General features: G+C 55.0%; 101 protein-coding genes and 1 pseudogene (2 of these 102 running past the window's edge). 49 read left to right on the top strand and 53 right to left on the bottom strand.

Going from position 1 to position 115,343, the window contains the following annotated elements:
- The 5 genes and pseudogenes from Q0824_RS14935 to coaBC form a co-directional block, all read right to left on the bottom strand.
- Positions 1-542: the 5' portion of an acetylornithine deacetylase gene (locus Q0824_RS14935; RefSeq protein ID WP_298452395.1), read on the bottom strand. The gene continues 712 nt to the left of window position 1, outside the view; 542 of the gene's 1,254 nt are visible here — the first part of the coding sequence; the start codon lies at positions 540-542; its stop codon lies beyond the left edge, outside the window.
- A gap of 40 nt (positions 543-582) precedes the next feature.
- Complete coding sequence (argB, locus tag Q0824_RS14930) at positions 583-1,479, bottom strand: acetylglutamate kinase (RefSeq protein WP_200202247.1); 897 nt, start codon at positions 1,477-1,479, stop codon at positions 583-585.
- Between the two features lie 51 nt (positions 1,480-1,530).
- Positions 1,531-4,184, bottom strand: a pseudogene (locus Q0824_RS14925) (phosphomannomutase/phosphoglucomutase).
- Positions 4,185-4,268: 84 nt separating this feature from the next.
- A complete protein-coding gene (gene dut, locus Q0824_RS14915; protein ID WP_298452387.1) occupies positions 4,269-4,730 on the bottom strand; it encodes a dUTP diphosphatase in 462 nt (153 codons plus the stop codon).
- Between the two features lies 1 nt (position 4,731).
- A complete protein-coding gene (coaBC, locus tag Q0824_RS14910; protein ID WP_298452385.1) occupies positions 4,732-5,931 on the bottom strand; it encodes a bifunctional phosphopantothenoylcysteine decarboxylase/phosphopantothenate--cysteine ligase CoaBC in 1,200 nt (399 codons plus the stop codon).
- Between the two features lie 186 nt (positions 5,932-6,117).
- Between coaBC and radC the strand changes: the two genes are divergently transcribed.
- The 3 genes from radC (at position 6,118) to rpmG (ending at position 7,414) form a co-directional block, all read left to right on the top strand.
- Positions 6,118-6,792 carry a DNA repair protein RadC gene (gene radC / locus Q0824_RS14905; RefSeq protein ID WP_298452383.1) on the top strand — a complete coding sequence of 225 codons (675 nt, stop codon included), beginning with the start codon at positions 6,118-6,120 and terminating at the stop codon, positions 6,790-6,792.
- A 218-nt stretch (positions 6,793-7,010) separates the two neighbouring features.
- Entirely contained in the window at positions 7,011-7,247 is a 237-nt protein-coding gene (rpmB, locus tag Q0824_RS14900; RefSeq protein ID WP_200202252.1) for a 50S ribosomal protein L28, read from the top strand.
- Positions 7,248-7,258: 11 nt separating this feature from the next.
- A complete protein-coding gene (rpmG, locus tag Q0824_RS14895; RefSeq protein ID WP_071263342.1) occupies positions 7,259-7,414 on the top strand; it encodes a 50S ribosomal protein L33 in 156 nt (51 codons plus the stop codon).
- Between the two features lie 74 nt (positions 7,415-7,488).
- Here the strand turns inward: rpmG and Q0824_RS14890 are convergent, their stop codons facing one another.
- From Q0824_RS14890 to Q0824_RS14880, 3 genes are all read right to left on the bottom strand, one after another.
- Entirely contained in the window at positions 7,489-8,349 is an 861-nt protein-coding gene (locus tag Q0824_RS14890; protein WP_298452376.1) for an endonuclease/exonuclease/phosphatase family protein, read from the bottom strand.
- Positions 8,350-8,413: 64 nt separating this feature from the next.
- Positions 8,414-9,049 (bottom strand): thiol:disulfide interchange protein DsbA/DsbL, encoded by a 636-nt coding sequence (locus tag Q0824_RS14885; RefSeq protein ID WP_298452373.1) that lies wholly within the window; start codon positions 9,047-9,049, stop codon positions 8,414-8,416.
- A gap of 146 nt (positions 9,050-9,195) precedes the next feature.
- Positions 9,196-9,804, bottom strand: coding sequence for a c-type cytochrome (locus Q0824_RS14880; RefSeq protein WP_298452370.1), 609 nt, complete (start codon positions 9,802-9,804; stop codon positions 9,196-9,198).
- A 173-nt stretch (positions 9,805-9,977) separates the two neighbouring features.
- Here Q0824_RS14880 and yihA point away from each other — a divergent pair, with 173 nt between their 5' ends.
- Positions 9,978-10,616, top strand: coding sequence for a ribosome biogenesis GTP-binding protein YihA/YsxC (gene yihA, locus Q0824_RS14875; protein WP_298452367.1), 639 nt, complete (start codon positions 9,978-9,980; stop codon positions 10,614-10,616).
- A gap of 165 nt (positions 10,617-10,781) precedes the next feature.
- On the opposite strand, the gene Q0824_RS14870 is transcribed toward yihA, so the two are convergent.
- Entirely contained in the window at positions 10,782-11,462 is a 681-nt protein-coding gene (locus Q0824_RS14870) for a TetR/AcrR family transcriptional regulator (protein ID WP_298452656.1), read from the bottom strand.
- Between the two features lie 177 nt (positions 11,463-11,639).
- Here Q0824_RS14870 and Q0824_RS14865 point away from each other — a divergent pair, with 177 nt between their 5' ends.
- The 4 genes from Q0824_RS14865 to coaD all read left to right on the top strand — a co-directional run bounded on the left by Q0824_RS14865 (position 11,640) and on the right by coaD (position 16,018).
- The gene (locus Q0824_RS14865) at positions 11,640-13,085 is read left to right on the top strand and encodes a coniferyl aldehyde dehydrogenase (RefSeq protein WP_298452364.1); all 1,446 of its coding nucleotides are present in this window, start codon (positions 11,640-11,642) and stop codon (positions 13,083-13,085) included.
- 69 nt (positions 13,086-13,154) lie between these two features.
- Positions 13,155-13,790 (top strand): hypothetical protein, encoded by a 636-nt coding sequence (locus Q0824_RS14860; protein WP_298452361.1) that lies wholly within the window; start codon positions 13,155-13,157, stop codon positions 13,788-13,790.
- A 53-nt stretch (positions 13,791-13,843) separates the two neighbouring features.
- The gene (locus tag Q0824_RS14855; protein WP_298452358.1) at positions 13,844-15,436 is read left to right on the top strand and encodes a GMC family oxidoreductase; all 1,593 of its coding nucleotides are present in this window, start codon (positions 13,844-13,846) and stop codon (positions 15,434-15,436) included.
- Between the two features lie 99 nt (positions 15,437-15,535).
- Complete coding sequence (gene coaD, locus Q0824_RS14850; RefSeq protein ID WP_298452355.1) at positions 15,536-16,018, top strand: pantetheine-phosphate adenylyltransferase; 483 nt, start codon at positions 15,536-15,538, stop codon at positions 16,016-16,018.
- A gap of 59 nt (positions 16,019-16,077) precedes the next feature.
- Here coaD and Q0824_RS14845 read toward each other — a convergent pair whose 3' ends face one another.
- The 5 genes from Q0824_RS14845 to Q0824_RS14825 all read right to left on the bottom strand — a co-directional run bounded on the left by Q0824_RS14845 (position 16,078) and on the right by Q0824_RS14825 (position 22,216).
- Entirely contained in the window at positions 16,078-17,364 is a 1,287-nt protein-coding gene (locus Q0824_RS14845; RefSeq protein ID WP_298452352.1) for a DUF945 family protein, read from the bottom strand.
- A gap of 22 nt (positions 17,365-17,386) precedes the next feature.
- The gene (gene ppk1 / locus Q0824_RS14840) at positions 17,387-19,528 is read right to left on the bottom strand and encodes a polyphosphate kinase 1 (RefSeq protein WP_298452349.1); all 2,142 of its coding nucleotides are present in this window, start codon (positions 19,526-19,528) and stop codon (positions 17,387-17,389) included.
- Positions 19,529-19,594: 66 nt separating this feature from the next.
- On the bottom strand, positions 19,595-20,632 hold the full coding sequence (gene hemB / locus Q0824_RS14835; RefSeq protein ID WP_298452653.1) for a porphobilinogen synthase: 1,038 nt from the start codon (positions 20,630-20,632) through the stop codon (positions 19,595-19,597).
- Positions 20,633-20,796: 164 nt separating this feature from the next.
- Positions 20,797-21,828 (bottom strand): lipase secretion chaperone, encoded by a 1,032-nt coding sequence (locus Q0824_RS14830; protein WP_298452346.1) that lies wholly within the window; start codon positions 21,826-21,828, stop codon positions 20,797-20,799.
- Between the two features lie 157 nt (positions 21,829-21,985).
- Positions 21,986-22,216: a hypothetical protein gene (locus tag Q0824_RS14825; protein WP_298452343.1), complete on the bottom strand. Its 231-nt coding sequence runs from the start codon at positions 22,214-22,216 to the stop codon at positions 21,986-21,988.
- 269 nt (positions 22,217-22,485) lie between these two features.
- On the opposite strand from Q0824_RS14825, the gene Q0824_RS14820 reads away from it, so the two are divergent.
- The 4 genes from Q0824_RS14820 to panP all read left to right on the top strand — a co-directional run bounded on the left by Q0824_RS14820 (position 22,486) and on the right by panP (position 27,163).
- Positions 22,486-23,118, top strand: a complete 633-nt coding sequence (locus Q0824_RS14820; RefSeq protein WP_298452340.1) for a TetR/AcrR family transcriptional regulator — start codon at positions 22,486-22,488, stop codon at positions 23,116-23,118.
- Between the two features lie 2 nt (positions 23,119-23,120).
- Positions 23,121-24,821 (top strand): acyl-CoA dehydrogenase family protein, encoded by a 1,701-nt coding sequence (locus Q0824_RS14815; RefSeq protein ID WP_298452336.1) that lies wholly within the window; start codon positions 23,121-23,123, stop codon positions 24,819-24,821.
- A gap of 145 nt (positions 24,822-24,966) precedes the next feature.
- Positions 24,967-25,314: a DUF503 domain-containing protein gene (locus tag Q0824_RS14810; RefSeq protein ID WP_298452332.1), complete on the top strand. Its 348-nt coding sequence runs from the start codon at positions 24,967-24,969 to the stop codon at positions 25,312-25,314.
- 172 nt (positions 25,315-25,486) lie between these two features.
- Positions 25,487-27,163 (top strand): pyridoxal-dependent aspartate 1-decarboxylase PanP, encoded by a 1,677-nt coding sequence (panP, locus tag Q0824_RS14805; RefSeq protein ID WP_298452329.1) that lies wholly within the window; start codon positions 25,487-25,489, stop codon positions 27,161-27,163.
- Positions 27,164-27,320: 157 nt separating this feature from the next.
- On the opposite strand, the gene Q0824_RS14800 is transcribed toward panP, so the two are convergent.
- Positions 27,321-27,590, bottom strand: coding sequence for a hypothetical protein (locus tag Q0824_RS14800; protein ID WP_298452326.1), 270 nt, complete (start codon positions 27,588-27,590; stop codon positions 27,321-27,323).
- A 99-nt stretch (positions 27,591-27,689) separates the two neighbouring features.
- Positions 27,690-29,249: an inorganic phosphate transporter gene (locus Q0824_RS14795; protein ID WP_298452324.1), complete on the bottom strand. Its 1,560-nt coding sequence runs from the start codon at positions 29,247-29,249 to the stop codon at positions 27,690-27,692.
- Positions 29,250-29,463: 214 nt separating this feature from the next.
- On the opposite strand from Q0824_RS14795, the gene Q0824_RS14790 reads away from it, so the two are divergent.
- From Q0824_RS14790 to Q0824_RS14780, 3 genes are all read left to right on the top strand, one after another.
- On the top strand, positions 29,464-30,567 hold the full coding sequence (locus Q0824_RS14790) for a GGDEF domain-containing protein (protein ID WP_298452322.1): 1,104 nt from the start codon (positions 29,464-29,466) through the stop codon (positions 30,565-30,567).
- Between the two features lie 76 nt (positions 30,568-30,643).
- Positions 30,644-31,096, top strand: a complete 453-nt coding sequence (locus Q0824_RS14785) for a flavodoxin (RefSeq protein WP_298452319.1) — start codon at positions 30,644-30,646, stop codon at positions 31,094-31,096.
- A 69-nt stretch (positions 31,097-31,165) separates the two neighbouring features.
- On the top strand, positions 31,166-33,727 hold the full coding sequence (locus Q0824_RS14780) for an EAL domain-containing protein (RefSeq protein ID WP_298452316.1): 2,562 nt from the start codon (positions 31,166-31,168) through the stop codon (positions 33,725-33,727).
- Between the two features lie 13 nt (positions 33,728-33,740).
- Here the strand turns inward: Q0824_RS14780 and Q0824_RS14775 are convergent, their stop codons facing one another.
- The 3 genes from Q0824_RS14775 to rd all read right to left on the bottom strand — a co-directional run bounded on the left by Q0824_RS14775 (position 33,741) and on the right by rd (position 36,029).
- Positions 33,741-34,595 (bottom strand): acyl-CoA thioesterase II, encoded by an 855-nt coding sequence (locus Q0824_RS14775; RefSeq protein WP_298452313.1) that lies wholly within the window; start codon positions 34,593-34,595, stop codon positions 33,741-33,743.
- 92 nt (positions 34,596-34,687) lie between these two features.
- Positions 34,688-35,842 carry an FAD-dependent oxidoreductase gene (locus tag Q0824_RS14770; protein ID WP_298452311.1) on the bottom strand — a complete coding sequence of 385 codons (1,155 nt, stop codon included), beginning with the start codon at positions 35,840-35,842 and terminating at the stop codon, positions 34,688-34,690.
- Between the two features lie 19 nt (positions 35,843-35,861).
- Entirely contained in the window at positions 35,862-36,029 is a 168-nt protein-coding gene (gene rd, locus Q0824_RS14765) for a rubredoxin (RefSeq protein ID WP_072795848.1), read from the bottom strand.
- A 183-nt stretch (positions 36,030-36,212) separates the two neighbouring features.
- Between rd and Q0824_RS14760 the strand changes: the two genes are divergently transcribed.
- From Q0824_RS14760 to phoR, 5 genes are all read left to right on the top strand, one after another.
- Entirely contained in the window at positions 36,213-36,770 is a 558-nt protein-coding gene (locus Q0824_RS14760; RefSeq protein ID WP_298452302.1) for a hypoxanthine-guanine phosphoribosyltransferase, read from the top strand.
- A complete protein-coding gene (locus tag Q0824_RS14755) occupies positions 36,751-37,338 on the top strand; it encodes a chorismate lyase (RefSeq protein WP_298452298.1) in 588 nt (195 codons plus the stop codon). The genes Q0824_RS14760 and Q0824_RS14755 overlap by 20 nt, the downstream gene beginning before the upstream one ends.
- 107 nt (positions 37,339-37,445) lie before the next feature.
- Entirely contained in the window at positions 37,446-38,333 is an 888-nt protein-coding gene (ubiA, locus tag Q0824_RS14750; RefSeq protein WP_298452295.1) for a 4-hydroxybenzoate octaprenyltransferase, read from the top strand.
- A 118-nt stretch (positions 38,334-38,451) separates the two neighbouring features.
- Entirely contained in the window at positions 38,452-39,144 is a 693-nt protein-coding gene (gene phoB, locus Q0824_RS14745; protein ID WP_298452292.1) for a phosphate regulon transcriptional regulator PhoB, read from the top strand.
- Between the two features lie 44 nt (positions 39,145-39,188).
- Positions 39,189-40,496 (top strand): phosphate regulon sensor histidine kinase PhoR, encoded by a 1,308-nt coding sequence (phoR, locus tag Q0824_RS14740; RefSeq protein WP_298452290.1) that lies wholly within the window; start codon positions 39,189-39,191, stop codon positions 40,494-40,496.
- A gap of 1 nt (position 40,497) precedes the next feature.
- Here phoR and Q0824_RS14735 read toward each other — a convergent pair whose 3' ends face one another.
- Positions 40,498-41,379, bottom strand: coding sequence for a response regulator (locus Q0824_RS14735; RefSeq protein WP_298452288.1), 882 nt, complete (start codon positions 41,377-41,379; stop codon positions 40,498-40,500).
- A gap of 245 nt (positions 41,380-41,624) precedes the next feature.
- On the opposite strand from Q0824_RS14735, the gene Q0824_RS14730 reads away from it, so the two are divergent.
- The 4 genes from Q0824_RS14730 (at position 41,625) to rsuA (ending at position 45,701) form a co-directional block, all read left to right on the top strand.
- A complete protein-coding gene (locus tag Q0824_RS14730; RefSeq protein ID WP_298452286.1) occupies positions 41,625-42,881 on the top strand; it encodes a lytic murein transglycosylase in 1,257 nt (418 codons plus the stop codon).
- Between the two features lie 157 nt (positions 42,882-43,038).
- Complete coding sequence (locus tag Q0824_RS14725; RefSeq protein ID WP_298452282.1) at positions 43,039-43,785, top strand: THxN family PEP-CTERM protein; 747 nt, start codon at positions 43,039-43,041, stop codon at positions 43,783-43,785.
- 189 nt (positions 43,786-43,974) lie between these two features.
- Complete coding sequence (locus Q0824_RS14720; protein ID WP_298452280.1) at positions 43,975-45,003, top strand: metal-dependent hydrolase; 1,029 nt, start codon at positions 43,975-43,977, stop codon at positions 45,001-45,003.
- Between the two features lie 5 nt (positions 45,004-45,008).
- Positions 45,009-45,701, top strand: a complete 693-nt coding sequence (gene rsuA / locus Q0824_RS14715; RefSeq protein WP_298452277.1) for a 16S rRNA pseudouridine(516) synthase RsuA — start codon at positions 45,009-45,011, stop codon at positions 45,699-45,701.
- A 2-nt stretch (positions 45,702-45,703) separates the two neighbouring features.
- On the opposite strand, the gene Q0824_RS14710 is transcribed toward rsuA, so the two are convergent.
- Genes Q0824_RS14710 through ilvD form a run of 3 tightly spaced genes read right to left on the bottom strand, consistent with a single transcriptional unit; the run spans position 45,704 to position 48,875 of the window.
- On the bottom strand, positions 45,704-46,183 hold the full coding sequence (locus Q0824_RS14710) for an asparaginase domain-containing protein (RefSeq protein ID WP_298452274.1): 480 nt from the start codon (positions 46,181-46,183) through the stop codon (positions 45,704-45,706).
- A gap of 46 nt (positions 46,184-46,229) precedes the next feature.
- Positions 46,230-47,168, bottom strand: coding sequence for a D-alanyl-D-alanine endopeptidase (gene pbpG, locus Q0824_RS14705; protein WP_298452271.1), 939 nt, complete (start codon positions 47,166-47,168; stop codon positions 46,230-46,232).
- Positions 47,169-47,198: 30 nt separating this feature from the next.
- Positions 47,199-48,875: a dihydroxy-acid dehydratase gene (ilvD, locus tag Q0824_RS14700; RefSeq protein ID WP_298452268.1), complete on the bottom strand. Its 1,677-nt coding sequence runs from the start codon at positions 48,873-48,875 to the stop codon at positions 47,199-47,201.
- A gap of 131 nt (positions 48,876-49,006) precedes the next feature.
- Between ilvD and Q0824_RS14695 the strand changes: the two genes are divergently transcribed.
- Complete coding sequence (locus Q0824_RS14695; RefSeq protein ID WP_298452266.1) at positions 49,007-51,406, top strand: xylulose 5-phosphate 3-epimerase; 2,400 nt, start codon at positions 49,007-49,009, stop codon at positions 51,404-51,406.
- A gap of 3 nt (positions 51,407-51,409) precedes the next feature.
- Here the strand turns inward: Q0824_RS14695 and Q0824_RS14690 are convergent, their stop codons facing one another.
- The 7 genes from Q0824_RS14690 to cysZ form a co-directional block, all read right to left on the bottom strand.
- On the bottom strand, positions 51,410-53,158 hold the full coding sequence (locus tag Q0824_RS14690; RefSeq protein ID WP_298452264.1) for an alkaline phosphatase D family protein: 1,749 nt from the start codon (positions 53,156-53,158) through the stop codon (positions 51,410-51,412).
- A 260-nt stretch (positions 53,159-53,418) separates the two neighbouring features.
- Complete coding sequence (locus tag Q0824_RS14685) at positions 53,419-53,994, bottom strand: glutathione S-transferase N-terminal domain-containing protein (RefSeq protein ID WP_298452261.1); 576 nt, start codon at positions 53,992-53,994, stop codon at positions 53,419-53,421.
- Positions 53,995-54,109: 115 nt separating this feature from the next.
- On the bottom strand, positions 54,110-54,316 hold the full coding sequence (locus Q0824_RS14680) for a cold-shock protein (RefSeq protein WP_200202291.1): 207 nt from the start codon (positions 54,314-54,316) through the stop codon (positions 54,110-54,112).
- A 236-nt stretch (positions 54,317-54,552) separates the two neighbouring features.
- Positions 54,553-54,933, bottom strand: coding sequence for a fluoride efflux transporter CrcB (gene crcB, locus Q0824_RS14675; RefSeq protein ID WP_298452258.1), 381 nt, complete (start codon positions 54,931-54,933; stop codon positions 54,553-54,555).
- A gap of 17 nt (positions 54,934-54,950) precedes the next feature.
- Positions 54,951-57,401, bottom strand: coding sequence for an acyl-CoA dehydrogenase (locus Q0824_RS14670; protein ID WP_298452255.1), 2,451 nt, complete (start codon positions 57,399-57,401; stop codon positions 54,951-54,953).
- A gap of 67 nt (positions 57,402-57,468) precedes the next feature.
- On the bottom strand, positions 57,469-60,354 hold the full coding sequence (gene rapA / locus Q0824_RS14665) for an RNA polymerase-associated protein RapA (protein WP_298452251.1): 2,886 nt from the start codon (positions 60,352-60,354) through the stop codon (positions 57,469-57,471).
- Positions 60,355-60,370: 16 nt separating this feature from the next.
- A complete protein-coding gene (cysZ, locus tag Q0824_RS14660; RefSeq protein WP_298452249.1) occupies positions 60,371-61,120 on the bottom strand; it encodes a sulfate transporter CysZ in 750 nt (249 codons plus the stop codon).
- 97 nt (positions 61,121-61,217) lie between these two features.
- Here cysZ and Q0824_RS14655 point away from each other — a divergent pair, with 97 nt between their 5' ends.
- The 6 genes from Q0824_RS14655 (at position 61,218) to Q0824_RS14630 (ending at position 66,684) form a co-directional block, all read left to right on the top strand.
- Positions 61,218-61,622, top strand: coding sequence for a VanZ family protein (locus Q0824_RS14655; protein WP_298452247.1), 405 nt, complete (start codon positions 61,218-61,220; stop codon positions 61,620-61,622).
- 473 nt (positions 61,623-62,095) lie between these two features.
- Positions 62,096-63,199 (top strand): tRNA 2-selenouridine(34) synthase MnmH, encoded by a 1,104-nt coding sequence (gene mnmH, locus Q0824_RS14650; RefSeq protein WP_298452244.1) that lies wholly within the window; start codon positions 62,096-62,098, stop codon positions 63,197-63,199.
- 140 nt (positions 63,200-63,339) lie between these two features.
- Positions 63,340-64,173 (top strand): mechanosensitive ion channel domain-containing protein, encoded by an 834-nt coding sequence (locus tag Q0824_RS14645; protein ID WP_298452241.1) that lies wholly within the window; start codon positions 63,340-63,342, stop codon positions 64,171-64,173.
- Positions 64,174-64,340: 167 nt separating this feature from the next.
- Positions 64,341-64,895: an aminoacyl-tRNA deacylase gene (locus tag Q0824_RS14640; RefSeq protein ID WP_298452238.1), complete on the top strand. Its 555-nt coding sequence runs from the start codon at positions 64,341-64,343 to the stop codon at positions 64,893-64,895.
- Positions 64,896-64,980: 85 nt separating this feature from the next.
- The gene (locus tag Q0824_RS14635; RefSeq protein WP_298452235.1) at positions 64,981-66,276 is read left to right on the top strand and encodes an FAD-dependent monooxygenase; all 1,296 of its coding nucleotides are present in this window, start codon (positions 64,981-64,983) and stop codon (positions 66,274-66,276) included.
- Positions 66,277-66,318: 42 nt separating this feature from the next.
- Positions 66,319-66,684: a histidine triad nucleotide-binding protein gene (locus Q0824_RS14630; RefSeq protein ID WP_200202300.1), complete on the top strand. Its 366-nt coding sequence runs from the start codon at positions 66,319-66,321 to the stop codon at positions 66,682-66,684.
- A 27-nt stretch (positions 66,685-66,711) separates the two neighbouring features.
- On the opposite strand, the gene phoU is transcribed toward Q0824_RS14630, so the two are convergent.
- From phoU to Q0824_RS14605, 5 genes are read right to left on the bottom strand one after another with little or no spacing between them, the layout of a single operon-like run.
- Positions 66,712-67,434 (bottom strand): phosphate signaling complex protein PhoU, encoded by a 723-nt coding sequence (gene phoU / locus Q0824_RS14625; protein ID WP_298452230.1) that lies wholly within the window; start codon positions 67,432-67,434, stop codon positions 66,712-66,714.
- Positions 67,435-67,465: 31 nt separating this feature from the next.
- Entirely contained in the window at positions 67,466-68,293 is an 828-nt protein-coding gene (pstB, locus tag Q0824_RS14620) for a phosphate ABC transporter ATP-binding protein PstB (RefSeq protein WP_298452227.1), read from the bottom strand.
- Positions 68,294-68,306: 13 nt separating this feature from the next.
- Positions 68,307-69,605: a phosphate ABC transporter permease PstA gene (pstA, locus tag Q0824_RS14615; RefSeq protein ID WP_298452224.1), complete on the bottom strand. Its 1,299-nt coding sequence runs from the start codon at positions 69,603-69,605 to the stop codon at positions 68,307-68,309.
- Positions 69,598-70,986 carry a phosphate ABC transporter permease subunit PstC gene (pstC, locus tag Q0824_RS14610; protein ID WP_298452221.1) on the bottom strand — a complete coding sequence of 463 codons (1,389 nt, stop codon included), beginning with the start codon at positions 70,984-70,986 and terminating at the stop codon, positions 69,598-69,600. The genes pstA and pstC overlap by 8 nt, the downstream gene beginning before the upstream one ends.
- Positions 70,986-71,981: a substrate-binding domain-containing protein gene (locus Q0824_RS14605; protein ID WP_298452650.1), complete on the bottom strand. Its 996-nt coding sequence runs from the start codon at positions 71,979-71,981 to the stop codon at positions 70,986-70,988. Before Q0824_RS14605 ends, pstC begins: the two co-directional genes overlap by 1 nt.
- 247 nt (positions 71,982-72,228) lie before the next feature.
- Between Q0824_RS14605 and Q0824_RS14600 the strand changes: the two genes are divergently transcribed.
- Positions 72,229-72,633 (top strand): acyl-CoA thioesterase, encoded by a 405-nt coding sequence (locus Q0824_RS14600; protein ID WP_298452218.1) that lies wholly within the window; start codon positions 72,229-72,231, stop codon positions 72,631-72,633.
- An 80-nt stretch (positions 72,634-72,713) separates the two neighbouring features.
- Positions 72,714-73,295: a hypothetical protein gene (locus Q0824_RS14595; RefSeq protein WP_298452216.1), complete on the top strand. Its 582-nt coding sequence runs from the start codon at positions 72,714-72,716 to the stop codon at positions 73,293-73,295.
- An 11-nt stretch (positions 73,296-73,306) separates the two neighbouring features.
- On the opposite strand, the gene arsJ is transcribed toward Q0824_RS14595, so the two are convergent.
- Genes arsJ through Q0824_RS14580 form a run of 3 tightly spaced genes read right to left on the bottom strand, consistent with a single transcriptional unit; the run spans position 73,307 to position 75,941 of the window.
- Positions 73,307-74,500 (bottom strand): organoarsenical effux MFS transporter ArsJ, encoded by a 1,194-nt coding sequence (arsJ, locus tag Q0824_RS14590; RefSeq protein WP_298452212.1) that lies wholly within the window; start codon positions 74,498-74,500, stop codon positions 73,307-73,309.
- Between the two features lies 1 nt (position 74,501).
- The gene (locus Q0824_RS14585) at positions 74,502-75,506 is read right to left on the bottom strand and encodes an ArsJ-associated glyceraldehyde-3-phosphate dehydrogenase (RefSeq protein WP_298452209.1); all 1,005 of its coding nucleotides are present in this window, start codon (positions 75,504-75,506) and stop codon (positions 74,502-74,504) included.
- Between the two features lie 45 nt (positions 75,507-75,551).
- Complete coding sequence (locus Q0824_RS14580; protein WP_298452206.1) at positions 75,552-75,941, bottom strand: metalloregulator ArsR/SmtB family transcription factor; 390 nt, start codon at positions 75,939-75,941, stop codon at positions 75,552-75,554.
- A 120-nt stretch (positions 75,942-76,061) separates the two neighbouring features.
- On the opposite strand from Q0824_RS14580, the gene arsH reads away from it, so the two are divergent.
- From arsH to Q0824_RS14565, 3 genes are all read left to right on the top strand, one after another.
- The gene (gene arsH / locus Q0824_RS14575) at positions 76,062-76,778 is read left to right on the top strand and encodes an arsenical resistance protein ArsH (RefSeq protein WP_298452203.1); all 717 of its coding nucleotides are present in this window, start codon (positions 76,062-76,064) and stop codon (positions 76,776-76,778) included.
- A 9-nt stretch (positions 76,779-76,787) separates the two neighbouring features.
- Positions 76,788-77,852: an ACR3 family arsenite efflux transporter gene (gene arsB, locus Q0824_RS14570; RefSeq protein WP_298452197.1), complete on the top strand. Its 1,065-nt coding sequence runs from the start codon at positions 76,788-76,790 to the stop codon at positions 77,850-77,852.
- Positions 77,853-78,006: 154 nt separating this feature from the next.
- Positions 78,007-78,804 (top strand): undecaprenyl-diphosphate phosphatase, encoded by a 798-nt coding sequence (locus Q0824_RS14565; RefSeq protein WP_298452194.1) that lies wholly within the window; start codon positions 78,007-78,009, stop codon positions 78,802-78,804.
- A 153-nt stretch (positions 78,805-78,957) separates the two neighbouring features.
- Here the strand turns inward: Q0824_RS14565 and uvrD are convergent, their stop codons facing one another.
- Entirely contained in the window at positions 78,958-81,123 is a 2,166-nt protein-coding gene (gene uvrD, locus Q0824_RS14560) for a DNA helicase II (protein WP_298452191.1), read from the bottom strand.
- Positions 81,124-81,361: 238 nt separating this feature from the next.
- Between uvrD and Q0824_RS14555 the strand changes: the two genes are divergently transcribed.
- The 3 genes from Q0824_RS14555 to Q0824_RS14545 are packed head-to-tail and all read left to right on the top strand — an operon-like array spanning position 81,362 to position 84,564.
- Entirely contained in the window at positions 81,362-82,975 is a 1,614-nt protein-coding gene (locus Q0824_RS14555) for a methyl-accepting chemotaxis protein (RefSeq protein ID WP_298452188.1), read from the top strand.
- Between the two features lie 33 nt (positions 82,976-83,008).
- Positions 83,009-84,139 carry a hypothetical protein gene (locus Q0824_RS14550; RefSeq protein WP_298452185.1) on the top strand — a complete coding sequence of 377 codons (1,131 nt, stop codon included), beginning with the start codon at positions 83,009-83,011 and terminating at the stop codon, positions 84,137-84,139.
- Positions 84,140-84,150: 11 nt separating this feature from the next.
- On the top strand, positions 84,151-84,564 hold the full coding sequence (locus Q0824_RS14545) for a phosphate ABC transporter substrate-binding protein (RefSeq protein ID WP_298452183.1): 414 nt from the start codon (positions 84,151-84,153) through the stop codon (positions 84,562-84,564).
- A 68-nt stretch (positions 84,565-84,632) separates the two neighbouring features.
- On the opposite strand, the gene Q0824_RS14540 is transcribed toward Q0824_RS14545, so the two are convergent.
- Complete coding sequence (locus Q0824_RS14540) at positions 84,633-86,087, bottom strand: NAD-dependent succinate-semialdehyde dehydrogenase (protein WP_298452180.1); 1,455 nt, start codon at positions 86,085-86,087, stop codon at positions 84,633-84,635.
- Positions 86,088-86,311: 224 nt separating this feature from the next.
- On the opposite strand from Q0824_RS14540, the gene Q0824_RS14535 reads away from it, so the two are divergent.
- A complete protein-coding gene (locus tag Q0824_RS14535; protein WP_298452178.1) occupies positions 86,312-87,325 on the top strand; it encodes a histone deacetylase family protein in 1,014 nt (337 codons plus the stop codon).
- A gap of 4 nt (positions 87,326-87,329) precedes the next feature.
- Here Q0824_RS14535 and thiI read toward each other — a convergent pair whose 3' ends face one another.
- Complete coding sequence (gene thiI / locus Q0824_RS14530) at positions 87,330-88,784, bottom strand: tRNA uracil 4-sulfurtransferase ThiI (RefSeq protein WP_298452175.1); 1,455 nt, start codon at positions 88,782-88,784, stop codon at positions 87,330-87,332.
- A gap of 110 nt (positions 88,785-88,894) precedes the next feature.
- Between thiI and ppnN the strand changes: the two genes are divergently transcribed.
- The gene (ppnN, locus tag Q0824_RS14525) at positions 88,895-90,277 is read left to right on the top strand and encodes a nucleotide 5'-monophosphate nucleosidase PpnN (protein ID WP_298452173.1); all 1,383 of its coding nucleotides are present in this window, start codon (positions 88,895-88,897) and stop codon (positions 90,275-90,277) included.
- 24 nt (positions 90,278-90,301) lie between these two features.
- Here ppnN and Q0824_RS14520 read toward each other — a convergent pair whose 3' ends face one another.
- Positions 90,302-90,637, bottom strand: coding sequence for a c-type cytochrome (locus tag Q0824_RS14520; protein ID WP_298452171.1), 336 nt, complete (start codon positions 90,635-90,637; stop codon positions 90,302-90,304).
- A 220-nt stretch (positions 90,638-90,857) separates the two neighbouring features.
- On the opposite strand from Q0824_RS14520, the gene Q0824_RS14515 reads away from it, so the two are divergent.
- Positions 90,858-91,961 (top strand): enoyl-CoA hydratase/isomerase family protein, encoded by a 1,104-nt coding sequence (locus Q0824_RS14515; protein ID WP_298452169.1) that lies wholly within the window; start codon positions 90,858-90,860, stop codon positions 91,959-91,961.
- A gap of 21 nt (positions 91,962-91,982) precedes the next feature.
- Here the strand turns inward: Q0824_RS14515 and Q0824_RS14510 are convergent, their stop codons facing one another.
- The 3 genes from Q0824_RS14510 to Q0824_RS14500 all read right to left on the bottom strand — a co-directional run bounded on the left by Q0824_RS14510 (position 91,983) and on the right by Q0824_RS14500 (position 95,294).
- Complete coding sequence (locus Q0824_RS14510) at positions 91,983-92,690, bottom strand: ankyrin repeat domain-containing protein (protein WP_298452168.1); 708 nt, start codon at positions 92,688-92,690, stop codon at positions 91,983-91,985.
- Positions 92,691-92,760: 70 nt separating this feature from the next.
- Positions 92,761-94,917: a GNAT family N-acetyltransferase gene (locus Q0824_RS14505; RefSeq protein ID WP_298452167.1), complete on the bottom strand. Its 2,157-nt coding sequence runs from the start codon at positions 94,915-94,917 to the stop codon at positions 92,761-92,763.
- Positions 94,917-95,294, bottom strand: coding sequence for a DUF2237 domain-containing protein (locus Q0824_RS14500; RefSeq protein ID WP_298452165.1), 378 nt, complete (start codon positions 95,292-95,294; stop codon positions 94,917-94,919). Before Q0824_RS14500 ends, Q0824_RS14505 begins: the two co-directional genes overlap by 1 nt.
- Positions 95,295-95,537: 243 nt before the next feature.
- Here Q0824_RS14500 and Q0824_RS14495 point away from each other — a divergent pair, with 243 nt between their 5' ends.
- Positions 95,538-97,829: an ATP-dependent helicase gene (locus Q0824_RS14495; protein WP_298452164.1), complete on the top strand. Its 2,292-nt coding sequence runs from the start codon at positions 95,538-95,540 to the stop codon at positions 97,827-97,829.
- Positions 97,830-97,993: 164 nt separating this feature from the next.
- Positions 97,994-99,208, top strand: a complete 1,215-nt coding sequence (locus tag Q0824_RS14490) for an OmpA family protein (protein WP_298452162.1) — start codon at positions 97,994-97,996, stop codon at positions 99,206-99,208.
- Positions 99,209-99,254: 46 nt separating this feature from the next.
- Here Q0824_RS14490 and Q0824_RS14485 read toward each other — a convergent pair whose 3' ends face one another.
- On the bottom strand, positions 99,255-100,487 hold the full coding sequence (locus Q0824_RS14485; RefSeq protein ID WP_298452160.1) for a methyltransferase: 1,233 nt from the start codon (positions 100,485-100,487) through the stop codon (positions 99,255-99,257).
- The gene (locus Q0824_RS14480) at positions 100,484-101,776 is read right to left on the bottom strand and encodes a D-amino acid dehydrogenase (RefSeq protein ID WP_298452158.1); all 1,293 of its coding nucleotides are present in this window, start codon (positions 101,774-101,776) and stop codon (positions 100,484-100,486) included. Before Q0824_RS14480 ends, Q0824_RS14485 begins: the two co-directional genes overlap by 4 nt.
- A gap of 139 nt (positions 101,777-101,915) precedes the next feature.
- On the opposite strand from Q0824_RS14480, the gene Q0824_RS14475 reads away from it, so the two are divergent.
- Positions 101,916-102,725: a TatD family hydrolase gene (locus Q0824_RS14475; RefSeq protein WP_298452156.1), complete on the top strand. Its 810-nt coding sequence runs from the start codon at positions 101,916-101,918 to the stop codon at positions 102,723-102,725.
- Positions 102,722-103,174, top strand: coding sequence for a DUF3391 domain-containing protein (locus tag Q0824_RS14470; RefSeq protein ID WP_298452154.1), 453 nt, complete (start codon positions 102,722-102,724; stop codon positions 103,172-103,174). Before Q0824_RS14475 ends, Q0824_RS14470 begins: the two co-directional genes overlap by 4 nt.
- A gap of 64 nt (positions 103,175-103,238) precedes the next feature.
- Here the strand turns inward: Q0824_RS14470 and Q0824_RS14465 are convergent, their stop codons facing one another.
- The 5 genes from Q0824_RS14465 to Q0824_RS14445 are packed head-to-tail and all read right to left on the bottom strand — an operon-like array spanning position 103,239 to position 107,759.
- The gene (locus tag Q0824_RS14465) at positions 103,239-104,150 is read right to left on the bottom strand and encodes a LysO family transporter (RefSeq protein WP_298452152.1); all 912 of its coding nucleotides are present in this window, start codon (positions 104,148-104,150) and stop codon (positions 103,239-103,241) included.
- Positions 104,150-104,479: a DUF2288 domain-containing protein gene (locus Q0824_RS14460; RefSeq protein WP_298452151.1), complete on the bottom strand. Its 330-nt coding sequence runs from the start codon at positions 104,477-104,479 to the stop codon at positions 104,150-104,152. The genes Q0824_RS14465 and Q0824_RS14460 overlap by 1 nt, the downstream gene beginning before the upstream one ends.
- Positions 104,480-104,535: 56 nt before the next feature.
- Positions 104,536-104,934 carry a response regulator gene (locus Q0824_RS14455; protein WP_298452149.1) on the bottom strand — a complete coding sequence of 133 codons (399 nt, stop codon included), beginning with the start codon at positions 104,932-104,934 and terminating at the stop codon, positions 104,536-104,538.
- A complete protein-coding gene (locus tag Q0824_RS14450) occupies positions 104,924-106,072 on the bottom strand; it encodes a response regulator (protein WP_298452147.1) in 1,149 nt (382 codons plus the stop codon). The genes Q0824_RS14455 and Q0824_RS14450 overlap by 11 nt, the downstream gene beginning before the upstream one ends.
- 28 nt (positions 106,073-106,100) lie before the next feature.
- Positions 106,101-107,759, bottom strand: a complete 1,659-nt coding sequence (locus Q0824_RS14445; RefSeq protein ID WP_298452145.1) for a diguanylate cyclase — start codon at positions 107,757-107,759, stop codon at positions 106,101-106,103.
- Between the two features lie 102 nt (positions 107,760-107,861).
- On the opposite strand from Q0824_RS14445, the gene Q0824_RS14440 reads away from it, so the two are divergent.
- Positions 107,862-109,649, top strand: a complete 1,788-nt coding sequence (locus tag Q0824_RS14440) for an ATP-binding protein (protein WP_298452143.1) — start codon at positions 107,862-107,864, stop codon at positions 109,647-109,649.
- Entirely contained in the window at positions 109,646-111,643 is a 1,998-nt protein-coding gene (locus Q0824_RS14435) for an ATP-binding protein (protein WP_298452142.1), read from the top strand. Before Q0824_RS14440 ends, Q0824_RS14435 begins: the two co-directional genes overlap by 4 nt.
- A gap of 60 nt (positions 111,644-111,703) precedes the next feature.
- On the opposite strand, the gene acnA is transcribed toward Q0824_RS14435, so the two are convergent.
- Positions 111,704-114,481, bottom strand: coding sequence for an aconitate hydratase AcnA (gene acnA, locus Q0824_RS14430; protein ID WP_298452140.1), 2,778 nt, complete (start codon positions 114,479-114,481; stop codon positions 111,704-111,706).
- 166 nt (positions 114,482-114,647) lie between these two features.
- On the opposite strand from acnA, the gene Q0824_RS14425 reads away from it, so the two are divergent.
- Positions 114,648-115,343, top strand: the beginning of a protein-coding gene (locus Q0824_RS14425) for an MHYT domain-containing protein (protein WP_298452138.1). The gene runs 2,298 nt beyond the window's last position; the window shows 696 of its 2,994 coding nt (coding positions 1-696); its start codon is at positions 114,648-114,650; the stop codon falls past the right edge of the window.

Here is a 115,343-nt window from a genome sequence, read left to right as displayed (position 1 = left end):
GCCGAGTTCAGTTCAAGGTGAAGCCGCTCAGGTGTCTGCTCCAGCACCAATTCGCCGGATAAGCGGGTGATGCCCATGCGTAACAGGTCGCCACTGCCAAGATGCTGGCGCGGGTCCGGAGCACAGGGAAGAGCAAATAGTGCGGCCTGTTCACGGCCGCTGGCGCCGTCTGCTGTTACCCAGTTGCGGAACATGGTTGCCTCGAGCACCAGCGCCAGCCCTTCGGCCTGCAACGACCAGCTGGCCGGCAGCTGGGCTGGATCGACGAGAGCCTGAAGCAAAGCAACAGGCGACCCGGCCTCAAATTCAGCGCGGCCAATAACCAGAGGCTGGGTCAGTTCGAAGCCCTGCCATGATGCCTCAGTGAATACCAATCGCCCTTCTACGCCGGAACCAATTTTACCCCGCTCCAGAACGCCACTTTCACCAAGCGCCTGGCGCGCTTCTGCCATGCGCTGGTCCGCCAGCCACCAGACCCCGGCCTTGAATACGGCAAACCCAATCAAAGCTGCCAGTATCAGAGTTGTGAGTAGGCGTTTCATCCGTAAAGTCCTCAGGCAGCGCGTCAGTTACAGAAAATCATCAGTTACGTGATATCAGGGTGCCAACACCCTCATCGGTGAAGATTTCCAGCAGGCAGGCATGGGCCACGCGCCCATCAATGATATGAGAGGTGCGTACACCGTTCTCCACGGCGCTCAGTGCGCAGCGAATTTTCGGCAGCATGCCGCCGTGAATGGTGCCATCTTCAATCAGATCATTTACTTGTTGCGCCGTTAACCCGGTGAGCACTTTGTCTTCCTTGCTCTTCAGGCCAGACACATTGGTCAGAAGCATGAGCTTTTCAGCCTTCATAGCTTCTGCAACTTTACCGGCTACCAGATCCGCGTTGATGTTGTAGGAGGTGCCATCCGGCCCCACACCAATGGGTGCAATCACCGGAATCACATTGCTGCGGGTGAGCATATCAATCACGTCCACATTGATGCTCGCCACCTCGCCAACACGCCCGATATCGATAATCTCGGCGCGCTCCAACTCCGGTGAGCGATCAACTACTTCCAGCTTGCGTGCGCGAATGAGGTTAGCGTCTTTTCCTGTAAGACCGATGGCAGTACCGCCCTGAGCATTAATCAGTGACACAATTTCCTTGTTCACCTGACCGCCCAGCACCATTTCCACCACATCCATGGTGGCGGCATCGGTCACTCGCATGCCATTCACAAAGCGGGACTGAATATTGAGGCGCTGCAGCAGCTCGCCAATCTGGGGGCCACCGCCGTGAACCACAATAGGGTTGATGCCCACAAGTTTCATGAGCACCACATCACGAGCAAAACTGCTTTTCAGCTCCTCGTTTTCCATGGCATTGCCGCCATATTTAATAACCACTGTTTTCCCGGTAAACCGTTGAATATATGGCAAACCACGGCTTAGAACAGTAGCCACCTGCATTGCTGTTTCACGATCCAGCGTCATCTTTTTGCCTTAATAAATCAGAATAAAAACAGGATTCCTACTGGGCTGCCATCAGAAGTCAGCCACAAGATCCGGTGCTACTTTCTGGAGCTGGGCCCGGAAAACATCTTTTATCCGCTCCAACGCCTCTTCCGTTTCAGCTTCAAAGCGAAGTACCAGCATGGGTGTGGTATTAGAGGCGCGGCACAACCCCCAACCATCGGCGTAATCCACACGAATACCATCAATCTTGCTGATATTACCGTCGCCAAAATCACCCTCTGCACCAAGTTGCTCCATTATGGTGAACTTGCTGCTTTCGGTGACTTCAACGTTAAGCTCCGGCGTGCTTATATCCTCGGGGAAGTCTTCAAACACTTCGCTACTGTGCCGGTCTTCTATGCCCAGTATTTCCAGCAGCCTGGCCGCTGCATATAGGCCATCATCAAATCCGTACCAGCGCTCAGCAAAGAAAATATGGCCACTCATTTCACCTGCCAGCAAAGCGCCGGTCTCCTTCATCTTTGCCTTCATCAGCGAATGACCGGTTTTCCACATAATGGGGCGCCCACCCGCTTCCGAAATCACACCGGCAAGCCGTCGGCTGCACTTCACATCGTAAATCACATCGGCACCGGGATTTCGTGACACCACATCCCGGGCAAAGAGCATCAGCAGGCGATCTGGCCAGATAATCTTACCGGTATTCGTCACCAGACCCAGCCGGTCGCCATCGCCATCAAAGGCCACACCAAGATCTGCGCCTTCGGCCTTCACTCTTTCAATCAGATCCGCAAGGTTGGCTGGCTTGCCAGGGTCCGGATGATGATTCGGGAAGTCTCCGTCCACCTCGCAGTACAATGGAATAACCTCACAGCCAAGCTCTTCAATCAACATGGGGCCCAACTCGCCCGCAATGCCGTTGCCGGCATCTACAACAACCTTGAGCGGCGCTGCCACTGCGATATCGCCCACAATTCGATCAAGATAAGCCCGGCGAACATCTTCAGAAGACTGCTCACCACGGCCCGCAGCCAGATCACCGGTCTTTACTCTCCGGTAGAGCGCCTTGATGGCGTCACCAGAGAGGGTTTCACCGCCCAGCATGATCTTGAGGCCATTGTAGTTAGCCGGGTTGTGACTTCCCGTCACCATAACACCCGACCCATTTTCAAGGTGATGGGTCGCGAAATACAACACCGGCGTTGGCACAGCGCCCACATGAATCACATTACAACCGGATGCCATGACACCACGAGCCAGCGCGTCTGCCAGCCCGGGGCTCGAGTGGCGGCCATCGTAGCCTATGCACAACGATGACAACCCTCGGCTGATGGCCTCTGACCCTATGGCTGTGCCTATTTGCAGCACAACAGACGGAGATAAGGTCTCGCCAACAATGCCCCGAATGTCGTAGGCCCTGAAGATGTCCGGCGACATTTCAACAACTGGCTCATCGACCTCTTCAACATCTGGCATGTCTCCGCCAGCAAAGAACGAGCTGTCGCTCGAACCACTGCCAAAGCCCAGAACATCTTCATCGCCGTCCAACATATCAATATCAGGTATGTCGCTATCCTGAAACAACGGCTCAGCGTCTCCAATCTCGGCCGACCCACTTTTCTTGGCGGGCTTCGGCTTCGCTGTCTCTGCAGCTTTTGACAGGCGCTTTTCTACAACCTGGGAGAGCCTGTAAAGCACCTCGGCGGCGGAGGCAACCATATCCCACTGGAAGCTGGGCAACTTTTGTCGCTCACCACCAAATACCTTGTGAGCCCACTGAATCAAGTTGGTCACTTCCTGGCGCAAATTCTTCTGGGCGCTAATCAGCAATACCCACACCAGTATGGCGGCTATGACAGACGGCACACCCATCAACAGCGCAACCCAGATGATATTGATGGGAGGCTCTGGAACGGCGTTCGGTGTATAGCGCAGAACCCAGTCAGGGTTGGCGAGAGTCCGGGTTTCAGCTGTACTTGCATTTGCTCCAGCACTGCCGCCGTTACTCACGAACGTGCGGGATGCTCCGGAGACGGTCTGCACTAACGCTAACTCGCCTCCAAGCTGAGTGTTGTTAACGGAGAGAAGCGGCTGCAACTGAGTGGCATCAAATACCAGCAGAAGACTGCCCACGACCGCCTTACTGGAAGGGTTGCGAACCGGAACGGCCATCTGGACATACCAGCGATTTTCACGCGGGAACGCATCCGGGTGCAGGAGTTGAGTGTTCTCAGCGCGACGAGCCAAATCAAGACCCGCAAAACCAAGCAAGCCGTTTGCGTCGCCAGTTCTGGGAATCTGGCGATATGGAAACAGATAGGCTGCCTGCACGCCGGGTAAGGCGGTCGCCAATCTCTGCTGGACCGTGGCGGGATCTGCACGATCCATCAACGCATCTACAACATGAGGCTGGGTTGCCAGACCATTCACGCTCTGCTGCATCAAGGTAAGGTACTGACTTATGCGCTGAGCGCAGCATCGGCTTCAGCGGCTTTCCAGGCGCTGTAACGTTGCTCGGCCGCTGGCAGCAATACCAGAAAATAAACGAGAGCCACTGCTGCAACAGCAGCTACCAAAACAACCAGCGCCTGCTTGATCGCCGTCTGTCCCAGATGGATCATTTTAGAGCTTGCGGAAGCCCGGGATTTTGGTTTTTTTTCTGCTTTGGCTGTCGGTTGCTCATCAACGGACACCTCAGTCACTTTCTTCTTACCCAGTTTCATAGTTCATCCTGCAATTATCTTTTTTGTCCTGGACAAGCACTTGTCGGCAAAGTATAGACGCCACAGCGGGTTTCTGCGCTAAGGCTAGCGGGTTCCGGTAGAGCCGAAGCCACCCTCGCCCCGGGCGCTGGCATCAAACTCGGAAACCACTTCAAAATTCGCCTGAATTACCGGCACCAGCACCAGTTGAGCAATCCGCTCGCCCACTTCCACAGTGAAGGCGGTGTTGCCGCGGTTCCAGCAAGACACCATCAATTCGCCCTGGTAGTCGGAATCGATCAATCCAACCAGATTGCCCAGCACAATGCCGTGTTTGTGACCCAGCCCGCTTCGGGGCAGTATCATGGCCGCCAGAGACGGATCTGCAATATAAATGGACAGCCCGGTTCGGATGAGCTGGGTATCCCCGGGATGCAGGGTCAGGGGCTCATCAAGGCAAGCCCTCAGATCCAACCCAGCCGATCCTTCGGTGGCGTACTCGGGGAACGCAATCTGGTTGCCAATCCGGTCATCAAGAATGCGTACCTGTAAATTTTTTTTGCTCATGTTATTCCTGTTTCAGATGTTCGCCAATCAGCGCTACGAGACGCGATGCAATAGCTTTTTTGGTGTCTGGCCCTATCGCCTCTTGCCCATCCGGCCAGAATACCGTGACGGCGTTATTGTCGCTGTTGAAGCCAAGGCCGGGAACAGAGACATCATTGGCGACAATCATGCGCAACTTCTTGCGTTGCATTTTGTCCTTGGCGTAGCTGGCCACGTCGGTAGTTTCAGCGGCAAAGCCCACAGTAAACGGGGCATCGGGGCGCCCGGCAATGGTTGCCAGAGTATCAGGGTTACGCACCAGTGGCAGCGCCATGGACTCACTGGACTTTTTGATCTTGTCATCAGCACGACTCTCTGGCCGATAATCCGCCACGGCTGCCGTTGCGATAAACAGGTCGCAGCCTTCATCAACCGCGTCCATGGATGCCTTCAACATGTCTTCGGCTGTCACAACAGGGCGTATTTCAATTCCCACAGGAGCCGGCAAGTTGACCGGGCCGCTCACCAGCACAACGCTGGCACCCGCATCCCGCGCCGCAACCGCCAACGCATAGCCCATCTTGCCAGAACTGTGGTTAGTGATATAGCGCACAGGATCTATAGGCTCACGGGTAGGGCCGGCGGTAATTACGACACGCCTGCCTGCAAGCTCTCCAGCCCCGGAATGCTTGTTCATGATCAGGGCAGCGATTTCCGCAGCCTCAAGCATTCGCCCGGGCCCATTGTCACCGCAGGCCTGTTCACCCTGTGCCGGGCCCCAGAGCGAAATTTGCAGATCACATTCCAGCAAACGTATGTTGCGCTGGGTACGCTCATTGCCCCACATAGCCTGGTTCATGGCAGGAGCTACTGCGATGGGCGCCTCAGCTGCGCAACAGACAGTGGTCAGCAGGTCATCAGCCATGCCCTGAGCCAGCCGCGCGATAAAATCCGCAGAAGCTGGCGCAATAACTACCTGATCGGCCCACTTGGCCAGCTCTATATGTCCCATGCCAGCTTCGGCTTCAGGATCCAGCAGAGTCGTCCGCACTGGCTCACCACTAAGCGCCTGGAAGGTCAGAGGGGTTACGAAGGCTTCAGCGCCTTGCGTCATGATAACCCTTACCTCATAGCCAGCCTTTTTCAGCAAGCGCACAAGCTCGGCACTTTTATAGGCTGCAATGCCACCGGTTACACCCAGCAGAATTTTTCTGACGGCCATCATAAGGCTCCGTATCCGCTTAATATGAAAGGTTTATAAGATAGCATGCCCAGCGGATACCGACAGCCTGCAAGGTAGCTCCCTCGTTTACCATTTGTTGCTTTTTGAAGTAGTCTTCGTAACTGAACGGCGCAGGAAGCGCGAAAACCCCGGAAAATCCCGAAAACAATTCGCAAGGAAGCTGACATGACCGACCCCGTCTGGCCTATGGATGAGCGCCCCCGTGAGCGACTACTCGCCCACGGCCCCGAAAGCTTGTCTGACGCAGAACTGCTGGCCATTTTTCTACGCACCGGCACCACCGGCATGCCGGTTATGGAACTCTCGCGCTTTCTTCTGCAGGAGTTTTCTGGCCTGCGCGGATTGCTGACAGCCTCCCGTCGGCAATTCTGTGGCGTGAAAGGGCTGGGTACCGCGAAATATGCACAGGTTCAAGCCGCCATGGAAATGGCCCGCCGTGTAATGGACGAGCCTCTGCGCCAGGGCGACCCACTTCGCTCCCCGGAGGATACCCGGCGTTTTCTCACCAGCCGGCTGGGCACCTACCCTCACGAAGTTTTTGCGGGTCTTTTTCTGGACAACCGGCACCGGGTTATTCAATACCGGGAACTGTTCAGAGGTACTATTGACGGCGCAGCCGTGTATCCAAGAGAAGTGGTGCGTCAAGCGCTGGAAGATAATGCGGCGGCCGTTATTTTCGCCCATAATCACCCCTCCGGAGTCGCCGAACCCAGTCAGGCAGACATCTCGCTGACCAAGCGCTTGAAGGAAGCACTCGGATTGGTGGATATCAGGGTTCTTGACCATATGGTGATTGGCCACGGTGAGGTAATATCCCTCGCAGAACGTGGATTAATGTAAGCCGTCGCAGGCGAATGCGCGAAAACTGGACAAAATCCCAACAATTTTTTGCGTTGAGGTGCTGGTTCTGGTATAAAAGCGTCCCTTTCTGGCGGCGTCTGGCGAGCAGCGTTCAGTTCAGGGGCGCAAACAGGAGTTTAATCACTCCTCGGCAACCAGAGACGCAATTAAAATCGAATTCGTATTTATTAAGACCATTGCTCAGGTCGGAGGCAAGTATGTCCAGAGTTTGTCAGGTAACCGGTAAGCGTCCGGTTTCCGGTAACAATGTTTCTCACGCGATGAACCACACCCGTCGTCGTTTTCTGCCTAACCTGCAAAGCAAGCGCTTTTGGGTTGAGTCTGAAAAGCGTTTCGTACGGCTGCGCACGTCTACCAAAGGCATGCGTATCATCGATAAAAAAGGTATTGACGCTGTACTGGCCGATCTTCGTGCCCGCGGCGAGAAAGTATAAGGAGCTGCATCATGCGCGAAAAAATCAAGCTGGTTTCATCAGCAGGCACGGGTCACTTCTACACGACCATGAAGAACAAGCGTAACACTCCGGAAAAAATCGAGATCAAAAAGTACGATCCGGTTGTCCGTAAGCACGTTGCGTACAAGGAAGCCAAGATCAAGTAATTCCTGATCCGGCATCCACAAAAAAACCCGGCAATTTGTCGGGTTTTTTTGTGGTCTCTTTTCAGAAAAGCACTTCAGAACTTTTCCAGATACCCATCGGGTAAGGCTATGTCCATGGCGATCGGCAGGTGATCTGACATGGGATAGCTCACCACTTCTGAATTCCGTATCTGCAAACTCGGGCTCACCAGAATATGGTCGAGCGCCTTCTCGGGTCGCCAACTCGGAAAACTGTGGGCGCTGTCCGGTAGAGGTATCAAATCCGTGTCTTTCAGGGGCGTCTGGGTCAATAACTGCTCCGCATGGGCGTTCATATCCCCCATCAGCACCACATGCCGGTACTTTGAAATCAACTCACTGATAAAGCCCAACTGTCGCTGCTGCGCTGATTTGCTCAAGGCAAGATGCATCATTACCAACACCAGCGGGTCTTCTTCGGTGCCGTAGCGGGCCACAATGGCGCCTCGTCCGGGAAGCCGACCAGGCAACTTGTATTCTTTTACGTCCAGGGGGCGGAACCGACTCAGCAAACCATTGCTGTGCTGGGCAATCTGCCCCAGGTTACGGTTGAGCTGCTGGTGCCAGTACGGAATTCCCGCCGCTTCGGCAAGGTACTGAACCTGATTGATGTGCCCGCTGCGCAGGCTGCCTCCATCACACTCCTGCAGCGCCACAACATCGTAGTTTCTCAATAGTGATGCTATACGATCCAGATTCTGGATACGGTTACGATGGGGAAGAAAGTGCTGCCAGCTTCTGGTCAGGTAGTGGCGATAGGACGATGTGCTGATGCCCACCTGTATATTAAACGTGAGCAACCGAAGGTGGCGTTGGGGCTCGAATAAGGGCACATGCTCAAGCCCCGAGTTAGAGCCTTTCGGCTCGCCCCGGGCGCTGATAATGCCATCGAGCTGCTTTCTGAAGCGTTTATACATGATACTTCTGCTGCTTAGCTCCGTTTCCCAACCCTAAAAGCAAGAAAGCCAGGCGAGGCACCGCTTAAGGGTTCGCAGCCTGCTCTTTCTCCACCAGATAATCCACAACGGCCAGCATCGCTTCAAGGCTACCCGCCATCGATGCACTAACCGTGTACTTACCATTTACCAGCATAGACGGTGTGCCTGTAATCCGCGCGCCGCGGATTTTAGCCTGCGCCTGCTGCATATGCGCATTAACCCCAAAACTTTTGAAATTATTCAGGAATTCATCACGATCCACGCCATAACCTGCAACAAAGTCAGCCAAGGATTCAGCATCATTCAACGGCCGACGCTGGCCCGCCAACGCCTCGAAAAGAGCGTCGTGCACCTTATCCAGCGAATTCATGGCCTCTAGCGCATAAAATGCCTGTGCGTGGGGAACCCAGGAACGACCCAGCGCAGCAGGGATACGCACGTAATTTACATAATCCGGAGCATTGGCCTCCCAGGCTTCGGCAAGGGGCTTGAAGTTATAGCAGTGCGGACAGCCGTACCAGAACACTTCGGCTACCTCGATACCAGGGCCACTGTCTGTACGTACCGGAGTGTCCAGTTTTTTATAATGTACGCCTTCCTGCCAATCATCCGCATTGGCTTGGCCAAAAACTGCCAAAGCAGCCAACAGCAGTCCCACTGTTCTGAGTGCTCGAAACATGAAATATCTCCAGATGTTGTAAATATCGTTATAAGGGAATTATGACCCGCCAAACCTGAAAAGTTCCACCGTTAGTGGATTACAGCTTCGACAGACGAAAAACCCCGCACTAGGCGGGGCTTTTTATCAGGCTGCGAACAATTGGATCAGTTCAGTCCAGAAATATAGCTGGAAACAGCCTTGATTTCTGCATCGGTAAGCCTGGCAGAAACATCCATCATAATCGCCGCGTTTGACCCACTTGCACGGGTGCCATCGCGATAGGCTTCTAACTGCTTAGCCAGGTACTCGGCATTCTGCCCACCAATGTGCGGATACCCGGCTGGCTCATTACCTTTACCCTGCGGGTTGTGGCAAGCAGCACAAGCGGGAACACCAGAAGCCAAATTGCCACCACGGTATAGCGCGGCGCCCTTCTCTACCAACTCCGGGTCGGCCTGGCTGACTACCATCTCCTGCTGCGCAAAGTACGCTGCCAGATCTTGCAGGTCCTGCTTTGATTTGCCAGTGAGCTGACCTGTCATCTCAGGAATTGAGCGCGAATCTTCCTGAATGGCCACCAACTGGTCAAACAGATACCTTTCGCCCAGCCCGGACAGCTTCGGATAAGCCCCCATAATCGGCTTGGCTCCACCTTCACCATGACAGGCCTGGCACGCTGCCGCCGCCTGCTTTCCCGCTTCAGGATCACCTGCCCCATGCGCCATTGCTGTAAGGCCAACGCCGAAAACAAATCCTGCGATCAGTTTCTTCATGCTCGCTCCGCTTCTCTCATCTCGAATATATTCTTGGTTTACAGCCGGCAGGCGCTGTTCAGTCAGGCTCAAGACCAGGGCTGACAGCGGTTACGCCAAGCGTACCGCCCGGAATTGGTGTAGCATTATACATTAATCTCTAATAACTGAAATCCAAAGGAAAGCCAACCGCTGTGGACTCTGACCTGACTCAAAAAAGCATCTCTTTTAACAGCGCTCGCTTCCTGATTAGCGCGCCCCGGCTGGAAGACTGCCCAACAGATATAGGCGCAGAAGTAGCCTTTGCCGGACGTTCGAACGCAGGAAAATCCAGCGCCATGAACGCCATTACTGCAAACGGCAAGCTGGCCCGAACCAGTAAAACACCCGGTCGCACGCGCCTGATCAACTTTTTCTCCCTGAACCGCGAGAACGCCCGGCTGGTTGATTTACCTGGGTACGGTTACGCAAAAGTATCCCGGGACATGAAGGATGACTGGCAAAAGCACCTGGGGCAGTACCTGAACCAACGCCAATGCCTAAAGGGCCTGGTTCTGGTGATGGACATTCGCCACCCGCTCACCGAATTTGATCAGATGATGGTGGAATGGTGCGAACATAACAAGTTGCCACTGATGATTCTGGCAACCAAGGCCGACAAGCTGAAGTTCGGGCAAGCCAAAACTACCATGCTGGAGATCGCGAAAAAGCTAAAGGCATTCACCTGTGTGGAGCACCTGATTATGTTCTCGTCAACATCCAAGCGCGGGGTTGATGAGTGCCGGGCGGCACTGACAAACTGGTTGGAAGATTCGGCAGAAGGCAGCCAATAGCGCAGAAAAAACCGGCCTGTTTTCACAGGCCGGTAAAAACGTCAGGGTTTGCGACGTGTTAAAACCTGAGAACTCACTCAGGGAGGCGCCAGAAATGTCCGAATTGCCAGCGCCAATAACTAAGACACACCCTGTCCGGAAAAGTTCCGCGCAGGGAATCCGGGCTCAGCCTGCCGAAACCTCACGCTCATCTTCCTGCTCTGGCATGGTTGGCCGGTATCTCTCCCGAAGTTCCATAACCTGCTCACGATAAACCGGCGTCACATACGGTAGTTCCAGCGTCAACACTTGATATATACCCTGCTTCAACTCATGCAGCGTCAGGCATGCGGACGCTTTTTCACCGTGGGCGGTTTTCAGAAAGGCCATCCAGTTGGTGACAATCAACCAGACGTTCAGCGACATAGCGGCCCGGAGAGCATCGGGCTGGGGTTCCAGAATGCCACCCTCGGCCAGTTTTTCGAATATTTTGCTTATGGCCGCCAAGCAACGATCGGTGAACTCTCGATAGTCACTGCGCAAACGCTGATCTCTATCCAACAGGTTTTCAAGATCCCTGTGGAGAAACCGATAACTCCACAGCCCGTCAAAAACAGACTCCAGATAGAACGTCATGTCGTCCAGGTTCAGGGGCCGGTTTTCAGGGATATCGAGGTAGTAATCCACCAGCTTTTCATATTCCTGGAATATCTCGTAAATGATGTCGGACTTGTTGCGGAAATGGTAATAGAGATTGCCCGGCGAAATCGCCAGGTACGCAGCAATATGATTGGTTGTTACGTTACGCTCGCCCTGCTCGTTAAACAATTCAAGGCTCGACAGTAATATCTTGTCTCTGGTCTTCATAAGCTCATCGGCGTTTGTTGTTTTGCAGTTCACAGATGGCCTCATTGGCCATTGGAGTCGCTTGACTACCTAGAGTATATACTCTAATAATACCCTACAGTGCAAATTGAGCGTTTTTTCGCCACAACAAAACATCGGGCCGCCGCCGTTACGGGACGAAGCCAAAAGGAGGACACCATGGGTGCCAGCGTTGTTCAGCCCACAGAGAGCAAAAGTCACATTCAACAGACCCACCGGGTGTTTGAGCTTCAGAAAAAAGCGTTTCACGATCACCCGGCGCCTACGCTGGCAGAGCGTCAGGAAAACCTGGAACGCCTCAAGCAGGCCCTGTTGTCCTACCAGGATCGTATTCTGAATGCCATTGACCGGGACTTTTCCTGTCGTTCACGGGATGAATCGCTGATTGCAGAGGTCATGCCTTCCATTCAGGGAATCAATTACACTCAGAAAAATCTCGGGGGCTGGATGAAGCCTTCGCGTCGGCACGTATCCATACTGTTTCAACCTGCCAGCAACAAGGTTGTGTACCAGCCTAAAGGTGTTGTTGGCGTTATTGTTCCCTGGAACTACCCGCTGTACCTGGCGGTGGGGCCACTCGTTGCCTCACTTTCGGCTGGCAACCGCACCATGATCAAGATGTCTGAGTTCACCCCTCATACCTCGGCGTTGTTCAAAGAGCTTATTGAAGCCACGTTCCCGGAAGACCTGGTCGCCGTTATCAATGGCGAAGCCGACGTCGCAGCGGATTTTTCAGCGCGGCCTTTCGACCACATGCTGTTCACCGGTTCCACCTCCGTAGGCAAGCTGGTAATGCGCGCCGCGTCCGAGAACCTGACGCCGGTTACCCTGGAGTTGGGCGGCAAGTCACCGGCCATAGTTTCCCCGGATGTTCCACTTGAAGACGCTGCCCAGCGCATCGCCTTCGGCAAGGCGTTCAACGCTGGTCAAACCTGTGTAGCACCAGATTACGTGCTCTGCCCGGCTGACCGCACCCAGGCCTTTGTGGACGAGTTCAGGGCCCAGCTTTCTAAAATGTACCCTTCTATAAATGACAACGACGATTACACCGCGATCATCAATGAACGGCAGTACAACCGTCTAAAGGGTTACCTTGACGATGCCAAAGCCAAAGGCGCTGAGCTGATCGAGATCAACCCGGCAAAAGAGAATGTGAGCGTTAGCAGCCGCAAGATTCCGGTGACCCTGGTACTGAAAACCACGCCCGACATGAAGCTCATGCAAGATGAGATCTTTGGCCCAATCCTCCCGGTTGTGAGCTACGGCAATCTCGATGAAGCCATTCAATTCATCAATGACCGCCCGCGCCCACTGGCTTTATACTTTTTCGGTTACGACCGCGAACAGCAAAGCCAAGTGACCAGTAAAACGCTGTCTGGTGGGATGTGTATCAACGATTCGCTGATGCACGTTGCTCAGGACGACCTGCCATTTGGCGGAGTAGGGGATTCTGGAATGGGCCATTACCACGGCAAGGAGGGCTTTTTGACCTTCTCACACCAGCGCGCCATTTTCGCGAAACAGAAGTTTAACAGCGGCAAATTTGTATATCCCCCTTACGGGACATCTGCCCACAAAATGATTTACAAGCTGTTCATCCGCTAAACAACTCGCACAGCAACCGGGGCCCTACGCCCCGGCGATCGCCTAATCCAAAATAAGAGCGAGCCGACTATGACCGACCCTCTCACCCCATCCGAAGGGCTGGATGCTCTCTCCCTGGACCGACGCAGCTTTCTTCGCACCGGGCTGGGGGGCGCATTATTTCTGGGCACCGTTAGTGTCACTGCTGGCCTCAGTGGCTGTGCAACAGCGCCCGCCGGCCGCCTTGGCGCTGTCGCCCCTCGCATGGATGCGCGCTACCAATTCCAGTTTCTATCCGCTGATGACATAGAACTATTAGAAGCTCTGCTCCCGGCCATCCTCGGTTCCGCACTTCCGGAACAAGCTAACAACAGGCGCATCGCAATTGCGGGCACAGTCGAACGCATTGATATGGGCATTCACAAATTTGGCCCGGCGAACCAGAAAGAGCTCAGGCAATTGTTCGACCTACTCAACTTTAGCCTTACACGGGTCACCATTGCCCGGGTCTGGCCAGCATGGCGCGACGCCACGACAGAGCAAGCTGATGCGTTTCTACAGCGATGGCGCTCGAGCAGCATTGGCCTTTTCAACAGTGGCTACATGGCGCTGACCAAAATAAGCAACGTGGCATTCTATGGCTACCAGGAGAACTGGCAGCTTTCGGGCTATCCGGGACCACCCGACTGGGCCGTTAAAGCTCTGCCACAATTCCGCAAAGCCTGACACTCAGCCTGCTGTTTTAGCCAGATATTTTACCCAAAGGGGAACCACCAACCATGTCGTTCAGCGATCGCATTGCCCAAGGCCTGGAATCCGGCTGGAAAGTTATCGACGGCGCCACGCTTACCGAAAATCATACTGCTGAGGCGGATGTGGTTATTGTGGGCACTGGAGCGGGTGGCGGCACCACCGCCGAGATACTCGCCAAAAGTGGCTTCTCAGTTATCCTGGTTGAGGAAGGCCGCCTGTACTATCAAAAAGATTTCAAAATGGACGAACTCACGTCCTACGCAAACCTCTATCAGGAAGGCATGAGCCGCACCACAAAAGATGGTGCCATCGCTATTTTGCAGGGGCGTTGCGTGGGCGGTTCAACAACGGTCAACTGGACCAGCAGTTTCCGCACTCCCGACGAAACACTTAACTACTGGGGCAAGCGATTTGGTTTGGATGCCCTGAGCCCGGCGGCTATGGCGCCCTGGTTTGAGGGGCGTGAAACTCGCCATTCCATGTCGCCCTGGAATATGGATCCCAACCTCAATAACGACGTATTGCGGCAGGGATGCGAAAAGCTCGGCTTTAGCTGGCAGATTATCCCGCGCAATGTGAAAGGCTGCTGGAACCTCGGATACTGCGGCGTAGGCTGCCCGACCAACGCCAAGCAGGGCGCGCTAATGACCACCATTCCCGGCGCGCTGGACAACAACGCCAGCATGTATCACGGGCTGCGCGCTGAACGGCTGGTGATGAATCAGGATCGAATCGAATCCCTCGAAGCCACTGCTATGGCCAGCGATGGCATCACGCCTACCCGAGTTACGGTAACTCTCAAAGCCAAGCACTTTGTGGTTGCAGCAAGTGCCATAGGCTCGCCCGGCCTACTGCTGCGCTCCAAGCTGCCCGATCCCTACGAACGGGTTGGTAAGCGGTCATTTATTCATCCCGTTAACGCCAGCGTTGCGCAAATGCCCAAACTGGTTGACCCGTTTTACGGCGCACCGCAGTCAATTTATTCCGATGAGTTCAATTTCCGCAACGGCGTGGATGGCGAGGCAGGTTATAAGCTGGAAGTCCCCCCTCTGCACCCGGCCATGTCGGCAGGCGTTGTCCCCGGGCACGGCGATGAGCAGGCTAAGAACTTGGCCGGCCTGCCATGGATGCAATCGGTTATCGCTTTAGTTCGGGACGGTTTTCACGAGGACAGCCCCGGCGGTACCGTGTCCCTCCGGGCCGATGGCAGCCCAATGCTGGATTACCCTGTCAGCGACTATCTATGGAAGGGCCTTCGTAGCGCGTTCTACACCATGGCAGAAATCCAGTTTGCCGCCGGCGCGGACAAAGTGCGCTTGATGCACCTGGATTCTGATTGGTACTCCAACTGGGCGGACGCGAAGGCAGCCATTGACCGCTTTTCCATGGAGCCTCATCGGGTTCGCTTGTTCACCGCCCATCAGATGGGCGGCTGTGCTATGGGAAGCAATCCGGAAGAGTCTGTGGTTAACGGCTTTGGCGAGCATCATCACGTGAGCAATCTGAGCGTTCACGACGCCTCGATTTTCCCCACCAGTATTGGTGCAAACCCTCAGCTCTCGGTTTATGCCCTGGCCGCGAGAAACAGCTCGCGATTGGCACAACGGCTGAAAGCATAATCGCCATGGCTCTTCGCGTTAGTGAAGAGCTTGCCACCCGGTCTACAGAAACTCCTGGAATACTGATACTCTGGGCGCCTGTTAAAAAAGGAGCTGTGAATGCCTAAAGTTATCTATCCGGGCACCTTTGACCCTATTACCAACGGCCATACTGACTTGATCAGACGGGCCAGCAATCTGTTTGATGAGGTAGTAGTTGCCGTCGCCTACAATTCCAAGAAGCAGCCATTATTTGATCTGGAAGAACGCTGTGATCTGGTGCGGCAGGCAACCGTCGGCATTCCGAACGTGAGTGTGACCGGCTTCAGCTATCTGCTCGCCGATTTTGTCCGGGACCAAAATGCCACGGTGATTCTCCGTGGCCTGCGGGCGGTTTCAGATTTCGAGTATGAGTTTCAGCTTGCAGACATGAACCGCAGTTTGGCTCCGGAACTGGAAAGCGTGTTTCTAACGCCCTCCAACCACCTGTCTTATATTTCCTCAAGCCTGATCCGGGAAATAGCCTCTCTGGATGGGAATGTATCGGAGTTCGTGGATCCGATTGTGGCAAAAGCGCTGAAAAAGAAATTCAGCGAGCTCTAACACACAGTGTTTAGCAACAAAAAAGCCCCGTTATGGGGCTTTTTTGTTGCTTTGTCCCGTTAAAACACTGGGGGCAAAGGAATTTCCTGGCCATTGACCTCAACAACCATGTTGGCCAGTTTCGCTGACAACACCAACCGGTCACCATGGGGCACCAACAGGCCTTGTTTGACAAGCGGCGCAAGCTGCATACGCACAGCCGGATACTCATCTACCAGCACGGCAGGTACGCTCAAGTTCATATCTCCGGTGAGTTGCTGCATCACCATCAACATGTTCTCTTTCTGCTCGTCAGTCAGTTCCGGATGACTGAGCACCAGGCTACCGGTTACGGCGCCTTCTGGCGTGTCCAAAGACACTTCCGGAACACCTATCGAAAATCCTGCTGCCGCCAAGTTCCTCATGGCCGTATTCACCTGCCCCATGGCTTCCATCTGCCGCTCAAACGTTTCGCGGCCTCCGGCATCTGGCGCAAAGACCATACTTTGGAGTTCGGTCATGCTGGTGCTCAAACTGTTCCAGCTCTCTACATCGAGGTTTTCCAGTGCGAACGCCAGTTTATGTGGGCCGTAGGTTTGATCCTCAAACCGAACCTTTTTCGCCTCGATCAACAACCGGGAATCCAGGCGCCCTGCACTGTCTTTCGCCTCAGTGCTGCTGCGGGCAAGCAAACCCTCGATGGTTAAAGGGGCGGCGTCAGGAGGCGTCAATTCAACCGAGGCTATCGACGCTTCCATGGTACCGGTCCAGACGCCACCGATCAGATGAGCCATGCTCTGCTCAATCCGGAAGTTATTAACCCGGATGTTCATATCCGGTCCGGAGAGACTAATCTGTGGCCAAACGACCAGCGCTTCAGCCTGGGAGCCTGCGTCACTTACTTCAATACGAGCAACACCAGAACTGGCTCTCAATGACTCTCCGGTCTCCGGGTTACTAATGGCCATAGCTGGCGCTTCCAGCTCAAGCACAGCGGTACCCCAAAGGCGCGTTTCCAGAGTCAGCCTTGGCCACTCCTGAAACCAGTCAGTGCCCTTCGGCGCCCAGCCCTCAACAGGCACGAAATCCATAAAGCTCCCGGTAATGCCATGGGTCACGCCGGCACGGTAGGCTATCCGGTGTGTTTGACCACTTTCCGGATCAACCATCGTGACCGCACCACTCAAGTCCGAGCCGAAATAGCCCCTGCGATAGTCGTCTGTCTGCATCTGGATAAATGGCTGCGACTGATTCAGCTCATGGGTAACTTGCTGCCACTGCCGCTCCGTTGCATACCCCACGACCCAAGGCATTGCGCCGGCGACAACCAATACACCTACACCGGCAATGATCCACTTTGCTTTCAAGAACTCTCTCCGTTTGAAAATGTCAGGATTTGCCTGTCAGGCGATCCAGAAGAACCAGTTGCGAGGCCACTCGCTCTTCACCTTCGGCCAGCTGATTCTGAACGTAACTGCCATCGGGCTGCAACATCCAGGACTGGCAGTTATCCGCCAGATACGTATCCAGGTCTTCGCGCACCCGCGCTATCAGCTCCGGGTCTTCAATTGGAAACGCTATTTCAATCCGGCTTAGCAGATTGCGCTCCATACAGTCTGCACTTGAGCAGTACACGTCGGGCTTGCCGTCATTACCAAAATAGTAGGCTCGTGTGTGCTCGAGAAAACGCCCCACAATGGAGCGCACACGAATGTTATCTGACAGCCCCGGAACCCCGGGCCTGATGCTACAAATTCCACGCACAATCAGATCAACCTGCACTCCCGCCTGGGAGGCTCGGTACAGCGCCTTGATAAGCTGCACCTCTGTTAAAGCGTTGATCTTGATAATGATCTGCCCTTTTTCTCCCAACGCTGTTTCACGCTCAATCAGACTGATCAAGCGTTTATGGAGGGTAAACGGGGCATGGAACAATTTTTTGATTTTCAGCGCCTTCCCCATACCGGTTAGCTGCTGAAAGATCTTATTGACGTCGTCCCCAATGGACTCGTCACAGGTCATGAAACTGTAATCGGTATAAAGCCGCGCATTCACCGCATGGTAGTTTCCGGTGCCTAGATGCACATAGCGGAGCAGCCGCCCTTCCTCACGACGTACAATGAGAATCATCTTGGCATGGGTTTTATAGCCCACAACGCCATACACCACGATCACACCGGCTTCCTGCAGCCGGCTTGCCAATTCCAGGTTCTCCGCCTCGCTGAATCGGGCCCGCAATTCAACAACTACAGTGACTTCTTTACCTCGCCGGGCCGCATCTGCCAGCGCTTCAACAACCTCTGAATTGGCACCCGTGCGGTATAGCGTCTGGCGGATAGCCAAAACTTGCGGATCTTTCGCGGCCTGGCGCAGCAGGTCCACCACAGGACTGAAATTCTGAAATGGATGATGCAGCAATATTGGCCGTTTCCGGATTGCATCAAAGATGGTTTCTTTGCTGCGGATCTGCCGGGGGATGGCAGGCGAGAAGCTGGAATAGTGCAAATCAGGACGATCCACCAAGCCGGTAACCGCCATCAACCGTGTGAGGTTCACCGGCCCGTTAACCTGGTACAAATCTCTCTGCCCAAGGCCGAATTCAGTCAGCAAAAACTGCACGAGCTCCTGAGGACAGTTATCCGCAACCTCCAACCGAACCCCATCACCAAAGCGGCGACTGAGAAGCTCGCCGCGCAGCGCAGATGCCAAGTCTTCCAGATCGTCTTCCAGCTCCAGATCGGCGTTGCGGGTGAGGCGGAACTGATAACACCCTTTAACCTCCATCCCCGGGAACAACTCATCGGCGTGAGCGTGGATTACAGATGACAGGAAAACCAGATTCTCTCCACCGGTGCAGACTTCGTCCGGTAAGCGCACCAGCCTTGGCAAAGAGCGCGGCGCAGGCACTATGGCCATGCCCGTCTCGCGGCCAAAGGCATCTTTGCCGTCCAGCTCAACAATAAAGTTCAGGCTTTTATTAACCAACCGGGGGAACGGATGCGAGGGGTCCAACCCAATAGGACTGACTACCGGGAGAATTTCTTCATCGAAATAATTGCGCACCCACTCGGCCTGCTCCGGCGTCCATTCTCTGCGGCGCACAAAGTGGATGTTCTGCTTTTCCATCTCCGGAATAAGCACATGATTCAGAATATCATACTGCTCATCAATGTACTCGTGGGCAATACGGCTGATCTCACCCAGCGCCTGTTCCGGCATGATGCCGTCAGCACCCAGAGTTTCCCGGCCGTACTTGATCTGCTGGCGCAGGCCAGCCACCCGGATTTCAAAAAATTCATCCATGTTGCTGCTGAAAATGCAGCAAAAAATCAGCCGGTTAATCAGCGGATGAGTGGTATCCAGCGCCTGTTTCAACACTCGGTAATTGAACTGAAGCTGGCTCAGCTCACGGTTAAAGTAGTTTTCACTGGCATCCAGATCGACCAACTCTCCTTCGGATGGAAGATCTATGGGAGCAGGTACACTTTGCCCACCACCCGTTGTGAGATTTCTGACGATTTCCGCTCTCATGGCCTCTCAATTCCTATCTGATTATCCGCCTGCCGCTTCCCGGCCCGGGGTAGTCCGTTAACAGCTTCAGCCCTGCCTGGCCCGCATCAGCCGGGCTGCGCGCACGGCAAAATAGGTCAGGATACCGTCTGCTCCCGCACGGCGCATGGACATTAAGCTCTCCATCATTACGGTGTCACCATCAAGCCAGCCGTTCTGTTCTGCGGCCATATGCATAGCGTACTCGCCACTGACCTGGTACACGAATGTGGGCACCTGCAATTCGGTTTTTACCCGATGCACGATATCCAGGTATGGCATGCCGGGTTTGATCATCACCATGTCCGCACCTTCAGCAAGATCCATCATCACTTCCTGAATCGCTTCGTTGCTATTGGCTGGGTCCATTTGATAAGTGGTTTTATCACTTTTCCCCAAATTGGAGGCGGAACCAACGGCGTCCCGGAACGGGCCGTAATAACCGGAAGCGTACTTGGCAGAGTACGCCAGAATGCGTGTATTAATATGCCCCGCAGACTCCAGCGCCTCACGAATGGCAGCAACTCGGCCATCCATCATATCGGATGGCGCCACGATATCAGCACCGGCATCAGCGTGTGAAACCGCCTGATTCACCAAGGCCTCAACGGTAACGTCGTTCAGCACATAGCCTTCATTATTGATAATGCCATCTTGCCCATGGGTGGTGAATGGATCCAATGCGACATCCGTGATAACGCCCAGCTCGGGATGCGCCTTCTTCAGCGCTCGGACAGCTCTCTGTGCCAACCCGTCTGAATCCCAGGCCCCGGAGCCAGACAGATTCTTTTTATCCGCCGCGACTACCGGGAACAGCGCGATTGCAGGGATACCCAGCTCCACCAGTTCTGCCGCCTGCTCCACCAACAAATCAATACTCAGGCGGTCCACTCCGGGCATGGACGGTACCTGTTCGCGCTGGCCCTCGCCCTCTAATACAAAAACCGGGTAAATCAGGTTATCCGGCGTCAGTTGGCTCTCCCTTACCAGCCGACGGGTAAAGTCGCTGGCGCGATTGCGACGCAGACGGGTACTTGGGAAAACTCGTGGCGTTGATAAAGGCACGGAAAACCTCCTGAATGGCATAACAATGAGTAGGATTGAAAATCCTGACACCCTGATGGCGCCGTTTGCACCATCATACACCTCCGGGGCCTCTGGTTGCAGGCTACCAACGTATGCAGGCAATGCGTCCAAAGCGATAATCAATCCAAAGCAGGTCCTGAACCGCGCCGTTTGCACAAGCCCTGTTACTGAACGGAATCCAGCGCCTTGGCCCGGACACGTTCAGTTCCGCTGAAATATTTCTCGCGTAATTGGCTCAGGCTTTCGTCCTTTTCCGGCTCAGCCAGGCCTGAAGCCTTTAGGGCATCACGCTCTTCAACGTAAGACTGCCACCGACGATTCCAATCCTTTTGTTCTGCGTCCAGGGCCTCCAGCCTTTGGGCTGCCTCATCACCAAATTCTTGCCGACGCCAGGCCCGCAACGCCTCCGGATCGTTTTCCATCGCCTCGCGCGCCTGCTCGTAACGGGCGAATTTATGGGTATTCTCCCGCGCCTGCCGCAGAGGTTCTGGCAACGCCATTTCTGCCTCAGCGAAGGCTGCCTCGCGCTGTTCCTCCGTCAGGCTGCCGTCTCCTCCAATGCGTCGCTTTTTGAGTTGATACTGATCTATAGCCTCCTCATCCGCAAAGAAAGCCTCCGCAGTATCGGCATTCATCCAGGTTCTGCGCAGTGCCTGAATCTCCAGCATCCGGCGCTCCATCTCACCCGCACCAGACACCCCTGCCTCACCGTATGCCGCTTCGAGATCAGACAATGCGAGCTTGTAATCCAGATAGCGTCCAAGGGTATCAAGCGCCTGACTCCGCGCGGGCTCCTCCAGCACTGACAGGGCAAGCCGAACTCTTGCCACCAGCTGAGACAAATCTTCTTCGCCCAGTGCCGATAGATAGTACTCAAACAACTGCCGCAATTCCCCTGTAGGGGTGAGGTTGCCAAAACGGTCTGTTATCGCCCAACCGCCGGGCTCCGTCGTGCCTTCCAGTGAAGCCGGTAGATGATCGGGCACCGTATGTTCAGCGGAGTCATTAACCAGTCTGGAAGGATACTGCGGGCGGCCTGCAGAAAAACCTGCGTCATCCGTTTTCAGATTGTCTGGGCGTTCAACAGAGCGAACGGAGGTGGGCTGATTCTGGGCGCTATCAGCAAGCAGCCAGAGTGCAATTACAACTGCTATGATTACAGGGACGGCAAACGAAAGTTTGGAAACAGATTTCATGATGATGAGCAGCTCCGGCCATGGGTGGCTTGGCTACGACCCGGGTAACGAAGATCGAGGCGCCTATGCGGGCCATAATAGGCGGAAACTGGACGTTTGACCGAGACAGACCGCAAAAACAGGCCGGAGTATAAACCCCGGCCTGCAAAGACAATACTCAAAGTGCGCGGTTATTAAAGCCCGTCTCCACCTTACGAGGGGAGTCAACGCGAAAAGATGTCTCAACTTCCTGAATTCTGCCTCCCTGACTCAGGAAAGCGTCGATATCCTGCTGTAGTTGCGCCCGCACCCGTGCCCTGCCAGCGATCGAATGTGTATCGTCACTTTCGCTGTTTGAGTTAGCCCAGTTACCGGATTGCTCCAGATTGCTTTCGTCGAACTCGCTCATGGTTATCTCCATCAACGAAAACAGTGTTACAAGCGCGGCAACCCAAATAAAGCAGCCGCACTCCGTCTCGACCAGCCGCTACTGCGGCGCCGTCTTGGCGTCTTTATAATCTGCTTTTGATGGCAGAGCTATTACCACCAACAAGTTTTTTGTAATTTTTTGTAAATAACCGCATCCCCATGAATTTAATAGATAAAATAAAGGTGACAAATAAGTGTTTGCACCGAACAAAAGAATGAATCAATATTCACTAATAGCGGGAGCCCGGAATGGCTTATCGTGAAACAGAGAAGATGCGACTGCGTAAAGCCGCGGCGCGTCAGCGGATCGCTGAATGCACCTACGAATGCGTTGCAGAGGGCGGCTTTCGCAATGCACGAATTACTCGCATTGCCCAGCTCGCTGATGTTGCCACAGGAACGATTTACCGGCACTTCGAGTCAAAAGAGGACCTGTTTGCTGAAATATTCAGGCAAGCCACACAGCGCGAAATCGCCAAGGTAACAAAGGCCCTGGCAACGCCGGGAAGTGCTACAGAGCGACTGGAAAAAGCATTGCGGCAGTTTGCCGAGCGTGCACTGAAGGGACCTGTTATGGCCTGGTCCCTCATTGCAGAGCCGGTGGATCCCAAGGTTGAAGAAGAGCGGCTGGCTTATAGAAAGGCCTACGCCGGCCTGTTTGAACAAGCGATCCGGGAAGGCATCGAAGAAGGGTGTATCCCGGATCAAAACGCCCGCCAAAGCAGCACTTGCCTGGTTGGCGCTATTGCGGAAAGCCTGGTTGGCCCTTTGTCACCCACTCAAACCAACCTGGCAGCCGCGAAAGAAACTGAAAACAATGACCAGCTGGTCAACACAATCATCTGCTTTTGCTTACAGGGGTTGACCGGCATCAGGAGGTAGTTATGAATACCCCACAGCCAGTGCCCGGAACACCCGAAGAAGCACACAGTGATCGCTATTTGGCGATCACTCACGAGGTAGTCAACCAGCCGCCAGCGCTGGAAAACTACAACCTGTATGAGCAGGATATTGCCCTGCAGAGTGCGGTTCATCGCGAAGGTGCCGGGAAAGCGGAAAGCGATCTGAAGGCTTTTGGCACCCTTGCCGGCAGTGCTGCAACGATCGACCTCGGTTTCCGGGCTAATAATAACAAACCGGCACTCAATACCCACGACCGCTTTGGCCACCGCATCGACGAAGTGGATTTTCACCCCTCGTACCACCAACTGATGGGCATTGCCTTCGAAAGCGGCCTTCACAGCAGCCCCTGGACAAACCCTGGAAAAGGCGCACATGTAACCCGCGCAGCTAAGTACTACATGCACTCCCAAGTGGAGGCTGCACACTGTTGCCCGGTCACCATGACCTTCGCTGCAATACCCTCTATCCGCAAACAACCGGAACTGGCGGAGCTCTGGGAATCCCGCATACTGGCCAACAGCTACGATTCCCGCAACCTGCCCGACAGTCACAAAAACTCCGTATCCATCGGCATGGCGATGACCGAAAAACAGGGTGGCAGCGACGTACGCTCCAACAGCACCCTGGCTTACCCGGTAGGAGCCAAGGGCCCCGGACAGGCTTATGAGCTGGTAGGCCATAAGTGGTTTGTCTCGGCCCCTATGTGCGATGCTTTTCTGGTCTTGGCCCAAGCCCCCGGCGGTTTATCTTGCTTCCTGATGCCTCGCTGGCGCCCGGACGGAACCAAAAACCCCTGGCAGATCCAGCGCCTTAAAAACAAAATGGGCAACGTAGCCAATGCCTCCAGTGAAGTAGAGCTGCGCGGTGCCCTGGCCTGGATGATCGGCGAAGAAGGGCGAGGCGTACCCACCATCATAGAAATGGTTGCCATGACCCGCTTCGACTGCATGATTGGCAGCTCTGCCGGCATGCGCCAGGCCGTGGCTCAGGCCACACACCACTGCCGCCACCGCAGCGCCTTCGGTAGCCGACTGAACGACCAGCCGTTAATGCAGAATGTACTGGCCGACCTGGCTCTGGAAAATGAAGCCGCCCTTGCCTACACCATGCGAGTCGCCCGGGCCCTCGACAACCAGGATCAGGAACACGAACGCTTGTTTGCCCGCCTGGCAACACCCGTAGGCAAATACTGGATCTGCAAACGCGCACCCAATCACGCCTATGAATCTATGGAGTGCATCGGCGGCAGCGGCGTAATGGAAGACTGCATCATGCCTCGACTGTTCCGTGAATCTCCGGTGAACGCCATCTGGGAAGGTAGCGGCAACGTCCAGTGCCTGGACACTCTACGCGCCATCCAGAAAGAACCGGAAACCCTCGACGCCTTCTTCCGCGAAGCCGCCGAAGCAAAAGGCGCAGACCGCCGCTTTGACCAGTTCCTGGCACAGCTGCAAAACGACTTTGCCGACATCAGCGACTTCCAGTACCGCGCCCGCAACCTGGTAGACCGGATGGCACTGGTCATGCAAGCCTCTTTGCTGCTGCGCAACGGCGACAAAACCCTGGCCGATGCCTTCTGCGCCTCACGACTGCAGTCCAATGGCGGCATGAACTACGGCAACCTGCCCTCGGGCATTGATGCTGCGGCTATTATCAAGCGGGCAACGCCTGTAGTAGGCTAAGCAAAACCTATCAGCAGCTTAAGGGAGCGGGTGGGGCGCAGCTTCTGAAACTGTGCGGAGCCAGGGATGGCGGAGCCAAGCGTACACGGACGTATCCACAGCGTGTTTCAGAAGCTGCGCCCCACCTGCTCTTTCACGGAGTAACATGTCAGAAGCACTAAGAAAATTACTCAAAGAAGGCAATGCGCCCCAACACAACACCGCGATCACACCCCACGTAGGCGTACTCACCCTGCACTTCCAGCTTTACGGCTGCGAAGACCTCAAGGCCAAACGCAAAGTCTTCACCCCGCTGCGCGCCGTCTGGGGCAAAGAACCCGACCTGGCCGTAGCCGAAACCGCCGACCTGGAAGCCCTCGATTGCGCCACTTGGACAATCGCTGCGCTGGGCACCTCATCGCAGCAAATCACCCAGCGCCTCGACCAGGTAGAGAAAGCCATACAGGAAAAGGTCGATGCGGCTATACTCGACATTCACCGGGAAATTCTCTGATAAAGCTCAGTGGCACAACATTTAAGCAGCCCGTATACTACGCCCCCTCAGGGATGCCAGTGTGCCTGGAAGCGACAGGTGACAAGTAACCAATGCCGGAAACAGACCCCGGCTGTATCCGTTGGGCATCGGGAACAGGCCCTGCGGTGACCACTGATTGTGTGTGGTATCTATGACCGGCAAGAAAAAGACGGCTCAGGCCTCAGTTGAAGCCATGTATCGCGTGTTCACCGTGCCCGAGGCACCGGAGTCCACGCTCAGCCGTATTGACCAGAATATTTCCCGCAACCTTGCAGGCTTCCTGCAAGAGCATATCGTTGCGGTTGAACGGGATCTTGCAGACGTCGAGAAGAACTTCTCCGACTACACCATCCCGGAAAAGCCCGTGTTCGTTTCAGAGCAGGCCCAATTCCTGCTCGACAAACTGGTTGCCAATTCCGTTCACACTGCATCACCCGCCTTTATCGGCCACATGACCTCAGCACTGCCATACTTCATGCTGCCGCTGTCCAAGATCATGATTGCCTTGAACCAGAACCTGGTAAAAACTGAAACCTCCAAGGCCTTCACGCCTATGGAGCGGCAAGTGTTGGGCATGATACACCGGCTGGTGTATCAGGAAGACGGCGCCTTTTATCGCAAGTGGATGCACGACCCCCGCCATTCCCTGGGAGCCATGTGCTCCGGGGGCACAGTAGCCAACCTCACCGCACTCTGGGTTGCACGCAACCGTGCTTTCCCGGCAGAAGGCAGCTTCCGCGGCCTGCACCAGGAAGGTTTGTTCCGTGCATTGAAATACTATGGCTACGAAGGCGCTGCCATAGTGGTATCCCGCCGCGGGCATTACTCTCTGGGCAAAGCCGCCGACGTGCTAGGCCTTGGCCGTGAATCTCTGGTTGCAGTAGACACAGACGACGATAACCGAATCCAAACAGACGCCCTGCGTGACAAGTGCCTGGAATTGCAGAAACAGAAAATCAAGGTTATGGCCATCTGCGGCATTGCCGGCACCACCGAGACCGGCAACGTTGATCCTCTGGACGCCATGGCAGACATCGCCCGGGAATTCGGTGCCCATTTCCACGTAGATGCAGCCTGGGGCGGCCCAACACTGTTCTCCCGAACCTATCGTCATTTATTGCGCGGCATAGAAAAGGCAGACTCAGTCACCTTCGATGCCCACAAGCAGCTGTATGTGCCTATGGGTGTTGGTTTGGTGGTATTCAAAGACCCCAGCCTCGCCAGTGCTGTTGAGCACCACGCCCAATACATTATCCGTAAAGGCTCCCGCGACCTGGGCTCTACCACGTTGGAAGGTTCACGCCCCGGCATGTCGATGCTGATCCATTCCGGTTTGAAAATTCTGGCCCGGGAAGGCTACGAGATACTGATTGATCAGGGTATTGAAAAAGCGGCAAACTTCGCCGAAATGATTGACGCTCAACCTGATTTTGAGCTGGTGACCCGGCCTGAGCTGAACATTCTTACCTACCGCTACTGCCCGGAAAACGTGCAGCAAGCTTTGGCTTTGGCTGATCCACTTCAGGCGGAAAAGCTTAACGCGTGCCTGAATAGCGTCACCAAATTTATCCAGAAAACCCAACGGGAACGGGGCAAGGCATTTGTGTCGAGAACCCGGCTGGAACCAGCCTGTTACTACAAGTTCCCGTGCATTGTGTTCCGGGTTGTTCTGGCGAATCCTCTGACCACACCTGAAATACTGGCGGACATTCTGGAAGAGCAGCGAGAGCTTTCAGGAGAAGAAGGAATTCAGGACGAAATCAGAATACTGCACCAAATGGCGGATGCGGTGCTGAAGCAGCATGAGCAAGGGCAAAAGCAGGCCTGAGACAAGCAACTCTGAAGATTCGGTGAGCAGGACGGGGCGAGGCGATTTCAGAAACCGTGCGGAGCCATGGATGGCGGAGCCGAGCGTACAGGGACGTATTCACAGCGTGTTTCTGAAATCGCCTCGCCCCGTCCTGCTCGCTCCACCGGAGCCTAGCTCAGTACAAAGCCTCTTCGTCATCCAGCACTTCGTCAATAATTTCCAGGAACATTCTATCCGCGTCACTCCATTTTTCCGGAATACGGATGGTTGTGTTAGCGCTGATTTCCCGGGCGATCACTTCGTCGGAGCCAGGCTGAGACCGGTACTTTCGGGCAATGTCGATAGACTTTACCGCGATGGTCGGATCGCTTAACACCTTCTTGATAAACACTCGAAGCTCATCAATCACCTTGGCCTGACGACGGCTTTCAATCGGTGTACTCATACCTCACCCTCCGGGGCAAATAAATTCTGGGGGAGCATGCAGCTCCCGTAGCATATACACAGTATGGCCAAACCTAAGCGTTACAACCAGCCAGCACAATCAGACGAACAGCCCACGCAAAGTGAAAAACAGTATGGCTGCCATAATTGCTGATGCGGGCACTGTGATAATCCAGGCAGCCGCTATTCGAACAAGGTGTGAGCGTTTAACCATTTCTTCTTTGTAGATTTTCTTGAGCCGCTTGCGGTCCGACTTGGTAAGCGGCACGTGCTTCTTTTTCTTGGCCCGCTTGAGAAGCTTCTCCATCTCTTCAACAGAAGCGTTGCGGAAGTCATCCAGGAAAGGCTTGAGACGCTCAAGATCATCTTCATCACGCTCTTCCATGATCTTATGCAATTGCGTCGCGTAATTGGATTTCAGATACTCACGCAAAAAGCCAACACCGAAAACGCCGCCAATGGCAATGTGCGTAGAGCTCACCGGCAAGCCCAGTTGCGACGCCAGAATAACCGTAAGTGCCGCCGACAGTGCAATACAGAAGGCACGGGTCTTATCCAGCTCGGTAATTTCGCTGCCCACGGTTTTGATCAGACGCGGACCAAAGAGCATGAGGCCGACGGTTAAGCCCAGGGCACCAATCATCATGACCCACAGAGGAATGCTTGAAGCTGTCACGATCGCACCGTTGGATAGCGCATCGTTGATGGCCGCAAGTGGGCCGATAGCATTCGCTACGTCGTTTGCACCATGGGCGAAGCTTAGCAGAGCAGCCGCAAATATCAGTGGCCAGGTGAACAGGGTATTCACCCCCCCTGCGCTGTTTTCCATAGTGGCTGCGCGACGAGAAGCCAGAGATCGCACGATAAAAAAGGAGACTACCGCAGCACCCAAGCCGACCAGAGAGGCTTGAAGGAAGTCGACCTCAACAATTTTCTTTACGCCTTTGATCATCAAGTAGGTGCCGAAGGCCCATGCCATGATGGCGACGAGCCAGGGTACAAAGGTTCGCGCTGCAGGTATTACGTTCCTTCTATAAAGCACAGTTTTGTTGATAACAAATAGCAACAGGGCCGCCAAGGCCCCGCCAAGAACTGGCGAAATAACCCAGCTGGCGGCAATCTTGGCCATAACACCCCAATCTGCAATGCCCCAGCCGCCAGCAGCAATGCCGGCGCCGAGCACGCCGCCGACAATGGAGTGGGTGGTGGATACAGGCGCACCCATCCAGGTGGCCAGATTGAGCCAGAGCGCACCTGCAAGAAGAGCTGCTGTCATCAGCCAGACAAAGGCGCGGCCGTCTTCAAGACTTGTGGGATCAATAATGCCGCCCTTGATGGTAGAGACAACATCGCCACCCGCAATCAACGCACCAGCAGATTCAAAAATGCCTGCCAGAATAACGGCAGCACCCAGAGAGAGAGCACCAGAGCCAACCGCAGGACCAACGTTGTTTGCAACGTCGTTAGCACCTATATTGATCGCCATATAGCCGCCGATGACCGCTGCAGCCATAAGCAAGGTGCTATTGGGCAACCCTTCACTGAAGGAACCTACCGCCAGCCAGACGCCGAGCAAGAACAACAAGCTGAGCCCGACCCGGTATCGCTCTGTAGAGTTGCTGGTAAGAAGAGTGTCCAGAAATCCGCTTGAACGGGCCATAACAGAATAAGTCTCATTTGGTCTGAATGGGGAAGGATCCACCGTGTAGCGCGCAACTATAAATTTTTTACCCTGAAATTGAAACTAATGTGCGTCTGCGCGAACCGATCACACAATACACCTGAAACAGATGCATACCTACCGTTGCCTGATTCATAATGGGCAAAGAGCCAGAGTAATAAACAACAGCGTTGTACATAACAACAAGGCCGCTATGACAAAACACTCATCCTTGGGCTATCAAGCTGCACAGGAACGCGAAAGCGCGCAGATTTCACTGGTGCTGACGTGGCTGTCACTCGCGGCGATTTTGACCCTGTTCGGCATTGGCGCAAAAGCCTGGAGCTCAGCACATTACGGTCACGCTCTTGCCCTGTGGGGATTTATTCTGCCCGTGGTCGCGAACATGGTCTGGTTTGCCTTCTCCCGGAATCGCGAGATACAAAAAACCGGGCTTTTGGTTATTGTAAGCTTTCTTTTTACTTACCTCATAGCCTCCGGCGGTGAGAGCAATACCGGCCCTCTGTGGTTCTACGTGTTTCCGCCTCTGCTGTTTTTCCTGACCAATCTGAAAACCGGCACCATGATTCTTCTGCTGGTCTATCTGGTTGCCCTTATTGTGTTCCAGTTTCCCGGCCTGCCCTTTGTGCAGGCGGAGTACAGCGGCGACTTCAAGATCCGCTTTTTCGCAACACTGACCTTTGAATCGATCTTCTGTTTTGTCCTCGAAGCCAGCAGACTGAAGGCTCGTAACGAATTGCTGGATCTCGCCCTGACTCACGAACATGCGGCCAAAACCGATGAGCTTACCGGGCTGTCTAATAGGCGAGATATCCTGAATCGGTTATCGGAAGAGTTTTCACGGTACCAGCGTTCCGGGCACCACTTTTCCATTGTTCTGATCGACCTCGATCTTTTCAAGAATATCAACGACCACTATGGCCATAGCGCTGGCGATGCAGCTCTGAAGCAGTTTGCCACAACGGTGCAGTCCGTCATCCGTCAAACCGATGTGGCGGCCCGCTGGGGCGGCGAGGAGTTTCTCCTGCTGCTGCCGGATACATCCCTGCTTCCAGCTCTCACGCTGGCCGAACGCTTACGCAGCGAGGTAGCGCGGGAGAGCTTTAGCTTCCACGGCGAGGATTTACCCATAACCATGAGTGCGGGCGTCTGCTCTATTTCTCAGGCCGACTCCATTGACAACATGCTTCGCCAAGCAGACTTGCATCTCTACAGCGCCAAGGAATCCGGACGCAACCGGATTGCACCTCGGGTACGCAGCCAGGCTGCAAATGCCCAAGATGCACCAAGCGCTTGAGACTGCATAGCCTGGCCGCTACTATCCGGCGCTAAATAAAACCTGGAAAATCGATTTGCACTGAACGGGAAATTACATGAAAGACATTCGAATTCTGGTGGGTAGCGTCTATGGCGGGGCACTGATGACCGCCAAAGCCATCAAGCAGGCTCTGGATGCCGAAGGCTATTCCGTTAAGGTTCTGGAGAACCCGACACTGGAGGATATGACCTCTGATACGGCCCCTTTGCTGGTTTGCACATCGACCACTGGCGAAGGAGAAGTTCCCGGCAACCTTCTACCCTTTTATGTGGATTTGCGTGATCAGTTACCACAACAGCCAGGACGCCCCTTTGGCATCATTGTTCTGGGGGATAGCTCTTACGGTGATACGTATTGTGGCGCCGGCGAGCTGATGGAAGAAGCACTTTATGAAACCGCTGCCCGAAAGGTTGGCGACACTCTACGCATTGATGCGCTGGAAACCCAGGAACCGGAAGAAGAAGCCTTGCCCTGGGTACGTAAATGGGTATCTGCCGCACTAAACTAGGAGCACTTTGGGCCGCTATTAGCTACAGTCCACACTGGTTTTGAAAACAACCACAACTTTCGGTGAATCGTGACAAGATTCAAATGGTTTCGCACTCTGACAGCAGTTGCGCTGTTTTTATCCCTGGCGTTTAGCTGCCAGGGCGCTGAGGCGTTCCATTTTCCCAGTGTCGAGTTTCTCCGCCTGTCTCCCGACGCTGAACTGTCGCCCGCCGAAGCATCAGCCTCTGGTGACTGGCAACCTCTCGCAAACAGCAGCGCAAATTTTGGCTACACCCGGGATACCATTTGGTTCCGTTTTGATGTTCCTGTTAACCCCCAGATTAATTTGCTTGAGATCGGGTACGCCCATTTGGATCACGTTGTCTTTTATCTGATGGAAAACGGGCAGGTTATTGAAGCGACCGTTACTGGCGACCATCACCCCTTCAAAGAGCGCCCCATCCTCAACCGGCACTTCCTGTTCCCGTTCAGCGCGGACACAAGCACTGATCGGCAGGTTTTGCTCGAAGTGAGAACAACAGGTACTTTGCAAGCACCCTTGGCTCTATGGAATGCTCAAACGTTTTTTGAGCACGCATCCGTTGAGGAGCAGCTCCATGCCATCTATTACGGCGTATTGATCAGCGTTATTTTTTTCAACCTGTTTGTATTTTTTGCTCTGCGCGAGAATGTCTATCTTTTCTACGTGCTCTCGACGATAAGCTACCTTCTGCTAATCAGCAGCTTGAATGGCACGGCCTTCCAACTGCTGTGGCCAAGGAGCCCTGAGCTTCATAGCTGGGTCACCTTGCTTTCCATACCCTTTGCCGTCATGTTTACCCTGTTATTTTCGCGCTCATTTCTCCAACTTGAACATTCCGGGCCGGCTCTGAACCGGGTTGTCATCGGCTTTATTGCGGCAAACGCACTCCTGATCGCAGCCTCCGGCCTGCTTGATTTCAGCACTTCCATACGGTTATCGGTGGCTGTCGCGATCCCAAGCACGCTGCTTCTTACCATCATGGGGCCATTACAATGGATACGCGGCAACCCACAAGCTGGCTATTACACAATAGCCTGGTGCGCCTTGTCCGTTGGCAGCGCCATTACCGGTGCGAACAAAGCCGGGTTTATGCCCAACAACTTTATTACAGCTTACGGTATGGAGATCGGGTCTGCCCTTCAGGCAGTTTTGCTGGCACTGGCGCTGGCCGCGCGGCTTTACCAAGAACGCCAAGGGAAGGTAGCAGCCCGCGATGCGGAGCTGAAAGCCATGGCAGCCCGGCGTTCAGCCGAACTGAAACTAATAGAAAACGCACTACACAACTCGCTTACAGGCCTTCCCAACCGTACCAATTTCGAGATGCAAGTGAATGACCTGATTCGCCGGACTCCAGACACCCGGCACGGCATTGTCGTCATCCACCTGAATAACTTGCAGTCTGTGACCAAGACCCTTGGGCACCGAAACAGCGACCTCATTTCAGAGGTGACCGCGAAAAATGCGAATGCTATCGCCCGTCAGATTCCAGGCGTTATCTCTCTTGGTCAACATAACGGGCGCAGCTTTTACACAGCCTCTCTCGACCTGGAGACATTAGTCTGCATAGTGGATGCCGATATGACCGAGCAGGCACGCAGAGCGGTTGTCCGTGCACTGGAAGCTATCCGTGCCCCCGTCGATTTTCTTGGCATGAAGATTCCACTGAACGCCCAGATTGGCGTCGCCGTTTCACCGGTTGATGGCACTGACGCATCCTCTTTGATTCGCAGGGCTTCGATAGCGGAGGGCTCAGAGCGCGCCCGTGAGCGCGGAATTGCGTACTACAGGCCATCCCTGGACTCATACAGTGCCAGCCGGCTTACGATGGTCTCAGAATTACAGAAAGCACTTGTGAATAATGAACTGGCGCTCCATTTGCAGCCCAAGCTGAACCTAAGAACCGGCAGGATCTGTGGAATGGAGGCCCTCATTCGCTGGCCAGCAAGAGAACAGCCCGTGCCTGCGGATGAAATCATCACGCTGGCTGAGCAGACAGGGCTGATAAAACCACTCACCCGTTGGGTGCTGGAGCAATCACTTGAACTCCGGAGCCGCCTGCTCGATAACGGCCATCTTCTGGACCTCTCGGTCAATATCTCACCGAATAATCTCCGGGAACCGGATTTTCCGATGTTTGTAAAACGCTTGATGGGGGCACACGTGGAACACCGGGGCGCGATCATCTTTGAGGTTACAGAAACATCGATGATGCAGGACCCCGTCAACGCTCTTAAAGCCCTTAACTCACTGGCCAACGCGGGGATTCCGGTGTCCATTGATGACTTCGGGTCCGGCTACTCCTCGCTTTCCTATATCAAGCAATTACCCGCCAGCGAAATCAAAATTGATCGATCGCTTATTACGGATCTGGCTACCCGCGAAGAAGACAGAGTAATTGTTCAGACGACCATCAACATGTGTCACAGCCTCGGCTACCTGGTTGTGGCCGAGGGCGTGGAAGAGGAGGCCACTGCAGATCTGCTGAAAGGGATGGGCTGCGACATGATTCAGGGCTACTTCCTGAGCCGGCCGCTGCCACTTGAACGCATGCTGGGCTGGCTATCCCAAAGGCATGAAGCCGTCACCAGACAACACACCCCCGGATAACACTCAATCGACGTTAACGCTTGCGAATCAACGCTTCCTGAGTTGCCGATGCCACCAGGACACCGTCTTGATTAAAAAAGTTACCCCGATTAAAACCTCGCCCGGAAGACGCACTCGGGCTGTCCTTATCGTAAAGCAGCCAGTCTTCCATACGGAAGTCGCGATGGAACCACATGGCATGATCAAGACTTGCCGCCTGCAGCTCGTTGTTCATAAACGATACACCATGGGGATTGAGAGATGTTCCCAAAAACGAAAAATCCGATGCGTAGGTGAGCAGGCAGCGATGTAAAACCGGATCATCCGGTAAGGTACCCAATGCCCGGATCCAGTTTTGTTTGTGGGGCGGGCGCTTATCAGGCTGGAACGGATTCGTAGGGTTCACTGGCCGTATTTCTATGGGCCGGTCGCGGGTCATAATCTCCCGGAAGGCTTCCGGTGCATGCGGCGCCATTATCTTGCCCCAATCCTGCTCCGAACGCAGGGTTTCAGGGTCTGGCGCTTCGGGCATGTCGACCTGGTGATCAAACCCCTCCTCCGGGGCATGAAACGACATAGAACCTGTGAGGATTTCCTTGCCATCCTGGCGTGCGATAACTCGGCGAACAGAAAAACTGCCACCATCCCGAACCCGCTGAACCTCGTATTCTATCGGCATTTGCTTGTTGCCGGGCCGCAGGAAATAGGCATGCAAGGAATGGCAGAGGCGACCTTCAACCGTATGGCTGGCAGCCATCAGAGCCTGCCCGAGCACCTGCCCTCCAAATACGTGGGGAAACCCCAGGTCCTGGCTCTCGCCCCGATAGTGGTCATCGCCAGTGGGGGCGAGATACAGCAGTTCCACCAGTTTTTTTGTGACGTCAAGCATGCCTGCTCCTGTTGATTCGTTAGCTCACGAAGGGTTTTCTACCGCAAGCGGAGAACTTTCGCAACGAAAAGCGCCAACAGGAGGCAGCGCATTCAAGAATGAATGGGTGGTACCACTTTGGAGAGCGCCTGCTTTTCCAATGCAAACCGGCCGGTAACCGCAAAGCCCAGAACCTCTCCCTCTTTGCTTCTGAACAGGGATTTTACATGGGTCCCATCCTGCTCGGTTTCCCAGCTACCTTCGGCATCTGATGGCGGCGGGCACACCGCTGTCGGGCAACACGGGGTTTTGATCATCACAGGCATGGTGCCGTAGATTACCTCTGTCGGCGCTCCCGTCAGGGTCTTTGCCAGGGCACGGGCACATGCCATCAACGGCAGAACGTAGAGCAGCACATGGCCATCTACTTCAGCACAGTCACCCAAGGCATAAACATCCTTGGCCGAGGTTTCCAGCAGTCTGTTTACTTTAATCCCCCGGCCCACGTCGATCCCGGCTGCTCTTGCCAATTGTGTGCGGGGCCGCAAGCCTACCGCAGAAATTACAATATCCGCTGGCAGTGTTTCACCATTGGCGAGGAACAGCTTTACATCTGTCCCAACCGGCTCTAAACGCTCCACCACGGTTTCCAGATGAAACTGCACGCCCAAGGCTTCCAGTTCCTGCTGCACCGCGTTCGCGGCAACTGGAGGAAGCAAACTCGGCATGACAACATCGGAAGGCGCAATGATATCCACCTCGTAGCCGCCATTACGCAGGTCGTTGGCAAACTCGCAGCCAATTAACCCGGCACCCATAATGGCCACTCGACCACCTGGCATCAGTGCCTTGCGGAACACCCGGTAATCTTCCAGATCGTTGATCGGGAAGACTCGCTCCTGACCCTCACCGGGTATCGTCAGCCGAATCACATCTGCGCCCCAGGCCAACACCAGCTTGCTGTATGTCAGGCTACTATCACCCAGCAATAATCGGTGGCCGTTGGTGTCTATGCCGGTCACAGTGGTGAAGGTGCGCAGTTCGAGGTTCAACTGTTCTGCCATCGCCGCAGTGGCTGCCTGAGCCAAACCGTCTGCATCCTTACCTTTGGCAAACCCGGTAGAGAGCATGGGCTTGGAGTAGCTGACGCCATCATCGGCAGTCACCATCACAATCCGCACGTCTTTATCCTGCTTACGGATTTCACGGGCCAGGGAGTAACCTGCCAAACCGGTTCCGACAATTACGATGGGTGTCTGCTCTGTCATAGCCATGCTCCGTTCGGGTTCAACCGATCTCGATCATTTCAAAATCTTCCTTGCCCACACCGCAATCGGGGCAAACCCAATCTTCGGGCACATCATCCCAGGCAGTCCCAGGCTCAATACCGTCTTCCGGCCAACCTTCTGCTTCATCGTAAACCAGGCCACACACTACGCACTGCCACTTCTTCATAAACGATATCTCCACCACACATTTTTACAGGATGCGACGCAATGATACGCGGCGCGTAATGATTGACCAATGCCAGCGAAGACGCTCACACCGAGTTTTTCTGCCAATTGTCCGTATTATACCCCCTCCCTTCCGCCGTCCCTCTCCGGTATAATCGCCCGTTTTACGACAGGACCGACCGTTATGAGCGATACCGTCGCCGAAATGAATCAGGTTATGGCCGAAGCGGATTGCCTGGTTGATGAGCAGCAGGTGCAGACTGCCATTCGTACTCTGGCCGACGACATTACCGGCCGCCTCAAAGACAGCAATCCCTTGCTGTTTTGTGTGATGAACGGTGGTCTGATCTTTACCGGTCAGCTGTTGCCCCGCCTCAACTTCCCGGTGCAGGCGGAATACCTGCATGCAACACGCTACAGGCAGGAAACAACCGGTGGCATTCTGGAGTGGACACTTCAGCCCAAAGCCGACATGAAAGGCCGCACGGTGCTGGTTATTGACGACATCCTTGACGAAGGCACCACCCTCAGTGCGATAGCAGACTATTGTTTGAGCCAAGGGGCAAAAGAGGTTCTGACGGCCGTTCTGGTGGACAAACAGCACGACCGCAAAGCACGTCCGGATCTGAAGGCCGATTTCACAGGCGTGTATGTTGAAGACCGCTTCCTGTTTGGCTACGGCATGGATTACAAAGGGTACTGGCGCAACGCTCCCGGAATCTATGCCGTTAAGGGCCTTTGAAATCGAGCCCCCTATAGACAAGCCGGGCACGGCTATACCACCAACCAATTGGTATAGCTCTTTTGCCGCTGCCGGGTTGCGCAACCCGGAGGTGCATGGCCCGGCGAATTACTGGCTAAAAGTTGAAGGCTCCTTCACTCGGGCGCTGCAAAAGCAATGTGCGAGCTCGTTTCACGTAGAAGTGCAGCGCGAAGGCTTTGCCACACCCACCCTAGAAGAAGCCCGACGCCTGGGGATCCCTTTTCGCCAACTCGCCTGGATTCGCGAAGTACGCCTGTGCGGCGACGGCAAGCCCTGGGTTCTAGCTCGTACCGTTATTCCTCTTGCCTGCCTCAAAGGTGAAGGTCGCCGACTGCTTAATCTTGGCAGTAAACCTCTCGGCGCCTTCCTTTTCAGCAGCCGGGACTGGCAGCGAGGGCCTCTTGAAACCGGGCTGTGCACCCCATCAAACCACAGTTCCTCAGTAGCCGAACGGCCTGCACTTGCGCGTCGCTCTCTATTCAGCAACAAAGAGAACGCATTGCTGGTGGGCGAATATCTGCTTCCCGTGCTTTACCGCAGGCGCTGATGGGCTGCGGAGAAAACTCCGGCTTTCACCCCCGCCCGCCCACTGGCTATAATCCCTGCACGTTCACGTTCCAGACATTCTGTTCCATGCCCCAAACGGATAGACCCATGCTGCCAGACGCCGTGCCAGACCACATACGGAGCCGACTGACCGATTACGCAAAACTGCTGCGCATCGACCGCCCAATTGGCACCCTCCTCCTGCTGTGGCCCACATACTGGGCACTCTGGCTTGCCGGTGAGGGCAACCCCGGCATAGGCAATATCATCGTGTTCACACTGGGCGTTTTCTTTATGCGTGCCGCCGGCTGTGCCATTAATGATTTTGCCGACCGGGACTGGGACAAACACGTAGAGCGCACCAAAGACCGCCCGCTGACCACCGGCCGGGTAAAGGCCTGGGAAGCAGTCGCCCTGTTTGGCGGCCTCTGTATTATCTCTTTCCTGATGGTGGTGTTTTTTACCAACACCTTCACGCTCTACCTTTCCTTTGGCGGCGCCCTGCTGGCGTTTATTTACCCTTTCTCCAAGCGCTTCACCCATTTACCCCAGCTGTTCCTCGGTGCTGCATTTTCCTGGGCCATCCCCATGGCATGGGCGGCAGAAGCTGGCGAGCTCAGCCAGGTTACCTGGTTGCTGTTCACGGCCAACGTACTCTGGACAGTAGCTTACGACACCTTCTATGCCATGGTGGATCGCGACGACGATCTGAAAGTCGGCATTAAATCCACAGCCATCCTGTTCGGCGATGGCGACCGTGCAATCATCGGCGCACTTCAGGCCATGGTGGTGCTCATCCTGATAATTGTCGGCAACCGCTGTGAGCTGGGAAGCATCTATTATCTTGGATTGGTTGCCATGGCCTGTCTGTTTATCTACCAGCAGTATCTGGCCAAAGATCGTGAGCGCAACGGCTGCTTCAAAGCCTTCCTGAACAACAATTGGGCGGGGTTCGCGGTATTTACCGGGTTGGTTATCGATCTGATCGTGTCGTAGAAAAGAATCACCGCAGAAATCTGGTAACGGCGGAATGGGCCGGGCTGTCACACAGCTGTAACACTCTAGCGTTGTAATGGTTCAGCAACACATCATGGTCTGAAACAGGTTAGAGAATATGTCTGGAAAAACCGTCCTGATTGTCGATGACGAACCCGCTATCCGCGAAATGATCGTTGTGGCGCTGGAGATGGCTGATTACGAATGCCTCGAGGCCAGCGATGCCCCCGAGGCCCACGCCCTGATCGTCGACAGGCAACCCGACATTATATTGCTGGACTGGATGCTGCCCGGCACCAGCGGCATAGAACTGGCAAGACGGCTGAAAAAAGAAGAAACCACCTCAGATATACCCATCATCATGCTCACCGCCAAGGTTGAGGAAGACAATAAGATCCGCGGCCTGGAAATCGGGGCTGATGACTACATCACCAAACCCTTCAGCCCAAGGGAACTGGTCGCCCGCCTGAAAGCCGTGCTGCGCCGGGCAACGCCTCCTGGCATCGACGACCCCATTGAGGTAGACGGCCTGGCACTGGACCCAGCCAGCCACCGCGTCACTTCAAACGAGCGCCCCCTGAATATCGGGCCCACGGAGTACCGCCTGCTGCAGTTCTTCATGACTCACCAGGAGCGGGTTTACACACGCTCTCAGCTTCTGGACCAGGTATGGGGCGGCAATGTATACGTTGAAGAGCGAACGGTTGATGTGCACATTCGGCGGCTACGCAAAGCGTTGGGAGAGCATCACGACTATCTGATTCAAACTGTGAGAGGCGCAGGCTACCGGTTCTCTACCCAGCCTGCTTGATCTACGCTTGCCGCTCACCAAAAGCACCACAAGGCTGCCTTTAAATGCAGAAAATCTGGTCGCGACATCTGCGTCTCACATTTGCCGGGCTTGCAGGCGGCACGCTTGCTGGCCTGTATTTGGGTTACCCGGTTTACGGTTTGACCGCCGGCCTTGGGCTCTATCTGTTGTGGACGCTCTACCAAACCCGGAGCTTGGCGCATTGGCTGTCAGACCCGAATAGCGCCAGTGAAGCGCCTCAAAGCGTAGGCATCTGGGGCAGCTTTTTTGAAAAACTGCACAAGCTCACCCAGAGTTCTCTGCAAGCCCAGAACAGTCTGCGATCGCGCATAGATCGCATACAGGAATCCACAAACGCCATGCGGGACGGCGTCATCATGACCGACGCTCTTGGCGCCATGGAATGGTGGAACGGTTCTGCAGAGCACCTATTGGGATTTCAACGCTCTACGGATCAAGGGCAGTATATTTACAATCTCATCCGCACGCCGGCTTTCAAAGCCTACTTTGACGCAAAAAACTACCGAGAACCCCTGGAGCTGAGCTCGCCCGCGAAACCTCATATTCATCTGCAAATCCAGATCAGCCTGTTTGGAGAAGACGACCGCCTAATTGTGGCCAAGGATGTCTCGCGCCTGCATCAGTTAGAGCAGATGCGCCAGGATTTCGTAAGCAATGTTTCCCATGAAATGCGCACACCACTAACGGTAATCAGCGGCTATCTGGAAACCCTTGTGGACAACGCGGATGATCTGCCCGCCAAGTGGCGGAGAGCGGTCAACACAATGGCTACTCAGTCGTTCCGAATGGAGACACTGATTGCCGATCTTATTCTTTTATCCCGAATCGAAACCGGTAAGCAATCCGAGCACGATGCACCAACCAACGTTGACCGTTTAGTGCGGCAAATCTGCCAGGATGCAAGAACTCTCAGCGGTGAAAGCCAGCATGACATCCACTTTGAAGCGGCCAGCGAGCAACTGATAAGCGGCAACGAAAACCAACTGCGTAGCGCTTTCTCTAACCTTATCTTCAATGCGGTTAAATACACGCCTGCTCGGGGCCAAATCAAGGTGCTCTGGTTCACAGACAATGAAGGGGGGCATCTTTCAGTTAAAGACACAGGCTCCGGTATTGATGAGGTTCACATTCCCCGGCTCACGGAACGCTTTTATCGTGCAGACCCCAGCCGACACAAAGACACCGGCGGAACCGGGCTAGGCCTGGCCATCGTCAAACATGTACTGATTAACCACGACGGGAATCTGGAGATAAAAAGCCGGCTTGGTGAAGGCAGCGAGTTTGTGTGTCACTTTCCCCAAGAGCGGCTAGTGTCGACGATCACTGAATAAGCTATCGCTTACCTGCTCTGAAACGCGCGATGAATCGGGAAAGATCCTCCATTTTCTTTGGATCCTCGTCCACAAACCGAATGGACACACTCACAAAATCGGTATCTTGCCGCTTATCAACCGCTTGCAGCTGATGCACGTAGCCATTCAGCCGCGCCATCTGCCCTTCTCCGGTTTCTATATCGACCACCGCCTGATCCAGAATGCCCGGAAACTCTTGATCCCGCCGGGCAATGACTCGTACTTCCGTCAGGTTAATGTCTTTAACGACCGATTTCAGAGTGCTCTCTGCAAAACGGATTGACGCAAGGCTCATAGTGCTTCGGGTGGCCACGGGCTTAGAAGACTGCTGAGCCGGCGGCGCGAAGGCACCGGCTGCCGGGGTGGGCTGAGCTACTGGTGCGGGTACTGGCTCTCTTTTTTGTGTCAGCAGTGCCGCTGACTCCTTGAACGCATCTGCTGGCCCCTCCATGGATTTTCCAGTGCGGCCCATAGCCGTTGTCAGCGTGCTGCCCATGACCTTGATGATCTTCTTGCTCAGGCCCTCCGGGCTGAACGGCTTGCCAAGGTATTCAGACACACCTTCCTTTACAGCCTCAATGACATGGTCTTTGTCGCCACGGCTGGTAATCATGATAAAAGGCACTTTTTCGTACTGAGGCTGTTGGCGCATCCACTGCAGCAACTCAAGGCCAGACATCTCCGGCATTTCCCAATCACAAAGAATCAGATCAAACATGCCGCGAGACATCAGTGACTGCGCCCTGCGACCATTCTGGGCGTCGGTGGTTTCTATCACGGGAAAGCGCTGGCGTATTGTGCGCTTAACCAGATCCCTTACAAAACTGGCGTCATCAACCACCAGCGCTTTCAGCGTTGCCATGTTTTGAACTCTTATGAATGTATGCCTCCAACTATAGAACAAAGGCCCGCAGGGGAAACCTGCATGCAACAAAAAACCACAAACTTCCAACCTGAAAGCCACCAGCAGTGGTATTGGCAAACCCCTTGAAGCGGCATGTTAAAGAACTGTCACCCCCATGGGCCCTGTAAAGTGTTTCACCAACTGAAAAACACGCTACCATGACCTTTTACAGTCCACACCTTCTTCTATTACCGAGGTTTTCCGTGCTGACCAAGCTTGCAAGGATTCTGCCCAACCGGCGTATAGCATGCCATGTATCTGTATCCGCGTTTCTGGCTATCTCCGCTCTGCCTGCAATGGCGAAAGTGGCAGACAACGAGGCCGTACTGGCGGCGCCGGTTGGCTTTGAGGAGTGCAAACTGCAACTTCAGGAAAAAGCCATTGCAGCCGGGGTGAGCGCAAAAACCGCTCAAGACGTTATGACCGGCGTCAAGCATATAGACCGGGTAATCGAGCTGGACCGCAGGCAGCCCGAGTTCACCACCACCTTTGCCGACTACCTGAACCGTCGGGTTAACGACGACAGGGTGAGCAAAGGCCGGGTGCTGATCAAAGAACACAGCGAACTTCTGGCTCGGGTAACTGAAGAGACCGGCGTGCCCGCACCCTATCTCGTCGCCTTCTGGGGGCTGGAAACCAACTTCGGCAGCTATTTCGGCAAAATGTCCGTGCCGGACTCGCTGACAACTCTGGCCTGCGATGCTCGACGCAGCTCTTTTTTTACCACCCAGTTGATTGCCGCGCTCCGCATTATTGACGAAGGCGCCATACCCGTAGAACAGATGGAAGGATCCTGGGCCGGTGCAATGGGCCACGTACAATTCATGCCCACCGTATTTTTGGAGCATGCGGTAGACGCCGATGGCGACGGCCGCCGGGATCTGTGGAACAGTTTGCCAGACGCCATGATGTCCGCCGGCAAGTTTCTTCAGTCGATGAACTGGGACGGAGACTACCGTTGGGGTCGTGAAGTACTGCTGCCCCAAAATTTCGACTACTCCCTTGCTGATGGGCGCCGCCTTGCATTGAGCAAATGGGGTGAGCTGGGTATTACCGATGCGTTCGGAAAGTCTCTTGCCACGGAAGACATTACGGCGGCACTGATCGTTCCAGCCGGCCACCGCGGGCCCGCCTTTCTTGCCTTTCACAACTTCAAAGTGATCATGGGCTGGAACCGCTCCGAGTTCTACGCCATAGCCGTGGGGCACCTGGCTGACCGCATTGCGGGCGCGGGAATGTTGCAGAATCCACCACCGGAGGATACGCCGGCTCTTTCTCGAGATACGGTTCTTGCACTTCAGGCAGCTCTCAACGAGCGCGGGTACGATGCGGGCAAGCCCGATGGTATTACCGGACCAGCGACCCGCTCTGCGATTCGTAAATATCAGCACGCAGAAGGGCTGATCGCTGATGGCTTCCCGGGGCAGGAATTGCTTGACCGGCTTGGGGTTAGCATCTAAAACAGACTGTCAGATTTCTTTACAGCCAAAAAGAAAGCGACGCATAAAACACTGATATAACTAACAATATTTATTTGGCACGAATCTAGCTTAATGGTAGCAACTGACGACATAAAACGATTTGTGTCATTTCACTGTTAAAGCTGGGAGTTATGCCATGAAGATGTTGGCGAAGGGATCCATTGGTGCGTTGTTGCTGACGGCAGCTATGAGTGTAGCTGCCTATCCAGTAAATCTTGACTCTGTGAGCGGCGAATGGAAGCCGCCTGTGGGCGGATCAAATGTTCAAGGAGTTGGATCAGAGAGCATTCGCTGGGGTACCGGCGAGGAGTCGTGCTCCGGAATTCTTTGGTGGAGAGAGTGCTCAAATGGGCCGCAAAGTGGTTTCAGCTTCGAAGGGCCTAACAATTTGCCACAAACGCTGACCTCTAACGACCCGTTCGTGCTAGGAACTTTCACCCATTTTAACAACCGCATCACTGGAGAAAGCATCTCCGGCGCTGCCCTTGACGTGTACGCTTCGTTCTCTACAAACCCAAGCAATGGCAACATCACCGGACCTTACACGTTTGATTTCAGTCATACTGAAACGCCAAACGTTCACTGCGGCCCACTTGCGTTTATTTTTGGCTGCTCAAGTCGCGACGTGGATGATGTTGTTCGTTTGGACAACATGATTGAAAGCTCAGAGTTCCAGTTTGGCTCCAACATCTATTCGCTATCCCTCCTGGGATTCGACGGTGGTGTCACTGAGATATTCACCCCTGAAGGCGACGCTACCTCCGTCGACCTTTTAGCGAAGCTAAATGTACGCTCTGTAGCAGTCCCCGAGCCTGGCACTCTGGCACTGCTCGGCCTGGGCCTAGCCGGCCTCGGAATGGCACGTCGCCGCAAAGCCGCTTAATTGGCTGAAGCACTAACAGGAATTATTGTCCTGTCGTGCACATAGCTCAAAACTGACACCCCGCGTTTGCATCAAGCCCGGGGTGTCAGTTTTTTAACGCTCGTTTTTTTCAGTACGCCCTTCTTCCCGTGATCTGAACCCGCATTCCAAGCATAATACCCACCATCACTCTCTAATTTTACGGAATTCATGGACTCACTCACTCAGGCGGCTCTTGGCGCCTCAATTGCTGGCCTTGTGGCAGGCAAAACCCTCGGGCGCCCTGTTCTGCTCACCGGCGCATTACTGGCCACGCTTCCCGATCTCGATGTGCTGATTGATTACGGAACGGCGGTGGCTAACTTTACCCAGCACCGGGGCTTCGGCCACTCTCTGTTTGTGCTTGCGCCTTTATCACTGCTGCTTGCCACTTTGCTCTGGCGCTGGAAGCCTGAACCGGGGTTTCCCCGCTGGTTATTGCTAACGGCCCTGGCGTTGATGACGCACCCGCTTCTGGACACCTTTACCACTTACGGCACACAGCTTTTCTGGCCGATTGGCCGGCCCCTTGCAATAAGCAGCATCTTCATTATCGATCCTTTGTACACACTCCCGCTGGTGGCAGGCTGCATTGCCTTTTTAATACGCCCTCCGGCGGTGCGTGCCATAGCGGCGGGACTGATTCTATCCACTGCGTATCTCGGCTGGTCGTTCGCGGCCCAACAAATCATTACCGAGCGAGTCCAACCGGCTCTCGCAGAGGCGGGTTTTGAGAAGGCCGAACTGCTGGTGCAGCCCATGCCGTTCAATACGGTGTTATGGCGTGCCACGGCCATCACGAATGATCAACGAGTCGAGATCGTAACCGGGTTTCTGGATGGCGACGCCCCTCTATCCCTTGAGTATTTCCCCCGTCAGCCAGAATTGGCCAAATCTGTCGCACAGTTACCCGAAGCCCGCCGCCTGGAATGGTTTACGAAAGGCTTTCTTGACTACCAGGCACACAACAGCGAAATAACCGCAACCGATGTTCGCCTGGGCATCCCCGGGGCACACCCATTTACCTTCATTCTGGCAGATGATCGAGACGGCGCACTCACGCCAGGAAACGGTGCACGTGCGCCACGGCCCCTCATGAATACCGGCGCCCTGCCTCTGCTCTGGGCCCGCACCACCGGCGCTATTCCTGTGCTGTGTCTTGCCAATCTTGCAACGCCAGCCCCTGGCAAGGAGTGTTAATAACCATGCGTCTTGATCAGTTTGTTTCCACCAGCTCAGCGCTTTCACGCAAAGAGGCCAGGCGCGCCATACATGCGGGGAGAGTTGAGGTTAACGGCGAGGTTTGGAAAGACACGGGAAAGCACATCCTTGCAGATGCAAAGATCTCGCTGGATGGCGCACAACTGACGATTCAGGGTGAGCGCTATCTCATGCTGAATAAGCCTGCTGGCGTTGTTAGTGCTACTCGCGACAGTGATCACCCAACTGCTTTGGACCTCATCTCTGCGGAGCTGACCCAGGATCTGCACATTGCGGGGCGATTGGATGCCGACACCACGGGTTTGCTGCTACTGACAACCGATGGAAAATGGTCTCACCGGGCCACCTCCCCCAAGGTAGACTGTCCGAAAACTTACCGGGTAAGCCTGAACACACCCATAACAGATTCAGCCATCAAGGAATTGGAAACCGGCATCCTGCTTAAAAATGACTCAAAGCCCACAAAGCCTGCGCGGGTGAAGGTTGTGGAGCCTCAGTTGATTGAACTGACCATTTCAGAAGGGCGCTATCACCAGGTCAAGCGCATGTTGGCGGCGGTAGGGAATCATGTGGAGGCCCTGCACAGGCAGAGCATTGGTGATATATCCCTCGACCCGGCACTGGAGCCGGGTGCGTATCGGGATCTGACGGAACAGGAAATCGCTTCGATTGGCTGAGTTCAGGTACGCTCGAAGCGTTGGGCTTTCAGGTTTTTACGCACAGCGCCGGCCTCGAATACTTCTCCATTCATGGCAATATAGACGCCGGGAGGCAATAGTTGCACCGCCGCCCAGGCAAAACCTATGTTGAACACTGCATCGCTGCGGCGCATCCGTGCGGGCTGCATGGCTCCCGTCAGAACAATGGTTTTGTCTTTCAGGGATGACAGCACCTGAGCTGTTTCCGCCATGGTGTCTGTGCCGTGGGTAATCAGGATCCGGCTGTTATCGCAGGCGCTGATTGCAGCAAACACCTGCTCACGATCTGCATCGGTCATTTCCAGACTGTCTTTACGCAATAATCCGTGCAGGATGTAGCCTTTGTGGATATTCGATTCCGCCAGCAGCTCCGGCACCAGAGACTCACCGATTTCAAACTCGCTGTTTGCGTCAAAGTACACCTTATCGATGGTGCCGCCGGTGGTGAAAATCCGGATCATGAGGGTTCCTGCTTTGTTCAGCGCATTGTGCAATGTCGCTCGGGTTCTATTTCAGAGCGGTTGCAGTGCTCTGTGCCAGAGCGTTATACGCCGCGTTCTTTTCCTGTGCATATTGCCGCGCGACTTTAGCTACCTGCCCACTGGCACCGGTAGCCAGCCAGCGTTTGATGCGGCCGGCATCTCCCATGGGGGATCGAGTGCCCAGGGAGTCTAGCAGTACGGTGACCACCTGCTTACCGTTCATTTCAGAGATCATCACAAGGCAGCGCCCTGCTTCCGAAAGATAGCCGGTTTTGCTCAACCCTACGCCCCAGCTTTCACGGTGCACCAGCGTATTGGTGTTGCCAAACGACAAGCTGTAACGGGGGCTACGGAAGTTGCCGCGAAAATAACCTGTTGTGGAATATTCTCGAATTTCCGGGTGCTTTGCAGCAGCATTGACCAGCTTCACCAGGTCCCCTGCGGTTGAAAGGTTTTCTGCCGAGAGGCCAGTTGGATCCACAAAGTGGGTGCCCATCATGCCAAGGGCTTTCGCTTTGGCGTTCATGGCAACAATAAATGCATCGAAGCCACCCGGGTGGCTTCTGGCCAAAGTGTAGGCCGCAAAGTTCTCAGACGACATAAGCGCAATGCGTAGCACATCGGCGCGGCGCATCGTTGAGCCGATCCGGATGCGAGTGTAGGCATTAGCGGCAGCAGCTGTGTGGCGCTTCTCGAACACCAGCCACTCATTCAGCGGAGCGCCAGATTCAAGCACCACTAGAGCTGTCATCACCTTGGTTATGGAAGCGATGGGCACAGGCCTGTTTGCATTCCGGCCAAATACCAGTTCATTGCTGCCAGCCATCGCCACGGCCGCATTGACCGATGCCAAATTCAGGTCCTGAGCACCAGCCAAGCTGGCGCTCTTCTGCTGTGCATTTACTGCAAGTGGCAGGCATAGCACCAGCCAAAGCAGCATCCGCACGATGTTCATTTTATACATGTTGCACTCTGTTTTTGCGTTATCGATGCATCATGGCAGGTCGGTAACCGCGCCGGTGGATGCAGAGCTTACTGTGCGAGCATATTTCGCAAGCACACCACGGGTAAATCGTGGTTCGGGAGCAACCCAGGCTTTGCGCCGGCGCCCAAGCTCTTCGTCAGGAACATCCAATACCATGGTGTTTGCGACGGCATCGATGGTGATTGTATCGCCATCCTCAACCAACGCAATGGGGCCACCTTCTGCCGCTTCCGGGCTGATATGCCCCACCACAAAACCGTGACTGCCCCCGGAGAAACGTCCATCCGTAATCAAGGCCACGTCGTTACCAAGACCCTTGCCCATGATGGCCGACGTAGGTGTGAGCATTTCACGCATTCCAGGCCCACCCTTCGGACCCTCGTAACGGATCACCAGTACGTCGCCAGCAACCACGGTTCCATCGATAATCCGCTCTTGCGCTTCCTCTTCCGAATGAAACACCCGGGCACGTCCGGAAAAGTGAGTGCCTTCCTTACCAGTGATCTTGGCAACAGCCCCTTCAGGCGCCAGGTTACCGTGCAGAATGCGCAAGTGGCTATCTGCCTTCACCGGGTTATCGAATGCCCGGATAATGTCCTGACCTTCCGGGTAAGGGTCTACTTCAGCCAGGTTTTGCGCCAGCGTTTGTCCTGTAACCGTCAAGCAGTCACCATGCAAAAGCCCCCGCTCCAACAGCATCTTCATCAGCGGCTGTATACCACCAATCGCCACCAATTCCGACATCATGTAATGGCCGCTGGGGCGCAAGTCCGCAAGAACAGGAACGCGCTTACCAATCTCTACAAAGTCTTCCAGGCTCAGCTCCACATCAACCGTGCTGGCCATTGCCAACAGGTGAAGAACCGCGTTGGTTGAGCCGCCCAAAGCGATCACGACGGTAATCGCATTCTCAAATGCTTCGCGGGTCATGATGTCCGAAGGCTTGATGTCTTTATCCAGAAGATTCAAAACCGCTGCCCCGGCAGCGCGACAGTCATCCAGCTTGTTATTGGATACCGCATTCTGGGCAGAACTGCCCGGAAGGCTCATGCCCATAGCTTCAATCGCCGATGCCATGGTGTTGGCGGTGTACATGCCACCACAGGAGCCCGGGCCGGGAATGGCCGTTTCTTCAATCTGTTTTACTTCGATTAAATCAAGATCACCTCGGGCGTGGGCGCCTACTGCTTCGAATACCGACACAATATCAGTGTGATTTTCACCGGGTAGAATCGTGCCGCCATACACAAACACCGATGGCCGGTTGAGCCGGGCCAGCCCCATAATGCAACCGGGCATATTTTTGTCGCAACCGCCGATCGCAACCAGTCCGTCAAATCCTTCACAGCCCGCGACGGTTTCAATGGAATCCGCAATGACTTCCCGGGACACCAGTGAATACTTCATTCCCAAGGTACCGTTGGCGATACCGTCAGACACTGTAATGGTATTGAAGATCAATGACTTGCCACCAGCTGCATCCGCACCCGTCGAAGAAGCTTCTGCCAATTCGTGAATGTGCATGTTGCACGGCGTCAGATTGCTCCAGGTGGAAGCGATACCAATCTGCGGCTTACGGAAATCCTCATCGGTAAAACCGACAGCTCGGAGCATTGCCCGGCTGGCAGACTTGCCCACTCCATCCACCACGGGGGCGGAATAACGGCGGCGTTTGTCATCAGTCATCGATCTCTCCCAAAAATATGGTTCTCAAACAAAATTAATGCCAGAAGCGAGCCCACCTGACCTGCATCAAACAGCAGATTGCAGGCGCCTTCTACAATAATTGCACAATTTTTGTGCATTGGAGGCACATTATGCCATCACACATCTCGCCATCCACGGCCTGTTCCGAGTATGAACTCTGGCGCAAGGGATATGGCGTTATCCAACATACCGAGACCACTTGCGAGCGTGTTCAGCATCTGGCGGCGCACCTTGTTGCCAAAGGTCTTCAACCTGATTCAGCCACAGTCTACCGCAAGTTGGCGGATCTTGACCGGTTAACCAGCGCTGGCATGTGGCTGGTAGTACACATGACCTACGCAAATCGCGTAGACACCTCCGGTGCACCACTGGCCCCAACGGACTTCAAAAGCACTCCGGAAGGTCACACCGGCGGAGCGTTGAATATGGTGCCGGCTTACGCAGCTTATATGGCACGCAACAACCTGACGGGCCAAACCCGCAGCTGGCTTATGGGCCAGGGCCATTGCGTAGCCGCCATTGATGCGTTGAATGTGCTAACGGGCAATCTCCTCCCGGAGCAGCATAAACGCTACACCGGAACAGATGGGCTGTCACGGATGGTAGCGGATTTTTACAGCTACCAACAAAAACCGGACGGCAGCGTGGCAGCGCCGCTGGGTAGCCATGTTAATCCCTACACAGCGGGAGGCATTATTGAGGGTGGCTATCTGGGCTTTGCCGAGCTTCAGTACGCACACATGCCATTGCCCGGAGAGTCTCTGGTCGCCTTTCTATCCGATGGTGCCGCCGAAGAACAGCGCGGCAGCGACTGGATTCCCCGTTGGTGGCGGGCAGCCGATTGTGGTCTGGTTACCCCCGTTATGATTGCCAACGGTCGCCGCATTGAGCAACGTACTGAGTTGGGCACCCGCGAAGGGCTGGAGCGATTCGAGGCCAGACTGGAGGCCCTTGGCTTCGAGCCATTCAGGTTTGACGGCCGCGACCCGGCAGCCTTCGTGTGCGCCCTTGCCGAGATGGAAAATACACTGCAACAAAGAAGTGAGGAAGCACTGGCAGGCGCGCTGGGCTATCCGGTTCGAATGCCCTACGGTATTGCCGAAACCGTAAAAGGCTTTGGCTTTTACGGCGCCGGCCTGAACCCTGCCCACAACCTACCGCTACCAGGCAATCCACGCATGGATATTCGCGCCCGGGAGCTGTTTCAGACGCACGCGCACCGCCTTTGGGTTGCGCCAGAAGAACTTGCGCAAAGCGTGCAGCGGCTAAAAGAACACACCGAGCAATCCCGCCCCTTGGAGCGCGATCACCCGCTGGCAAGGCGCAATCCGCCCGACCTTGTTATTCCCGCCATCCCTGACCGGGCTGACTCGGTTTCTCCCATGCAGGCAGTGGATGATTTTTTCTGCGCTCTGGTGGCGCAAAACCCGAATCATCGAGCCCGCGTAGGCAACCCGGATGAACTTGCCAGTAACCGCCTGACCGGCGTTCTGGAAAATCTGAAACACCGGGTGAACGATCCGGAGAACGATTCTGAGTCGGTTCATGGCAACATCATCACAGCGCTGAACGAGGAAGCAGTTGTGTCTGCCTGCCTAGCGAACAAGGCCGGGATAAACCTGGTGGCCAGCTACGAAGCATTCTGTGTAAAAATGCTTGGCGCCATCCGCCAGGAGCTCATTTTTGCTCGCCATCAAAAGGCACTGGGCCGCCCTGCCCGCTGGCTTGGTTTGCCGGTTATCGCTACATCCCACACCTGGGAAAATGGCAAAAATGAACAGTCCCACCAAGACACCACTTTCTGTGAGAGCCTGCTGGGTGAAATGAACGATGTATCACGGGTGCTCTTTCCTGCAGATTACAACAGCGCGCTGGCGGTTCTTCCTTCGGTATTTGCCAAGCGAGGAAGCATCAGCTGCATGGTTATTCCTAAACGCAATCGGCCGTGCGTGTTCGATACGCAGGAAGCAGAAGCACTCGCAAGGAACGGGGCGCTGGTGGTAGACGAAGACACCTCCGGGGGAGAGCCGATATTGCTGATTGCCAATGGTGCCTACCAGTTATCGGAATCTATCCGGGCCTGTGAGCGACTGCGGGAAACCGGCACTTCATTCCGCTTGGTCTATATTCAGGAACCCGGACGGTTCAGGGCACCAAGGGACATTCTGGAGGCTGAAAACTGTGTTTCAGAGTTTGAACGAGAACGCCTGTTCCCGAGCCGGTTACATCGAAGAGTTGCCCTGACTCACATGCGCCCCGAAGTATTTCGTGGGCACTTGCACCCGCTGTTCCCTGCTCCCGCCCACAGCAAGGTATTGGGCTATACAAACCGGGGCGGCACACTAAATGAACCCGGAATGTTGTTTGCCAACGGCTGCTCCTGGGGCCACGCTTTAGCAGCCTGTGCCAGTGTTCTGGACAAGCCACCCGGGGAGTGGCTATCCAGTGCAGAACTTGCGGCAGTGGAAGGTCGCGGTGACCCTGCATTGATCACCCGCGGCTTGCGCTGATGGTCAGGAGGGAACGGATTCCACGTAACGATTGCCCGCACCGGGCCGGACTCTCCGGCTTGTACTGCGGGCGGTATCGATGGCGTAGTCACGGGATTTGATGGTATCGACAAAGTACCAATCAGACCGGGCTTCCTCGACAGTGAAGGTCACGATCATAAATCCGCGCTGGTTGATGTTCAGGTAATCCAGATCATCCGCCAGCAGGCTAATACCCTGCTCAGCGCCAGAAATCTGATCTTCGTCAAGCTCAAGGTATTCCTCCAGACCTGGCGATGATACCGACGGTGCAGCAAACTCCACCCCAATCTGGTCGCCGTTAATGTCTTTCAGATTATTAGCCCAGGCGTTGTGGGTATCGCCGGCCAGTACCACAAGGTTTCTGTCCAGTGCTTTGGCTGTGCCCAGCACCACTTCCCGCTCATATTGGTAACCGTCCCAAGCGTCCAAGTTATAGGGAGCAACGGTGTTTATCCGCGCCAACTCCGTTGGTGTAAGTGAAGGTCCTGGAACCAAACCTAAATGCCGGGCCTTTAACCCCGCCAACTCTCCAAGCGCCTGCGGCAAACCGTCAAACTGCTCCGTCGCTATAGCCATCAACAGCTCTGCGGGCAGGTTCATACGCCCCATCAGTATCTGCTGGCCCAGCACCTGCCAGGTCGCTGTGGAGTAGCCCATGGAAGCTTGCAGCCAGAGCAGTTGTTCGGCGCCCAACAATGTACGGTTGGTGCTTCCCACATCCGCTCTGAAGCGGGCCTCATCAAGCCCCGTCTGAGTGAAATAATCCTGGTAGTCCAACTGCCTATCCCGCCCCATGTGACGGGTATCCAGCATGTGCAGATCCACCAGATTACCGAACCGGAAGGTGCGGAAAATTGCCTCGTCATTACCTTCAATCACTGGGCGGATGGGCATCCACTCAAAGTACGCCTGCAAGGCTTCAAGCTTACGGGTGCCATAATCGCCTTCCCCGGTATTGTGGTTTGCGGCTCCGTTTTCCCAGGCATCGTTGGCGATTTCATGGTCATCCCAAACAACGATAAACGGCACTTTCTGGTGCAGTGCCTGCAGATCTGCGTCGCCACGGTAAATTCCATACCGGCGACGATAATCCTTCAGCTTTATTAACTCCAGGTCGTTATCCGCCGGGAAGGTGCGACCCAGCGCAGCGGCATCGGACGCAGCGTAACTGCCAGACTCACTGCTGTACTCGTAGATATAGTCACCCAGGTGCAAAACTGCATCCAGATCATCACGCTTGCTGAGTTCGCGATAAACGTTGAAGTAGCCTGCAGGGTAGTTTGCACAAGACACCACCGCGAGCCGAACTGAGTCCACAGCACCCTCTGGCAAGGTCAGCGTTGTGCCCGAAGGGGACTGGCTATCCGCCGTGCGGAACCGATAATAATATTTTTGTGCCGGGGCGAGCCCACGCACATCCACTTTAACGGTAAAGTCGTGGGCGTTTTTGGCGTCGGCCGTGCCAGAGTGGACCAGTTGCTCAAACCCGGGGTCGGTTGCCACTTCCCAGGCCACACTTACCGGCTTTTCAAAATCCCTGTCTGGCACTACACGGGTCCATAGAACCACACCGTTTGCCAGCGGGTCACCACTTGCCACACCGTGAGTGAAATCCGTGGTGCGTTTATCGTCGCTATCAAATACGCACCCGGCCAAGCCAGTTGACACTACTACAGCGCCCATACCCATAGCAGAGGCTTTCAGGAAATCCCGTCTCGTCAGTTTTGTCATTGTTATATTTCCTTTGAATTCTTGGAGGCTGGGCGCCCGACGCCCAATACGCAACAGCTTATGCCGCTGAAAGAGTCACAATGAAATCTAGTCTGCTTGCATGCAAAACGCACTGCTAAATTGCGACAACGCGATGCCAAATTGCGACACGCAATCAGCCATCCAAAATGCATTCGCAATGAAAAAGGTTAACAGACAGGAATAATGGGAATATGCGAGGTAACAGGTGCCCGGCTGGGCGAGCACCTATGATGCGATGCCTAAGACTGCCGTGGATCGGTCTCGGCTACCCATGGGAGGGTATTATGGCTATCCCGGAAGGCAATCAAGCTTTCGATACCGGTGAAGTCCACAAGATCACGGAAATCAAGCCAGTCTACCAGGCAATAGAGGCAGATGGCCGGGTAGTTCCATTCTTCAAACTGGCCATCTTCCACTTGCGCCGCAAGCGTGCGCAGAGTTGTCATAATACGCTCACGCTGCAAATCAAAAAACAGTACGCCGGGTGCATCTACATCCACGCCGGAACGTCTTGCTAACAACAGGGTAACTGCCGAGTCATTGGCGCCATCAATCAGGGTTAGCTGGTTTTGCTGATCCCATGTAAGTGGGTCTCTACCCTGTTTGGAACTGAGATAGCGGGCAATAATCCGCGAGTCATAAATTTCCTGACCATCGCTTTCCAGCACGGGTATTTTCAGTGCGGGATTGGTTCTTCTGATTTCGTCACGATCTGCGCCGTAAATATCGAGATTCACAAAGTCGTAGCGCTCCTCGTCCAGCAGAATGCGGATGCGCCGAACATAGGGTGAGGTAGTTGATCCAATCAGCTTCATAAGCTCTCCGGTTTTGTAACCCAGTAACTTGGTGCAGGAAAAGAACCTGGCCTTATAACGAAAAAAAGGCAGCCGAAGCTGCCTTTTTGGCGGTTACTACTCTATCCGAGTGGGATTAGAGAGGAGTAACGTTTTCCGCCTGAGGACCTTTCTGGCCCTGGGTAACGGTGAACTCAACTTGCTGGCCTTCAGCCAGAGTCTTGAAACCGCCGCCCTGAATTGCGCTGTAGTGAACAAAAACGTCCGGGCCGCCTTCACGAGTGATAAAGCCAAAGCCTTTAGCTTCGTTGAAGAACTTAACAGTACCGGTAGTAGTAGACATACTTAAACTTCCTGAAATCAATCATATTAACTGCTGCCATTCACTGAATGTGGCTGGTCAGCGTTGTACGGAAATACAGAACTCGCGGAATCAAAAACAGGACGGTCACTACTAACTGCGGAGTACGTCTTATTCATGAAATGCTTTGCTGAATCTTTCCTTCCAAAACACTCTACTACTGAATCGCCAACTTGCCAAGTAGATTTAAAATAAATCCACTAGGTAGTCATACCCATTTAGCCTTTCATTAGACTAAAGGTGTAAATACCCAATGCAGTCATGAGTATAGAGCCAATTACGTGGGCGAGAATCCCGGTTATGGCCATTGCCCATTTGCCATCCTGGATAGCGGAAAACATTTCCAGTGAAAAGGTAGAAAATGTTGTCAGTGCGCCACACAAGCCAGTGATAGCAAACAGGCGCCATTCAGGCGCCAGCGTGCTGGCATGACTGAAATAGCCAATGAGCAAGCCAACCAGCCAGCCGCCGGCGAGGTTGGCTGCGAGGGTGCCATAGGGAATCGCGTGGTAACTGGTGTTCAGCCACAGCCCCAGCAACCAACGCAGGTTGGCGCCAATAACGGCGCCAACACTCACGGCCAAAAAAGACAGCCACATATTAGCGGCCTGCCCCGTTACGCTGGGTTGTGATCAATCACCGTGTCCTTGTTGCGGGCAAACTCATCAAACGGGAAGTCGTCCACCGTGAGCATTTCGTATACAACGGCTTCATACTCATCCATGAACCTGGCTTCTTCTTTGGTGAAAATGCCCGCCTCCAACGCCGCGTCAAAACGCTGCTCCGGATGCAAAGCCGTCATTGGCAGTTCGCCTTTGGCGTATGCCTTGGTGGCTTTGCGATAGAGTTGCTCAGCTTTGTCATAATCTTTCAGCAAACCGTTGTAGCGCGCCACCGGATTCTCCACCGAGCCTTCGCCGTCGGTTGTCCAGGTGCTCGCAAGCAACTTGTGACGAATGGGCGTATCGGTGGATATAAACCGGGCAAGTTTGCGGGCAAGGTCATCATGGGGTTTACCCCAACGCCGGCCCAGCGGCAGAGTAACCCCGCGCAGAACCAATGCGACAGCACGATTTGGCAAGTTGTTCAGAAAGCCATCCAGCGCTTCTTCTGTGCGATGCAAAAGCAAGCCAAGGCTGTACTGCATGACCTCTTTCTCACCTTCTACGGGCTGGGTTTCATGCCAGTTCTTGAGCACCATGGAGGCGAGATACAGGTTGGACAGCATGTCGCCGAGGCGTGCAGAGATCAGCTCGCGCATTTTCAGTTGGCTGCCAAGGGTGGTCATTGCCGCGTCCGAGCACAGGCCAAAGGCAGCGCTGAAGCGGGCAACTGCCTGCGCATATTTGCGGCTTGCGCTGTCAAAAGGCACGTCTGCACGGCCGATACTCAGCGCCTGGGTGAAGGCTCTTGCAGCGTTACCGAAAATCAGGCCCGCGTGGCCAAAGAAGGCGTCGTCAAATGCGTTGATGTCGTCATTATCCTTTGCCGCCAGTTCCTTAAGTACATAGGGATGGCAGCGGATAGCGCCCTGGCCAAAGATCATCAAGCTGCGGGTCATGATATTCGCGCCTTCCACCGTAATGGAAACCGGTGAACCGCTATAGCCTATGCCCAGGTAGTTACGGGGCCCGAGAGTCACCGTTTTCCCACCGTGAACATCCATGGCGTCAGCCAGAATGCCGCGCTGGAATTCAGTCAGGTGATACTTGAGAATCGCCGAGGGCACGGCTGGCTTCTCACCCTTGTCGATCATGTTGGCCGTGTGATTAACCGCCGCCTGGGAAATATAGGTTTTGGCAGCAATACGCGCCAGCGGCTCCTGCACGCCTTCCATATCGGCCACTGGCGTATTGAACTGGCGACGAATGCGGGTGAAACCACCGGCAGTGCCCACAGCATAGGCCGCCGTGCCGGCAGCACCGGAAGGCAAGGTGATGCAACGGCCAACCGAGAGGCATTCAACCAGCATGCGCCAGCCTTGGCCGGCCATATCCAGGCCACCAATAATGTAGTCCAGGGGTATGAACACATCCTTGCCAATGATGGGACCGTTCAGGAAAGGACTTCCTATCGGACAATGGCGACGACCAATTTCCATACCCTTGGTATCGCGGGGAATCAGTGCACAAGTAATGCCATAATCCTTGGTGTCACCCACCAGCCCGTCCGGGTCAAACATACGGAACGCCAGGCCCACAACCGTTGCGATGGGGGCAAGGGTGATCCAGCGCTTTTCAAAATTCAGTCTTATACCAATAACTTCCTTGCCGTCTATCTCCTGCTTACACACGGTGCCAACATCCGGCAATGAGGTGGCATCAGAGCCTGCACGAGTACCGGTAAGGCCAAAACAAGGAATTTCCCGGCCATCCGCCAGTCGCGGCAAGTAGTGTTCTTTTTGCTCTTCCGTACCGTATTTGAGCAGCAATTCGCCAGGCCCAAGGGAGTTGGGCACGCCGACGGTAACCATGAGCATTTCATTGGCGGCGATTTTTTGCAGCACAGCTGTCTGGGCCTTCGCGGAGAAACCGAGACCGCCGTATTCTTTGGGGATGATCATTCCGAAGAACTTCTCTTTCTTGAGGAAGTCCCACAACTCTTTTGGAAGGTCCGCTCGCTCTACCGCAATGTCCCACGCATTACACATGGACACTGCCTGAACGCACTGGTTATCCACAAACGCCTGTTCTTCTTCGCTCAGGCCTGTATGGCGATTGATCAGCAGGTTGTGCCAATCCGGCCTTCCGGTAAATAGCTCACCATCCCAACCGACGGTGCCCGCTTCAAGCGCCACTTTTTCGGTATCAGACACCTTGGGGGCAACTTTCTTAAAAATGGCAAAAATGCGCGGTGTAAGCCAGCTCTGGCGAAGGCCGGGCAGACCCGCCGCAGCGGTAACTGCAGCACCGACAAATAGAATCAGCGCCAGCCATCCAGATGCAAAGATCATCGACAGAACACCAACCACTACCATTACGCCAATGGCAGGCTTGGCACCGGATTCACGCCGCATGACAATCAGCAGGCCTGTCAGCGCTGCTATCAACAGAATCAAAGTCATCATAGGGTCTCTCTGTCATCCATGGGTCAATTTACAAAATGTTACGTCAAGGATATCGCAAAAAACAGCCTCACGCTGTGACGATAACCCGGATCCCTTCCAGGGCCAGACTGGCGTGCCCGATAGCCTCACGCGCGGCATCCAGCTGGTTACGGAAATAATCGATTTCCTCGTCCCGAATCGCCGGGTTCACTCTTTTCAGAGCTTCCAGCCTGCGAATCTCTGGCTCAAAGTTTGCTGCTAACTGCTCCAGCGCCTTTTGCTTCATTGGCTCCAGATGCGGTGCTGACAACCGCTCCACATGATCCACCATGGTTTCTACCTGCGGCCGGATCTGCGGCACAATCGCCTGGGCAGTGCGGCGACGGATATTGGAACAGATATCGTTCAATCGGTCATGGGGCAGCGCTGCAGAGAGCTCTTTCCCATTCACATCTACCAGAAGCCGCAAGGGAGAAACCGGCAGGTATCGGGTCAACTGCAGAGCTTCCGGTGCAGGGCAGTGCACGGTAAACAGTGCTTCCATTAGCAAGGTACCCGGTGGCAACGCCTTCACCGACAGGCTGGCCAGGGCCGCCTTGCCCAAGCCAGAGCTGGTCACCGAGTCCATCACGCCGGTCACCATGGGGTGCTCCCAGCTCATGAAGGCGATGTCTTCGCGCTCCAGCGCATGCTGGCGATCCCAGGTCACCGTTACACCGTCTTCCGGCAGCTCGGCAACGTGGCCGGCCTGATATTGTTCCCCGGGGCGCAGAATATCCGCATGGTCAGAATGATCTTCGATATCCACCCCGAGAATATCGAAGGCTTCGATCATGTAATCACGCACCTCGGCTGAACCTTCTTCCTCCTCAATACCCGCAATCAGCGCATCAGCTATATCACGGCGGCAGGAGTTAAGCTCGATCAACGCATCGCGACCATTTTGCAGCAATGTTTTTAAACGGCCAGTCTCGGCAGCCGAGGCTTCAACCAGGCTATCCAGCACCGACAGATCGCCTTCAATGGCACTCGTCCATTGCTCGCCAACCTTCTCCTGTACCGCAACACCAACGGCGCAGCTTTCAGAGAACGCGTTCAGGCCTTCCTGGAACCAGCGGTACTGAACCTCTTGCGAGGTGCCCTGAAGGTAAGGAATATGAATGTCGATGGTTTCCGTTTGCCCGATGCGATCCAGTCGACCGATGCGTTGCTCGAGCAAGTCAGGGTTGGCTGGCAAATCAAACAGTACAAGGTGGTGAGCAAACTGGAAGTTGCGGCCTTCGCTGCCAATCTCCGAACAAATCAGCGCCTGGGCACCTTGTTCATTATCAGCAAAGTAGGCAGCCGCACGATCACGCTCCACCAGGCTCAAATGCTCATGAAATGCCGCACTGCGAATACCAGCGCGCAGCTGAAGGTAATGCTCCAGCGCCATCGCGGTTTCGGCCAGGGCGCAGATAACCACAACCTTGGCCGGCCGCAAGCCCGCCAGCTTTTTCTCCAGCCAGGCAACCCTGGGGTCATCCATCAGCCACAACTCCTCTGGCACGGATTGCTCCGGGGCCAGGCCGGGGTAACCGAACTCTTGCCCCAGATACATCTCGGGGCACTCAAGAGGAACGGCATTGGCCCGCCGCTCAGGAAACCCCTGAATGGCTGCGCGAGTATTACGGAAAAGAACCCGCCCGGTGCCATGGCGATCCAGCAGCGCATCTATAACAGCCTGTCGTGGTGAATCCCCCGCCAACAACTGCGCCAGCTCATCACCTAGCCAGGCCTGCAGTGCTTTGCGGTCATCCTCATGAATGTCTGAACTCTCATCCTGCAAGCGCCGCACTACGCCGTTAATCGCCTCGTACTGCAACTCTTCGTCCTGGAACGCCTGCAAATCATGAAAACGTGCAGGGTCGAGCAGCCTCAACCGGGCAAAGTGGCTAGCCACACCCACCTGTTCCGGTGTCGCAGTCAGCAACAGAAGGCCATCGCTGATTGCTGAAAGCTCCTCTACCAGCTGATATTCCGGGCTTACGTCTTCCGGGCTCCAGGCCAGGTGATGGGCCTCGTCTACAACCATCAGGTCCCAATCGGCTTTCAGCACGTCTGCCCGGGCTTTCTCGCTGTTCACCAGAAAATCGAGACTGCACAGAACCAGTTGGTCACTTTCAAAGGGGTTAACAGATGAGTCGTCGCCGAAAATATGATCCATCAGCGCATCAACATCACTCTCTGAGTCTTTGAGGGCGTCGTAACGGCTCTGATCAACGATGGAGAAGCGCAGATTGAAGCGCCGGAGCATTTCCACCAGCCACTGGTGAATCAACGAATCCGGTACCACGATCAGGGCCCGCTTAGCCCGGCCAGTCTGCAACTGATAATGAAGAATAAGACCGGCTTCAATGGTTTTACCAAGACCAACTTCGTCTGCCAGAAGCACTCGCGGCGCGTGACGCTTGGCGACTTCGTGGGCGATATAAATCTGGTGCTGTAAATGCTGTGTGCGAGCGCCAATCAGCCCACGGGCGGGAGACGCCCGCAACCGGTCCATGTGCTGCAGTGTGGCGAAGCGCAGGCGGAAAGCACCGTTGCGGTCAAATTGGCCGGCAAACAGGCGTTGATGGGGCGCAGAGAAATTGACAGAGCCGGCGAGTTTTACTTCAGAGATCTGTTCCAGACCTGCCTCAGGCTGCTCGTCACCCTCCGCCAACGGCTCCCCGTGGTACAAAAGCACACCACCGAGATCCTCGACCGCCCGCACCAGATACTTGGAGCCATCGAAGGTCTCGATTTCCTCACCAAGCTGGTACACGATGCGGGAAAGCGGCGCGTTATCAATGGCGTAGGTGCGTTCTTCATCGGCCGCAGGAAAACCCAGGGTAATCCGACGGCCAGAAATGTCTGTTACTATTCCCAGCCCGAGCGCTGTATCGCTGTGGCTGACCCAACGCTGGCCAATAGCAAGTTCCGATGCGTCCAAAAAACCTCCAAACTCTTTAATTACGTGTTGCGCCGTTTTCGCGCACCCAATAGGCAGTCGCCCCGCAAACAGCGGCGGGAACCACAATAAGATTCAAAACAGGCACCATGGCGGCCAAAGCCACGGGCAGCCCGAAACCCAAAGCAGATAAACGGGTATCGGCAAGCAGTTGGCGCAAGGCCTTGAAGCTCACCTTGTGGTTGTCTGCGGGGTAATCCACATACTGCAACGCCATCATCCAGCTGTTAAACAGGAACCACAGCACGAGCGCCACCAGATTGACCACCGGGATCAAGCCAATGATGAACAGCCCAATAGCCCGTGGCAGGTAATAGACAATTTTTTGCACTTCCCGCCAGAGCGCCCGGGGGATGTCTTTTATGATCGCCGTCCAGCCATCATCAGTGCTGACTTCCTGGCCGGTGAGGTGCTTCTCCGTGAGTTCTGCCAGATAACCGTAGAAAGGCGAGCCAATCAGGTTGGCGATTATCACAAAGCCGTATGCCAGCATGAGCAGGATGACAGCGCCGTACAAAATCCAGAACAACCAGTCGAGCGCCTGCAGCCAGGCCCAGTCAGGCAGCCAGCCCATGGCAGTCGCAATCAAAGCGCCGAAAAGTTCGCCCAGAAAATAGAACAACAATCCGAAGAGAAAAATGTTGATAACAAGCGGAATGACGACAAATAGCCGCAAACCAGGCTGGCGAATCAGGTGAAAACCCTCACCCAGATAGCCCAGTCCACGAAAAAAATTACCTCTGAGCATCGCCGAATGGCCCTCCGCTTCAATGACAGTGACGGGGCGCAAAGCATATCATGTTGAAAACCTTCACACAGCCAGAGAACTCTGACGGATTTCACCAATGGGAACACTGAAACATCAACTGACAAGCCTGCTGAACTTCCGGCCGCTGTGGCGCTTTGCCCTGCTGCTGTCGGTCATTGCTATTGGCTTTCTGGCAACCACAAGCAACAGTTACCCGATCCCCTCAGCCCCCAGCGACAAAGTGAACCACTTGATCGCATTTGTTGAGCTCACGCTGGTTACGCGGTTAGCCTGGCCGGAGCTCCGCGCCATCTGGTTCGCACCGGCGCTGCTGGCTTTTGGGCTGGGCATAGAAGCTGTTCAAGCCCTTCTTCCCTACCGGGACTTCTCGCTGGCAGACGTGGCCGCTGACGGCGCAGGAATACTGATTGGCCTCCTACCCTGGCCCGGACTCCCCTCAAGCAACAAAAGGGATTTGAGAAATTCGCCCAAATCCGTGTGAGATATATCGCACAAACGTGTGCGATCTTGCAGCAATCGATCGTGCGCACCCGCTACAACCATCACCGAAAATTACTTAACATACTGATATAATTACGCTTCCGTAATCTTTTTGAGGGAACTCCAAACACAAGCGTGCACGGCTCACACTTTTCCATACTCATCCATTGGTATAGTGGCTTCGTCAAGGATGACAAGGATAAGGACGACGCACTGGATGCGCCCCGGCATGGAATGCAGGGAGAAGCAGGGACACAGGGATATCTGGCTTAAGGGATAACTATTCGGATTGCTGGCTCGGACGCCGGCACCACGGAGTGGCAAAAGGATTCGCAACACGGTTGTTGCACTCAGCGCAAGGATGCGCCGACCTGTTCCGGTAAAGGGCAGCCTCAGGGCTGCCCTTTTTTTTCACGGATTTTCTACACATCCGCTATACTGCCGCCTCATTCTGGCAAGCAATTGAGCCCTGAAATGCCAAGCAGACCCGATACCGAAAACTACCTGTCGCTGTTCCTGAACAACACTCCTCTGATGGATGTCCGGGCACCGGTAGAGTTTGCCAGGGGCAGCTTCCCTGGCGCTGTAAACGCACCGCTGATGAATGATGAAGAGCGGCACCGGGTAGGCATCTGCTATAAGGAAAAGGGACAGGATGAAGCCATTCGGCTCGGCCACCAACTGGTTTCCGGGGATGTTCAAGCTCAGCGCATCGAAACCTGGAAGCGATTTATAGCGAACCATCCGGAAGGTTATCTGTTCTGCTTCCGTGGCGGCTTGCGCTCCAGGCTGACCCAGCAGTGGATCAGGGATGCCGGCATTGATTACCCACTCGTGAAAGGCGGCTATAAAGCCCTACGTCGGTTCCTCATCGACAGCCTCGACGAACTCATCAATTCCGCGGATTTCCGTATCATCAGTGGGCGCACAGGGACCGGCAAAACCCGCGTGCTGCATCAACTCCCCAACCCGGTAGATCTGGAAGGCCTGGCAAATCACAGGGGTTCCAGCTTCGGGCGACAAGTAACGCCGCAGCCATCCCAAATAGACTTTGAAAATCGCCTGGCCGTTGCCATGCTGAAAGCGCACCACTTGAAGGGTGGCCCGATCTATCTCGAAGATGAAAGTCGCCTGGTTGGTCGCTGCGCACTGCCCGATGCGCTGAAAGAGCGAATGGCCCGCACACCCCTGCTGATTCTTGAGGAATCGTTGGAAGACCGCACTCGCATTATCAGGGAAGATTATGTGGAAAATATGGCTGCTGACTACATGAGCCGTGATGGCGAGGAGGCCGGCTGGCTGAATTTTCGTGACTACCTTCTGGGCGCTCTTGAACGTATCAGTAAACGGCTGGGAGGCGAACGTCACCGCCAGCTGAAAAACCTTATGGAGCACGCGCTGACACAACAGGAAAGCAATGGTGACCTGGAAGGCCATGATGCCTGGATTCAGCCGCTGCTGCAGGATTACTATGATCCTATGTACGATTATCAGCTCCGCCAGAAGCAGGGAAAAATCCTGGCTCGTGGAGATTCCGGCGCCTTGCTTGAGTGGGCGGAAAAAGCGAACCCGGCCTAGACACATGGGCGCGCCCTGCAACCCGCATGTACCTCTGCGGATTTGTCTGCTATATAAGTGGTTTAACCTATCGGGCTACGCCGGATTTTTACTACAAAAAGCTGTACCCACTCATCATCAAGAACGAATAAGGAACCACAATGGAAGAGCTATTTAGCGCGGACGGACGCGCCGCAGAATACATGGATCAGGCCATCGCATTGGTTATGACCTACGCCCCAAAGGTCCTGCTGGCGATTATCACACTGATTGTCGGCATGTGGCTGATCAATCGCTTTGTAAGCGTACTGGACGCGAAGCTTGGCAAAAAAGACCCTACCCTGAACAAGTTCCTGTGCGGTCTTATCGGCGCCATTCTGAAGATCCTCCTGCTCGTCTCTGTCGCCTCCATGGTCGGCATTGCGACCACCTCGTTCGTTGCCATCATTGGTGCCGCCGGCCTGGCTGTTGGCTTCGCACTGCAAGGCAGCTTGGGGAACTTTGCAGGTGGTGTGCTAATCCTGCTTTTCAAGCCGTTCAAAGTAGGTGACGCGATCGAAGCGCAAGGCTTTCTAGGCTCTGTGCGCGAAATCACCATTCTCTACACGATTGTCGACACCTTCGATAATCGCCGCATAGTGATCCCTAACGGCGAACTGTCCAACTCCAGTCTGACCAACATGAGCGTTTACGAAACACGCCGCTGCGATATGTCCTTTGGCATCGGCTACAGCGATGACATCGACAAGGCAAGAGACATTATTCTGCGCCTTATCTCCGAGGACGAGCGCGCTTTGAAAGATCCGGAGCCGCTCGTGGTTGTTGGTAGCCTGGGCGATAGCTCGGTCAATCTGACCGTACGCGCCTGGACCAAGGCCGGCGACCTGTGGCCATTCAACTGGGCCATGCAGGAGGCTGTGAAGAAAGCGTTTGATGCCGAAGGTATCTCCATCCCCTTCCCCCAGCGCGACGTGCATTTGTACAAAAGCGAGTGAAGTAGCAATCCGTATCGCATAGATACAACCCGTTACTCGCATTCGGCACAACCTCAGCTAAGCTGACGATTAATGACGGGGCCTGATGGCCCCGTCAAACGTCGTCGGAGTGGAGCTCATATCAAGCCATTCCGGGTTGCTGTCCATGCTGGTAGGAGGCTGTCACTATGCCGATTCAGCAGTTAAAAGAATTTCTGGATGGGGCAAATGTTGAATACATGTGCCTCACCCACCCCCCCGCGTTTACCGCTCAGCAACTGGCTCACCACGTGAAGATTGCGGGTGACAAGGTTGTCAAAACTGTCATTATCGAACTCGATGGAAAAATGGCCATGCTGGTCATGCCTGCAACCTGGCGTGTTCGCTGGGAGAGCCTTTCCCGCATTCTGGATACGGACTTTGTGGACCTTGCCGACGAGCAGGCGTTTCAGGATCGGTTCCCCGATTGCGAAGTGGGTGCAATGCCGCCCTTCGGCAGCTTGTTCGGGATGACGGTGTATTGTGCTGAGCCGCTGACAGAACAGCCGGAGCTCGCCTTTGCCGCAGGCAGCCATACCGAAACCCTGCACATGAAAACCCGGGACTTCCTGAATCTGGTACAGCCCATCGTGCTCAACCGGGGCTTTATCAAGCCCGGTGCCCAGAAGCCTGCCTGGCTTAAAAAGAGCCGGCGCCAGCCAGGAGAACCCTCCGAGCACTTGGTCTCGGGCATGATAGGTTGAGGGAGCTTTCGTAACCGGCTTGATCCCGGTCGCTTGTCTGTTCTTTGCCATCGCGTAAACTGTGGGCATCAGACAGGAACCCGATATGACTCAAGCTTTTGATATTGTGATTGTCGGTGCCGGCATGGTCGGCGCCGCACTAGCCACTGGCCTCGGGCGAGAGGGCTTTAGCGTCGCGATGGTTGATCGCGCCCCTGCCCCCGGTTTCGACCCTGATTCGGCCCCCGATATCCGCGTGTCAGCTCTCAGCGCAGGCAGCGAGCGCTATCTGCAAAGCCTGGGCGCCTGGAATCATATCCTTGCCATGCGCGCCACACCCTATCGTCGACTCGCTGTGTGGGATGAAACCAGGCACCCGTTGAGCAACCTTCTCCCGCGAACATCCAATCAGGTGGAATTTGATGCGACCGGGTTGAACACGTCTCACCTTGGTCATATTGTGGAAAATTCAGTCACCCAGCAGGGCCTTTGGCAGGCTGCGGAAGCTGAATCCTCTGTCACCATACTCGCCGGCAATGGCGTTACTGGCATTACCCAAACAGGCGAGCAGGCCATCGTTGCGCTTGAGAACGGAGCGCAGCTCAGCGCCACACTGGTTATTGGTGCAGATGGTGCACAATCGCGGGTGCGGGACATGGCCGGCATAGGTGTTACACGGAATCAATACGGCCAGCAGGCCATGATCATTTCCGTGCGTTATCAGGGCCCGGTGCAAGACATTACCTGGCAAGGGTTCTATCCGTCAGGACCCAGAGCCTTCCTGCCGCTTTACGCCGCCGGCACTGACAACCCGGGTGAAAGCCGCGCGTCGCTGGTATGGTACGACTCCCCTGAGGAAATCGTCCGGCTGAAAAGCCTGAGCAATGAAGCGCTGATGGCGGAAATACAGCAGGCTTTTCCGGCAGAGCTCCCGCAGCTTAACCATATTGAAGATCGCGCCAGCTTTCCCATCGCCCGCCAGCATGCCAAGCAGTATTCCGCAGGGCGTATTGTGCTGGTGGGAGACGCCGCCCATACCATCAACCCTTTGGCGGGACAGGGAGTGAATCTTGGTTTTCAGGATGCCCAGTGCTTGCAAAGTATCCTGAAAGAAGCACGTAGAGCTGGCAGAGATCTGGCCGACGCCTCGGTATTGGCAAGCTATGAACAGCAACGGCGCCCGGCAAACCGGCGCATGATGTATGCCATGGATGCCTTCTATCACCTGTTCAGCAATCAGATTCCGCCCGTTCATCTGCTCCGCAATCTGGGGTTAGGCGCCGCTCGCGCTCTGCCCTTTGCCCGTAACCGGGTGGCACGTTACGCCATGGGAATCGACGAAGAGCTGCCGGCGGTTATCCGGCAGTTAACTGCCCGGCTACCGGGCCTGAACCAGCTTTAAGTGTCTGAACAATCAAGTCACAACAAATAAAAGGAAATCAGGATGTCCGAAACCCTTTTTACCAAGATCATCAACCGCGAAATCCCGGCGGATATCGTTTATGAAGACGACATCAGCCTGGCATTTCGGGATATCAACCCGCAGGCGCCAGTGCACCTGCTGATTATCCCGAAAAAGCTGATCGCGACCATTAACGACATTGAAGAAATGGATCGCGAGCTGGTTGGCCACCTGTACTGGGTAGCCGCCAAGCTCGCAAAGGAGATGGGTTTTGCCGAAGACGGTTATCGCACCGTGATGAACTGCGGCGAAAACTCCGGCCAGACGGTATTCCATATTCACCTGCACTTGCTGGCAGGAAAACCTTTGGGCTGGCCACCTTATACCGATAAAATGAAGCAGGCCTGAGCAGTCCAGACTTGGCTAAAGTGGGGCTTAACGCCCCACTACCCGCTCCGCCTCTTCCATGGGTGTATGGCGCACGTCTTCGCCTTTGACCATGAAAATCACGTTCTCGGCAATGTTGCAGGCGTGATCCCCCACCCGCTCCAGCGACCGAAGCACCCACATCACTGACATGCACCGTGAGATGTTACGGGGGTCTTCCATCATAAAGGTCAGCAGGGTGCGGGCCGCAGCCTGATATTCCTCATCCACCCGTTTGTCTTCCTTCATTACTCGCAGTGCCTGCTCGGAATCCAGGCGCGCAAACGCATCCAGTGAATCGTGAAGCATGGTAATTACATGGGCACTAATGTGGCGCACCTCCACATAGCCCTGTGGCGACTGACCTTCATCCAGGAGCTTGATGGCAAACTTGGCAATTTTCTTGGCTTCGTCGCCCACCCGCTCCAGATCTGCAACCATTCTGATCACCGAAATCACCAGCCTTAGATCGCGGGCTGTCGGTTGACGACGGGCAATGATCAGCATCGCCTCTTCGTCGATATCCATCTCCATGCGATCGACCAACTTGTCTTTAGCCCGTATCTCATCCGCAGTGTGGCCGTCGCCATCAATGAGTGCCTTAACAGCGCTGTCGATTTGAGTCTCCACCAGGCCACCCATTTTCAGGAATCGGGTTTGCAGGGCCAGCAACTCATCATTGAATCGATTGGAGATATGGTCTCCGTATACGTCATCTTTTTTCGTAGGCATTGTGACTCTCCCCTGTTCTTTAAACTCTGGATCAGCCAAACCGGCCAGTGATGTAGGATTCCGTCAACTCATGTTCCGGCATGGTGAAGACCTTGCTGGTGTCGTTTACTTCCACAAGATGGCCCAGGTGGAAGTAGGCGGTGCGATTGGAAACCCGCGCAGCCTGCTGCATGGAGTGGGTCACGATCACTATGGTGTAGCTTTCGGACAACTCGGCAATCAGCTCCTCAATTCTGGCAGTGGCTATCGGGTCTAGTGCCGAACAGGGCTCATCCATTAGCACCACTTCCGGGCTGACCGCTATGGCTCTGGCGATGCACAACCGCTGCTGCTGTCCGCCGGACATGCCGGTTGCCATGGCATCAAGGCGGTCTTTAACCTCATTCCACAAGCCGGCCTTACGCAGACTGTTTTCCACTATGTCGTCCAAGTCAGACTTGCGATTGGCCAGGCCATGAATGCGGGGGCCGTAGGCGACGTTATCGTAGATAGACTTGGGGAAGGGATTGGGCTTCTGGAATACCATACCCACCCGGGCACGCAGCTCCACCACATCCCGTTTGGGGTCGTAGATGTCCTGGCCATCCAAGAGCAAAGAGCCTTTGATCCGGCAGCTCTCGATGCTGTCGTTCATTCGGTTCAGGCAGCGCAAAAAGGTGGACTTGCCGCAGCCGGAAGGCCCGATAAACGCAATAACTTCGTTGCGGGCGATATCCAGGCTGATGTTTTTGATGGCTGGAGATTCGCCATAGAACACTCCCACATTCCGCAGATGAAATTTTGGGTCGTCGGAGAAGGGAATGCCGACGGTTTTGCCTTCTTCAATTGTGGTTTCTGCTGGACTCATACTAATACTCATAAGTGTTGTCTCTTTACCAACGGCGCTCAAGGCGTTTACGCAACCAGATGGCGAATGCGTTCATGGTGATCAGGAAGGCGAGCAGTACCATAATGCCGGCGGAGGCCAGCTCCACAAAACCCTGCTCTGCGCTGCCGGCCCAGATGAAAATCTGTACGGGCAACACGGTGGCGGAACTGAAGAAACCATCCGGTATCTCCACAATAAACGCCACCATGCCAATCAATAAAAGGGGCGCTGTCTCACCCAGGGCTTGCGCCATACCAATGATGGAGCCGGTCAACATGCCGGGCATGGCCAGAGGCAGAACGTGGTGTAGCACCACCTGCATTTTTGACGCCCCTATGCCTTCGGCTGCCTCGCGGATGGACGGAGGCACACTCTTGATGGCTGCACGGCTCGAAATAATGATGGTGGGCAGAGTCATCAGCGCCAACACAAGGCCGCCCACCACGGGCACCGACCGGGGCATGCCGAACAAGCCGATAAACACTGCCAGCCCCAACAACCCGAAGATGATGGAGGGCACAGCCGCCAGGTTGTTGATGTTGACCTCAATAAAGTCCGTCAGGCGGTTGCTGGGGGCAAACTCCTCCAGATAAATCGCCGCTGCTACGCCCACCGGGAAGGCAATGACCAGGGTAATACCCATAGTGAGCAAGGAGCCAACCAGGGCGCCCAGAATGCCGGCGTTGGACGGCTCCCGGGAGTCGCCACTGGTGAAAAACACATCGTTGAAGCCGGTATCAATCACGCCTTTGCTGAGCAGCTCATCGGTCCAGCGCTGTTGCTGTTCGCTCAAGCGAATGGAATACCCGGGGTCGCCAGAATGCTTTACGTAAACGGACACCGTATCGTGAGCCGGGAACTCAATGGTTCGGGTAGTGCCCAGCCAATCCGGATTCGCCTTCAGCATGTCGCGAACCTGGTTACTGGCATAGCTGCCAGTCATCCGGCTGAGTTCCCGCATATCCGCCCGGCTAGTGGCCTGAGGAAAATACCCTTGCAGGGCCTTGATAATGGGCGCCTGAAAGTCCGCCATGGCGATCTGTTCCGGATCCGAGGCATCGTTCAGATACATCAGATCGTCATCCAGATGCACCTCAAGGGTCACGGTGGTTTTGATGAAGCCGGTGTATCCCTTGCTGATAATGTCGGTAAACAGAATCACCAGCGAGAACAGTGCAATCGAGATGGCCGTGATGCCATAAAGACGGAACCGGCGTTCCTTGCGATAACGGCGCTTGAGCGAACGGCGAATCAGCTCCGCCTGCGAGCCTTCACGCTCCGCGTGTGAACCTGGCTTAGTCATATTGTTCCCTGTATTTACGCACGACTTTCAGTGCGATCACGTTCAGCAGAAGCGTTACGATGAAGAGCATCATGCCGAGGGCGAACGCGGCCAGTGTCTTGGCGCTATCAAACTCCTGGTCACCGGTTAGCAGGGTGACAATCTGTACGGTTACCGTAGTCACAGAATCCAGAGGGTTGGCCGTCAGGTTTGCAGCCAGGCCAGCGGCCATCACCACAATCATGGTTTCACCAATGGCGCGGGAAGCGGCCAGCAATATGCCCCCCATAATGCCGGGCAGTGCCGCCGGGAAAATCACGTTTTTCATGGTTTCAGACTGGGTAGCACCAAGCGCCAAGGAGCCATCTCTGAGGCTGCGCGGCACGGCGTTGATCACGTCATCAGACAGTGAGGACACGAAGGGGATGATCATAATGCCCATCACCAAGCCCGCAGCCAGAGCACTCTGGGAGGAGGCTTCAAGGCCAAGCATCAGGGCCAGATCACGGATGAAAGGCGCTACTGTGAGCGCCGCAAAAAAGCCATAAACGACGGTGGGCACCCCCGCCAGCATTTCCAGAAGGGGTTTAACCACCGAGCGCATCCGCGGGCTGGCGTATTCAGAAAGGTACACGGCCGACAACAGGCCAACCGGCACGGCAATCAGCAGGGCAATGGCGGAAATCATCAAGGTGCCGGTGAATAGCGGAATAACGCCAAACGCGCCCTCTGAACCTACCTGATCCGCCCGCAACGCAGTTTGTGGGCTCCAGTTGGTGCCAAACAGAAACTCGCTCATGGGCACCTTACCAAAGAAGCGCACGGTTTCAAAAATAACGGAAAAAACAATGCCGATGGTGGTCAGAATCGCCACAGCGGCACACACAAAAAACAGTCGCTGAAGCGTAAGCTCCACGCTCTTTCGAGCATTAATAGTCGGAGCCACGCGTGTCCAGGCGAAGGTGCCGCCAAGCACCGCAATCAAAACAACCAAGAGGCTTTTGAAGTTGCTGCTGTGCTCTCGCAACTCTTGCAACAACACGGCCGCACTGGAAATGCCATCAGGCACCATGGCGGGGTTGAGCTTACCTGCAGCCAGGTTACTGATCTGGGAGAGTGTGAGGCTGGCATGCCCTGCAGATTGCGGCGTCAACTCTGTCGGCAGGGAAGCCATCACGATGTTCTGAATAACCTTGCCTTCAAAAGCGGCCCAGGCACCTAATATGACCAGAGCTGGAATCGCACACCAAAGCGCAGCCCTGGCGGCATAGTATGCCGGCAGGGCCTTGAGGTTACTGATGCCCCCCAGGGGCGCCGCCACAGCCCGGGAACGCATATAAGCGAACCCGTAAGCTACTGCGGCAAGCACCAGAACCAGGGGCAATAAATCAGCCGTCTGCATTAAAGCTCATCACCTGTCATTGGTTTGAGTTCCCGAACGGCCTTCGCCGTTTCCATGCGTACGTTGCGGGGGTTAGGGATCAGCCCAACATTCACCAGGTAACCGTTATCGCCCCAAGCGCCTTCGGTGGTGAATTCCTGCGCATACTCGGCAATGCCTGGAACCACACCTGCGTGGGCATTTTTGATATAGAAGAACAGAGAGCGGGCAACCGGGTACTCTTCATCGGCAATGGTGTCTGGCGTTGGCTCCACTCCGTTGATAGTCGTTGCCTGAATTTCACCGCTATTTTCCATCAGAAAACTGTAGCCGAAGATACCCAGGGTGTCTTTGTCCTGCACCAGACGCTGCACGATCAGGTTATCGTTTTCGCCAGCCTCAACAAATGCGCCATCTTCACGCATATTGTGGCAAACACCGCGCATTGCTTTCTTTTCCATGGCCTTGATGAAGCCGTAAGTTTTGCAGCCACCTTCCATCGCAATTTCTACAAAGGCGTCGCGGGTGCCGGAAGTAGGAGGCGGCCCCATCACACGGATGGCTTTACCTGGCAGGCTGGAATCGATATCGCTCCATTTCTCATAAGGGTTGGCGACCAGCTTGTCACCGCCTTTTGGGTCGGGAACGTCTTTGGCCAGCGCCAGGAACACCTGCTGCAGGCTTAGATCCATCTGGTCAGCTTGCTTTGAGCTTGCGATTACGATGCCATCAGCGCCGATTTTTACTTCGGTAATGGCTTCTACGCCATTGCGCTGGCACATTTCGAATTCGCTGGTTTTCATCCGGCGAGAGGCGTTGGTAATGTCCGGGTGCTGAGTACCAATACCCGCACAGAACAGCTTGAAGCCGCCGCCGGAGCCAGTTGATTCCAGCTTGGGTGTGGGAAAGCTGGTGTTGCGGCCAAAGCGCTCGGCTACAACCGTAGCAAAAGGATAAACCGTTGAAGAACCCACAACGTTTACGGTGTCACGGGCCATTGCCGGAGCGGAAAGCATGGATAACCCGCCAGTCAGTGCAACGATAGCAAAAGCTGTATTCGGTTTAATCACGTTAAATCTCCATCAGTCACTAAAATTGTGTACAGCACCGGTTTACTGATGGCTAAAGACTAGAGCTTGTGTGTGACAACTTTGTTACACCTTTTGAAATATTGTGCCAAAGCGGCAAATAAGCTTGCAGCCCTCCGGCAGGCCGTTACCATGCTAAGAAAATAATTCCAGAATCTAATAAAAGGCAGGCTTCATGACGGCGTACGATGACGATAAACCCAAACCCCGCGGCGACTTGATCCTTCAGATTGTTCCCCTACCACAAGACACCAACGCCAATGGTGACGTATTTGCCGGCTGGCTAGTCAAGCAGATGGACATAGCTGCAGCAACTATGGCTGGCCGCATATCTCTGGGCCGCAACGCCACTGTGGCAATGGATGGAATGGAGTTTCTTTCACCTCTGCGAGTGGGTTCGCAGGTGGGCTGTTATTGCGAGCTGGTAGACATCGGCCGCAGCTCCATGAAAATTCACGTGGAAGTGTGGACCCTTGACCGCGCGGCCAAACACCCTCGCAAGGTCACTGAAGGTCGGTTTGTATACGTTGCGATTGATGAACAAGGTCGTATACGTGAAGTTCCGGAACAGCGCAGCTAACCCGGCATTCTCAGGAAATCAGGGATTCTCAACCCATGAACTTCAAGCAGCTATTCCTATTTACAACAGCCCTTTCCCTAATGTCGACATCCGTAGCCGCTGATATCGGCATCACGCCTTTCGTGGGCTACCGCGTGGGCAGTTCTGTCGATATTGAATCCTCCGTGGCTAGCACACAAGATCAAATCAAGTTCAAGGATTCTGCAAGCCAAGGGTTGGTTCTGAACTTTGACCTGCCAGAAGCCGGTACGCAGGGCGAGCTCTATTTTGGCCGGCAGGATACCTCTGCAAAGCTGGATAATGGCGTCTTTGCACCCGGCACACAGGAAATCGACGTCACCATCTACCAACTGCAATTCGGCGGCCTTTACTTCCCGGGAGGCAAAAGCTATGGAGGGTTTGCTTCTGGCGTACTGGGGTTGACCCGTCTGGAACCAGACGATTCAACCTACAATACCGAACACCGCCTGGCTCTTTCCCTTGGCGGTGGCTACCAATTCTTACTCAGCGACAGTCTGCGCCTGCGGCTTGACCTTCGTGGTGTCTATACAGCCCTCGACTCCGGCGGCTCTGTGCTCTGCTCCGGCGGTTGCGAGCTCACCTATCGCAGCAGTGGCTACCTGCAACTTGAGGCAGGCGCAGGCCTGGTTCTGCGCTTCTGAACCACCTGCCGTCATGCTCTAACCACATGTCTTTCGGGCAGCAACAGCGACAACAAGGCTGCTGCTGCCACCAGACCTGATGATATCCACAAGCAAGCCTCCAGCCCGTATACCTGATACACCCAGCCAGACAATATCGTGCCCAGCAAACGGCCTGCGGCATTGGACATGTAATAGAAACCCACATCCAGAGATACACCGTCACCTCTGGCGTAGCTGACAATCAGGTAGCTATGCAGGGAAGAATTGATGGCAAACAAAATTCCGAACAGCAACAAACCACCGATAACCACAATTTGTGCTGACCAGCCGGCCATAAGACCAAGGGCAATAGCCGCAGGAACCAATGCCAGCGCCGCGGCCCAGAGTGCTGCAGGCTGTTTTCCTTCGCCTGTTCCGGTAATCCGGGGCGCTATGGTCTGGATAAAGCCATAGCCGATGACCCAGGTGGCCATAAAACCGCCGACCTTCCAGAAGTCCCAGCCAAAGACCGTATGCAGATAAACGGGCAGAGCCACAACAAACCACACATCCCGGGCACCAAACAAAAACATACGGGCTGCAGACAGCACGTTAATGGCAGGGCTTTTTGAAAGAATCTCCCGGAATTTGGGTTTTGCCTTGCTCTTGCCCAATTCCTGTTTAAGCAAAAACAGACTGGAGAGCCAAACCAACCCGAGAGCCGCAGCCATTGCAAGCACCGCGCCGGTGAAACCCACCGACATCAGCAGCACGCCACCCAGAAAAAAGCCCACGCCTTTCAGCGTGTTCTTCGATCCCGTCAGTATGGCGACCCATTTATACAAAGTGCCCTGCTGTTCATCTGGCACCAACAATTTGATACCGCTTTTGGCAGACATTTTGTTCAGGTCTTTGGCAATACCAGACAAAGCTTGCGCTGCCATCACCCAGGGCACTGAGAGCATGGCCGCCGGGACAGCCAGCATGACCAAGGCCGCGATCTGCAGGAACAACCCGATGTTCATGGTGCGATTCAAACCCATGCGAGCACCCAGATAGCCGCCCACCAGATTGGTCACCACTCCGAAGAACTCGTAGAAAACGAATAGCAGGGCGATTTCAAGGGGCGAGTACCCGAGCTGGTGGAAGTGCAGCACCACCAGCATACGCAGGGCACCATCCGTCAGGGTGAAGGCCCAATAATTACCCGTGATCACCAGGTACTGACGAACGGCGGCATTCATATCACACAGACCCCACCTCGCGTACCAGTTCCACCGTGCGGTTGGCGTAACCCCATTCATTGTCGTACCAGGCGTAGATCTTCACCTGAGTTCCGTTGACCACCAGTGTGGACAAGGCATCGACGATGGAAGAGCGCGGATCTGTTTTGTAATCGATGGATACCAGCGGACGCTCTTCATAGCCCAGAATATCCTTCAATTCACCCTCTGAGGCTTCTTTGAGCAGCCGGTTTACCGTATCGCGATCTGTTGGCGCTTCCACCTCAAACACACAGTCGGTCAACGAGGCATTGGTTAGCGGTATCCGGACTGCATGGCCATCCAGCCGCCCTTTCAATTCAGGAAAGATTTCGATAATCGCAGTAGCAGAACCGGTACTGGTGGGAATCAGCGAGCTGCCGCACGCCCGTGCCCGCCGCAGGTCTTTGTGGGGCGCATCAATGATTGTCTGAGTGTTGGTCAGGCTGTGGATGGTGGTAATGGAGCCGTGTTTGATACCCAGTTTCTCGTGAATCACTTTCACCACTGGCGCCAAACAGTTAGTGGTGCACGACGCCGCGGTTACGATTCGATCCCTGGCCGGATCAAAAATGTCTTCATTCACACCCACAACAATATTCTTCGCCCCCGCTTCTTTCACCGGCGCGGTGACCACCACCCGTTTTACGCCTTGATCGAAGTAGCCCTGCAGCGCCGCGACGGTTTTGTTAGCGCCGCTGGCTTCGATCACTATGTCGCAACCGGACCAGTCCGTGTCACCGATGGCCTTGTTATGGGTAACTGCAATGCGCTTGCCGTCGATCACCATCTCATCGCCATTGGCGGAAGCCTCATGGCTCCAGATACCGTGAACACTGTCGAAATTCAGCAGATGTGCCAGGGCGTGGGTTTCTGCCCCGGGATCGTTAATGGCAACAAATTCCAGTTCCGGCCAGCCCCAGGCAGCCCTCAGCGACAGACGCCCAATACGGCCAAATCCGTTGATGCCTACTTTGATCTTGCTCATGGTGGTCTCCTTACGGGATGGGTAATACGTGTATCCGATCAATTTTCAAGGGCACTGCACAACCGGGCGATCAACCATGGCCTGCAACTTCGCCATAGGCGCATCGATCAAGGCTTTATTGCTTTCCGCCGTTTCATCCAGGACACGTGTCACCCAATCTGGCAGCTGCGGGTTCACTGAATAGTAAATCCATTGCCCGCGACGCTCCGTTTCTACCAGCCCCGCATCCCGCAGTATGGCGAGGTGGCGGCTGACCTTCGGCTGAGACACATCGAACGCTTCTGTCAATTCGCACACGCACAATTCTTTCTGCCTCCGAATAAGTAGCAAAGCTGCTAGCCTTAACTCGTCGCTCAAGGCCTTGAAGACCGTGACGGGGCTGCAGTCTTCGAGCTTCAGCTCGGTTTCCTGCGGATGAATAACGTCTCTATTCATGAAACCCACCAATCCTCAAATTTTTGCATATTCGGTTTTCCATATATGTTTTTTTTGCGATACTAGTTATCGAAGATGACAAAGTAAAGACACTCGGATAGCGAGATTACAAATTACACCATGAAGCCGACCGCACCTCCCAACATCGATTCTGACCTGTTCCAGGTACCGACTACAGAGCAAGTATTTGGAGCTGCGCCTTCAAACCACGCCCCTCGCATTTTGCTGCTCTATGGCTCCTTGCGAGACCGGTCATTCAGCCGGCTCGTGGTGGAAGAGTCTGCCCGCTTGCTGGAAGCCATGGGCGCGGAAACCCGCATATTTAACCCGCGCGGCCTGCCGTTGGCCGATGCTGAAGAGGCCTCGCACCCCAAAGTTCAGGAGCTAAGGGAACTGGCACAATGGGCAGAGGGTATGGTGTGGTGTTCCCCGGAGCGCCACGGTGCCATGACCGGCATCATGAAAACCCAGATCGACTGGATTCCACTGTCCATGGGCGCCGTTCGTCCAACTCAGGGCAAGACCCTTGCGGTGATGCAGGTGTGCGGTGGCTCCCAGTCGTTCAATGTGGTGAATCAGTTGCGAGTGCTGGGCCGGTGGATGCGAATGGTGACTATTCCTAACCAGTCGTCCGTAGCCAAAGCCTTTATGGAGTTCGATGACAACGACCGCATGAAGCCGTCCTCATACTACGATCGCATCGTGGATGTAATGGAAGAACTGGTGAAGTTCACACTGCTGACTCGCGACCGCAGCGACTACCTGACCAACCGCTATTCCGAACGCAAGGAAAGCGCTGAAGAGGTATCAAAGCGTGTCAACCAACGGTCCATCTGAGGGGTAGTCATGAGCCAAAATATAGAAGCCGCAAGCACTGCCTCAGAAGGCATGGACCTGTTCGGCCGCTACCTGTCGGTCTGGGTAGCGCTGGCCATTATTGCCGGCGTGGCGCTAGGCCAGCTTGCCCCCGGAGTACCCGAAGCCATGTCCCGCTTCGAGTACGCCCAGGTATCCATTCCAATTGCCATTCTGATCTGGGCGATGATTTTCCCGATGATGGCGCAAATCGATTTCAGTGCCATCGTGGATGTACGCAAGGAACCCAAAGGGCTGGCTATCACCACCGTCGTCAACTGGCTGATCAAACCCTTCACCATGTTCGCCATCGCCTGGTTCTTCCTGATGGTGGTGTTCAAGCCGTTTATTGCGCCTGACTTGGCCAGCGAATACCTCGCCGGCGCTATTCTTCTGGGTGCTGCCCCCTGCACCGCCATGGTGTTTGTGTGGAGCTATCTCACCAAAGGCGATGCGGCCTACACCCTGGTGCAGGTGTCCCTGAACGACATCATCATGCTGTTTGCCTTCGCGCCTATTGTGGTTTTCCTGCTGGGTATTTCCGACATTCAGGTGCCCTGGGATACGGTGATCCTGTCGGTTGTGCTGTACATCGTGATTCCGCTGGCTGCCGGCTATCTCACCCGCCGCACATTGATCGCCCGCCGAGGCGAGCAGTGGTACGACGAGGTATTCATGAAGCGGCTGGGGCCTATTACGCCAGCAGCGCTGATTGTCACCCTGGTGTTGCTGTTCGCCTTTCAGGGCGAGGTCATTCTGGAAAACCCGCTGCACATTGCGCTGATTGCCGTACCACTGATCATCCAGACGGTGCTGATTTTCTTCATCGCCTACGGCTGGTCCAGACTGTGGAATGTTCGCCACTGCATCGCCGCACCCGGCGCCATGATCGGTGCCAGTAATTTCTTTGAACTGGCAGTAGCCGCAGCCATTGCCCTGTTTGGCCTGCAATCCGGAGCGGCATTGGCGACAGTCGTTGGGGTGCTGGTGGAAGTGCCTTTGATGCTGGTTCTGGTGCGTATCGCCAACAATACACGGGATAAATTCCCTGCCTGACCGCCCCACGTAGCCCCGGTGACTGGCCGGGGCTAGCTTACAAAGCACAGTGCCGGGGCTCACGACCTGTTCAGCCAACCACCACCCTGCTAATATCCCGCCCATCTTTCTTACCATTGAACCGCAAACCTCTGACCCGAACGGAACCAACAGAATGGATTTTCTCCAGGCTTTTTTCCTTGGCCTTATGCAGGGACTGACCGAATTTCTGCCCATTTCCAGCTCAGCGCACCTGATCCTTGTGCCCGCTTTTTTTGACTGGGTGGATCAGGGCGTAGCGTTCGACCTTGCGGTTCATGTGGGCACCTTGCTGGCAGTGGTGATTTACTTCCGCACTGACGTGTTCAGCATCGCTCGGGATGGCCTCATGTCCATAGGCCGGCGCCGCGTAGTCGGTCAGGGCGCACTGGCGTTATATATGGTGATTGGCACAATCCCGGCTGGTCTTGCAGGATTGGCGTTACTGGACATTATCGATAACGAACTGCGTGCGGTAGAAATCATATTTGCCACCACCCTGTTCTTCGGTCTGCTGCTGGGCGTTGCGGACTGGATGCCAAAGCGCCAACGTTCGATAGACTCTCTGAACTGGAAAGACGCTTTACTGGTAGGTATCGCACAGGCCATCGCCCTTGTACCGGGCACTTCTCGTTCTGGAATTACCATAACTGCTGGTTTGTTCCTGGGCATGAGCCGGGAAACCGCCTCCCGCTTCTCGTTCCTGCTGGCCATTCCCATTACCGCTCTGGCATCTGCAGTTAAGCTTCTGGAAGTAGCGACTTCGGATATTGCCGTGGACTGGAGTGCATTTCTGGTAGGGGGCGTTACATCCTTCGTTATTGCCATTACCGCTATCCACTTCTTCCTGAAATGGCTGAACAAGGTGGGCATGTGGCCTTATGTTATCTACAGAGTCATTCTGGCTGGGGTTATTTACGCCGTGCTTATGTAGCGGCTATTTGGCTCGGTGCAAGAAGCTCAGGCAGGGGGAAGGCTTTTCAAAACACGCTCCTTGCGGCACATCCATGTGACGCTTGGGCTCCGCCATCCCTGGCTCCGCACAGTTTTGAAAAGCCTTCCCCCTGCCTGCGCTCCCCGATAGTAGTTAGCAGGCCTCCAACGGTGCATAGGCCAGCACCAGCCATTTTGCGCCCTCATCGAAATTCACCTGCACCCTTGTGTGGTGCCCAGTGCCTTCAGCATTCATTACAACTCCTTCGCCGAACTTGGGATGCCGAACCCGCTGCCCCAGGCTGAAGCCGGTCTGCTGGGCAGAGTCCTGGCTGAACAGGCCTTCGTTAGGGCGATCCAGCATGGCCGGGCGGGTTACCGTGTTGCGTAACCGTACTTCCTGCAGACAGTCGCCGGGAATCTCCCGCACGAACCGGGACAGCGCGTGGAACTTCTCCTGCCCATACAACCGGCGGGATTCAGCGTAGGTGATCACCAGCTTTTTCATGGCTCGGGTGATGCCCACATAGGCCAGCCGCCGCTCTTCCTCCATGCGCCCTGGCTCTTCCAGCGACATGCTGTGGGGAAACAAGCCCTCCTCAACACCGGCAAGGAATACCAACGGGAACTCCAAACCTTTAGCGGAGTGCAGGGTCATCAACTGCACGCTGTCTTCGTGGTCTTCCGCCTGGGATTCACCAGCATCCAGTGCAGCCTGGGCAATAAACTCCGAGAGCGGGTCCACACCCTCTTCCACATCAAAATCTGCAAGGGCGTTGACCAGTTCCTCCAGGTTCTCCACCCGCGCCTGAGCCTTCTCGCCTTTTTCACTGGCGTGGTAGTCCTTCAGGCCGCTGGCTTCGATGGTCTGCTTCATAAGCCCATGAAGCGACGCGCCTTCAGCCATCGCAGACAGCTCTTCTATAATATCGAGGAACGCTTGCAGCCCGGTTTTGGCCCGGCCTTTTACCTGCCCGGCCGCCAGCAATCGCTCGGCGGACTCCCATAGAGATATGCTCAGGTTGCTTGCATATTCACGCAGTTCCGCCAGGCTTTTTGCACCTATGCCCCGAGTGGGCAGGTTCACCACTCGCTCAAAGGCTGCATCGTCACGCCGGTAGTGAACCAAACGCAGATAAGCCAAGGCGTTGCGGATTTCCTGGCGGTCGTAAAAGCGCAGGCCGCCGTACACCCGATAAGGGATGCCCTGGCGCATCAGGGATTCTTCCAGCACCCGGGATTGAGCGTTGGAGCGGTACAAGATGGCGGATTCGCTACGCAGGTTGCCTTCATTGACCCAGCTGGAAATGCTGTCGGCTATGTAGTTGGCTTCGTCCTGCTCATTGAATGCTGCGTACAGACTGATGGCCTCGCCTTCTACACCATCTGTCCAAAGCTCTTTTCCCAGCCTGCCCTGGTTGTTGGCGATTACGGCGTTAGCGGCTTTCAGAATCAACTGTGTGGAGCGGTAATTCTGCTCCAGTCGCACCAACCGGGAGTTCGGGAAATCCCGCTGGTACTGCTGGATGTTCTCGATTTTGGCGCCACGCCAGCCGTAGATGGACTGGTCGTCATCGCCCACGACCGTCAGCGGTACACGGTTGCCGGCCAGAACCTGCAGCCAGGCGTACTGAATCGTGTTGGTATCCTGAAACTCGTCTACAAGAATGTGCTGGAAGCGCTGCTGATAGTGCGCCAGTATTTCCGGCCGGTGCAGCCATAGTTCGTGGGAGCGCAGCAGCAACTCACCAAAATCCACCAGCCCGCTCTGCTGGCAAAGTTCTTCGTAGCGGCGGTACACCTTTACCATAGTGGAGGTGAAGTGATCGCCCGGATTTTCCTGAATATGATCAGCCCGCAAACCTTCGTCTTTCTGGCTGCTGATAAACCATTGCGCCTGCTTGGGCGGGAACTGGCTTTCATCAATCTGCGCTTCCCGCATAACCCGCTTGACCATGCGCAGCTGATCATCACTGTCGAGCACCTGGAAGTTCTCCGGCAGCCCCGCATCCTTCGAGTGGGCTCGCAACAACCGGTGGGCAATACCGTGGAAAGTGCCAAACCAAAGGCCCCGCGATGGAATGTTCATCATCTCTTCGATGCGATAACGCATCTCTTTGGCGGCCTTGTTGGTAAAGGTGACCGCCAGAATCCCCGTAGGCGGAACCCGATCCACCTGCATCAACCACGCAATTCTGTGCACCAATACCCGGGTTTTGCCACTGCCGGCACCGGCCAGCACCAACAGGTGGTCATTTTGTGCCGTAACCGCCTCACGCTGGGCATCATTCAGGGCATCGATAATGTGGGAGACATCCATGGAAAATCACTATAGTCCGGAGAATGGGGAATTCAGATAAAAGATTATAACAAGTCGAAGCCGAGCCTGCCCCGCTCCCACTCGATGGTTTAACGTTTAGACTCGCCTCACTATAAAGTTACTGCAAAATCAGCCGACAACAGAACATAACAGTACGAAACACAATCACCAATTCGCCTACTAATAGCAACCTATATGCTGATTGCGCCACATTGGGTTGTTCCGTCAGGAAAAGACTATGCTGTCATCACTTAAAATCTCACAAAAGCTTGGCTTACTGGTCAGCATTGCCATCCTCGCATTCGTGATCAGTCAGGGCTTCGCATTTATAACAGAACGCTCCAACTCTGAGCGCCTGAGCGAGGTAAAAGATCGCCTTTATCCAACGCTGGAGCTGACCACCATCAACGAAGGCCAGCTGAAGCTGATGGAGCAACAAATCAGTGGTGCAGTTACCACGGGGGATGACCAGCAACTGGAAGCAACCCAGGTGTATCGAGACACCATTGCGACCAACCTGGAAAAAATTGCGGAACTGAGCCCCGCGCAAGCCAGCAACATCCAAAAGCTGAGCCGAGACCTCGACAATTACTACGACAACGCGTCGCGCCTTGCCACCTCCATTATTGACGGCACCGCCGACTTCACTCGCATTGGTGACGACGCAGCCCGCAACGCAGCCCGTCTGGAGCAACTGCAGGCAAGCCTGAACGCCATGCTTGAAAACAATCGGGCGCGGTTCCAGAGCGCCATTTCGGAAACCGCCGAAGCCTCAAGCAATGCCCAAACGCTTGCGCTGATCATTCTGGTCACAACCGTAATCGTGCTGATTGCAATCAGCCTGGTGATCGGTCGCTCCATATCCGCCAGCCTTACTCAGATTATCGACTCTCTGAAAAACATGGCTTCCGGCGAAGGTGACCTGACTCGGCGCCTGAACTACGAAGGCCGGGATGAGCTTCGGGAGCTGGTGAACCAATTCAATCTGTTCGTTGCCAAACTGCACAAATCGTTTGCCACTATCAGTGATGACGTAAACGGACTGAACACAGCAACAGGCCACCTGACCGATGCCAGCCGGGCAAACCTTGAGCGCATCAGCAGCCAGGCACAGGCAATTTCTTCTACCCGTAATTCTGTGGATGAACTGGTAAAAAGTGTTGAAGAAGTAGCAGGTTTTGCTTCCAGCGCCTCGGACCAAACCCAGGACGCAGCGCGCTTCGCCCAATCGGGCCAGGAAAAAGTACAGAAAAATGTGGCCACCATCCGCGAGTTGGTCAGCGACATTGAGAATACCGCTGGTCTGGTGAATCAGTTCGACGAGTTCTCCGCCCGGGTCGGCGGTTTGCTGGACACCATTCAAACCGTTGCAGAACAAACCAACCTGCTGGCTCTGAACGCCGCGATTGAGGCAGCGCGTGCCGGCGAACATGGCCGAGGCTTTGCAGTGGTTGCTGACGAGGTGCGTGGGCTTGCAGTACGCACCCACAAAGCAACGGAAGAAATTCAGGGTGTAATTTCGGAGCTCTCCAAGCTGTCGTCTTCAGCGGTTACTTCCATGAAAGCCAGTGTAAACAAGGCCCATGAAGGCGTGGAAGCGACCACCGAATCCGGCGAGATCCTGTCCCGTATTCTGCAAAACGTGCAGCAGATCAGTGAGCTGAATGAACAGATTGCTGCTGCCACCTACGAACAAAGCACGACATTTAACGAAGTAACCACTTACATGACGGACATGCACCGGAATGCCGAGGCAGTCATGGAAAGCACCGACGAACTGGATAGCGTTAGCCGCGATATTCAGGGCGTCAGCAATGGTCTGCGAACCGTTGCCAGCCAGTTCCGCGTGTAAATTAACCATGAAAAACGTATGGATCAAAAACCTATGAAAAGATTGCTACAACTTGCTCCTCTGGCGTTGGCCATTGCAGCAAGCTCTGCTTCTGCCCAAAGCACAGAAGACACCCTGGCCCGCATGCAGCAGCAGCTGGATTCCATGCAGCAGCAGGTGAATACCGCCAAGAATGACCGTGTTCGTTTCAACGGCTTCTTCAGCACCGGTGTGGCAACATCCAGCAACGATGCGGGATTTGACGGTAAAACCGAAAAGACCAGCGTGGCAGATCTGAGCCTGTTCGCTCTGCAAGGAACCTTTGATGTTTCAGATAACACTCAGGCTGTTTTCCAGCTGGTAGGACGCGGCGCCGAGGATTGGGATCCCGTAGTTGAGTGGGCCTACCTGAGCTATCGCCCCATGAACAACCTGCAACTCCGTGCAGGTAAAATGCGCCTGCCGCTGTTCATGTATTCCGACTCCCTGGAAGTGGGTTACTCTCAGCTCTGGGCCCGGCCACCACAAAGCGTTTATGGTCCAATTGCGATAAAGAGCTATGTAGGTGCAGATGCCACTTACACAATGAACCTCGACAACTCAGCCGTTACAAGCCAGCTCTTCACCGGGTTCACGGATGAGACAGGAACCGCGGGCCCCTCAGAACTGAGAAATGTCTTTGGTACCACTCTTTCGTGGACGGATTACGTATGGACAGCAAGAGCTATCGCCGGGACAGCTGAAGTTTACATTCCGTCTTTAGCAATCGCAGATGCTCGAGCCCTTTTCTTGGGTCTGGGCTTTGGTTATGACGATGGTACCTGGCAAATCATTTCCGAAGTAACGCGAGCAGAAATAGATGGCATATTTGCCGATACTGATTCTGCATACCTTTCAGTGGGTCGTCGGTTTGGCAGCGTCACCCCCTACGCTGTCGTTGGCTGGGTTGAAAGCATGGACAACGATGACCGCACCGGCGCACTCAGCGCTGCGCTGGACACACGCAGAGATGAATACAGTATTGGTGCACGCTGGGACATCACACCGGGTGTTGCAATCAAAGGAGACGTTACGCACGTGACTGGATTCGAAAATGCTGCTGGGGGATTGGATGCTAGCTACGTTATCCCCGCAGGCAAAAACAGCACCAACGTCTACACCCTGAAAATCGACTCGGCATTTTAACGGAGGCCCCCATGAAAAAGCTTAGCCTGATGTTTGCGGCCAGCTTGCTGGTTAGCCCCCTTGCTCTGGCCGATGTTGTAGTGATCGGCCACAGTGCTGGGCCAAACAGCATCACCGAAAATCAAGTGCGCGACCTGTACCTTAATCGCAGCAATGAGTTGCCCGATGGACAGAAAGCCACAACATTTGAAATGGCTAGTGGCGACGCGGTTCGCGCTCAGTTCCACGATAAGATTACCGGGCGCAACGATGCCCAACTTAAAGCCTTCTGGTCCAAGCAGGTGTTTACGGGCCGTGGCCAACCGCCCGCCGAAGTAAGCAATGCCGCGGCAATGAAAGCGCGGGTTTCATCGACGCCTGGCAGCATCGGCTACATCGATGAAGCCGACGTAGACAGCTCTGTGAAGGTTATCCTTACGCCTTAAACAGCTGTCAGAAACAAAGAAGGCGAGCCCATGGGCTCGCCTTCTTTGTTTAAACCTCAGCCTTCAGATCAGAAGCCTCTGGGCACCGTTTGCGCTTCAACAAACTCGAACAACCCTTCAAGCCCACCTTCGCGCCCGGTTCCTGACGCTTTCATGCCACCAAAAGGCGCCTCAGGCGTTGGCCCTGTGCCGGTGTTCCAGCCTACATGGCCAAACCGCAAGCCCGCTGCCACTCGCTGAGCACGCTCCGCGTCTGCAGTGAACACGTATGAAGCCAGGCCGAATTCAGTATCGTTGCCCGCCTCGATAACCTCTTCCTCGGTGCGGAAACTGGCCATAGGTACCAAGGGCCCGAAGGTTTCTTCCCGTGAACAGCACATATCCGGAGTGACGCCAGAAATCACCGTGGCGGGGAAAAACAGGTGACCCTCGCCCAAGTCACCAGGCTGTTTGCCTGCAACCAGCGAGGCGCCTTTGTTCAGGGCGTCTTCCAGATGGCGCTTCACCTTGTCGAAGCCGGCTTTGTTAATCAGTGGGCCAAGATCAACATCGCCTCCAATGCCATCGCCTACCGTCATCTTGTTCACGCGCGCTGCGAGCTTCGCGCCAAAGGCATCCATCACCTTTTCATGAACAAAGATGCGGTTTGCGCACACACAGGTCTGCCCGCTACCACGGAATTTGTTGGCAATCAGGTTGTCTGCAGCGGCGTCGAGATCCGCATCGTCAAACACGATAAACGGCGCGTTGCCGCCCAACTCCAGAGCCAGTTTTTTAATCTGGTCAGCGGTATCCACAACCAGCTTGCGGCCTACTTCTGTGGACCCGGTAAAGCTCAACATGGGCACATCCGGGCTTTCGCACAGAACCTTGCCAATCACGCTGGCCTTGCCCATCACCAGGTTCACCATGCCATCAGGCAGGTTCACATGCTTGTCGATCAAATCGAACAGCGCAATCATGGTCAGCGGTGTTTCGCTCGCCGGCTTGATCACAGAAGGGCAACCCGCAGCCAAAGCCGCCGACAGCTTCTTGGCGATCATGCCAATGGGAAAATTCCAGGGTGTGATAAGTGCCGTTACACCGACGGGGCGATAATGCACTGTCCAGGTGCAGTCACGTGGCTTCCCGGGGAGCTCATGAGCGTCCAGCGCCTGGATATTCTTGGCACAGTAATCGAAAAAGCCCGCAGCATAATCCACTTCGCCCTGAGCTTCGTTCAGGGGCTTGCCGTGCTCCAAACACAGGATACGGCCTACTTCCTCCTTGTTTGCCCTGAGTGCATCCCGAATCTCTTCCAGCCACTTCCTGCGGGTTTCGATGGTATAGGGACGGGTCAGCTGAAGCGCAGACTTGCCTGCTTCGATCGCCGCCTTCACCTCACTTTCAGGCATGGAAGCAACCTGCGCAATCACCTTGCCCGTTGCCGGGTTGTAGACATCAAAGGTGTTGCCCTGTTCATTGTCAGTCCAGCGACCGCCGATGTAGCCAGTCATCTTTCCCAGCAGTGGTGACTCGATCATTTCGGCTCCTGCTCAGTCAGTAACGACACCCACAAAGGTGCACGGTTGTATGAATTGAATCCGACCTTCATCTTGGATGCTGAATCACTACCTGTAAAGTCGACAGCTCGGCTTTTGACCAATCCCAATCTGTGCCTATACTCCCAAGTGCCTATACTCACAGTGTCTGCATTCACAGCAACTGAGTCACGCCGCTGCAGCACCGGAAACCAGGAGGTCGGATAATGAAAGCATTTTTCCATCCAGCTCAAGACAAGCATGCCCCCCAATCCTACTTCACCCGGGGTCAGATGCGTCAGCCTCAGGAGGTGCCGGATCGCACCCACCAAATGCTGGAGGGTTTGAAAGCGGCAGGCATACCGGTATTACAGCCTTCTGATCAAGGCGCCAGGCCGATTGCCAAGGTGCACGACCTGGGGTATCTGCGCTTTCTGGAATCTGCCCATCGTCGCTGGAAGAAAATGGACGATTGGGGGGAGGAAGTCATGTCTAACATCTTCGTTCGCTCCCCGAACCACCTGACAGGCATTCTGGCAGAAGCGGCACGGTATCAGGCCGACGGCAGCAGCCCCATTGGGGAGCACACTTGGGAAGCGGCCTACTGGTCGGCTCAGACTGCTCTGGCCGCAGCCGACGCGCTCATGGCGGGGGATCGCACCTCTTACGCCGTGTGCCGCCCGCCCGGGCACCATGCCCGCAAGGATTCCGCGGGTGGTTTCTGCTATCTCAATAATGCCGCCATTGCCGCCGAGCACATGAAACCCCGGTTCCCTCGACTGGTTATTCTGGATCCCGACATGCACCACGGCCAGGGCATTCAGGAAATCTTTTACGAGCGTAATGATGTGCTCTACATCTCCATTCACGGCGACCCAACGAACTTCTACCCGGTGGTATCTGGTTTCGAGAATGAGCGTGGCGAAGGCGAGGGTTACGGTTACAACATCAACCTGCCCATGCCCCACGGTTCATCAGAGGAAGATTTTTTCGTAAAAGTCGAGGAGGCTGCGGCGGCTATCAAATTGTTCCAGCCAGACGCACTGATTCTCACGCTAGGCTTTGACATCTATAAAGATGATCCTCAGGCCAAAGTGTCAGTAACGTCGGAAGGGTTTTGCAGGCTTGGCACCCATATGAGCCAGCTTGGCCTCCCTACACTGGTCGTGCAGGAAGGCGGCTATGATCTCGATAGCCTGAGCGAGAACGTACAACAGTTCTTCAAAGGAATGGGCCGCTGAAACTTTATGAGGCGGGCGCGTAAACTTTAACGTTTTCGTGCCCTTCTGCTTTCAGGTGCACCGCATGCATCCGGCTCATGGCGCCGCGGTCACAATAAAGCAGGTACTGGCGGTTAACGGGAAGCTCAGGGATCCTGCGGTTCAGTTCGTAAAACGGGATTTTCATAATCTCGTTGCCGGTGAGCATTAAAGGAGACTGCTCCCCCTCAGACGGATGGCGCACATCAATTATCACGTCGCTTACTGCGGGGGTCTTTACCAGCTCCACATCTTCGGGTGTGGTGGTGGTATCCAGCAAATCACTGACCAGTGTTTCCTCACGGGCTTCAATAGCTTGCGCCAGAACCAGCGGATCCATCTCGGCCTCATCGGCCTCGACCCGGTACAAGCGGGCCCGGGTAGTCGGCTTCTGGGAGATAACACCACAATACTCAGGCATGTTGCGCGCGTAGGCCTCAGTGCCAATGTCCCGCGCAAGCTTGATGATGGCTTCCTTATCCATCGCGATTAATGGACGTAAAACCACTTCGTCGCTGGCCCGGTCAACAACGTTCAGGTTGGTCAAAGTCTGGCTCGATACCTGGGCCACCGCATCACCCGTCACCAGCCCGGCGGCGTTATTGCTACGCGCAAGCTCACTCGCGGCCTTCAGCATTTGCCGCTTGAGCACCACGCCCCAATGCCGGTGACTAACCGACTTCATGATTTCTTCCACCACGCCATCAAAAGGCACGGAGATAAACTTGGCCCCATGGGAAGCTCCGTACCGGCTCCACACGTAGTGAACCACTTGGCGCACACCCACTTCGTGAGCTATGCCACCAAGATTGAAAAACAAAAAGTGACTACGCATGCCCCTGCGCAACATCAGGTACGCGGCGACCGATGAATCGTAACCGCCCGAGACCAGCGTCAACACATTCTCGACACTGCCCAGCGGATAACCCCCAAGGCCACGGTGCTTGCGATTGGCAATGTGGAATTCGTCATCCCGCACCTCGATGCGCACCTCGACCTCGGGTGAACGCAAATCCACACTGGCACCGGAAGCAGAAAGATACAGCTCGCTGCCCACAAAGCGCTGGAGATCCATTGAGCGGAAATCATGCTTTCCATGGCGGCGCGCCCGCACCGCAAACGTTTTTCGTTCGAGGCGGCCAGCAAAAGCTGCCACTGCTTTTTCTGCAATATCCTCGAGACTGACAAGCGGGAAGGCGGCTATTTCCTGAATGGTGGAAATACCAGGGATGCGCATAAGCTCATCCACAGCCACTCCCTCCAGGCCTCGGCCCTCGGGCACATCAACATCCACTCGGTCCCAGCTGCCTTCAACTAAAATACTCTCATCAAGCCGGGTCAGAATTCTACGGATGTTCTGGCGCAGCTGACGCATCTGGCGACGACGAACAGGCTTGCTCTTGATAGCAATCTCAGAGGCAGGACGGATAAGAAGTTTCATAAATGGGCGTTTTGTCGAATGGTGTATGATCAGAAGAGCGCATAGTGTAACGCTTTGGCGTTATGCCTCAAAATCGGGTATTACCGCAACACTCAGGAGCTTTTCCATTCATGACCGCACCCACCATCAATGCTCTCGTATCCCCAGAGGGCAGTCTGGAGATACTGTCTAACCACGAAGTCAATCTGCTCAAAGACAAAAGCGTGGGCGGCCTTTACCAGCTGTTCAGACAATGCGCTCTGGCCGTGCTGAATACGGGCGCGGTTACAGATGACTGTCTGGACTTGATGGAGACCTATGCGGATTTTGATATACGACTGATTCCACAGCCCCGAGGCCTTAAGCTGGAACTGATTAATGCCCCGGCGCACGCGTTTGTGGATGACGAAATGCTCCTGGCCATTCGGGAGCACCTGTTCTCGGTTCTGCGAGATATTGTTTACACCCATTCCACACCCAAGTTTGCGGGGATTCTGAAAGGTAATGGGCCTGAAGACCTGACCAACATGGTTTTCCATATACTGCGTAATGCCCGGGCCCTGAAAACCGGCCGCCAGCCCGATCTGGTTGTATGTTGGGGCGGGCACTCTATCAGCCATGAGGAATACCAGTACAGCAAGGAAGTAGGCCATCAGCTTGGCCTGCGAGAACTGAGCATATGCACCGGGTGCGGCCCCGGGGCCATGAAGGGCCCCATGAAAGGGGCGACCATTGGCCACGCAAAACAGCGGGTTAAAAACGGTCGGTATATTGGCATTACCGAGCCGGGCATCATTGGTGCAGAAGCGCCCAACCCCATCGTTAATGAACTGATTATCATGCCGGATATCGAAAAACGCCTGGAAGCCTTTGTGCGCTGCGGGCACGGCGTTATTGTTTTCCCTGGTGGCGTGGGCACCGCAGAGGAAATTCTCTACTTGCTGGGCATTCTTCTGCATCCGGACAACACAGACCTACCCTTCCCGGTGATTTTCACTGGCAGAAAGGAAAATGCCGAGTACTTCGAGATGATCGACAAGTTCATCCGCACCGCCCTCGGGGATGAAGCCGCCAGCAAGTACGAAATTATTATCGATGACCCCGTGCGAGTGGCGCAAACCATGAAAAAGGGTATCAAAGACGTCGAAACTTTCCGTCGTGCCATGCAGGATGCGTATTATTTCAACTGGATGCTGAAGATCGATCCGGTATTCCAGCTGCCCTTCGAACCAGATCACGAAAACATGCTGGCCTTGGAACTACATCGTGATCAGCCGGTGCATCTGATCGCTGCCAATCTGAGAAAGGCATTCAGTGGCATAGTGGCAGGAAACGTAAAGGATGGGGGTATACGAAAGGTGCAGGAGAAGGGGCCTTTTGAGATCACTGGGGATCCTTCTTTGATCGAGCCTCTTGAAGCTATGCTGGAACAGTTTGTTGCGAACAACCGTATGAAGCTGCCCGGGTCTTCGACTTATCGCCCAAGCTACCGAATCGTCAATACAGCAGCCTGAGCTGCTGTATTGACATCATAGCGCTTACTTGCCGCCAGCCGGCAGGCTGGCATAGTACGCTGCCAGGTTAGCAATATCTGCGTCACTGAGGGCAGCTGCCTGGCCTTGCATGATCGCAGCCATTCCGCCATTGCGCTGCTTATCCTTGTATGCTTTCAAGGACGATACCAGGTACTGCTCGTGCTGGCCCGCCAGGTTCGGATACATTGGAATCTGGGCGATTCCATTCTGGCCATGACAAGCTGCACAAACTGCTGCTTTTGCCTTACCTGCAGCCACATCACCAGCCGCGGAAGATACTGCTGGTACAGCAGCACTTAGTGCGAAAAGACCTGCGACAGCATAGTGTTTAAGTTTCATTATGATTAACCTCTCATCATCGTTTTAAGTATTGCTTCTAGGTATTCTAAACCTATCAGAGAACTGGCGAGGAGTTATAGCACAGACATAAGATGCCGCAAATGCCATAGATCAATGCGTAACGTTCAGGGCTCGCCGTCCTTGATATATATCCAGTTATAGCAGTAATACGACCAAATTCCCTTGCCAGAAAATGCTTTACCGTCCGGAGACACAATTAATGTCAGTAGAGGTTCAAGAACTCCCTTGTCGCGAAGGTCATATCGGCTTACTGACCCTGAACTCCCCCGCAACGCTGAACGCTCTATCCGAAGTGATGATCGCCCAGCTGGGTGATTGCCTTGAGCGCTGGGCGACTGATGAACGCATCTGTGTTGTATTGATACGCGGCGCTGGCAAAACCGGATTCAGCTCTGGCAGCGACCTGCGGGGGCTTTATCAATCGGTAACGGAACCAAAAAACAAAGAAGCTGCTTTCAGCATCTTGAGGCACGAATATGAACTGATTTATGCCCTGCGCAGATTCCCCAAGCCGGTCGTTGCGCTCGGGCATGGTCCCATTATGGGCAGTGGGCTCGGCCTGTTTTCCGCTTGCCGGTACCGACTGCTTACGCCCGACGCTTCACTCGCCACGCCAGCCATGTCTATTGGGCTGTTTCCGGGCGTCGGTGCCGGCTGGTTTCTCAATCGCTTGCCCGGCCGTCTCGGGTTATTTATGGGCCTGACCGGTGCCCACCTGAATGTAAGCGACGCCCTGCGCGTCGGGCTGGCAGATATGGCCTTACCAAACACCAACCATCAGGAGCTGCTATCAAACTTGCAGGCAGAACGCTGGAGTGGCAACAGAGCTGCTGATGACAGCCGCCTGTTTCGTTTGCTAAGCCAGGCTGAAACACTGGACTACCCGGCACTCCCCGCCAGCCAACTGGAGCAGCACGAGCGTGATATTGCGAGGCTGTGTGCCGGCTCCAGTTTGCCCGAAATCATCGACCAACTGCTGGCAGCCCGTATCGACTCTGAATGGTGGCAGGCCAGTGTTAAAACTCTCAAAGGTGGCTGCCCCGTATCGGCTTGGCTAATCTGGAACCAGCTCCAAAAAGCCCAGCAAATGTCATTGAAAGACGTATTCCGAATGGAGCTGGCCATGGCCTGGGAGTGCGTGCGCCGGCCCGATCTGGAAGAAGGGATCAGGGCCCGACTGATTGATCGGGACCAAAGCCCGGAATGGTCGTTCGCCCGCATCCGTGACGTGCCTGATGCAGTTGTTGATGCGCACTTTGTGCCTGTCTGGGACGATCAAACCGACCCAATGAATCTTGAATAACAGGCGCCAAGCCCGAGGGCTTTATAGGCTAGCGCCGGCCTGTACCAGCAACATTTCCAGGTCCTGGTGGTGATTGGCGCGAGCCACATCGAGCGCTGTTTCGCCGTTCTCTGCCCGAAAATTTACATCAGCACCTGCAGCAAGAAGCATTTCTGCGGTCAGCAGGTCGCCAGTAGAAACCACTTTCATCAGCAGTGATTGGTCATCCTGACTGACATTAACGTTTGCGCCCGCTGTTAGCAGAATTTTCACGACTGAAAGCTGCCCCGTCTCCGCAGCGCGTATAACCGGTGTAAAGCCCTTCATGTCGGTCGCGTTGACCTTTGCGCCAGCAGAGAGCAGCAGGCGCGTAAGCCGACGATCACCTTGTTCCGCGGCAACCATTAACGGCGTAACTTGATCGTTCTCGGCAAGATCGGGATTCGCGCCCTGGCTTAGCAGGTACCACACAACACGATCCGCCTTACCTCGTACAGCCGCCATTAGCGGTGTGCCGTTTCCGGTCAAGGTGTTCAGCGGCGCACCCGCCTCCTTCAGCTTTTTGACTGCATCGAAATCCGCTTCTGCTGCTGCTCGATAGAGATCCGACCCTAGCGTATTTTCCGCCTGCCGATCCAGATTTGCAGGCGTTTCTCGGGACGCACATCCCGTCACAGACACAAGGCTTGCCGCCAGTAAAAGAACAGATAGCAGGAGCGAGCGGTTGGAGAAGCCGATTCCCTGGGCCATAACGAGCAGTCTCTATCAGGTAAGTGTGGCCTATTTTGCGCAGGTGGCCCTGACAATTAAATCGAGCGGGTCACAACTCTGGCCCCTTCTGCAGAAGTTCACGGGCAACCTGACGCAAACGATCTTCACCGTCACGTTGCCCCGAACATAACCCTTCACGCTGGAGCTCCGGCCAATCCAGACCTTGAAGCACTGCCCCACACCACAAATTCGCCTCATTATGCCTTCGTAGCCTGCTTGCGACACCGGCAACCATGCTCAATTCCCGTAATACCGGAAGCATCAGCCGGAAGCCCCGGTGGCCCTCAGAAAAATTTTGCAGGTCCCGTATATCGGCCACATCTGGCCTGCACTCTGATGGCAAGCCGGCCGTTACATCAAGCAGCAGTTCCGGCTCCAGGTCTTTCCAGTTCAGTGGCACAAGCGCCAGCCAGTGTCGCGCCAGCCGCGCTCTCACCTGCGAAACCAAAGTGACAGCTCCTGCGCTGTGAGCCTGAAGCATCTGCACCGGATACTCCCCGCTGGTCGCCTCCTGCTGGAGCCCAAGGCGCACAAACTCCAGCCCGCAGGAAGCCCAAAAGGTGTAAAGATCGGAATTACCTCCAAAACTGGTGCCCGTAAAATCCAGTCCTTCCAGCTCTGCACTCTTGGCCGCCTCAGCAACCAGCCGGTTTCCAAGCCCTACGCGCCGGGCCTGAGCAGATACCGCTATGCGGATAATCCGCAGACCTCGTAGGCTGGCCGCTTCCGGGAACCCACTATGGCTGGCCAGAGATTGGGGCAGAAGATGCCCGCGCACCCTGCGTTTGCCGCTGGCAACCAACTCAGCCAGTTCATTACTCAAACCACCTTCCACAGCCCCCCAAACTACGCCCAGAGTCTTGCCATTCACGGTGGCTCGCCAACTTCTGGCTGCAGGATCATCCAGCCATTGCCGGAGATCTGCAGGTGTTGTGCGGTAATGGGCGTCCACCAACAACCCAAATGCTTCTGCCAGCTCAGCCTCTGGCGCCTGGTCAGGCTGCCAAGGCTCAATCAAAACGTCGCCCGCCGCTATATCCGGTACCTCAATCGGTTGGTATTCAGCACCCAGCAAGAAAAGATCAGATATAAGAGCTTCCAGTGGGTCACTGTCTGCCCAGCGCACTGGCTCAGAAAGCGTTTGCGACTGCCACTGGGGTGTTTTCTCATCAAGAATCTGACGAAAGCGGATGGCAAACCCGCGCCCGGCACCTTCATAGCCATGCACAGAGGATGCAAAAGCCACTCGAGGCCAGCCCAGAAGAACCCGCTTTAACAAAGGCACAGGGATAGCGGCGGCTTCATCCACCATCACCACCTCCGCCTCCGGCTTTTCCCGCAACAAATCCCGGATCGGCAAAAAGTGCAGCTGGGCGCCGGTCATGGTTTCAATCAGATCGTTACCTGCTTCCAACACACTTGCGCCCAGGGTTTCCCGGGCGTGTTTGAACAGGGTGTCTACATTAGCTCTTGAAGGAGCGGTTACCAGAATGTTCCGACGCCCCTGTTGCAGCAGTTGTGCCGCAGCCATTCCCAAGGCCGCAGATTTGCCTCGCCCCCGATCGGCGGTCACCACGATTGGTCGCCGCCTGCGCCCAAGCCCGAAGGCCACCAGCTTACGAATCAACGCTTGCTGATCCGGTGTTGTGGCAACAGTGAACTTAGAGGTTACTCCGGGTAGTTCTGGCAGGACCAATGCCTTCGGCGAACCGAGCTGCACTCGAATCACCGACGAATCTTTCGCCAGTATGCCCGCCATTCGCTTGGCAAAAGGATGCGGCTGATCGTGATCCAGCCCCGTTCGGGAATAATCCGGATCCGCAAAATGCCCCCACTCCTCAAGCGACGGCATCAACCAGAACAACAAACCACCCGCCTTCAGCGTGCCCGAAAGCGCCGCAAACCCATCCGGCGGATTGCCCCGCCAGCCATCCCACACAATGACCGACGTTTCCCGACCCAGCCAAAGACGTGCCTTGCTCGACACAATGCCAGTCAAACGACTATCCGGCGCCTCTTCAACCGCGCCAACCCAAAGCCCGCCTGTCAGCTCCAAAGCTGGCAGCAGCGCCCGCAACCACTGCATGGCAAGATCACGGGCACCTTCCACCAACACCAACCGCCGCTGCCCTGCAGCCGCAAGTTCGGCTTGAAGAGAACACCATGCGTCGAGGTCTGGCGAAAAAGTTTCCGTTTCGGGAATCATTAGCTGAGATCTATACCATGAGATTTCAGATCACCAAGATCGCAATGCGCCAACGCCGCCTGATGCGTGGCACGCAACCGAACCCGAGGGGCTTTGCCCGCCTCAAAAGCTTCATGCCAACGCGCCGCACAGAGACACCAGCCGTCTCCGGCTTTCAATCCCGGGAATCCGAAGGCCGGTACAGGCGTGCTCAAATCATTCCCACGGGCTTTGGAAAACTCCAAAAACTCATCCGTCATCACCACGCAAACGGTGTGAGAACCATGATCATCCGGCCCTGTGTTGCAGCAGCCATCCCGGTAAAAACCGGTTTCCGGATCCGTGCTACAGGTTTCCAGCTTTTCTCCAAGTACATTTATCGATTTTTCAATTTGCACATTCGTCTCCTAAAAATGTCGAGATAAGAAGCAGTGGGGAACTCTTTCCAAAATCGTGCGGAGCCATGGATGGCGGAGCCGAGCGTACACGGACGTATTCACAGCGTATTTTGGAAAGAGTTCCCCACTGCTTCTGTTCCGCCCCCAACTAGAACGATGGGACGTAAAAGGTAAACCGCCAGATTGCCAGCAATTATGCGGCACAGGTACCCCCACTACCAGTTGGCCAGTACAATAGCACCCATGCCAACAAAGACCCCCGAATCCCCTACCCTTGATCTGCCTGACTTTCTCACCGACGAACAGCGGGCAATTATCACCGCCGGCTACGAGCACTCGGTGATTACCGCCGTGGCAGGCAGCGGTAAAACCTCCACACTGGCCTGGCGGATTCGCTATCTGTTGCAACAAGGGCACGATCCCGCGCGCATTTTGGTGCTTATGTTCAACCGCAGCGCCCGTGTGGATTTTGAACGGAAGCTGCAGGAGATTTGCCACCAAAGCGGGTTAGCACTGCCGGAGATACGCACCTATCACGCCATGGGGCTGCGACTTTACAAACGATTCGTGCGGGAAGGCTACCTGCCGGGGTTCTCCGATAAAATTCTGACCGAGCAGGAAATCAGTTTTCAGGTCTGGCTGTTGATACGGAGGCTGGCACCGGAGGATTTGGCGGACGAGATCCGGCGCAACAAGAAAGACTTTGTAGAAACCGCAACCGGATTTATCGACATGGTGAAAACCACCCTGTCGCCCGCCGAAATAGTGTTTGAAGAACTGGGCTACTCAGAAAAGCACCGGTACCTGATTGATCTGTTCCACAGCTTCGAACAATGGCGCAAAGGGCAAAGCCGGATCAGTTTTGCCGATATGCTGTACGAACCCGTGATGGCCATACACCAGAACCCGCCCTTACAGCGGCTGGTGGGCAACAAGATGGACCTGATTCTGGTGGACGAGTATCAGGACACCAACGAGATCCAGCACCTGCTACTGCGTTATGTGGCAGGTGATCGGGCCAGGGTAACCGTGGTGGGGGATCCGGACCAGACCATTTATGAGTTCCGGGGTGCCAAGCCGGAGTTCATCCTCAAGCGCTTCAGCGATGAGTTTGAGAGCCCGCTGGAACAAACTCTCAGCTTCACCTTCCGCTACGGCCACCGGGTGGCTCTGTTGGCCAACCACCTGATTTGCCACAACACTGGGCGCAAGGATGTGCTGTGCCACTCTCACCCTTCCACGCCGGCCACCGAGATCGCCCTCCACCGCGTGGAGAGTGACGCAGATGCTGTGTTGCAGATACTTGGCAAAGAAACAGAGAACGCACTGGCCGATACCGCAATTCTGTTCCGGGTCTGGAGCCAGAGCGTGCCTATTGAGCTCAAGTTGCTGGCACAGCAGATTCCCTATCGCATCGATGCGGGCAAAGGGGCGCTGTTCAGCCGGGAAGTTCAGGCCATCACAGCATTGCTGAAAGTGGTTTCCGGTGCGCTGGAAAAACTGCCAGAAGAAGACCGCCTGGAACTGGCCCGGCAACTTCTCCGCTTTCCCCATGTTGGCCTTAAAGAGCCGGAACTGGAGCAACTCGCACGCTTTCTCGCAGGGTTCGCCAGTGGCTGGCACGAACGCTTGCTGGCACTGGATTTTGGCGCTCTGGCGCCCATGGCGGCGCGCAAACTGCGCAAGCTGGGTGAGGTTCTGGAACAGTTGCGCGGTTATTCAGGCCCGGCAGCAGGGTTGATTACCGTTTATGCGGAGCACACTGATCTGTATGACGGTGTTAGAAGCCTGGCGCTGACCCATGACAGCGCGGAGGAACGCATTGATACCATTCACGGCTTCCGCGAGTATCTGAAAGGCCTGGGTGAAAACGCAAAAGGTGCTCTTGCACATCTCAAAGCACTGCGCCAACAAGCCAGCGAGAAGCAGGCCGGCGGGGGTGTTTTGCTCTCCACCATCCATCGCACCAAGGGGCTGGAATGGCAGAGGGTAATCATCCCTGGTCTGCAGGAGAAATATCTGCCACACAGCCCGCGCCCACAGGACGATGCACGGGCCATTCTCGAAAGCGAACGGCGGCTGTTGTACGTTGCCATGACCCGCACCCGACAATCATTGCATCTGATCACCCGGCCGATGAGCAAGCAGCCCCACCTGGATGGCGATCAGGGGCCTAGCCGGTTCGTTGAAGAATTCTGCTTTGACTTGGCCAAGGAGTTCGGGAATTGGCTCGACGAACGGACACCGGAAACTGATGGTTCATTGATGTTGCAATCGCCGCTTACACCCGTCAGTTCGCGCTATGCTGCACAGGAGGGCATCAGCCTAGAAGGTAGCGCGCAGCATAGTGCCGCCGGAAGCTCTCACCTAAATTCCCCCCTATGGCACCTGTCGCGTCTCACTCATACTATTTTCGGCACAGGCACCGTCGTTGCTGAAGACGAAAGTTCTTTTGAAGTTCATTTCAGCGACGGTGAAAAGATGAACTTCAGTAAAAAAAGCGCGCATCTTTACTTTAGTGCGCCACCCGCGTGAAACACTGCACAGCGCGGTGCATCGAAATATTCCCACGCGGGTTTTCTAATGTAATCTTAATCATCAATTCTTTGTTTTTTCTACTTCTTTAGCCTAAATTGTTTCGATAAGTGAGCATCTTGATTACTCAGCATGTTTAATAACAATCGAACAGGAGGTTCTGCATGAACATCATGCGCCCGATAGCAATGGCGGCCATCGCCAGTAGTTTTGCCGCCCCAGCCTTGGCTGAGCGCACAGAGACGGTTTACATCAACCCGTTTGCCGCCTTTCAACTTTTTGACGATGACCGTGACCTGAGCGAGACAGGTACATTTGGTGCGGGACTGGAATACCGGTTCAGACCAAACTGGGCCGTTGAAGCAATCTATTCGCGCGCGGATGCAGACCGTAAATATGTAGCCGGATCCTCAGATTTTGAAGAACTTCGCATCGACGGCATCTACTATTTCGCACCTCAAAATGAAGCCTGGAACCCGTACGTGTCTCTGGGCGCCGGGCATGCCGAGTTTGGTAAGGGTGATACCATCAGCTATCGCACAACGGGCACCGACCATGATGAGACCCGCGTAAACGTGGGTACCGGTTTCCGCTATAACGTATCAGACTCCATATCTGTGCGTGGCGATCTGCGTGAATTCCACGGCATCGACGAAAGCACGTTTGATACCCAGGTTTCTCTCGGTGTCAGCTTTGCCTTTAACCGCACAACTGGTAGCACGCCTGCGCCCGCACCCCAGCGTACAACTGATTCAGACGGTGACGGCGTACCCGATTCCCGTGATCAGTGCCCCAACACGCCAGCGGGTGCAACCGTTGACAGCACTGGCTGTGAGCTGGATGCAGATGGCGATGGCGTAGCAGACGCACGGGATGCCTGCCCTGACACCCCACGCGGTGCCATGGTAGACAGCCGCGGTTGCGAGCTGGATAGCGATAACGACGGTGTGGTCAACAGCCAGGACCTCTGCCCCAACACGTCTGCCGGCGCTACCGTGGACGCAACCGGTTGTGAAGGTGTAACCGAAACTATCGAGACCTTTACCATTGAGGTTCAGTTCCCGACCAACAGTTCTGTGATCGGCAATGCCTATGATGATGAGATCCGTCGTGTTGCAGACTTCCTGAAGGAAAATCCCGATAACACCGTGGAAATCGCTGGTCACTCCGATAATACCGGTAAGGCAAGCTACAACCAGTTCCTGTCACAGCGCCGCGCTGAAGCCGTTGCAGGCCGCTTGACTGGCCCTCTGGGAGTTGACCCGGCCAAAGTGAGTGCGAAGGGCTATGGTGAAGAAGAACCCGTTGCCACTAACGCCACCGCTGCTGGCCGTGCTGAAAACCGCCGGGTAGAAGCGCGCATTCAGGTTCGTCGTTAATTCGGCAATAGTCTGAACACAGGCAAATGAAGACAGCAAAGGCGCCCTAGGGCGCCTTTTTTTTGATGGCATCCAGCAGCAGATTCCTGGGTGTCAGAGATCGCTCACAAAAATGACCGAGCCGCACCTGATAACCCTGCTCCTCCAGAAAAACCGCATAGTCCAGAACCATCCATAGCTCCAAAGGCCGGCGAAAAAGATGCCGGAGTAGCTCATAGCGATGAACGTCCCGGTGGCGTTGCACGCCATAGGAAAGCCAGAACTCGAAATCCGTGTCATTTGGCAAACAAAGCTGTTTTTTACTGGCAGCCCAATGGCAAAACTCAGGGAACCCATTTTTAATGAGCCTGGGTGGGTATGAAGGCGCGGAAAGATACTGATTCACCCCGCGCAGGGCCCGCTGCAGCCCGTCAAAGCCCAAGCGCCACTGACTTAACGTTTTCGTTTGCGCCCTGACTCCGGCCGGAGCTGTTACCGTTTCTCTTACCGCCAGACGCAGATCACTGCGATCCAGCAAAAGCTTTGGTTCATGGGTAGCCGAGCCTTCTGAAAGAGCGTTGTAAATGCCCTCAACAGTTTTGTGATAGCAACAAGGTGACACACTCAGTCGTGGCAGTGCACCTGCAACGCCCCGCTTCAGTAGTTGCCGGTGCAAGTCACCACAGGCATGAAGCGCGACCCCGTGAGCATGCGCGGGAACCGGAAGGTCCTGGGCCATCACATCCTGGCAGGATATTTGGACGGCATCTGCGAAACGTCTGGCGAGCCGGTTACCATCGGCTACCAGCTTCGGGTTCCATTCATAGCCGGCAACGTCGTTTTGGCTCTGCGCAGCCAGGGTTCGGGCTAGGTGCCCCTTACCACAGCACCAATCCAGAATCGGTTGCTGCAGAGGCTTTAGCGCGGCGGCAAATGCACCCGTCTGCTCCCGTTTGCGCCCAGGCATATCGGTTGCCCTGATTTCGGGCAGCGTTGCCGCCAAAATATCCGAAGGATCGGGCGCCAAGTCTGGAAAATCTGTCAGATGCCCATACAGAGCCAGATCCGATAAATGCCGGGCAGCGATCTTTGCCAGCCTTTCAGGCGCCTCAGCCAACTCAGCGCACTCGTCATCGGTGAACCCAGCCATCATCTGAGCCAGCCCGGGATATTCTTCAACCCAGGCTGGTTGTAGTTCCGTAAACGGGGCTGGCTGCCAAATGGAACGGTGCTTTATCAGCCAATCATTAAGGGTTTGCCACCGAGAAAAAAAGCTCTCGGTGGCCGGTCGAGCAGTCACTCCTGATAACGCCCCGGGCGAAACGCATCCAGGCAAACCGCCGGTTCTTCGCCGTCAATCACCTGTGCAATCACATCCGCACTGGCCGCCGCCAACGTCCAACCGAAGGTACCGTGCCCGGTGTTCAGGTACAGGTTCCGGCGCGGGCCGCGGCCAATAATGGCTGGGCCATCGGGGGTCATAGGGCGAAATCCTGTCCAGGTTTCTGCCAGATCCAGATCTGCACAGCCGGGATAACGGGATTCAACCGATTTTCGAATGGTCGCTATTCGCGTTTCCGGGATGTCCCGATTGAAACCAGCCAGCTCAACAAAGCCGGTTGCACGCAATCGATCCCCCAAACGTGTAGACACAACTTTGTAGTTGTCATCATGGATGGTGGTAGCTGGCGCTTTGGCCGGGTCTTTCAAGGGCACCGTAATGCTGTAGCCCTTGATTGGGTATATAGGCAGCTTCAGCCCCAGAGGCCGCACCAACTCAGGGGACCAACAACCCGCGCTGACCACAAAGGCATCCGCAGCCAAGGCCTCTGTTTGTCCACGCTCATTACGAAGAACCACCATTTCAACATTCTGGCTGCTCGCGGTTAGCTGCTCCACCTGAACGTTGTAGCGAAACTTGACGCCTTTTTCTTCACAGGCCTTGGCAAGCTCCCTTGTAAACAAGTGGCAATCGCCCGTTCCATCGGTGTCGTAGCTGAGTGCGCCATACAATGGCCCGGTTCTCGCCATTCCTGGCTCCGCTTCATAGACCTGCTCCGGTGTCAGCAATCGGGACGCTACACCCATTTCTTTCAGAATTCGATGTGTACCGCGGTGCACTTCCAGCTCTTCCGGGGTGCTGGCTAAATGCAGCAATCCCTTATGGGCGCCATCAAACTTGAGGTTCAGTTCATCTTCCAGTTTCAGATATCGCTCACGGGAGTGAGCACCAAGGCGCATCATGGCACGCTTGTTCAAACCAAACAGGCCGGGCGACCAGGCGTAGCGCAACGTTGAAAACATGAACTGTATAGCCGCTAAGGACGGTGGCACCTTAAGCTTCAGTGGGCCGTCCTGTTTCACAAGCCAGGGCAGCGCCTTGAACACCATGCTGGGGTCGGCCCAGGGATACACCACGCCATAAGAACGCTGGGCCGCATTGCCCTTACTGGTTTCATCTCCAGCCACACCATGGCGTTCAAGTACCGTCACCTGATGTCCGCGACGGCAAAGCTCCCAAGCTGTGGTTACACCCACAACGCCACCACCAATCACAACAACGTGCATCTGCATCTCCACCTGTTTCAAACCCGAGCAATAAGATCCATCAAGGAAAGCCCCTACGAGCCGATGTAGGCCAATATACGGGCAGCTGATAAACTTGAACGCTTCGAACACCAGAATAGCAGTTGAACCAACTGCCTGTATTGGAGCCTAGCACCTGCCCATGAGTAAAAAACGTCGCGAGATTCCCGTATTCGACCATCCGATTATTGAAACCCACTGTCACCTGGATTACCTCAAGGATCGCCCCCTGGAGGAAATCCTGGAGGAAACGCGGCGGGTGAACATCGAGAAGGTGATTACCATCGCTGTGGCACCGGGCAACCTGGCGACAGTGCGTGAACTCAGCACCACAGCGCCGTGGCTTTATGGCACCCAGGGCATCCACCCCCATGAGGCGGAGAGCTACAGCGATGCCGTAGAGAAAGAAATTCGCACCCATGCTCAGGACGACAAGATCGTTGCGGTTGGTGAGATCGGGCTGGATTATTTTTACGACAACGCCGATCGTGCTGTTCAGAGGGACGTATTCCGGCGACAACTCCAGATTGCCTGCGACAGTGACCGTCCGGTAGTTATCCATAGCCGTGATGCAGATGAGGATACAATCACTATACTCAAAGAATTTGAACAGACACTCAAGCGGCGTGGCGTGATTCACAGCTTCACCTCCGGCCCGGGCCTTGCCCGCTACGCGCTGGATCAGGGCTGGAATCTGGGCTTTAATGGAATAACCACCTTCAACAAGGCAGAAAACGTGCGGGACATAGTTCGTATGACGCCCATCAGCCAGATACTGCTGGAAACCGACGCGCCGTTCCTCACGCCAGTGCCCTATCGTGGGCGCGAGAATGCGCCTTTTTACCTGCCGTTCATTGCTGAAAAAATTGCCGAAGTGAAAGACCTTCCTTTGGAAGACGTGATTATCCAGACTTACCAGAACAGCCTGAGAACGTTTTTCCCGAAGCCATGATAAAGCGCATCCCCGTCTCCGCGTTGAAGGTCGGCATGTACATTACCGACCTGAACAACGATTGGATTCCCCACAACACGCAACGCAGGCGGGGCGTGATCAAGCGCGATGAAACCATCGAAAAAATCCGCAAGATGGGCGTGCAGTTTGTTTATATCGACGTGCAAATGGGCACGCCTGTCGATGTCGCTCCCATCCACAAGCTAGCTGGCGAACTTCAAAACTCTGTAACCCCAAACGCCAACGCACTGGGCTGTCTGGGGCGTATTCGCGAAAAAGACAACTACCTGCTTGAGCACTCAGTTAATCTGAGCGTACTCATGACTATATTCGGACAATACCGAGCACTTTCCGCCGATGTGATGCATCAGATTGTTATGGGCGCCCTGCTCCACGATCTTGGTAAAGTCCTCACTCCCGATGAAGTACTCCACAAGCCGCGCCGTTGACCCTGAGCAGTACACAATTGATGTCCGGCAGTTTCTCAGCTGAGCCATTGCAGCCTTCTTCCCCCTAGCCAAAAGACAGAAAGACACCCATAAAAACCGGCGATAGAAACGACAGCAAAAAACCTGAGGCAATGGCCACAGGCACACAGCTCAGCCCACCGTTACTGCGGATGACCGGCAAGGTGAAATCCATAGACGTGGCTCCGCCATAGCCGATAGCCATGGCAGGCCGGCTGCCAATCACCAGAGGGATGATCGCCAGGGCAATAATTTCCCGCAGCACATCGTTCATGAATGCCACACCGCCCCAGGCCGGCCCCAGCGCGTCACCAATCACAATGCCCGAGAGCGAATACCAGCCAAACCCCGAGGCCAGTGCCAGCACATCGTGCCATGGCAACCCCAATACGGGTATCAACACGACACCCGCCAGCAGAGAACTCACCACAAGCATCAGGGCGATCCCCAGCCCCTGGGTGTTCATAAGGAGCTTGCGCAACGAGAGCCCTGCATTGCGCAGCTGAAGGCCAATTAAAAACAGCAAGAGCATCAGCGACCAGGTAGCCAGTTGTTCCGCTTGCGGCAGTGGTGGCAAAAGAAAATAACCTGCCAACAACCCCGCCAAAACCGCCATCAATGGCTTGAGTGCGGCCATAAACAGCCTCACATAGCCCGTGCTACCGGCAGGCTCCTCCCGATGCTCTGGCACCATGGGCCGCCAACGGTGGAACAGCCACAGGCCTGCCATGTTGGCCACAAACAACAACAACACCAAGGCCGACACTTGGCTAGCCATGGTGCCTAGTTGGCTCGTTAACCCTTCCATCTGGCCAAGCCCCAGCCCCAGCAGAGCCAAAATGAAGTACACCAGAGCTTCCACCGTGTAATGAATTACGGTCATCAGACGGCGGTTTTCGAGGGACAGGGCAAAGCCAAAAAACAATGGCGCAAGAATCAGCAGGGCACCTGTAAGCATTAATGCACCGTAGCGTCAGAAGGCTCAGCGCGATCCTGAACCAGCACCCAGGGTGCCACAACCACTGCCCAGAGCTCTGCATTACGGTCGTACCAGGCACGAGCAAGATCAGGAGACACATCCCCTACATCGCCTGTTGCCAGCCATTGCTCGAACAGAGCGCGGTTATCCGCGGTGAGTTCGCAGGCCACATCCAACAAATCCAGCGCTTTGCCAACACGCACAACCTGCCCTCGGGCGTAGTAGGTTTGCAGCTCATGCCAGCGGATTCGGGAGGTTTCCAGATTGAGCTTGGCTTTGGTTTCATCGTTGTTTCGGGAGGACGACATAACAACCTTTTGCAGTAGCGACTGTATTAACCAACAAGAGCTTAACCGGAACGAGCTTAACCGATTGCACAGGCCTCGTTCCAGATATCCCTTATCTGATCTGCCAGGGTAAGCGGATCGAATGGTTTGGGAATAACACCGGCAGCACCCAGTTCCAGGTAACCTTGCACCTCGTCACTTTGAACCTTGGCCGTCATAAAAACCGCCGGCGTGTTGGCGTAATCCGGCAGGCTGCGTATAGCCTTCAAGGTTGCCGGGCCATCCATCCCCGGCATCATCACGTCAAGAACAATCAATTGGGGCCTACACTCCCCGATCTGCTCCAGCGCCTGCTGCCCGGATTCACAAGCCGTGAGTTCATACCCGCCAATGGCCTCCAAAGCCAGCTCCGCAACCGTTCGGATATCCGGCTCATCCTCAACCATCAGGATTCGTTTCAGATTCTCAGGTGGCATCGCGGCTTTCCTCCTTGTGCTCAATCCCGAGTCGTCTCAACAGCGTGAGACACTCAGGATCATCTGCTTGACCAGCCGCCAGCAGGGCCGCGGCTCGCATCACTAACTTCGATTTACTGACATTGCCTCTGCTCACAAAATAAACAGCTCCGATCAACTCCCTGAGATCCAGCGGCAAGCGCCACTGGACTTTGATTCGATTGCCCAGCTTCTCCGCCCAATAAGCAATAGCGGAGTCAACCTGTTCAATCTCTGGTTGCTCTCCACTATCGTCACACTGGTTTTGTAGTACCTTCAAGGCTGCCAACTCCCCTGCACGACTCAGCAAGCCAGCGGTGTAATAGGGTGCAGGACCATCCCCAACCCTCCGGGCCAACCCACTGGCCACCTCTGCCACCCGCAACGCCTGCTCCTGTTCCAGCCGCGCTCTCTCCGCCAACCGATGGCAGGAAAGCTTACCCGCGATATCCAGGGATAATGCCAGCGCCTGATTCAGTGCCATTGCAGTTCCAATGGTACTGATAGCCTCTCTGAGAGTTTTTACCGATGTGCCGGAACGACGAAAAGACGCGCTGTTTGCCACATCCAGCATCTTTGCACTTAAGGCTGCATCCGCTTTCCACTGCTCTGCCAGCGCGACGGCATCCAGCTCATCCCGTTTTTCAATAAGAACCAGCAAGGCGGCGGTGTCTATCTGACCCGGCAACTGGATTGCGGAGTTGCAGGCTGCCTCCATTTTCTCTTCCAGTGTGCTGACGGCACGATCAAGATCGATAGGCGCTGGCACAAGTTCCAACAGCCTCTTGTGCAACATATCCACCTGAAAGGGTTTGCTCACGTAGCCATTAATGCCCAGATGGGCTGCTGCCAGGATAGAGTCACGATCCGCGCGACCGCTGATCATCAGCACTGGGATATCCTGGCTGGTTTGACGTACCGCGCGAATCAATTCAAGCCCGGAACCGTCTGGCAGATTCCAGTCAGCAATAACCAGATCCGCCGTTTTTTCCTGCCAGATGCTGATTGCCGACTGCACTTGTGTGCAAAACCGGATAGTGGCTCCCGGGTAAGCTCCGGCTACAACGGTTTCAAGAAGGTCGCCAACCAGTTCATCGTCTTCGAGAATCAACACATGCATCGCGACGTTCTCTGCTTGTCATCCAAAATCATGAGTGGTTTTCATCAGCGACAGTAACGCCATTGCGCCCTGCGCGCTTGCGCTGATAAAGAGCCCGGTCGGCGGCGTCTATAGCCTGCTCTCCTGTCTCATAGATGTTCAGTGAGGCAACCCCGGCACTGAAGGTCACTGCGAACTCCTCACTACCACCATTGAACACCAGCTGGGCGAAGTCCTGATTCAGCGCTTCAAGCACCTTGACTGCCTTCTCCAGAGTGCACTCTGGTAACACAACAAGGAATTCCTCCCCCCCGTAGCGACCGATAATATCCGTAGACCGCAACCGGTGGCGCAACAAGTTGGATAAAGCCTTGATCACCATATCGCCAACGCCATGACCGTATGAATCGTTCACCCTCTTGAAGTGATCCAGATCCAGCATGGCGACAATTGAACTATGCCCGCTGCGTGCCGCACGCGCATGCTCACGATTAAGCTCTGTTTTGGCCAGCGCATGTTTCAACAAGCCCGTGAGACTGTCCAACGAAACCAGCTTGTCGAGCTGCCGGGCACGGAAACAGCGGATTCTCACGGTGCGTAGCAAGTACTCGTCGGAAACAGGCTTGGTAACAAAATCATCACCACCACGAGCCAGGACGTCGAGCTGAAGATCGCGATCTGCTTCAGACGAAAAGAAAATAATGGGCAGGCTTAGCCACTCGGCCTGAAACCGGAGCATTCGGGCCAAAACAGGGCCCTCGTACTGCCCCATCTGCACATCCATGAGCAGTATATCGGGCCTGAACTCCGCCAACTCCGATAACATCCGTGAGGGGTCATCAAATGCGCGTACTTGCATGCCACCGCTGGTCAAGACAACGCGATAGTGCTCAAGCAGCTCCTTGTCGTCGTCAACAATCATCACTTTGCCGCTGAGCGTTGCAAGGCCTTCTGCCAGAAGCTGCTCTACAAGATCGGCAAGCGATGGTATATCGAGAAGCCCGTCAACACAGGCATCGACATTCAAACGCGCCAGCCTGTAGCGGGTGGCAAAGTCGTGCGCCTCACTGAAACAAATCACAGGTAGCTTGTGCAGTCTCGCCAGCCAGCTGGCGCTCTCGTCCTGCAACAATGTGTCGCGAATCATAACCAGATCAACATCACCCATGCTGCTTGGCCACTGCTCTGCACTACTCAGGCTGCGAACCTCGTACCCATAGAGCGCCAAACCTTGTGCCAACAAATCTCGGTACTGGTGATCCGGATCCAGAATCAACAATACAAACCGGTTAACAGACTCCACCGGCAACGGCTTGTGCCACCCGGTTGATACCGGGTCAGCCACACCCAAGAGGCTGCCAAGACCCAACAGATCCTTTTCAAAACCACTTGCCAGCAGCTGCTTTAACTGCTGCTGAACATACTCACGCTCAGCCCCTTCCGTAACCTGATCTGCCAAAGGCTTGATAGCCAGCTCAAGTTTTCGGGCCTGCTCCCCCAGCTGTGTAAAACCCAAGGTGCCAGCGGACCCCGCAAGCCTGTGCAACAGCTGATAAGCAGCAACCAGCTCGCTAACGGCTTCCGGGCGCATGGATGCGCTGAAGATGCTGGCGACCAAACCTTCGATGTCACCTATCGTTTTATCCTGAAAACGATTACGAAGAATCTCCAGTTTTTTCCGCACCTCGGACGAAGGGCATTCGGGCATAAGGGCTCTTGTTAATTAACGCGCGTAAACGCTGTGAATTCAGTTTGAATTACGGTTCAATCAAAGCAAGTTTTAACGCAAATTGCCAGACAGGAGCATGCATTGAATCATTTATCTCTGGGCACCCGCCTGGCCATCATCATCCTGATTGGCAGCCTTGCCACCGTTAGCGCTGTTATATATGCCGCTTACAGTGCACTGCTCGAAGACTTTTCAACAAATCTGTTGGCGCAACAGGAGAACGAAACAGCTCACACATCCAACCTGGTTAGCCAGGATCTGGAGTTCCGCACCAATGTGCTGTCTCAATTTGCATCGATTCTAAGCACCGACGGCCAACTGCTTTCCCCGGAAAGGCTTACGAATTTACTGAAAAAACAGAGCAACCTGGAAGAGCTGTTCCCCCACAGCCTGACCGTTTTGACACCAGAAGCCGTACTGATTGCTGAAAACATCTTCTCACCGGGCAGGTTGGGCACCCATTACGCCGACCGCCCCCACTGGCAAGAGGCCATCAACACTCAACGGCCTGTTATCAGCCGCCCCCTGATCGGCCGGGCAACAGGTGTACCCTTAATGGTATTTATTGCTCCCATTAAAGGCGACAACGGAGAGCTTCTGGGATTCCTCTCCGGCACTTTGAGAATGCACCAGTCGCTTTTGATTCCTGAAAGTGTGCGGGATAGTGCCAGTGAAGATGCAATTTTCCTGGTGGTAGACTCTGATAACTTCCTGTTCATAGAAGGCGCCCCTACCGGCAAAGCCATTGAGGATCTTCCAGGCCCCGGGGACAACTTGCTGATAGATGCGGCACTTTCCGGTGTCCGTTTTGGCGAGGTTGAGACAAACACAGGCGAAACGCTGATCTATGCAACCAACCACCTGCACCGCCTTGGGTGGCTGTTTATCCGTGCGGTTCCAAAATCCCTTGCGACTGCTCCCGCAAAGCAGGCCTTCAGCCGATTCTTTCTGATCAGTATTGGAGTCACCTTCGGCATATTACTGATGACCTACATGGCGCTTCGCTCAACAACCGCGTCTCTCACCCAGATGACCCGTCGTATCCGCTCAATGATCCAGAAACCGGAATCTTCCCGGCGCCTCGAAGAACTAGGCGCTCCAGAGGTGAGGGATCTGGCGCAGGCGTTTAACCAGCTTATGGATGGGCGGGATGCCAACAACCGACTCAAGGACAACTTTGTTGCTAATGTCAGCCATGAGCTGCGAACACCCTTGACCTCATTAAATGGCGCCATGCGCCTGCTCCAATCCGGCACAGCAGGCGAATTACCGGTGCGCGCCAAAGAAATGGTGTCGCTGGCACTGCGTAACGGCGATCGCCTGCAATTACTCATCGGCGACATGCTCGATTTCAACAAGCTGTCCAGCGGCAAGATGCGGGTGAGTTTTCAGCCTGAAGACCTGTCAAAGCTGCTGACGGAAACTGTCTGTGGAAACGAAACCATGGCCCGGGAGCTCGGCGTCAGCCTGGCCACTCCAGACATCCCCGAGATACCCCTGCACACCGACGGCCACAGATTGCGGCAGATTCTGGATAACTTCGTGAGCAATGCCATCAAGTTTTCACCAAAAGGTGGCCTGGTCACGCTCCATGCCGAGAAAACGGATCAGACCACACTGCGAATTACTGTGAGTGACCAGGGTAAAGGCGTTCCTGAGACATTTAAATCCCAGATATTCAGTCGCTTTTCCCAGGCAGAGGTTGGCACAACCCGCGCAACGAATGGCACTGGACTGGGCTTGGCGATCAACCGGCAGATTGCAGACCTTCTGAACGGCTCTGTCGGCTACTACAACAATAATGGCGCCCACTTTTGGGTTGAACTACCCTTGGACAGCAACGTCTTATCAGAGGGCACAACATCATGAAAGAGCCCGAGGTGCCTGCCAACGAGAGCGACCGGCAAGCCGCTCTGGATCAACTTCGGATTCTTGACACTCCTCCGGAAGCCCGGTTTGACCGCCTCACCCGCATGGCCGCCCGGCTTTTGGATGCCCCCATTGCCCTGATTTCCCTGATTGACCGTGACCGGCAGTGGTTTAAATCCATTGTCGGGCTGGACGTCAGCGAAACCCCGCGATGCATTTCCTTTTGCGGACACGCCATTCTGACCGATCAGCCGCTGCTGGTAGAGGATGCCTGTGCCGATGAACGCTTCCGCGATAACCCTTTGGTAACCGGCGCGCCGAAGATTCGTTTCTATGCCGGCACGCCGCTGCTCAGCTCCGATGGCCACGCCCTGGGCACCCTGTGCGTTATCGACAGGGTGCCCAGAAAACTGAACAAAGAAGATCTCCAGTGCCTACGAGATATTGCCGACTGCGTAGAAGAACAGATCAGCGCCCAGGAGTTGGCTGTTCACTATCGGGAACAGGAACTGCAAAAGCAGAATGAATCCCTGATCATGCTCAAACAGCTTGCGGATCTGGTGCCCGGCGGCCTCTACCAGTTCCGGCTCTTCCCGGATGGGCGCATGACCTTTCCTTTCAGCAGCAAAGGTATAGAGCGCACCTTTGGCGTCACCCCGGCACAGGCTCGGAATGATGCCGCAGCACTTTTCACAATGATAGATCCTGAGGACTACGCTGCGGTAGTGGGCAGTATCAAAGAGTCATCGCAACAGCTGTGCACATGGTCTATCCAGTTCCGCATCCGCCATCCAGAGGGCAAAGTACGCTGGATTGAAGGCCACTCCACACCTCAAAAGCTCTCTGATGGCAGCATCATCTGGCACGGTTACCTGGAAGACATAGACGATAAAAAGCGGGCGCTTCTGGGGATCGAGGAAAGCGAGCAGCAGCTTCGGCGGCTGTTTGAACTGGCACCCAGCGGCATCATTCTGGCGGACTACCGCACCGGTGAAATCATCAATGTGAACGCCTCGATGCTCAAGTCGACCGGCTATCGCAAGGAAGAATTCCTGGAGCTTTGCTACCGCCAGCTGCTTTCCCCCAACCATGTATCCATGCAAGCAGAGGTTCTGGAACAGCTGCAGCATTCTGGCTATTTCGGGCCCATCGAACAAGAAATTGTGGACCGCTACGGCAACAGCTATCCGGCCATCGTGCACGCCATGTTAATACTCGATTCTGCCGGCCGAAAGCTGCTCTGGGTTCTACTGGAGGATATTTCGGAGCGTAAAAAGATCGAGCGCATGAAGAACCAGTTTGTATCGACCGTGAGCCATGAGCTGCGCACGCCACTCACCTCAATTACAGGGGCTATCGGGCTTCTGGCCGGGGGGGCAGCCGGCACACTACCTCAGAAAGCACAAGATATGATGGCCATTGCCGAGCGCAATGCCAAGCAGCTGGCCAGGTTGATCGACGACCTTCTTGATATCGAAAAACTGGTAACCGGAAAGCTGACCATCAGCATGCAACACCAGCCTCTACTGCCGTTACTCGAGCAGGCCGTGAGTGAAAACCGGGCCTATGGTGCGCAGCGGGAAGTTACCATTCACCTAGCTTCAGACATACCCGCCGTTGACATATTTGTAGACGGCCAGCGCCTGCTGCAAAGCTTTAACAACCTGATATCCAATGCCGTAAAATTCTCCCCTGAGAGAGGTCGCGTTAGCGTGTCGGCGCAACAGCAGATCCTGGAGGGGGCTCAAACGGTTACTATTTCCGTGCAAGACAGTGGAGAAGGTGTTCCGGAAGCCTTTAGAAGCGCAATTTTCCAGCGCTTTGCCCAGGCCGACAGTTCCGACACCCGTAGCCGGGGTGGCACAGGCCTTGGGCTTGCGATAACTCGCGAACTGATAAATGCCATGAGTGGAGATGTCGGCTTTGAGTCTTTGCCTGGCCAGGGCGCAACCTTCTGGATACGTCTGCCTGTGGCGGTTATTGGTAAACCATAAAAAAAACCGGCAGCCCGAATGGGTTGCCGGTTTCAAGTCTGAACCCGTTAATCAGCTGGTTCAGGCAGATTTGAGCATTTCACGCACCACATAGTGCAAAATGCCGCCGTGATGGAAGTAAACAGCTTCGTTTGCAGTATCAATCCGCGATTTCAAATCGCAAGTCGCGGTTGAGCCGTCCTTATAGGTGACCGTCATGGTCAGGGTTTGGCCCGGTGTTATATCTCCGGACAACCCACTGATACTGATGGTTTCTTCTCCTGTCAGTTTCAGACTCTTTCGATCCGTACCTTCCGGGAACTGCAGGGGCATCACACCCATGCCGATGAGGTTGGAGCGATGAATTCGCTCATAGGATTCTGCCACCACCGCACGGACTCCAAGCAGGCGAGTGCCTTTGGCTGCCCAGTCGCGGCTAGAGCCGGTTCCGTATTCCTTGCCAGCAATCACAACCAAGGGTGTGCCCTGCTCCTGGTACTTCATGGCCGCATCATAGACCGCCATCTGCTCCCCGGTGGGCACGAACTTGGTGAAACCGCCCTCAACGCCATCCAGCATTTCGTTACGAATACGTACGTTGGCAAAGGTGCCCCGCATCATCACCTCATGGTTACCCCGACGGGAACCATAAGAGTTGAAGTTGCCCGGCTCAACACCGCGCTCCTGTAGGTATCTGCCTGCCGGGCTATCGGCGCTGAATGAGCCGGCCGGCGAGATGTGATCCGTTGTCACCGAATCCCCCAGCAGTGCCAAAATATTTGCGTTGGATATATCCTCAATCGGATCTGGCTCCGGGCCCATACCTTCAAAGAAGGGCGGGTGCTGGATGTAGGTAGAATCTTCTGACCACTTGTACACCTTGGTTTCAGGCACATCTATGGCCTGCCAGGTAGCATCGCCATCGAATACCGCCGCGTACTCGGTCCGGAACATGTCAGTTTTGACTTTCTCCACAGCCTCAGCAACTTCCTGCTGGCTTGGCCACAGGTCTTTCAGGTACACCGGATTACCATCCTGGTCCTTGCCCAGTGGATCTTCTGCCAGGTTAAGCCGAACGTTACCGGCAAGTGCATAAGCCACAACCAGTGGCGGCGACGCCAGCCAGTTGGTTTGAACCAGCGGGTGTATACGGCCTTCAAAGTTGCGGTTGCCAGACAACACCGACGCAACGGTGATACCACCTTCTGTGATGGCCTTTTCGACCTCGTCCGGCAGCGGGCCGGAGTTACCAATACAGGTGGTGCACCCGTAACCCACCAGATCAAAGCCCAGTTTGTTCAGGTCGTCCTGGAAGCCACCTGCCGCAAGGTACTCAGTGACCACCTTGGAGCCGGGTGCCAAAGAGGTTTTTACCCAAGGCTTGGTGGTTAAGCCCTTAGCCACAGCCTTACGGGCTACCAATCCAGCCGCCATCATAACGCTGGGGTTGGAGGTGTTGGTGCAGGAGGTAATAGCCGCAATCACCACAGCACCCGGGTCCAGACGGGTATCCTGTCCGTCGAGGGTCAGCTCCCGGCTGCAGGGGTGATGATAACTGTCATCAACGCCTACGGCAGTTTGGCCGCCTTCTGACTTCAGTTGGCTCTCGCGCTTGTCTGGCGCATTCGCTGCATCCGGGCTGCCTTCGGAGGTTTCCATCAGCAGTTCGAAGGCCGCTTTCATGTTTTTCAGCGCTACGCGATCTTGCGGGCGCTTAGGGCCGGCCATGCTGGCTTCGACATCGCCCATATCGAGTTCCAGCGTCGCGGTGTACACCGGCTCATGGCCTGGCTCACGCCACAACCCCTGGGCTTTGGCATAGGCTTCAACCAGTTCGATCTGCTGGTCGTCGCGACCAGTCAAGCGCAAATACTTCAGGGTTTGCTCATCCACAGGGAAGAAGCCACAGGTGGCGCCATATTCCGGAGACATGTTGGCAATGGTGGCACGGTCTGCCACCGGCATGTCTTTCAGGCCGTCACCATAGAACTCCACAAACTTGCCAACCACGCCCTTTTTGCGCAGCATTTCGGTCACAGTAAGAACCAGATCTGTTGCGGTGATGCCTTCACGCAGCTTGCCGGAAACCTTGAAGCCCACCACTTCCGGTATCAGCATGGATACTGGCTGGCCAAGCATGGCAGCCTCTGCCTCGATACCACCAACGCCCCAGCCAAGAATGCCCAAGCCGTTAATCATGGTGGTGTGGGAGTCTGTGCCTACCAACGTATCCGGATAGGCAATGGTTTTATCGCCCTGCTTCTTGTGCCAGACAGTTTTGCCCAGGTACTCGAGGTTTACCTGGTGGCAAATGCCGGTTCCAGGTGGAACCACACGGAAGTTGTCAAAGGCCTGCTGGCCCCAGCGCAGGAACTCGTAACGTTCCTGGTTGCGCTCCATCTCGATTTCCACGTTCCGCCCGAAAGCACTAGCCGTGCCGAACTCGTCAACCATCACCGAGTGGTCGATCACAAGGTCCACAGGGGATAGGGGATTGATCAGAGCTGGATCTCCACCGGCCTTTTTAACAGCCTCGCGCATGGCTGCCAAATCCACCACGCCGGGTACACCGGTAAAGTCCTGCATCAGTACCCGCGCCGGGCGGAACTGGATTTCGGTGTCTGAGCGCTTGTCTTTCAGCCATTGCACCATGGCATCAACGTGGCTTTGATCCACGGTTACGCCATCTTCGTTGCGCAGCAGGTTTTCGAGGAGCACTTTCAATGAAAAGGGGAGTCGGTTGATATCACCGAGGGATTCTGCCGCTTTGGGCAGGCTGTAATAATGAAACGTTTTACCGCCTGCACTCAAGCTGCTGAGTGTATTCAGGCTATCTTTTCCAAGGCTATTGTTCGACATACTGTGCCTCCATTATTCGCCATGATCCGAGCACTTTTACAAGCTACACTGCGACATCAGACAAGCAGGCTGGCGCAAAAGTCAGGGAGTGTGAAGTCTTTTATAACTATTGCATCGAATTATTATAGTTCAAGGTCACGCCCATGAATGTTCGGTATTCAGGGGGATGATTGCCAAACTACAAAATTTAAACAAAATTCGATTTGCGGGCCCATCACTGAGAGTTAAGGTAGGCTTTTCCTACACACTTAGCCACCTGAAGGTATCCCGCTTGCTGGCGCTTGATAACTTTTTCGTGCTCAATCCGGCAGCCGACAAGCTGGTGTCGGGCCAATATGAGACTGGCCTGGTAGCGCTATCGCTGGCCATTGCCATAGGTGCTTCCTATCTGGCGCTCACCCTGGCAGCGGCGGCCCGGCGCAGTACAGCTGTGCACCTGCAGCGTCTGCATTTAATCAGTGGCTCAGCGTCCCTGGGTTTCGGTATCTGGTCCATGCATTTTATAGGCATGCTGGCCTTCGAGATGCCCGCCCATGTTCACTATCACCCCTGGATCACCGCCCTGTCGGCAGCTCCCAGCCTGCTGGCATCCTGGGTGGCCCTCAGCCTGCTTGCTCGACATGACCTTAACCCTGCGCGTTTGATTGGTGGAGGCGTGATCGTGGGGGCTGGCATAGGCACTATGCACTATCTGGGTATGGCAGCGATGGAGATCGGGCCGGCGCTTAGATACGACCCTCTGCTGTTCGTGCTCTCTATCGTGGTTGCGGTGCTACTTGGCACTTTAGCCCTGTGGATCAGCTTCGGTTTGCGGCGCAGAACCCGCATGCGCGGATACAAACGTCGGCTCCTGGCTGGTGCC

The sequence above is a fragment of the uncultured Marinobacter sp. genome, from assembly GCF_947488835.1.
GTDB lineage: Bacteria > Pseudomonadota > Gammaproteobacteria > Pseudomonadales > Oleiphilaceae > Marinobacter.
Note: the sequence above shows the minus strand (reverse complement) of the source record. Positions and strands in the feature narration are given on the sequence as shown.

Bases quoted from the DNA above. Each gene is read 5' to 3' on its own strand.
- ppk1 (WP_298452349.1), bottom strand. From the start codon at position 19,528: ATGAGAGCGGAAATCGTCAGAAATCTCACAACGGGTGGTGGGCAAAGT.
- ppnN (WP_298452173.1), top strand. From the start codon at position 88,895: ATGACCGCACCCACCATCAATGCTCTCGTATCCCCAGAGGGCAGTCTG.
- Q0824_RS14580 (WP_298452206.1), bottom strand. From the start codon at position 75,941: ATGAATAGAGACGTTATTCATCCGCAGGAAACCGAGCTGAAGCTCGAA.
- Q0824_RS14885 (WP_298452373.1), bottom strand. From the start codon at position 9,049: ATGTTTCGAGCACTCAGAACAGTGGGACTGCTGTTGGCTGCTTTGGCA.
- Q0824_RS14545 (WP_298452183.1), top strand. From the start codon at position 84,151: ATGAAAAAGCTTAGCCTGATGTTTGCGGCCAGCTTGCTGGTTAGCCCC.
- Q0824_RS14810 (WP_298452332.1), top strand. From the start codon at position 24,967: ATGTCAGAAGCACTAAGAAAATTACTCAAAGAAGGCAATGCGCCCCAA.
- Q0824_RS14605 (WP_298452650.1), bottom strand. From the start codon at position 71,981: ATGCTTTCCGCTCCGGCAATGGCCCGTGACACCGTAAACGTTGTGGGT.
- ubiA (WP_298452295.1), top strand. From the start codon at position 37,446: ATGCTGCCAGACGCCGTGCCAGACCACATACGGAGCCGACTGACCGAT.
- Q0824_RS14490 (WP_298452162.1), top strand. From the start codon at position 97,994: ATGAACATCATGCGCCCGATAGCAATGGCGGCCATCGCCAGTAGTTTT.
- Q0824_RS14800 (WP_298452326.1), bottom strand. From the start codon at position 27,590: ATGAGTACACCGATTGAAAGCCGTCGTCAGGCCAAGGTGATTGATGAG.
- Q0824_RS14680 (WP_200202291.1), bottom strand. From the start codon at position 54,316: ATGTCTACTACTACCGGTACTGTTAAGTTCTTCAACGAAGCTAAAGGC.
- Q0824_RS14830 (WP_298452346.1), bottom strand. From the start codon at position 21,828: ATGAAATCTGTTTCCAAACTTTCGTTTGCCGTCCCTGTAATCATAGCA.
- Q0824_RS14825 (WP_298452343.1), bottom strand. From the start codon at position 22,216: ATGAGCGAGTTCGACGAAAGCAATCTGGAGCAATCCGGTAACTGGGCT.
- Q0824_RS14495 (WP_298452164.1), top strand. From the start codon at position 95,538: ATGCCAACAAAGACCCCCGAATCCCCTACCCTTGATCTGCCTGACTTT.
- Q0824_RS14515 (WP_298452169.1), top strand. From the start codon at position 90,858: ATGTCAGTAGAGGTTCAAGAACTCCCTTGTCGCGAAGGTCATATCGGC.
- Q0824_RS14880 (WP_298452370.1), bottom strand. From the start codon at position 9,804: ATGAAGAAACTGATCGCAGGATTTGTTTTCGGCGTTGGCCTTACAGCA.
- hemB (WP_298452653.1), bottom strand. From the start codon at position 20,632: ATGCCATTCAGGAGGTTTTCCGTGCCTTTATCAACGCCACGAGTTTTC.
- panP (WP_298452329.1), top strand. From the start codon at position 25,487: ATGACCGGCAAGAAAAAGACGGCTCAGGCCTCAGTTGAAGCCATGTAT.
- Q0824_RS14790 (WP_298452322.1), top strand. From the start codon at position 29,464: ATGACAAAACACTCATCCTTGGGCTATCAAGCTGCACAGGAACGCGAA.
- phoU (WP_298452230.1), bottom strand. From the start codon at position 67,434: ATGCCTACGAAAAAAGATGACGTATACGGAGACCATATCTCCAATCGA.
- Q0824_RS14760 (WP_298452302.1), top strand. From the start codon at position 36,213: ATGAGCGATACCGTCGCCGAAATGAATCAGGTTATGGCCGAAGCGGAT.
- Q0824_RS14540 (WP_298452180.1), bottom strand. From the start codon at position 86,087: ATGATCGAGTCACCACTGCTGGGAAAGATGACTGGCTACATCGGCGGT.
- Q0824_RS14450 (WP_298452147.1), bottom strand. From the start codon at position 106,072: ATGCATGTGTTGATTCTCGAAGACGATGAACTGGTTGGCGACCTTCTT.
- rpmG (WP_071263342.1), top strand. From the start codon at position 7,259: ATGCGCGAAAAAATCAAGCTGGTTTCATCAGCAGGCACGGGTCACTTC.
- Q0824_RS14455 (WP_298452149.1), bottom strand. From the start codon at position 104,934: ATGCCACCTGAGAATCTGAAACGAATCCTGATGGTTGAGGATGAGCCG.
- Q0824_RS14550 (WP_298452185.1), top strand. From the start codon at position 83,009: ATGAAAAGATTGCTACAACTTGCTCCTCTGGCGTTGGCCATTGCAGCA.
- Q0824_RS14795 (WP_298452324.1), bottom strand. From the start codon at position 29,249: ATGGCCCGTTCAAGCGGATTTCTGGACACTCTTCTTACCAGCAACTCT.
- Q0824_RS14465 (WP_298452152.1), bottom strand. From the start codon at position 104,150: ATGCTTACAGGTGCCCTGCTGATTCTTGCGCCATTGTTTTTTGGCTTT.
- phoB (WP_298452292.1), top strand. From the start codon at position 38,452: ATGTCTGGAAAAACCGTCCTGATTGTCGATGACGAACCCGCTATCCGC.
- Q0824_RS14770 (WP_298452311.1), bottom strand. From the start codon at position 35,842: ATGACAGAGCAGACACCCATCGTAATTGTCGGAACCGGTTTGGCAGGT.
- rpmB (WP_200202252.1), top strand. From the start codon at position 7,011: ATGTCCAGAGTTTGTCAGGTAACCGGTAAGCGTCCGGTTTCCGGTAAC.
- rd (WP_072795848.1), bottom strand. From the start codon at position 36,029: ATGAAGAAGTGGCAGTGCGTAGTGTGTGGCCTGGTTTACGATGAAGCA.
- Q0824_RS14555 (WP_298452188.1), top strand. From the start codon at position 81,362: ATGCTGTCATCACTTAAAATCTCACAAAAGCTTGGCTTACTGGTCAGC.
- arsB (WP_298452197.1), top strand. From the start codon at position 76,788: ATGAGCCAAAATATAGAAGCCGCAAGCACTGCCTCAGAAGGCATGGAC.
- Q0824_RS14585 (WP_298452209.1), bottom strand. From the start codon at position 75,506: ATGAGCAAGATCAAAGTAGGCATCAACGGATTTGGCCGTATTGGGCGT.
- acnA (WP_298452140.1), bottom strand. From the start codon at position 114,481: ATGTCGAACAATAGCCTTGGAAAAGATAGCCTGAATACACTCAGCAGC.
- Q0824_RS14645 (WP_298452241.1), top strand. From the start codon at position 63,340: ATGGAAGAGCTATTTAGCGCGGACGGACGCGCCGCAGAATACATGGAT.
- argB (WP_200202247.1), bottom strand. From the start codon at position 1,479: ATGACGCTGGATCGTGAAACAGCAATGCAGGTGGCTACTGTTCTAAGC.
- Q0824_RS14520 (WP_298452171.1), bottom strand. From the start codon at position 90,637: ATGAAACTTAAACACTATGCTGTCGCAGGTCTTTTCGCACTAAGTGCT.
- mnmH (WP_298452244.1), top strand. From the start codon at position 62,096: ATGCCAAGCAGACCCGATACCGAAAACTACCTGTCGCTGTTCCTGAAC.
- Q0824_RS14445 (WP_298452145.1), bottom strand. From the start codon at position 107,759: ATGCCCGAATGCCCTTCGTCCGAGGTGCGGAAAAAACTGGAGATTCTT.
- Q0824_RS14755 (WP_298452298.1), top strand. From the start codon at position 36,751: ATGCCGTTAAGGGCCTTTGAAATCGAGCCCCCTATAGACAAGCCGGGC.
- Q0824_RS14670 (WP_298452255.1), bottom strand. From the start codon at position 57,401: ATGATGACTTTGATTCTGTTGATAGCAGCGCTGACAGGCCTGCTGATT.
- phoR (WP_298452290.1), top strand. From the start codon at position 39,189: ATGCAGAAAATCTGGTCGCGACATCTGCGTCTCACATTTGCCGGGCTT.
- Q0824_RS14640 (WP_298452238.1), top strand. From the start codon at position 64,341: ATGCCGATTCAGCAGTTAAAAGAATTTCTGGATGGGGCAAATGTTGAA.
- radC (WP_298452383.1), top strand. From the start codon at position 6,118: ATGACCGACCCCGTCTGGCCTATGGATGAGCGCCCCCGTGAGCGACTA.
- Q0824_RS14505 (WP_298452167.1), bottom strand. From the start codon at position 94,917: ATGATTCCCGAAACGGAAACTTTTTCGCCAGACCTCGACGCATGGTGT.
- Q0824_RS14775 (WP_298452313.1), bottom strand. From the start codon at position 34,595: ATGCTTGACGTCACAAAAAAACTGGTGGAACTGCTGTATCTCGCCCCC.
- Q0824_RS14870 (WP_298452656.1), bottom strand. From the start codon at position 11,462: ATGAAGACCAGAGACAAGATATTACTGTCGAGCCTTGAATTGTTTAAC.
- Q0824_RS14510 (WP_298452168.1), bottom strand. From the start codon at position 92,690: ATGGCCCAGGGAATCGGCTTCTCCAACCGCTCGCTCCTGCTATCTGTT.
- coaBC (WP_298452385.1), bottom strand. From the start codon at position 5,931: ATGGCCGTCAGAAAAATTCTGCTGGGTGTAACCGGTGGCATTGCAGCC.
- Q0824_RS14470 (WP_298452154.1), top strand. From the start codon at position 102,722: ATGATAAAGCGCATCCCCGTCTCCGCGTTGAAGGTCGGCATGTACATT.
- Q0824_RS14710 (WP_298452274.1), bottom strand. From the start codon at position 46,183: ATGATCCGGATTTTCACCACCGGCGGCACCATCGATAAGGTGTACTTT.
- Q0824_RS14720 (WP_298452280.1), top strand. From the start codon at position 43,975: ATGGACTCACTCACTCAGGCGGCTCTTGGCGCCTCAATTGCTGGCCTT.
- Q0824_RS14785 (WP_298452319.1), top strand. From the start codon at position 30,644: ATGAAAGACATTCGAATTCTGGTGGGTAGCGTCTATGGCGGGGCACTG.
- Q0824_RS14635 (WP_298452235.1), top strand. From the start codon at position 64,981: ATGACTCAAGCTTTTGATATTGTGATTGTCGGTGCCGGCATGGTCGGC.
- pstA (WP_298452224.1), bottom strand. From the start codon at position 69,605: ATGACTAAGCCAGGTTCACACGCGGAGCGTGAAGGCTCGCAGGCGGAG.
- crcB (WP_298452258.1), bottom strand. From the start codon at position 54,933: ATGTGGCTGTCTTTTTTGGCCGTGAGTGTTGGCGCCGTTATTGGCGCC.
- Q0824_RS14595 (WP_298452216.1), top strand. From the start codon at position 72,714: ATGTCGACATCCGTAGCCGCTGATATCGGCATCACGCCTTTCGTGGGC.
- Q0824_RS14890 (WP_298452376.1), bottom strand. From the start codon at position 8,349: ATGTATAAACGCTTCAGAAAGCAGCTCGATGGCATTATCAGCGCCCGG.
- Q0824_RS14865 (WP_298452364.1), top strand. From the start codon at position 11,640: ATGGGTGCCAGCGTTGTTCAGCCCACAGAGAGCAAAAGTCACATTCAA.
- Q0824_RS14435 (WP_298452142.1), top strand. From the start codon at position 109,646: ATGAAAGAGCCCGAGGTGCCTGCCAACGAGAGCGACCGGCAAGCCGCT.
- Q0824_RS14600 (WP_298452218.1), top strand. From the start codon at position 72,229: ATGACGGCGTACGATGACGATAAACCCAAACCCCGCGGCGACTTGATC.
- Q0824_RS14685 (WP_298452261.1), bottom strand. From the start codon at position 53,994: ATGAAGCTGATTGGATCAACTACCTCACCCTATGTTCGGCGCATCCGC.
- pstC (WP_298452221.1), bottom strand. From the start codon at position 70,986: ATGCAGACGGCTGATTTATTGCCCCTGGTTCTGGTGCTTGCCGCAGTA.
- Q0824_RS14735 (WP_298452288.1), bottom strand. From the start codon at position 41,379: ATGGCAACGCTGAAAGCGCTGGTGGTTGATGACGCCAGTTTTGTAAGG.
- pbpG (WP_298452271.1), bottom strand. From the start codon at position 47,168: ATGTATAAAATGAACATCGTGCGGATGCTGCTTTGGCTGGTGCTATGC.
- Q0824_RS14725 (WP_298452282.1), top strand. From the start codon at position 43,039: ATGAAGATGTTGGCGAAGGGATCCATTGGTGCGTTGTTGCTGACGGCA.
- dut (WP_298452387.1), bottom strand. From the start codon at position 4,730: ATGAGCAAAAAAAATTTACAGGTACGCATTCTTGATGACCGGATTGGC.
- ilvD (WP_298452268.1), bottom strand. From the start codon at position 48,875: ATGACTGATGACAAACGCCGCCGTTATTCCGCCCCCGTGGTGGATGGA.
- Q0824_RS14655 (WP_298452247.1), top strand. From the start codon at position 61,218: ATGGGAACACTGAAACATCAACTGACAAGCCTGCTGAACTTCCGGCCG.
- pstB (WP_298452227.1), bottom strand. From the start codon at position 68,293: ATGAGTATTAGTATGAGTCCAGCAGAAACCACAATTGAAGAAGGCAAA.
- cysZ (WP_298452249.1), bottom strand. From the start codon at position 61,120: ATGCTCAGAGGTAATTTTTTTCGTGGACTGGGCTATCTGGGTGAGGGT.
- arsH (WP_298452203.1), top strand. From the start codon at position 76,062: ATGAAGCCGACCGCACCTCCCAACATCGATTCTGACCTGTTCCAGGTA.
- Q0824_RS14475 (WP_298452156.1), top strand. From the start codon at position 101,916: ATGAGTAAAAAACGTCGCGAGATTCCCGTATTCGACCATCCGATTATT.
- arsJ (WP_298452212.1), bottom strand. From the start codon at position 74,500: ATGAATGCCGCCGTTCGTCAGTACCTGGTGATCACGGGTAATTATTGG.
- Q0824_RS14690 (WP_298452264.1), bottom strand. From the start codon at position 53,158: ATGACAAAACTGACGAGACGGGATTTCCTGAAAGCCTCTGCTATGGGT.
- Q0824_RS14630 (WP_200202300.1), top strand. From the start codon at position 66,319: ATGTCCGAAACCCTTTTTACCAAGATCATCAACCGCGAAATCCCGGCG.
- coaD (WP_298452355.1), top strand. From the start codon at position 15,536: ATGCCTAAAGTTATCTATCCGGGCACCTTTGACCCTATTACCAACGGC.
- Q0824_RS14535 (WP_298452178.1), top strand. From the start codon at position 86,312: ATGAAAGCATTTTTCCATCCAGCTCAAGACAAGCATGCCCCCCAATCC.
- rsuA (WP_298452277.1), top strand. From the start codon at position 45,009: ATGCGTCTTGATCAGTTTGTTTCCACCAGCTCAGCGCTTTCACGCAAA.
- Q0824_RS14815 (WP_298452336.1), top strand. From the start codon at position 23,121: ATGAATACCCCACAGCCAGTGCCCGGAACACCCGAAGAAGCACACAGT.
- thiI (WP_298452175.1), bottom strand. From the start codon at position 88,784: ATGAAACTTCTTATCCGTCCTGCCTCTGAGATTGCTATCAAGAGCAAG.
- Q0824_RS14860 (WP_298452361.1), top strand. From the start codon at position 13,155: ATGACCGACCCTCTCACCCCATCCGAAGGGCTGGATGCTCTCTCCCTG.
- Q0824_RS14820 (WP_298452340.1), top strand. From the start codon at position 22,486: ATGGCTTATCGTGAAACAGAGAAGATGCGACTGCGTAAAGCCGCGGCG.
- Q0824_RS14855 (WP_298452358.1), top strand. From the start codon at position 13,844: ATGTCGTTCAGCGATCGCATTGCCCAAGGCCTGGAATCCGGCTGGAAA.
- Q0824_RS14695 (WP_298452266.1), top strand. From the start codon at position 49,007: ATGCCATCACACATCTCGCCATCCACGGCCTGTTCCGAGTATGAACTC.
- Q0824_RS14565 (WP_298452194.1), top strand. From the start codon at position 78,007: ATGGATTTTCTCCAGGCTTTTTTCCTTGGCCTTATGCAGGGACTGACC.
- uvrD (WP_298452191.1), bottom strand. From the start codon at position 81,123: ATGGATGTCTCCCACATTATCGATGCCCTGAATGATGCCCAGCGTGAG.
- Q0824_RS14460 (WP_298452151.1), bottom strand. From the start codon at position 104,479: ATGTCGTCCTCCCGAAACAACGATGAAACCAAAGCCAAGCTCAATCTG.